Annotated in this window: 93 protein-coding genes and 9 pseudogenes (1 of these 102 running past the window's edge); 70 read left to right on the top strand and 32 right to left on the bottom strand. The window is 48.2% G+C overall.

The window, feature by feature from the left end; genetic code table 11:
- The first annotated feature begins 380 nt into the window (after window positions 1-380).
- The 3 genes from QMK20_RS09550 to QMK20_RS09560 all read left to right on the top strand — a co-directional run bounded on the left by QMK20_RS09550 (window position 381) and on the right by QMK20_RS09560 (window position 1,462).
- On the top strand, window positions 381-713 hold the full coding sequence (locus QMK20_RS09550; protein WP_283655523.1) for a GrpB family protein: 333 nt from the start codon (window positions 381-383) through the stop codon (window positions 711-713).
- The gene (locus QMK20_RS09555) at window positions 691-948 is read left to right on the top strand and encodes a hypothetical protein (RefSeq protein ID WP_283655524.1); all 258 of its coding nucleotides are present in this window, start codon (window positions 691-693) and stop codon (window positions 946-948) included. Before QMK20_RS09550 ends, QMK20_RS09555 begins: the two co-directional genes overlap by 23 nt.
- Window positions 949-1,036: 88 nt before the next feature.
- Window positions 1,037-1,462 (top strand): VOC family protein, encoded by a 426-nt coding sequence (locus QMK20_RS09560; RefSeq protein ID WP_283655525.1) that lies wholly within the window; start codon window positions 1,037-1,039, stop codon window positions 1,460-1,462.
- A gap of 69 nt (window positions 1,463-1,531) precedes the next feature.
- On the opposite strand, the gene QMK20_RS09565 is transcribed toward QMK20_RS09560, so the two are convergent.
- The gene (locus QMK20_RS09565) at window positions 1,532-2,053 is read right to left on the bottom strand and encodes an ankyrin repeat domain-containing protein (protein ID WP_283655526.1); all 522 of its coding nucleotides are present in this window, start codon (window positions 2,051-2,053) and stop codon (window positions 1,532-1,534) included.
- A gap of 158 nt (window positions 2,054-2,211) precedes the next feature.
- Between QMK20_RS09565 and QMK20_RS09570 the strand changes: the two genes are divergently transcribed.
- Window positions 2,212-2,967 (top strand): hypothetical protein, encoded by a 756-nt coding sequence (locus QMK20_RS09570; RefSeq protein ID WP_283655527.1) that lies wholly within the window; start codon window positions 2,212-2,214, stop codon window positions 2,965-2,967.
- A gap of 197 nt (window positions 2,968-3,164) precedes the next feature.
- On the opposite strand, the gene nrdF is transcribed toward QMK20_RS09570, so the two are convergent.
- From nrdF to nrdI, 3 genes are all read right to left on the bottom strand, one after another.
- Window positions 3,165-4,130: a class 1b ribonucleoside-diphosphate reductase subunit beta gene (nrdF, locus tag QMK20_RS09575; RefSeq protein ID WP_044646970.1), complete on the bottom strand. Its 966-nt coding sequence runs from the start codon at window positions 4,128-4,130 to the stop codon at window positions 3,165-3,167.
- A gap of 206 nt (window positions 4,131-4,336) precedes the next feature.
- A complete protein-coding gene (gene nrdE, locus QMK20_RS09580) occupies window positions 4,337-6,421 on the bottom strand; it encodes a class 1b ribonucleoside-diphosphate reductase subunit alpha (protein WP_283655528.1) in 2,085 nt (694 codons plus the stop codon).
- On the bottom strand, window positions 6,408-6,767 hold the full coding sequence (gene nrdI / locus QMK20_RS09585) for a class Ib ribonucleoside-diphosphate reductase assembly flavoprotein NrdI (protein WP_044646968.1): 360 nt from the start codon (window positions 6,765-6,767) through the stop codon (window positions 6,408-6,410). The genes nrdE and nrdI overlap by 14 nt, the downstream gene beginning before the upstream one ends.
- A gap of 487 nt (window positions 6,768-7,254) precedes the next feature.
- Here nrdI and QMK20_RS09590 point away from each other — a divergent pair, with 487 nt between their 5' ends.
- Window positions 7,255-7,827, top strand: coding sequence for a GNAT family N-acetyltransferase (locus QMK20_RS09590; protein ID WP_283655529.1), 573 nt, complete (start codon window positions 7,255-7,257; stop codon window positions 7,825-7,827).
- Window positions 7,828-8,076: 249 nt separating this feature from the next.
- Here QMK20_RS09590 and QMK20_RS09595 read toward each other — a convergent pair whose 3' ends face one another.
- Complete coding sequence (locus QMK20_RS09595; protein WP_283655530.1) at window positions 8,077-9,768, bottom strand: ABC transporter substrate-binding protein; 1,692 nt, start codon at window positions 9,766-9,768, stop codon at window positions 8,077-8,079.
- Window positions 9,769-10,048: 280 nt separating this feature from the next.
- Between QMK20_RS09595 and QMK20_RS09600 the strand changes: the two genes are divergently transcribed.
- The 13 genes from QMK20_RS09600 (at window position 10,049) to QMK20_RS09660 (ending at window position 27,402) form a co-directional block, all read left to right on the top strand.
- On the top strand, window positions 10,049-11,116 hold the full coding sequence (locus QMK20_RS09600; RefSeq protein ID WP_283655531.1) for a LacI family DNA-binding transcriptional regulator: 1,068 nt from the start codon (window positions 10,049-10,051) through the stop codon (window positions 11,114-11,116).
- 212 nt (window positions 11,117-11,328) lie between these two features.
- Window positions 11,329-13,881, top strand: coding sequence for a beta-mannosidase (locus QMK20_RS09605; protein ID WP_283655532.1), 2,553 nt, complete (start codon window positions 11,329-11,331; stop codon window positions 13,879-13,881).
- A 298-nt stretch (window positions 13,882-14,179) separates the two neighbouring features.
- The gene (locus QMK20_RS09610; protein ID WP_283655533.1) at window positions 14,180-16,507 is read left to right on the top strand and encodes a helix-turn-helix transcriptional regulator; all 2,328 of its coding nucleotides are present in this window, start codon (window positions 14,180-14,182) and stop codon (window positions 16,505-16,507) included.
- Between the two features lie 186 nt (window positions 16,508-16,693).
- Window positions 16,694-17,740: an ROK family protein gene (locus QMK20_RS09615; RefSeq protein WP_283655534.1), complete on the top strand. Its 1,047-nt coding sequence runs from the start codon at window positions 16,694-16,696 to the stop codon at window positions 17,738-17,740.
- Window positions 17,741-17,759: 19 nt separating this feature from the next.
- On the top strand, window positions 17,760-18,902 hold the full coding sequence (locus QMK20_RS09620; RefSeq protein WP_349362252.1) for an MFS transporter: 1,143 nt from the start codon (window positions 17,760-17,762) through the stop codon (window positions 18,900-18,902).
- A gap of 464 nt (window positions 18,903-19,366) precedes the next feature.
- Entirely contained in the window at window positions 19,367-20,977 is a 1,611-nt protein-coding gene (locus QMK20_RS09625) for an extracellular solute-binding protein (RefSeq protein WP_283655535.1), read from the top strand.
- Window positions 20,978-21,007: 30 nt separating this feature from the next.
- Window positions 21,008-21,910, top strand: a complete 903-nt coding sequence (locus tag QMK20_RS09630; protein ID WP_283655536.1) for an ABC transporter permease — start codon at window positions 21,008-21,010, stop codon at window positions 21,908-21,910.
- A 22-nt stretch (window positions 21,911-21,932) separates the two neighbouring features.
- Entirely contained in the window at window positions 21,933-22,805 is an 873-nt protein-coding gene (locus QMK20_RS09635; protein ID WP_283655537.1) for a carbohydrate ABC transporter permease, read from the top strand.
- Complete coding sequence (locus tag QMK20_RS09640) at window positions 22,802-23,764, top strand: sugar phosphate isomerase/epimerase family protein (protein WP_283655538.1); 963 nt, start codon at window positions 22,802-22,804, stop codon at window positions 23,762-23,764. The genes QMK20_RS09635 and QMK20_RS09640 overlap by 4 nt, the downstream gene beginning before the upstream one ends.
- A gap of 33 nt (window positions 23,765-23,797) precedes the next feature.
- Window positions 23,798-25,549: a hypothetical protein gene (locus QMK20_RS09645; RefSeq protein WP_283655539.1), complete on the top strand. Its 1,752-nt coding sequence runs from the start codon at window positions 23,798-23,800 to the stop codon at window positions 25,547-25,549.
- A 186-nt stretch (window positions 25,550-25,735) separates the two neighbouring features.
- Window positions 25,736-26,473 carry a DUF1361 domain-containing protein gene (locus QMK20_RS09650; protein ID WP_283655540.1) on the top strand — a complete coding sequence of 246 codons (738 nt, stop codon included), beginning with the start codon at window positions 25,736-25,738 and terminating at the stop codon, window positions 26,471-26,473.
- Window positions 26,474-26,539: 66 nt separating this feature from the next.
- Window positions 26,540-26,743, top strand: a complete 204-nt coding sequence (locus QMK20_RS09655) for a YwbE family protein (RefSeq protein WP_283655541.1) — start codon at window positions 26,540-26,542, stop codon at window positions 26,741-26,743.
- A 26-nt stretch (window positions 26,744-26,769) separates the two neighbouring features.
- Window positions 26,770-27,402 carry a DUF2238 domain-containing protein gene (locus QMK20_RS09660; protein ID WP_283655542.1) on the top strand — a complete coding sequence of 211 codons (633 nt, stop codon included), beginning with the start codon at window positions 26,770-26,772 and terminating at the stop codon, window positions 27,400-27,402.
- Between the two features lie 132 nt (window positions 27,403-27,534).
- Here QMK20_RS09660 and QMK20_RS09665 read toward each other — a convergent pair whose 3' ends face one another.
- Together QMK20_RS09665 and QMK20_RS09670 are read right to left on the bottom strand one after the other, a co-directional pair.
- Window positions 27,535-28,704 (bottom strand): glycosyltransferase family 4 protein, encoded by a 1,170-nt coding sequence (locus tag QMK20_RS09665; protein WP_283655543.1) that lies wholly within the window; start codon window positions 28,702-28,704, stop codon window positions 27,535-27,537.
- A 93-nt stretch (window positions 28,705-28,797) separates the two neighbouring features.
- Window positions 28,798-30,103 (bottom strand): annotated as a pseudogene (locus QMK20_RS09670) (MFS transporter).
- A gap of 205 nt (window positions 30,104-30,308) precedes the next feature.
- On the opposite strand from QMK20_RS09670, the gene QMK20_RS09675 reads away from it, so the two are divergent.
- The 4 genes from QMK20_RS09675 (at window position 30,309) to QMK20_RS09690 (ending at window position 36,435) form a co-directional block, all read left to right on the top strand.
- Entirely contained in the window at window positions 30,309-31,340 is a 1,032-nt protein-coding gene (locus tag QMK20_RS09675; protein WP_283655544.1) for an FUSC family protein, read from the top strand.
- A 308-nt stretch (window positions 31,341-31,648) separates the two neighbouring features.
- Window positions 31,649-34,027 carry an RNA polymerase recycling motor HelD gene (gene helD, locus QMK20_RS09680; RefSeq protein ID WP_283656237.1) on the top strand — a complete coding sequence of 793 codons (2,379 nt, stop codon included), beginning with the start codon at window positions 31,649-31,651 and terminating at the stop codon, window positions 34,025-34,027.
- Between the two features lie 83 nt (window positions 34,028-34,110).
- Window positions 34,111-35,952, top strand: coding sequence for an adenine deaminase (locus QMK20_RS09685; protein ID WP_283655545.1), 1,842 nt, complete (start codon window positions 34,111-34,113; stop codon window positions 35,950-35,952).
- 162 nt (window positions 35,953-36,114) lie between these two features.
- The gene (locus QMK20_RS09690; protein WP_283655546.1) at window positions 36,115-36,435 is read left to right on the top strand and encodes a Crp/Fnr family transcriptional regulator; all 321 of its coding nucleotides are present in this window, start codon (window positions 36,115-36,117) and stop codon (window positions 36,433-36,435) included.
- Between the two features lie 73 nt (window positions 36,436-36,508).
- On the opposite strand, the gene QMK20_RS09695 is transcribed toward QMK20_RS09690, so the two are convergent.
- Window positions 36,509-37,438: a helix-turn-helix transcriptional regulator gene (locus QMK20_RS09695; protein ID WP_283655547.1), complete on the bottom strand. Its 930-nt coding sequence runs from the start codon at window positions 37,436-37,438 to the stop codon at window positions 36,509-36,511.
- A gap of 187 nt (window positions 37,439-37,625) precedes the next feature.
- On the opposite strand from QMK20_RS09695, the gene yicI reads away from it, so the two are divergent.
- Entirely contained in the window at window positions 37,626-39,950 is a 2,325-nt protein-coding gene (gene yicI / locus QMK20_RS09700; protein WP_283655548.1) for an alpha-xylosidase, read from the top strand.
- 147 nt (window positions 39,951-40,097) lie between these two features.
- Here yicI and QMK20_RS09705 read toward each other — a convergent pair whose 3' ends face one another.
- Window positions 40,098-41,048 carry a serine hydrolase domain-containing protein gene (locus QMK20_RS09705; protein ID WP_283655549.1) on the bottom strand — a complete coding sequence of 317 codons (951 nt, stop codon included), beginning with the start codon at window positions 41,046-41,048 and terminating at the stop codon, window positions 40,098-40,100.
- Between the two features lie 279 nt (window positions 41,049-41,327).
- On the opposite strand from QMK20_RS09705, the gene QMK20_RS09710 reads away from it, so the two are divergent.
- Together QMK20_RS09710 and QMK20_RS09715 are read left to right on the top strand one after the other, a co-directional pair.
- Window positions 41,328-43,043: a methyl-accepting chemotaxis protein gene (locus tag QMK20_RS09710; protein ID WP_283655550.1), complete on the top strand. Its 1,716-nt coding sequence runs from the start codon at window positions 41,328-41,330 to the stop codon at window positions 43,041-43,043.
- A 90-nt stretch (window positions 43,044-43,133) separates the two neighbouring features.
- A pseudogene (locus QMK20_RS09715) lies at window positions 43,134-44,445 on the top strand (MFS transporter).
- 71 nt (window positions 44,446-44,516) lie between these two features.
- On the opposite strand, the gene QMK20_RS09720 reads toward QMK20_RS09715, so the two are convergent.
- Together QMK20_RS09720 and QMK20_RS09725 are read right to left on the bottom strand one after the other, a co-directional pair.
- Window positions 44,517-45,716 (bottom strand): MFS transporter, encoded by a 1,200-nt coding sequence (locus QMK20_RS09720; RefSeq protein ID WP_283655551.1) that lies wholly within the window; start codon window positions 45,714-45,716, stop codon window positions 44,517-44,519.
- A gap of 1 nt (window position 45,717) precedes the next feature.
- Window positions 45,718-46,173, bottom strand: coding sequence for a MarR family winged helix-turn-helix transcriptional regulator (locus QMK20_RS09725; RefSeq protein WP_283655552.1), 456 nt, complete (start codon window positions 46,171-46,173; stop codon window positions 45,718-45,720).
- 155 nt (window positions 46,174-46,328) lie between these two features.
- Between QMK20_RS09725 and QMK20_RS09730 the strand changes: the two genes are divergently transcribed.
- Window positions 46,329-47,024 (top strand): DUF7002 family protein, encoded by a 696-nt coding sequence (locus tag QMK20_RS09730; protein ID WP_283655553.1) that lies wholly within the window; start codon window positions 46,329-46,331, stop codon window positions 47,022-47,024.
- A gap of 75 nt (window positions 47,025-47,099) precedes the next feature.
- Here QMK20_RS09730 and fsa read toward each other — a convergent pair whose 3' ends face one another.
- Complete coding sequence (gene fsa / locus QMK20_RS09735; RefSeq protein ID WP_044646942.1) at window positions 47,100-47,747, bottom strand: fructose-6-phosphate aldolase; 648 nt, start codon at window positions 47,745-47,747, stop codon at window positions 47,100-47,102.
- 186 nt (window positions 47,748-47,933) lie between these two features.
- On the opposite strand from fsa, the gene QMK20_RS09740 reads away from it, so the two are divergent.
- Window positions 47,934-48,650 carry a CBS domain-containing protein gene (locus QMK20_RS09740; RefSeq protein WP_349361932.1) on the top strand — a complete coding sequence of 239 codons (717 nt, stop codon included), beginning with the start codon at window positions 47,934-47,936 and terminating at the stop codon, window positions 48,648-48,650.
- Between the two features lie 22 nt (window positions 48,651-48,672).
- A complete protein-coding gene (locus QMK20_RS09745; protein WP_283655554.1) occupies window positions 48,673-49,293 on the top strand; it encodes a TraX family protein in 621 nt (206 codons plus the stop codon).
- An 87-nt stretch (window positions 49,294-49,380) separates the two neighbouring features.
- On the opposite strand, the pseudogene QMK20_RS09750 reads toward QMK20_RS09745, so the two are convergent.
- The 3 genes and pseudogenes from QMK20_RS09750 to QMK20_RS09765 form a co-directional block, all read right to left on the bottom strand.
- Window positions 49,381-50,378 (bottom strand): annotated as a pseudogene (locus QMK20_RS09750) (polysaccharide deacetylase family protein).
- Between the two features lie 117 nt (window positions 50,379-50,495).
- On the bottom strand, window positions 50,496-54,191 hold the full coding sequence (locus QMK20_RS09760) for a non-ribosomal peptide synthetase family protein (RefSeq protein ID WP_283655557.1): 3,696 nt from the start codon (window positions 54,189-54,191) through the stop codon (window positions 50,496-50,498).
- 119 nt (window positions 54,192-54,310) lie between these two features.
- A complete protein-coding gene (locus tag QMK20_RS09765) occupies window positions 54,311-56,080 on the bottom strand; it encodes a methyl-accepting chemotaxis protein (RefSeq protein ID WP_283655558.1) in 1,770 nt (589 codons plus the stop codon).
- Between the two features lie 472 nt (window positions 56,081-56,552).
- On the opposite strand from QMK20_RS09765, the gene QMK20_RS09770 reads away from it, so the two are divergent.
- The 10 genes and pseudogenes from QMK20_RS09770 (at window position 56,553) to QMK20_RS09815 (ending at window position 65,039) form a co-directional block, all read left to right on the top strand.
- On the top strand, window positions 56,553-57,023 hold the full coding sequence (locus tag QMK20_RS09770; RefSeq protein WP_283655559.1) for a GNAT family N-acetyltransferase: 471 nt from the start codon (window positions 56,553-56,555) through the stop codon (window positions 57,021-57,023).
- Window positions 57,024-57,083: 60 nt separating this feature from the next.
- Window positions 57,084-57,752 carry a ribose-5-phosphate isomerase RpiA gene (gene rpiA, locus QMK20_RS09775; protein ID WP_044648509.1) on the top strand — a complete coding sequence of 223 codons (669 nt, stop codon included), beginning with the start codon at window positions 57,084-57,086 and terminating at the stop codon, window positions 57,750-57,752.
- Window positions 57,752-58,198 carry a VanZ family protein gene (locus tag QMK20_RS09780; protein WP_283656239.1) on the top strand — a complete coding sequence of 149 codons (447 nt, stop codon included), beginning with the start codon at window positions 57,752-57,754 and terminating at the stop codon, window positions 58,196-58,198. Before rpiA ends, QMK20_RS09780 begins: the two co-directional genes overlap by 1 nt.
- Before the next feature lie 181 nt (window positions 58,199-58,379).
- Window positions 58,380-58,837 (top strand): annotated as a pseudogene (locus QMK20_RS09785) (MarR family winged helix-turn-helix transcriptional regulator).
- Between the two features lie 203 nt (window positions 58,838-59,040).
- Window positions 59,041-60,105 (top strand): cobalamin-dependent protein, encoded by a 1,065-nt coding sequence (locus QMK20_RS09790; RefSeq protein WP_283655560.1) that lies wholly within the window; start codon window positions 59,041-59,043, stop codon window positions 60,103-60,105.
- Between the two features lie 63 nt (window positions 60,106-60,168).
- Window positions 60,169-61,881, top strand: a complete 1,713-nt coding sequence (locus QMK20_RS09795) for an ATP-binding protein (protein WP_283655561.1) — start codon at window positions 60,169-60,171, stop codon at window positions 61,879-61,881.
- 99 nt (window positions 61,882-61,980) lie between these two features.
- Complete coding sequence (locus QMK20_RS09800) at window positions 61,981-63,234, top strand: MDR family MFS transporter (protein WP_283655562.1); 1,254 nt, start codon at window positions 61,981-61,983, stop codon at window positions 63,232-63,234.
- Window positions 63,235-63,254: 20 nt separating this feature from the next.
- Window positions 63,255-63,809, top strand: a complete 555-nt coding sequence (locus tag QMK20_RS09805; RefSeq protein WP_283655563.1) for a nucleotidyltransferase family protein — start codon at window positions 63,255-63,257, stop codon at window positions 63,807-63,809.
- A 42-nt stretch (window positions 63,810-63,851) separates the two neighbouring features.
- Complete coding sequence (locus QMK20_RS09810) at window positions 63,852-64,274, top strand: GNAT family N-acetyltransferase (protein WP_283655564.1); 423 nt, start codon at window positions 63,852-63,854, stop codon at window positions 64,272-64,274.
- Window positions 64,275-64,400: 126 nt separating this feature from the next.
- A complete protein-coding gene (locus QMK20_RS09815; RefSeq protein WP_283655565.1) occupies window positions 64,401-65,039 on the top strand; it encodes a GDSL-type esterase/lipase family protein in 639 nt (212 codons plus the stop codon).
- A gap of 93 nt (window positions 65,040-65,132) precedes the next feature.
- Here the strand turns inward: QMK20_RS09815 and QMK20_RS09820 are convergent, their stop codons facing one another.
- From QMK20_RS09820 to QMK20_RS09840, 5 genes are all read right to left on the bottom strand, one after another.
- On the bottom strand, window positions 65,133-66,014 hold the full coding sequence (locus QMK20_RS09820) for a TetR/AcrR family transcriptional regulator (protein ID WP_283655566.1): 882 nt from the start codon (window positions 66,012-66,014) through the stop codon (window positions 65,133-65,135).
- Window positions 66,011-69,091 carry an efflux RND transporter permease subunit gene (locus QMK20_RS09825; protein ID WP_283655567.1) on the bottom strand — a complete coding sequence of 1,027 codons (3,081 nt, stop codon included), beginning with the start codon at window positions 69,089-69,091 and terminating at the stop codon, window positions 66,011-66,013. The genes QMK20_RS09820 and QMK20_RS09825 overlap by 4 nt, the downstream gene beginning before the upstream one ends.
- Complete coding sequence (locus QMK20_RS09830; RefSeq protein ID WP_404580039.1) at window positions 69,088-70,500, bottom strand: efflux RND transporter periplasmic adaptor subunit; 1,413 nt, start codon at window positions 70,498-70,500, stop codon at window positions 69,088-69,090. Before QMK20_RS09830 ends, QMK20_RS09825 begins: the two co-directional genes overlap by 4 nt.
- A 221-nt stretch (window positions 70,501-70,721) precedes the next feature.
- Complete coding sequence (locus tag QMK20_RS09835) at window positions 70,722-71,399, bottom strand: tetratricopeptide repeat protein (protein ID WP_283655569.1); 678 nt, start codon at window positions 71,397-71,399, stop codon at window positions 70,722-70,724.
- A 359-nt stretch (window positions 71,400-71,758) separates the two neighbouring features.
- Window positions 71,759-71,968, bottom strand: a complete 210-nt coding sequence (locus QMK20_RS09840; protein WP_283655570.1) for an XRE family transcriptional regulator — start codon at window positions 71,966-71,968, stop codon at window positions 71,759-71,761.
- Window positions 71,969-72,248: 280 nt separating this feature from the next.
- Here QMK20_RS09840 and QMK20_RS09845 point away from each other — a divergent pair, with 280 nt between their 5' ends.
- The 3 genes and pseudogenes from QMK20_RS09845 to QMK20_RS09855 all read left to right on the top strand — a co-directional run.
- Window positions 72,249-72,737 carry a helix-turn-helix domain-containing protein gene (locus tag QMK20_RS09845; RefSeq protein ID WP_283655571.1) on the top strand — a complete coding sequence of 163 codons (489 nt, stop codon included), beginning with the start codon at window positions 72,249-72,251 and terminating at the stop codon, window positions 72,735-72,737.
- An 18-nt stretch (window positions 72,738-72,755) separates the two neighbouring features.
- The gene (locus QMK20_RS09850) at window positions 72,756-73,565 is read left to right on the top strand and encodes a hypothetical protein (protein WP_283655572.1); all 810 of its coding nucleotides are present in this window, start codon (window positions 72,756-72,758) and stop codon (window positions 73,563-73,565) included.
- A 484-nt stretch (window positions 73,566-74,049) separates the two neighbouring features.
- A pseudogene (locus tag QMK20_RS09855) lies at window positions 74,050-74,127 on the top strand (YjcZ family sporulation protein); the annotation flags it as partial.
- 95 nt (window positions 74,128-74,222) lie between these two features.
- Here the strand turns inward: QMK20_RS09855 and csaA are convergent.
- Together csaA and QMK20_RS09865 are read right to left on the bottom strand one after the other, a co-directional pair.
- A pseudogene (gene csaA, locus QMK20_RS09860) lies at window positions 74,223-74,556 on the bottom strand (chaperone CsaA).
- 57 nt (window positions 74,557-74,613) lie between these two features.
- The gene (locus QMK20_RS09865) at window positions 74,614-75,516 is read right to left on the bottom strand and encodes a DMT family transporter (RefSeq protein ID WP_283655573.1); all 903 of its coding nucleotides are present in this window, start codon (window positions 75,514-75,516) and stop codon (window positions 74,614-74,616) included.
- A gap of 146 nt (window positions 75,517-75,662) precedes the next feature.
- Here QMK20_RS09865 and QMK20_RS09870 point away from each other — a divergent pair.
- Window positions 75,663-76,557: pseudogene (locus QMK20_RS09870) on the top strand (AraC family transcriptional regulator).
- Window positions 76,558-76,766: 209 nt separating this feature from the next.
- Here QMK20_RS09870 and QMK20_RS09875 read toward each other — a convergent pair.
- The 3 genes from QMK20_RS09875 to QMK20_RS09885 form a co-directional block, all read right to left on the bottom strand.
- Window positions 76,767-77,801: a C40 family peptidase gene (locus QMK20_RS09875; RefSeq protein ID WP_283655574.1), complete on the bottom strand. Its 1,035-nt coding sequence runs from the start codon at window positions 77,799-77,801 to the stop codon at window positions 76,767-76,769.
- Between the two features lie 85 nt (window positions 77,802-77,886).
- Window positions 77,887-78,789, bottom strand: a complete 903-nt coding sequence (gene murQ, locus QMK20_RS09880; protein ID WP_283655575.1) for an N-acetylmuramic acid 6-phosphate etherase — start codon at window positions 78,787-78,789, stop codon at window positions 77,887-77,889.
- A gap of 112 nt (window positions 78,790-78,901) precedes the next feature.
- The gene (locus QMK20_RS09885) at window positions 78,902-79,870 is read right to left on the bottom strand and encodes an N-acetylglucosamine kinase (RefSeq protein ID WP_283655576.1); all 969 of its coding nucleotides are present in this window, start codon (window positions 79,868-79,870) and stop codon (window positions 78,902-78,904) included.
- A gap of 240 nt (window positions 79,871-80,110) precedes the next feature.
- Between QMK20_RS09885 and QMK20_RS09890 the strand changes: the two genes are divergently transcribed.
- The 10 genes from QMK20_RS09890 (at window position 80,111) to QMK20_RS09935 (ending at window position 91,804) form a co-directional block, all read left to right on the top strand.
- The gene (locus tag QMK20_RS09890; protein WP_283655577.1) at window positions 80,111-80,953 is read left to right on the top strand and encodes a MurR/RpiR family transcriptional regulator; all 843 of its coding nucleotides are present in this window, start codon (window positions 80,111-80,113) and stop codon (window positions 80,951-80,953) included.
- A gap of 65 nt (window positions 80,954-81,018) precedes the next feature.
- Entirely contained in the window at window positions 81,019-82,371 is a 1,353-nt protein-coding gene (locus QMK20_RS09895; protein WP_283655578.1) for an ABC transporter substrate-binding protein, read from the top strand.
- Between the two features lie 18 nt (window positions 82,372-82,389).
- A complete protein-coding gene (locus tag QMK20_RS09900; protein WP_283655579.1) occupies window positions 82,390-83,301 on the top strand; it encodes a carbohydrate ABC transporter permease in 912 nt (303 codons plus the stop codon).
- Window positions 83,302-83,321: 20 nt separating this feature from the next.
- The gene (locus tag QMK20_RS09905; RefSeq protein WP_283655580.1) at window positions 83,322-84,155 is read left to right on the top strand and encodes a carbohydrate ABC transporter permease; all 834 of its coding nucleotides are present in this window, start codon (window positions 83,322-83,324) and stop codon (window positions 84,153-84,155) included.
- 126 nt (window positions 84,156-84,281) lie between these two features.
- A complete protein-coding gene (locus QMK20_RS09910) occupies window positions 84,282-85,388 on the top strand; it encodes an ABC transporter ATP-binding protein (protein WP_283655581.1) in 1,107 nt (368 codons plus the stop codon).
- A 285-nt stretch (window positions 85,389-85,673) separates the two neighbouring features.
- Entirely contained in the window at window positions 85,674-86,153 is a 480-nt protein-coding gene (locus QMK20_RS09915) for a hypothetical protein (protein ID WP_283655582.1), read from the top strand.
- Window positions 86,150-87,322, top strand: coding sequence for an exo-beta-N-acetylmuramidase NamZ family protein (locus tag QMK20_RS09920; protein WP_283655583.1), 1,173 nt, complete (start codon window positions 86,150-86,152; stop codon window positions 87,320-87,322). The genes QMK20_RS09915 and QMK20_RS09920 overlap by 4 nt, the downstream gene beginning before the upstream one ends.
- 187 nt (window positions 87,323-87,509) lie before the next feature.
- The gene (gene nagZ, locus QMK20_RS09925; protein WP_283656240.1) at window positions 87,510-89,180 is read left to right on the top strand and encodes a beta-N-acetylhexosaminidase; all 1,671 of its coding nucleotides are present in this window, start codon (window positions 87,510-87,512) and stop codon (window positions 89,178-89,180) included.
- Window positions 89,177-90,364 (top strand): anhydro-N-acetylmuramic acid kinase, encoded by a 1,188-nt coding sequence (locus tag QMK20_RS09930; protein ID WP_283655584.1) that lies wholly within the window; start codon window positions 89,177-89,179, stop codon window positions 90,362-90,364. The genes nagZ and QMK20_RS09930 overlap by 4 nt, the downstream gene beginning before the upstream one ends.
- 288 nt (window positions 90,365-90,652) lie before the next feature.
- On the top strand, window positions 90,653-91,804 hold the full coding sequence (locus QMK20_RS09935) for an iron-containing alcohol dehydrogenase (protein ID WP_283655585.1): 1,152 nt from the start codon (window positions 90,653-90,655) through the stop codon (window positions 91,802-91,804).
- 155 nt (window positions 91,805-91,959) lie between these two features.
- On the opposite strand, the gene QMK20_RS09940 is transcribed toward QMK20_RS09935, so the two are convergent.
- On the bottom strand, window positions 91,960-92,490 hold the full coding sequence (locus QMK20_RS09940; protein ID WP_283655586.1) for a TetR/AcrR family transcriptional regulator: 531 nt from the start codon (window positions 92,488-92,490) through the stop codon (window positions 91,960-91,962).
- A 247-nt stretch (window positions 92,491-92,737) separates the two neighbouring features.
- Here QMK20_RS09940 and QMK20_RS09945 point away from each other — a divergent pair, with 247 nt between their 5' ends.
- From QMK20_RS09945 to QMK20_RS09955, 3 genes are all read left to right on the top strand, one after another.
- Window positions 92,738-93,862 carry an NADH:flavin oxidoreductase gene (locus tag QMK20_RS09945; protein WP_283655587.1) on the top strand — a complete coding sequence of 375 codons (1,125 nt, stop codon included), beginning with the start codon at window positions 92,738-92,740 and terminating at the stop codon, window positions 93,860-93,862.
- Between the two features lie 314 nt (window positions 93,863-94,176).
- Window positions 94,177-94,599, top strand: a complete 423-nt coding sequence (locus QMK20_RS09950; protein ID WP_283655588.1) for a MarR family winged helix-turn-helix transcriptional regulator — start codon at window positions 94,177-94,179, stop codon at window positions 94,597-94,599.
- A 72-nt stretch (window positions 94,600-94,671) separates the two neighbouring features.
- Window positions 94,672-95,253 carry an NAD(P)H-dependent oxidoreductase gene (locus QMK20_RS09955; RefSeq protein WP_283655589.1) on the top strand — a complete coding sequence of 194 codons (582 nt, stop codon included), beginning with the start codon at window positions 94,672-94,674 and terminating at the stop codon, window positions 95,251-95,253.
- 170 nt (window positions 95,254-95,423) lie between these two features.
- Here QMK20_RS09955 and QMK20_RS09960 read toward each other — a convergent pair whose 3' ends face one another.
- Window positions 95,424-95,891, bottom strand: coding sequence for a GNAT family N-acetyltransferase (locus tag QMK20_RS09960; RefSeq protein ID WP_283655590.1), 468 nt, complete (start codon window positions 95,889-95,891; stop codon window positions 95,424-95,426).
- 127 nt (window positions 95,892-96,018) lie between these two features.
- Between QMK20_RS09960 and QMK20_RS09965 the strand changes: the two genes are divergently transcribed.
- The 3 genes from QMK20_RS09965 (at window position 96,019) to QMK20_RS09975 (ending at window position 97,673) form a co-directional block, all read left to right on the top strand.
- Window positions 96,019-96,465: a MarR family winged helix-turn-helix transcriptional regulator gene (locus QMK20_RS09965; protein WP_283655591.1), complete on the top strand. Its 447-nt coding sequence runs from the start codon at window positions 96,019-96,021 to the stop codon at window positions 96,463-96,465.
- 16 nt (window positions 96,466-96,481) lie between these two features.
- Window positions 96,482-97,312, top strand: a complete 831-nt coding sequence (locus tag QMK20_RS09970) for a DegV family protein (protein ID WP_283655592.1) — start codon at window positions 96,482-96,484, stop codon at window positions 97,310-97,312.
- A gap of 133 nt (window positions 97,313-97,445) precedes the next feature.
- Window positions 97,446-97,673: a VOC family protein gene (locus QMK20_RS09975; RefSeq protein ID WP_283655593.1), complete on the top strand. Its 228-nt coding sequence runs from the start codon at window positions 97,446-97,448 to the stop codon at window positions 97,671-97,673.
- 143 nt (window positions 97,674-97,816) lie between these two features.
- On the opposite strand, the gene QMK20_RS09980 is transcribed toward QMK20_RS09975, so the two are convergent.
- From QMK20_RS09980 to QMK20_RS09990, 3 genes and pseudogenes are all read right to left on the bottom strand, one after another.
- Window positions 97,817-98,614, bottom strand: coding sequence for a BclA C-terminal domain-containing protein (locus tag QMK20_RS09980; protein WP_404519306.1), 798 nt, complete (start codon window positions 98,612-98,614; stop codon window positions 97,817-97,819).
- 393 nt (window positions 98,615-99,007) lie between these two features.
- Window positions 99,008-100,232: pseudogene (locus tag QMK20_RS09985) on the bottom strand (MFS transporter).
- Between the two features lie 70 nt (window positions 100,233-100,302).
- Entirely contained in the window at window positions 100,303-102,330 is a 2,028-nt protein-coding gene (locus QMK20_RS09990) for a beta-galactosidase (protein ID WP_283655595.1), read from the bottom strand.
- Between the two features lie 139 nt (window positions 102,331-102,469).
- Between QMK20_RS09990 and QMK20_RS09995 the strand changes: the two genes are divergently transcribed.
- From QMK20_RS09995 to coaD, 8 genes and pseudogenes are all read left to right on the top strand, one after another.
- Window positions 102,470-103,306 carry an AraC family transcriptional regulator gene (locus QMK20_RS09995; RefSeq protein ID WP_044644915.1) on the top strand — a complete coding sequence of 279 codons (837 nt, stop codon included), beginning with the start codon at window positions 102,470-102,472 and terminating at the stop codon, window positions 103,304-103,306.
- 192 nt (window positions 103,307-103,498) lie between these two features.
- Window positions 103,499-105,316, top strand: a complete 1,818-nt coding sequence (locus QMK20_RS10000) for an APC family permease (protein WP_044644914.1) — start codon at window positions 103,499-103,501, stop codon at window positions 105,314-105,316.
- A gap of 188 nt (window positions 105,317-105,504) precedes the next feature.
- A complete protein-coding gene (locus tag QMK20_RS10005; protein WP_283655596.1) occupies window positions 105,505-106,623 on the top strand; it encodes an acyltransferase family protein in 1,119 nt (372 codons plus the stop codon).
- 172 nt (window positions 106,624-106,795) lie between these two features.
- Window positions 106,796-107,428 (top strand): hypothetical protein, encoded by a 633-nt coding sequence (locus QMK20_RS10010; RefSeq protein WP_283655597.1) that lies wholly within the window; start codon window positions 106,796-106,798, stop codon window positions 107,426-107,428.
- Window positions 107,421-107,936, top strand: coding sequence for an accessory gene regulator ArgB-like protein (locus QMK20_RS10015; protein WP_349361934.1), 516 nt, complete (start codon window positions 107,421-107,423; stop codon window positions 107,934-107,936). The genes QMK20_RS10010 and QMK20_RS10015 overlap by 8 nt, the downstream gene beginning before the upstream one ends.
- A gap of 5 nt (window positions 107,937-107,941) precedes the next feature.
- A complete protein-coding gene (locus QMK20_RS10020) occupies window positions 107,942-108,064 on the top strand; it encodes a cyclic lactone autoinducer peptide (protein ID WP_014281032.1) in 123 nt (40 codons plus the stop codon).
- Between the two features lie 310 nt (window positions 108,065-108,374).
- A pseudogene (gene rsmD, locus QMK20_RS10025) lies at window positions 108,375-109,015 on the top strand (16S rRNA (guanine(966)-N(2))-methyltransferase RsmD).
- On the top strand, window positions 109,008-109,529 hold the full coding sequence (gene coaD, locus QMK20_RS10030) for a pantetheine-phosphate adenylyltransferase (protein ID WP_283655599.1): 522 nt from the start codon (window positions 109,008-109,010) through the stop codon (window positions 109,527-109,529). The pseudogene rsmD and the gene coaD overlap by 8 nt, the downstream one beginning before the upstream one ends.
- Here coaD and QMK20_RS10035 read toward each other — a convergent pair.
- Entirely contained in the window at window positions 109,492-110,787 is a 1,296-nt protein-coding gene (locus QMK20_RS10035; RefSeq protein ID WP_283656242.1) for a nucleoside recognition protein, read from the bottom strand. The genes coaD and QMK20_RS10035 overlap by 38 nt on opposite strands.
- A 230-nt stretch (window positions 110,788-111,017) precedes the next feature.
- Between QMK20_RS10035 and QMK20_RS10040 the strand changes: the two genes are divergently transcribed.
- Window positions 111,018-112,049 (top strand): YlbL family protein, encoded by a 1,032-nt coding sequence (locus tag QMK20_RS10040; protein ID WP_283655600.1) that lies wholly within the window; start codon window positions 111,018-111,020, stop codon window positions 112,047-112,049.
- Here the strand turns inward: QMK20_RS10040 and QMK20_RS10045 are convergent.
- Window positions 112,039-113,274 (bottom strand): nucleotidyltransferase, encoded by a 1,236-nt coding sequence (locus tag QMK20_RS10045; protein WP_283655601.1) that lies wholly within the window; start codon window positions 113,272-113,274, stop codon window positions 112,039-112,041. The two genes, QMK20_RS10040 and QMK20_RS10045, sit on opposite strands and share 11 nt — an antisense overlap.
- 356 nt (window positions 113,275-113,630) lie before the next feature.
- Here QMK20_RS10045 and QMK20_RS10050 point away from each other — a divergent pair, with 356 nt between their 5' ends.
- The 3 genes from QMK20_RS10050 to fapR all read left to right on the top strand — a co-directional run.
- Window positions 113,631-114,149 (top strand): YceD family protein, encoded by a 519-nt coding sequence (locus tag QMK20_RS10050; RefSeq protein WP_283655602.1) that lies wholly within the window; start codon window positions 113,631-113,633, stop codon window positions 114,147-114,149.
- Between the two features lie 182 nt (window positions 114,150-114,331).
- Window positions 114,332-114,505 carry a 50S ribosomal protein L32 gene (rpmF, locus tag QMK20_RS10055; protein WP_007429979.1) on the top strand — a complete coding sequence of 58 codons (174 nt, stop codon included), beginning with the start codon at window positions 114,332-114,334 and terminating at the stop codon, window positions 114,503-114,505.
- 275 nt (window positions 114,506-114,780) lie between these two features.
- Window positions 114,781-115,343 carry the 5' portion of a transcription factor FapR gene (gene fapR, locus QMK20_RS10060; protein WP_044644904.1) on the top strand. The gene runs 34 nt beyond the window's last position, so the window shows 563 of its 597 coding nt (coding positions 1-563); the start codon lies at window positions 114,781-114,783; the stop codon falls past the right edge of the window.

Genomic DNA, 115,343 nt, shown 5'->3' on the forward strand with positions numbered 1-115,343 from the left:
TGGTTAGTATGCTTTGTTTTGTTATCGAGTGAGACTGATAAAATGTAAGAAAGCCTTCTGATTTGCGTCTAACGCGGTCAGAAGGCTTTTTTACACTTTAGTAGACAATTGATTCATTTGTAAAAGAAACAGACATTCTGTCTGCTCGTTCACAAGTTACTTCCGATTTAATGTACCATAATTATGGAAAAAAGTGATTTTGAAAATGATATACTAAGAGGGAACATTCTATGAATATTCGGTATACCTTTTTTTGCTACCAATGAAGGGAGGCGTGTTCGTGATGTCCTCGCATGTGGAGATATCGCAATATGACCCGCAGTGGGTAAAAGAGTGCGTGTGAGCGGACAAAAATCGCAGAGACTCTCGGAGATATAAGTATGGGCATAGAGCATATTGGGAGCACATCCGTTTCTGGCCTTGGAGCCAAGGCGATTATTGATATTATGGTTGGGGTAGAAGATTTGGCGCAGCAGTTCAAATATGATCGTCAAGCGTATACCGAGGCCAAAGGGTCCTTCATTCGGCAGGTGATTCAGCAGGCGAAGCTTAGGAAGGATGAAAAATATGATGCTGGATACACAAGTAACGCCGGATGGTTTAAAAGAACGAATGATGCTGTTATCGGCGCTGGAAAAGGAGGACGTTACCTTTTGTATGTGGAGGGAAGCTGGAGATACGGCATGGCGTATGGGCAACGTGAACATTCCTGAGGCGTATGATGATGGCTCATCCTTTTTGCTGGGGAAAATTATAGATACACCGGAGGAATATCAGAAATGGGCTGAAAGTTACTATGACCTGCCGATTTCTCTGGAGATTGTAAGCCGGATTTTCAATGGTGTTCCGATTCATGCACAGATGATCTCTACGCTGCATCCTCAGCGCGACCTGACGGAAGCGATGAAAGAACTGGAGCAGCTTGGCATATCGGTAGAAGAAAGATAACAAACAACTCTGTTTATCTTAACACTTTTTGCATATAATACAGGAGAAATGACAGGATAGCTTTAAAAATGAAGGAGTTGTGTTGAAAATGTCAAAACGTTTGATTCCTTACATCACGATGGATGGAAATGCAAAAGAAGCAATCGAATTTTATGAAAAGGCATTGGATGCCCAACTGCTTTTTATCCAAACCTTCGGTGAAATGCCTGAAAACCCTGATTTTCCCATTCCCGCAGAGGTCAAGGAACGTGTGGGACATGCCACCCTCAAAGTTGGTGAGACAGAGCTTATGTTTTCCGACACCTTTCCTGGCTCGCCGTTCAGCAGCGGGAATCAGGTGAGCATCTGTATTACAACCGACAGTGTGGAGCAATCCCAAAAAATGTTTGACGCTCTACAGCAAGGAGGACAGGTGGGGATGGCCTTGCAAGAAACCCATTTTAGTCCTGCTTATGGGAATGTAACGGACAAGTTTGGTATCACCTTTCAAATTTTCACGGAGGCTCGGTCTTAAACAATGGAAAACGGCCCGATTTCGCTACCTTGGTGATCTGGCCGTTTTGTTTTATGCATGAATCCTCGTTCAAGAGGTTGCTCCATGCTGGCGAAGGTATTCTGCAACGTTCTGGTGGCCTTGCTGAACAGCAAGAGACAGTGCGGTTTCTCCATCGGTTCCCTTGGCATTTACATCAGCGCCGTGCTCCATTAACAGACGAATGATTTCCGGTTGATTATCATGATATGCAGCGGTATGCAGGCAAGTATGACCATCGCTATCCTGGATGTGGGTCCGGGCTTGGTGGGACAAAAGGAGACGGATTACATCCGTATTTCTCTCTCCGACAATTGCAGCATGAAGGGCGGTGTTGGAAAGGATGAAAGAAACTTTGGAGTGAGAGATTGCATTAATGCCCGCTCCATGATCCAGAAGGACCTGCACGGCATCAGCATGACCGTAATGTGCTGCAAATCCCAATAGTGTAAGTCCATCGCTATTTTCAGTGTCGGTCAGGCTTGGGTAGGATTCCAGCAACTCCTTTAACCGTAGAGCATCCCCTGATTGTGCCGCCTGAAATGCCTCATTAATGACGTGAATAAGTTCCATTCATTGGGCCTCCTTATCAATCATAGCACTATGCTTTTATTTGAAAATCAAATATGCACTTATAGTATGGGTGGCCTTATCAGTTTTTACAAGCACAGGGTAATATGTGTGTAACTGATCTTTGATGATCAAAATGGAGAGACCTGAGGAGGTTGACGATGTTAGTCCCTAACGAGATTTTGTCTATATGGGAAAAGTTTAATACCTTTCCGATGGAGACGTTAACGAAGGCTTGGTTTTATAGGAAAACGGACGGAAAGAAACAGAGAGATGTGTCTTTAATGAAGGAGCACCATGAGCGGTATGGGATTACAGGTAATTGTTTTGACTTAGCGATATGGCTGCTGCACGAGTTTGAAAAAGAAGGAATTGAAGCTTATCCTATCGGCCATGATTTGGGGACAACAGAGGCACACGTCGCTGTAATAGCTAAAAATGAAGATGGCAGACGTTATTTATGCGATTTGGGAGACCAATGGTTGATTCCAGTATTAGTAGATGCAGATCATCCAAGCTTTACATCAGAGAGATTAACAGGATTTTTTCCAGCAGCAGAAATTGAGGTTCAACCGCATCAGGATGCCGTTACAATCTTATATCACAGACCTAATGGTAAAATGAGTCGTCAGAAGTTCGATCTTGCACCATTGGAATTCTCGACATTTTGGAAGGCGGCGGAAATTTCTCAGAACACGATAAAAAAGTCGCCTTTGCTAGAATGTAGAGTTTCGTATTTATCCGAAATTGCACATTGGGAGTTTTATAACTGGTCGAGTTTTCTGAGTACGACGGCTGGAATTATAAATGAACCTGAGATAAAGGATATTAAAGCATGGTGTGATCGACTCCATCAAAAAACAGGGTATAATGAGGGTTTTCTTTTGGAAGTATTACAAATATACAAAGATATGTGACTCAGTATGCAGAGATGACTATAACAGCGAGTGGATGGATTCTGGAGAAGCGAAGCGTTCGCCTTTGCCGGGGGACTCTAACCTTAAATTCTAATCCAAAAGAATCCCCTGACAACAGCGATCGGAAGAACTATCCACTTGCGGAGTGGTCTTCCTCAGCATCACCTAAACAAACTATTTTCACATATACCTATTACCTACACTCCAAAATTAAAATCATCATCAGTCAGCGGCTCCACATTCATTGCACGCACGTAGCCGTTTCCTTTTTTAGAAAAGAAATCATGCTGCTTGGTGTGGGTGCTGATGCCGTTGAACACAATCGGATTGACTTCTTCTTCCTCAAATAATGGATCAAAGCCCAGGTTCATCATGGCCTTATTGGCGTTGTAGCGCAAGAAGACTTTGACATCGTCCACAAGCCCGATAGGAGCATAAATTTGCTCGGTGTATTGTTCCTCGTTATTGTGCAAGTAGCGCAGCAACCCTACCAGCGTCTGGTACAGATCGCGTTGCTCTTCCTCGTCCAGCTCTGCATAAATCTCCTGTGCCAGCACACCTACATAAACACCGTGAATACTTTCGTCCCGCAAAATCAGGTCGATAATTTCTCCGCTGCATGTCATCTTGCCCTGACCCGCCAGATAGAGAGGATAGAAGAAGCCGCTATAAAATAAATAGCTTTCTAACAGCACTGACGCTGCCATAGCGAGATACAAGTCTTTTGGCGTATGAATATTCATATAATACTGACGAATGGTTTCCGCCTTGGTCTGGAGATGCGGATTTTCCTCTACCCAACGGAATATATTATCAATCTCTTCCGTAGAAGCCAGGGTTGTAAAAATACTGCTGTACGACTTCGCATGAATTTGCTCCATCATCGCCATAAAGCTCAGTACAGCTTTGCGTTGCAGCCCATCCACATGCTCCATAATTTGCGGCATACCCACGCCGCCTTGAATCGTGTCAAGCAACGTCAAGCCGCCTAATACTTTCATGTAGGCTTCTTTTTCAATATCACTGAGGGTTACCCAGCTCATTTTATCGTCGGACAGCGGAATTTCATCATCCGTCCAAAATTGCATAATGTTCTGATTCCAGAACATCAGTGTGAAATCATCGTCCGAGCGATTCCAGTTTACAGCTTGTATACCTGTCATTGTTTAGCATTCTCCCTTCAGCTTCCGAGATTTCCTAGAGTCATAATGAAATGACATAGGCGAATCACCGTATGCTTGACATACGGAAGCTGCATCCGCGAGGCCGTGTCCCAACCCATAAAGGGTGAACATCACGCTGGATACAGCTTCTAATGAAAAGCATCCATACATATGAGGACTTCTAATTATAAGCTATCCATACGGTCTTAGATCGAGCAGGTGAGGCACTCTTCCACAGACAGCTTTTTGGTACGTGTGTAGTACAACGATTTGAGTCCTTTGTGAGCAGCATAGAGATAGCAACGCGCCAATTGGCGTGTAGTCACGTCACTGTTCACATGAAGCACTGTCGAAATTCCTTGATCCACGTGAGGCTGGATTTCGGCAATCAGGTCAAGCACTTTGAACTGATCCATTTGATAAGCGGATTTATAAAAGAACACATTATCTCTTTGCAAGTAAGGCATTGGATAATAGGTCGTCGAGTTCGCATAGGTACGTGTTTCAATTTGTTCCACGATTGGCATTACGCTGGACGTCGCATTTTGAATATATGAAATGCTGGCCGTCGGCGCAATCGCCATACGGTACGCGTGATACAAGCCGTTCTTCTGCACGTCTGCCTTCAGCTTGTCCCAATCCTCTGGAGAAGGAATATAGATGCCGTTGAACAGCTCTTGTACACGTGCCGTTGTCGGACGGTAATCGGTATTCAGATAACGGTCAAAATACACCCCAGTCGCATAATCCGATTCCTCAAAGCCATAAAAGCTTTGTCCGGCCGCTTGCGCGATCTCCATGCTTTTCTCCAGCGAGTGATAGTTCATCGTCATAAAGAAGGTACGGACAAAATCCTTCGCTTCGTTGCTTTCATAAGCAATTTTGTTCTTGGCAAGGTAGCCATGCAAGTTCATGACACCCAGACCGACAGAATGCATCTCACGGTTTGCCTTGGCAACACCCGGCGCGTTCGCGACTTGGGTCATATCGCTGACCGAGGTCAGGGCAATCATCCCCTCGTGAACGGATTCGCGGATTTTCCCATGCTCCATCACATTTACAATGTTGAGAGAAGCCAGATTACAGCTGATATCCCGACGAATTGTATCCTGTTGACCGTAATCTGCAATTTCAGAGGTTTCCTGTAATTGGAAAATTTCTGTGCACAGGTTTGACATTTTAACCTGACCCACGTTTTTAAGAGCATGTGCCTGATTAGCGTTACTTTTGTTCATCATGTATGGATAGCCGGATTCCAGCTGGATCATGGCAATTTTGGTCAACATGTCACGCGCGCTCATCGCAACCTTTTTCTTCACCCGGTCGTCAGCAAGCAGTGTATCGTACATTTCATCCAGATCCATATCGTCCAGATGCGTACCGTAGGCCTTGTACACACTGTAAGGAGCGAATACATGCAGCGGCTCATTATCCTGAGCCAGCTTATAAAAGCGGTTCGGAACAATCAGTCCGATGGAGAGTGTCTTGAGGCGTACTCTTTCGTCGGCATTGATTTTTTTACTATCCAGGAACTCCAGTACATCCCAACCGAAAATGTTGTAGTATGCAGCGCCGGAGCCTTTACGTTGACCCATCTGATCCGCGTAGGAGAAGCCGTCCTCCATCAGTTTCAGCACAGGCATAATTCCTTTAGCCGCGCCTTCTACACCTTTAATCGCTTCGCCACGTGACCGCAGTTTCGACAGGTTGACCGCGACACCGCCGCCGATTTTGGACAACTGCATGCAAGTGTTTAGCACGTAGTTGATCGAGTTGAGGGAGTCGTCCATTTCGAGCAGGAAGCAGGACACCAGTTCTCCACGACGGCTTTTGCCTGCATTTAGGAAGGTTGGCGTAGCCGGCTGGAGACGCTGCTCCATCATCGAGCGGGACAACAGGCGCGCCGTATCGGCGTTACCCCGTCCCAAATGCAGGGCGACGACCGCCACCCGGTCAGGATAGTGCTCCAGATAAACCTTACGGTCATTACTCTTCACTGCATAATCCGTATAAAACTTGGATGCTGCCATATAGGAAGGAAATTTAAAATTATAACTATGAGTGATATGGAAAATATCCTTAATTTCGTCAGCTGTATAGCTACTATAGAAATTTTCGTAATAATCATTCTCAATCATGTAGAGCACTTGAGCCGCTGTATCCGCAAACTTCAAGCTCCGTTCTTCGACTTCCTTCATAAATTCGTCTACAGCCTCTTGGTCCTTTTCCAATTGGAAAAAGCCATCTGTATCGCGTTTCATCAACATGTTGTTCAGTTCAATATGCCGCAACTCGGCTCACCTCCTGTTTGAAACGCTCTACATCGCCGAACGTTCCGGATAATTCAAATTTACTGATGACAGGCACGTTATAATGGTCGGAGATCAAATCCGCGCTTTTGGCAAAGCTCTCGCCCCAGTTACGGTTGCCGCTGGCAGCCACACCCACGAGGTTTTGAGCATTTTTTTGCAAAAAGGAAGATACCCTCTCAGGTATCTGTCCAAACCCCGTTGTATATGTAATGAGTACGTATGGTTCCTCTATAGTCATTTGCTCCTGGATTTGGACCGCCGGAAGCTTGAGCTTCCCGATAAATCTTTTTACATTGCCGGTCTTGGAATCATAGGCAATCAGCATTGTATTCATCCTCCTTGACATTTGGCAAAACAGCATCTGTCCAAGGCTCGAAATCCTGTAAAGATTCGCAACCCCTTGCTGGCTGTGCTTCGCCAAAATTTTAACGCCTATTTATATCGGTACTTCCATATCTGTATTTTAAAGATATATGTGTAAAATACGCGTTGCACACTATATTTAGAGTACGATTTCTATTTTATATCTATATATAGGTGAGGTCAATCACTTTTAAAAGGTTGGGCACAAGGATTGGGGGCAAGTCCAAGCGGGGGGCGGGATAAGCAGAATAACTTTTTTTTTCGTGCGAATTTTACAAATGTACTGGAGTTTTGAGGGATGAAGATGTACGATTTGTCAATAGGAGATACTGTGGTAAATCTACCTTTTACTGTAGGGGGGATACGTATGATGGGAAATGGATTTATGGATTCAGGGTCGTTTGATGCTATATTAAGATACCATTACATAACCGAAGGGAAGATGTACTATGCCGCATATGATTGGGGAACGCATCGTATTGAGGGAGTATCGTCAGGAGGATATACCGGAAATACGAAAATGGGTCAATGACCCGGATATTACATGCGGTTTGAGCGATGTTTTTACTTATCCTCATTCTCAGACGAATAGCGAAGCCTACGTACAGATGATGATCGACGGTAACTCCGAGATCAAGGGCTTTGTTATTGCGCATAAAGACACACTGGACTATATTGGACAACTGGATTTATTTAAAATCAACTGGATGAATCGGCATGCCACGCTCGGCATTGTGATTGGACGCGACGATAACCTGGGCAAAGGCTACGGACGTGAAGCGATCCGGCTATTACAGAAATTTGTATTTCATACGCTGAATCTGAATCGGCTGGAGCTGGAGGTCTATTCATATAATGAACGTGCATATCGCTGCTATCTGGCCTGCGGCTTCAAGGAGGAAGGTCGGCTGCGGCAAAAGCTGTTCAGAGAAGGCCAATACTATGACATCATTCAAATGGGCATTTTGCGAAGTGAGTATGAGGCTGCGGAGCAAACGACGGAATCTTCGCAGAACGTGTAGGGAAACAGACAGTCATCATCGTGTCATGTATATATGGAATGAAACAGAACGTTCAATGTAAAAGGGCTGAACAGCATCAGGCTGTCAGCCCCTGTAAGCTTTCATTCATATAAGCCAAACTCGAACTATAAGCTGACTTGAAAAAATAAGCATCAAAACGGAGTAGGCGGAATGGTGCTGTACAAGCGAAGCACCATCCGACTGCGTAGTGGCACAGTAAGTAACTTTTAAGTTCAGCTTATTTGATCGTTATTTTTCTGCGTTCCACAGCTTAAGCCGATTTTGGATCAGTCCGGTGTAGATTTCTTCAGCCTTCGGCACGCCCGCCTGATCCAGCTCTTGGAGCATGCGGTCATAGACAGCATCAAATTGATCGGGCTTGGCGAGTACAGCCTCGGGAATCCGTTTGCGCACAATGTCCTGCGACTTCTGATAAATGACATTGTAGTTCGTATTGGTCGGAACGGGCATGTTGTAGGCGGCGCCCCATTCTTTCACTGGAAAATCCTTTTCGTTCGGGAACAGGTCCTTCCACGTTCGAGCATTGTAGGCTTGCAGGGATTTTTTTTCGGCCCGGCTGTAATTTTCGGTAATCATCTCGGGATAGTTCGTCGTATAGTAGTTGCCGGAAGGGTCCTTGATGCCGTCACCGTAATGCGGTCCCCATATCCAATATAAACCGATGCCCGACTCTCTCATAAAAGCGGAATTATCGGTGTTTTTACGTTGCTGCACATCGGGCGGAATAACCCGTTTGCCATTCTCTACTTTGTAATGCTGGCCTTCGATTCCCCAGTTGCGCAAAATTTGTCCTTCGTCGGAGGCCAGAAAATCCAGAAATTTGATGGCACGCACGGGATTTTTGCACGAGGTCGTAATTCCGATCCCGTATGCAGCATCAAAGCCAAGCGGCTGGAGGGAATGATCCTCGTATTTCTCGCTTAACGTAACCGGGAAATGCGCGTAGGTAAATTCATCCTTGCCCGCCGCTTTGAGCGCGTTTTCGGCATCCTGATAATTCCACTCCTGATCGATGAGTCCAATCACACGACCTGCGGCGATTTTGGACTTGTATTGATCGCTTTTTTGCACAAAAGTATCCTTATCCAGCAGTCCTTCGTTGTACATATGATTCAGCCAGCGAAAATATTCCCGTTCCTCCGGGCGTTTGTAGTGGAGAATGGCTTTACGCGTCTTGGGATCGATATAATACTCTCCATCGTCCGGTCCGCCTGTAGCGGTAACTGCCGGATTTGTCACGGTAATTTGAATTTTCCAATCTTCGGCATCAAGGGAGAGGGGGATGGTAGGCTGACCGTTAGTGGTGGGATATAGGGCTACATAGTCCTTGAGTGCTTTTTCAAAATCCTGAACCGTGCGAATTTTCGGATAGCCGAGCTTCTCGAGTGCCTGATGCTGGATTTCGAACCCCGCTTGTGCGTCAAATGCGATGTGATCTACGCCCAAATTTGTCGGAATGGTATAGATGGCAGGGTCGTCATTGCTATATTTAATACGGTTAAAATAGTCTCCGTACACTTTCTTGATATTGGGGCCGTATTTATCAATCAGGTCGGTTAAGTCAATGAGTGCCCCGGCATCGACCAGCTTACCGACATCGCTTTTGGGATAGACCAGGTCAGGATACTCTCCGCTGGCAGCCATCAAAGCAAACTTTTCCTCACTCCGGCCATTGACGGCATGTTCTCCGTTCAGTGTCACGCCCGTTTTTTTGATAATTTCCTGTCCAATTGCATCTTTCATGTTATTCCAGTTCGAGCTGGCGTCACCACCAAAAAAAGTAAGTGTAACAGGACTGGTATCATCGGGATTTTCCTTTTCTGCCGTACCGCCTGTTCCGTTTGCGCAGCCCGTCGTGACGAGTAGCAACAAAGCCAGGAGCAGGATGGAGCCTTGTCGTACCGACCTGATCTTGAACATCTGCAAAATCCCCCTTTATAAGTATGATTTACATAATGTAAGTGCTTTCAATAGTAAATTGTAGGAAATACCGAACCCTACGTCAAGTCATTTATGTTGATTTGTTATGTGTTTGTTTTTTTATTATGCAAACATATTTTGGTGGATGGTGTGGATTTGTGTAAATCTATCGTTTGATGATATAAAACAAAGTGTGCTACGATGATACCAGTTTATGGGTACACCCATGTATTGGAAAGGCAGAGGCAAAAAAAGATTCCGAATAGGGTTGGGTGAGAAGATGCGTGGAAAAATAACGTTGCAGGAAATTGCGGATGCGGCCGGTGTTTCAAAGTTCGCTGTTTCGCGTGCATTGTCCGGCAAGCCCGGAGTAAGTGAGGAGACGAGGGCAGTGTTGGTCAAGCTGGCTGCCCAGATGGGCTATTTTCGCAATCATCCAAAGACAACGGGGGTGGAACCTCGGGACACGGATGCCGGGGAATGGTCGGGAACTGTGCTGGTGTTATTTCCGAATATACGGCACCAGAACAGAGAATCCAGGTATTGGGGTCCTGTGTTTGAAGGCATTTCTGAGCGCCTGAATGGAAAGGGAATGAACATGCTGACGTTAACGGAGCCTTCAACAGAGGATATGTTTTCTTTGCTGAATCCAGAAGCGATCAGGGGCATTATCACAGTGGGGTCGATTTCTACTTCTATATTGCTGAATATTTATCGGATGAGCATTCCGGTCGTCATGGTGGACCATTGGGATGCTGCGTTTTTAAGCGATACGGTGTTTACAGATAACCGCACATGTATGTCTGAACTCATGAGAAATGTGCTGTGCAGGGGCTATACCCGTTTTCAATTTGTCGGAAATATCGACGATGCTCACAGTTTCTATGAACGTTGGGAAGCTTTTCGCTCCACACTGGAGCTTGGAGGAATAGACTTAAAGCAAAACGGAGCTTTGCTCCACATGGGAGCGCAGAAGCTCGCCGAGGAATTGGACAAGCTGACCGAGGATGAATTGCCGGAGATCTTTGTATGTGTGAATGATGTGACTGCCGGGCACGTGGTGGATGTGCTCAAACGAAAGGGAATTGACGTCCCAAGGCGCTGTGGAGTGACTGGTTTTGACGATACGAGCGAGCAGATGCCGATTTATGCTACGGTGAGAGTGGATAAGGAGCTGCTGGGAATGCGTGCGGTGGATCAATTGCTATGGCGTATAACCAACCCGGATTCGCCCGTCGAGAAAAAGCTGCTGCACGCGGAGCTAGTCATACGGGAGGGGTATGCGCCGCGGCTCAGTCAGGGAAATGATGATCATGAACACCCGATTAGTACAATCAAATATAGTTGATGTCCAGATGTAGATGATTGAGCTCAGTACATGGGGAAGATAAAAAAGTCGCTTTTAGCCTTTTTTGGGCGAGAGCGACTTTTCTTTGTTGTTTTTCAATTTGTTTTTTTACAAAAAACGATTTGACTAATTTGTTAGCTTAATGTTATTTTTGTTATGTTTATAGAGGAGCCAAGATGTTCCCAATCATCCTTACAGGGAGGCTTGCGACGATGTTCAATGTGACAGGGTTGGATAACTGGAGGTTTAGGGAAGCGCAAGGTGATGAGTGGCTTAGCGCGAAGGTACCGGGATGTGTGCATACGGACCTTTTACGACATGGTAAAATTCCTGATCCTTTTATCGGAACGAACGAGGAGAAGGTACAATGGATTGACAAACAGGACTGGATATACGAAGCCCATTTTGAAATGAGTGTGGAACAGCTTCAGTGCCCGTGTGTAGAATTGGTGCTGGAGGGCTTGGACACGTATGCGGAGGTAAAAGTGAATGGACACCCCGTTTTGACGGCCAACAATATGTTTCGGATGTGGAGACGGGATGTGAAGGCATGGGTTCAACAGGGAGAGAATCGGCTGGAAATCGCGTTCCGTTCTCCAATAGCTGAGGATGTGCCCAAGCTGGAACAACTAGGTTACGCTCTTCCTGCGCCGAATGATCAGTCCGAAGCAGGTGGTTTGGCGGACAAAAAGGTAAGCGTTTTCGCGCGCAAGGCTCCTTACCATTACGGTTGGGATTGGGGACCGAGGCTGGTGACGAGTGGCATTTGGAGAGAGGTGCGCGTGGAGGCATGGTCCGGCCTTATCGTAAGGGACTTGTTTATCCGGCAGGATGAAATAAGTGCAGAGGGAGCCAGACTCACGGCTGTGGCAGAGATTGAGAATGCGGGTGAGATCAGAGAAGCCGATCTGCGTATTTCCGCTGACGGCAGGGAGTGGTCGAAGCCTGTTCGTTTGTTGAAGGGAAGGCAAACGGTGGATCTGGAATTGTATATGGAGCAGCCAAAGCTGTGGTGGTGCCGGGGACTTGGAGAGCCGCATCTATATACGTTTGCAGCTGAGCTTGTGGAGCGGGATGAAGGAGCTGTAATCGCGGAAAAAACGGTGAAGACGGGCTTGCGTTCGATTCGTCTTGTGCGTGAACGGGATGTGGTGGGAGAGAGTTTTTATTTTGAACTGAACGGGGTTCCAGTGTTTGCGAAGGGAGCCAACCATATTCCGAATGACAGCTTTGCCCCTGAAGTGACACGGGAAAGGTATCGGCATGAGATTGCCAGCGCTGCCGCCTCTCATATGAACATGTTGCGGGTCTGGGGCGGCGGTATTTATGAGGAAGACGTATTTTATGAGCTTTGCGATGAATACGGTTTATTGATATGGCAGGATTTTATGTTCGCGTGCAGTATGTACCCGGGCGATCAAGCTTTTTTGGACAATGTGGCTAAGGAAGCGGAGGACAACATCAAGCGTCTGCGCAATCATCCATGTATCGCGTTATGGTGCGGCAATAATGAGATTGATTCGGCTTGGGCGCATTATGAGGAGAAGGGAGGCTGGGACTGGAAAAAGAATTATACGCCAGCGCAGCGAGAGCGCTTGTGGTCTGATTATGAGACGCTCTTTCACCGGATTTTACCGGAAGTGGTACACAGCTGGTCCCCGCAGACGGCATATTGGCCCTCGTCTCCACTGATCGGCCTGTCTGAAGACCGAAATCAGCATGCTCATCCGTCCTCGACGGCTGGGGATGTTCATTACTGGGGCGTGTGGCACGCATCTGAGCCTTTTGAGAATTACCATGTGCATGTGGGGCGTTTTATGAGTGAATATGGCTTTCAGTCCTTTCCCGAATACAGGTCCGTGCGCGCTTATGCGGAAGAGAACGATCTGGAGCTGGAATCTGCGGTAATGCTGGCCCATCAAAAGAACGGGGCGGGCAATCGCCTGATTAAAGAATATATGGAACGGTACATGCGGGAGCCGAAGGATTTTAAAGCTTTTCTTCCCATGAGTCAGATTTTACAGGCGGAAGCGATGAAAATGGCCATCGAGGCGCATCGGCGTCGCAAACCTTACTGCATGGGCACATTGTATTGGCAAATGAATGATTGCTGGCCCGTTGCCTCCTGGTCGAGTATGGACTATTTTGGTCGCTGGAAGGCGCTGCAATATACGGCTAAGCGCAGCTTTGTAGACGTGTTGCTGAGCGTGGCGGATACGGAGCAGGGTAATAAGGAGCTGCATATTGTCAACGATACGCTAAAACCTGTTCAAGGCACGCTGCGGCTGACGCTTTTGCATATCCGGGGTAGTAAGGCCATCCGTGAAGAGGACATTCAGGTAGAGCAGCAAGCTAATGCAGCGGGGTCGGTACATATACTGCCTGCCGACAAATGGCTGAAGGGCCTGAACCCTGCTGAGCATATGCTGGTCGCACGTTTGATACAAAACGGTGAACCGGTGGATTCCTGTGAAGTTTATTTTGCTGACACAAAAGAGATGCATTTGCCGCAGCCGAATATTGAAGTAACAGAGGTGCAGGGAAGCGGAGGAAGCAGCTTTAACCTTCGCTCGGATGTATTGGCGAGGCATGTATGGCTGTCGGCGGACCAGGAAGGCATTTTCAGCGACAATCATCTGGATTTGGCTCCCGGTATTCCTAAAACGGTGGGATTTTTGGCTCTGGGCAGAGGGAGCTCGGCTTTTGAGGCAGCTTCTCCAGGCAAACTGACGGTACGCTCGTTGCTAGATTGGATACAAGATTAGAGAACAGATCAGGTTTATCCGTACTTCATTTAGGCGGATAAGCCTTTTTTTGTTGTAAACATGATTTTGTGATGATATGTACAGCGCTTTCGTTGTGTTAGTATATTTAACAAAAAATAAGTTTTTAAATTTAATGTTAATGGATATTTGTGAGAAATCTATCTATTTAGCCTCTAATTTTGGTAAAATAGGTTCAAAGTATAATCAAGATCGCATTAAAGCTGACATCACGAGTATGCTTAGTGTTGGACGAAGGTCTATAAAAAGGGTCATGAAAGCATTAGGCGGCAGGGGGTATATGATGCGAAAGAGCTGGTACAGGAGATTGTTTTTTTCCTATTTCCCGATTTTTATGTTGACCGTGTCTATTCTCATTTTTTTATCCTTCCTGATCGTGAATGAGATATCGCGTAATGAAACCGGGAAGGCGAATCGGATCACGACCGGATTTGTGATGGACAGTGTGGAAAAGTCGCTGACGAAGGTAGAAATGGACGTATTAAGCGAGGCGGAAACCAATAAGAGCTACAGCTACTTTCTGAATGGACAGGCGCAGAGCGGCAGTACGATGTTGTATGGACTGGCAGGAAGCTTGCGTGCGCTCAAGGATAATCATGAATTGGTACATTCTATTTATATTTACAGGATGAAAGATCAAAAGGTACTTACCAGGAGCGGACTTCAGGATGCCAAGACATTTGGCGATTATCCGTATATCGAGCAGGCGCTGCGGTCTGAGGATCGGCAGTGGTCACCAGTGCGGGAATGGAAGGAGCCGGGCAAACATACGTCAGATCGTGTGATTTCGATGCATAAGCGTCTTCCGTTGCCGTTCGGGGGACAAGGGTTGCTGGTGGTCAATATCGGTGTGTATCCGTTAGAGCAAATGATCGGTCAAATGACGAATCCGGCGGTTTCTTATCTGGTGATTAAGGATGGCAATGGGCATACGATCTATCCGGTTGCATCCGGCGCAGGGGGAGCTGTAAAAGAGGAAGACGGACAGCAATTGACTCATCTGCCGTCGGCCCGGCTAGGGTGGAGCTTCGAAAGTGGCATTCGTGCCGGGCAACTGTTCGAGTGGGTGTCTGTGATTTCTTATGTTTGGATTGTGCTCGGGCTGGCTGTTGTCGTATTGGCAGTGATCTACATTATTTATGTAACACGCAGAAATTACAGGCCGATTCAACTGATGATGCAGCGCATTCAACAATTGCCGGGCCGCCCCGGTGAGGAAAACAACAAAGATGAGCTGTGGATGATTGATCACGCGCTGCAAAGTCTGATTCGGCAAACGGTCGATTATGAACAGCAAGAGCAGGCGAATGTACTTATTCGGCGACGACAGCTGTTCCTTGACCTGATGGAAGGTACAACCATGGAAACGGCCGCGGTGCGTTTGGATAATCTGTCTCCTTTTGTGGACGATACCCAGAGAGAGGCTATCCGTGTCTACGCCGTCATGGTGGTAGAGCTGCATGATCTGGAACTGGAGCAGCCGTACACAACAGAAGGACCACAAGCGGGTAGTAGAAGTTCGAATGAGCATGGAAGTGAAGATCAACGCCTAAGCCTGTCGTTGCTTGGTGTGATGCAGGAGCTTGCAGCCACTTATGGTTGGCAGGGCTGGGCAGAATGGATGAGCCGCGAAAGAATTGCCATTTTGCTGCGGAAAGAGGATGGTGATGGGGAAGGGTTGCTGGCTGTGAAGCTGCAAGAGATGGCGCAAACGGGCTGCGAGTGGCTACAGGGTCATCTGGGTGTACAGCTCACCATCGGAATTGGTGGTCAAACTCAAGAGCTGGAGTATATTAAGGATTCCTATCGGGCGTCTGTTTCTGCCCTTCGGTATCGGCTAACGCTCGGGGTACGCGATATTGTGACCAGTGACCAGGTTCCGCAGGACAATGAAATTCCGTTATATACGTATCTGCCGTTGATTTCAGAGACGATCCGTTCTTTTCGGCTGGCCAGCCATGATTGGCGTGGACAGTTGGAAGGTATATTCGCAACGATGGAAACGGACAAGTTGAAGGATGGGGATATTTTAACCGTGATTCAGTGGTTACAGGAGCTGCTGGAAAGGGAAATGCGCGAGATGAAGGACGTGTCGGGCGCATTGGATCGTTATTTTAACGGTTCGGAGATGGAGAGGTGGAGATTTGAGGTGGAGTCTGCTCCTTCGCTGGCCCTGATGCACACCCTGATGCTGGAACACATGACCACCGTGTACCGGACTTATGTTGCAGCCAGTGAAACCAAGAGCTATCGGGCTATGGTCAGTGAGATGAAGCAGTATATTGAAGAGCATTATACGAACCCGGATTTATCTTTGAATCATTTGAGCGAACGTTTTGATGTATCGCCTAAATATGCCAGTCATCTGTTTAAAACTGAGTTTGATATGAAATTCGTGGATTTTTTGACCCGGTTGCGCATGAACCATGCCCAGCAAATGCTGTGCAACACTACAGAGACGGTTCAGCATATTGCCACCCAGGTCGGTTATGCCAATTCGATTACCTTTGGACGGGTGTTCAAGCGTGTGGTTGGTGTAACGCCGGGAGATTATCGCAAGCTGAGAATGAAGCCGGAAGATTCATCGTTAACAGGGGGAGCGCTTTAGGCGCTCGCCTTTTTTGCTTTTTCGTTAAAAAGGCGGGCAGACGGTGTCGGTTTATGGGGCGGAATTTAGTTTATTGCGGCACAGGGGGACAAATGCGATACTTATGTCCATATCTTGAACCTACAGGGCGTCAACGGCCGATGTATTGGCAGGCATGAGGGCGAATCGGAATGACGGAGGATGGCTATGGCGGACATAGATGTACAAAAGCAATATGGGGATGAGCCGAAGGCTTCCGGCTGGGCAGCAGGCATTGATGTCGGCGGGACGAAGACACTGATCTGTATCGGTACAGCGGAACGGCAAGTGGTAGTGAGGCATAAAATTCCGACGGTTCATACGAAGGATGCAGCCTTTTTCTTTAAGTGTCTGTTCGAGGAACTGGAAAGCTGTCTGGAGCAGGAAGGCTTGACGCTGGAGCAATTAAAAGGAATCGGAATCGGCTTTCCCGGTGTGGTAGATAATGATAGCGGCATGATCACTCATGCTCCGGCGCTCCAATGGAATATGCACGACAGCACACGTGACAGTGGTGCGCATGGCGGTATACGATCTGTCATTGGACAGCGCTATGGCGGACGCTTGGTGCTGGATAACGATGTGAATATGGCTGCGTTGGGAGAGCAATGGCTAGGGGCGGCCCGGGGATTACGTCATGTGATGATGGTAACGGTGGGAACAGGCATCGGAAGCGGTCTTATTTTGAACGGGGAGCTGTACAAGGGAGCGGCCAACGGAGCTGGTGAGATGGCCTACTGGATTGCAGGCGAGGAACAGGCGCGGCAAGCGGCAAAACGGAAAGGGACGGACGAGTTCGGTGTGTTCGAATCTTTAACGTCGGGTACGGCAATAACACACAGTGTAAAATCGGCCCTCGCATCCGGCATACCATGTACGCACATGGTACGGCTGGCGGATGGACAACGGGAACATGTTGGGGCGCGACATGTTCTGCAAGCAGCAGCCGAAGGAGATGTGGAAGCACAGACGATTCTGGAGCCTGCGCTGGCTCATATGGCGATGGCTTTGACGAATGTCATCAGCTTGCTGAACCCGGAAATGATCGTTGTAGGCGGCGGTGTGGCTGAAGGGAGCGCGTATTATTTGGATGAAATTCGGCAAAGAGTAGCCTTATGGACGGACATTCCTTGTACCATTGTACCTGCTGGGCTGGGTAATGAAGCCGGGGCCATCGGAGCGCTGGCGACGATTCTGGGCAGCAAGGTACGCTAAACAACAGGGAGGATTCCAGATGGTTGGCTCACAAATGCTGAAGCTGCGAGGCTTTTATTTGTTTATTGGTTTGGCCGGGGGGATGTTTAACCCGTATTTGACCTTATTGCTGGTTCAGAACGGTTTGACGAGTACCAGTGTTGGTGCGCTGATGGCGATCGGTACGCTGGTATCCATTCTGGTTCAGCCAGTATGGGGAATTATTGTGGATCAATACCGTCAAATGCGGCTGGTGCTTATTTTGAGTGTGGCTGTCCCGGGTGTAATGGCGGTATGTTATCAGTCGGAGCAATTTGTGCTGATGGCGCTTGTTTATTCGATCATGGCTATATTCACGGCAACACAGGCGCCGATCGCTGATTCCTATGCGATCGTGACAGCGAAAAAGGCAGGAGCGACCTACGGCAGCATACGATTTATGGCGAGTATAGGTAATGCGGTGGGCGGTTATGCCGGAGGGCTGTTTGTGTCGCTTCTATCGGTGTCCATGATTTGGGTGCCTTTTTTGGTACTGAACGGTCTTGCGGCCCTGACGGCCCTGGCGCTTCCGAAAAATACGGAGGAAGATCTGGCGTTGCGCAAATCGTTTTCTGACGGTATCGGTCAATTAATCCGTAACAGGACGTTTTTAATATTTTTGGGTGGCAGCTTTTTGGTAAATCAGACGTTGACCGCATTTAATACCTATTTTGTACTGGCCTTTAAAATGTCGGGAGGACCTACAGAGTTGGTCGGGGTTGCTTTGCTGGTTGCTTCCATTACGAATGTGCCCTCTATGCTGCTGGCTTCCAGGGTGATTCGCAGGATTGGGCTGGAGAGAACCCTTTTGCTAGGGGCTGTAGCCTATATGCTGCGCTGGGGAGTTCAACTGGCATTTCCTGATCCTGCGGTTATGATCGCTGTGCAGGTGTTGCATGGGTTGTCGTTTGGATTTTTCTACATTGCGGCTGTTGAATATGTATCGCATGTGACGGAAAAGGATATGCAGGCCACCGGACAAAGTGTGTTCAATATGGTATTCGCCGGACTGGCGGGCATTGTAGGTAATCTGTTGAATGGATACCTCCTTCATGCCGGGGGGGCCACAGTTAATGAATCTCGCTTGTCTGATCAGCGCGACCTTAGGTGCGTTAATGATGGTTTATGTATCACGCAGCCGTAAAGATGGAAAGACAGAGAAGGTGCGCAAGCTATCCATGAGTCTTCCATCAGAGACTTCGCCGTAGGAGTAGTATAGTGAAGCTACTACATCGTTAAAACTTAACAAAACACAGAGAGCATCCCAACCCTGATGAGAGGGAGGATGCTTTTTTTGCGTAAAAGCAACTTTTAAGTCACTTGATATGGCAACATACCTAACGCGATTCGAACGGAGAAAATAGTTTATCCGCAGGAAAATAGTGATCTTTTATAAAAGTAAGCGTTTTATCGTATTAAGTAATCGCTTTCATCTAAACTGTTTATGATCGGGAAACTAGTTTATTGTCAGTTTTCCTACGCTCATGTCATACTAAGGCACATCCCGGACCCGGAGGAACAGACACATGCCGATGCATGATATGCCATAACCTCCTCATTAAAGAAGAGGGGACGAACGGGAAAAAGCAGACAAAGGGGTGTTCAGGAATGAGAGGAAATAAGGCCAAAGGAACATTGAAGAAGCTGCGTCTGCTGCTTGCAGCTACGGTTGCACTGTCGATTGTATTGAGCGGATGCTCGTCAGGTGAGGCGGACAAAAGTTCGACTGCTGCTACCGGAGACAAGGGTGGTTCATTGAAGGTTGAAATTTTTGACAGAGGCAACACACCTCAAGGCTACACCATTACTGACAGCTATTTAACCCGTTATGCAAAAGAGAACTTTGGCAAACCCAACAATATTGATCTATCGTATGTGCCTGTTCAGCGCTCGGAAGAGGTTACCAAGCTGAATGTCCTGATGGCGAGTGGCGGCGATGTACCTGATATCGTATTCACTTACGATTCCGGCACTTTTGAGCGGTACGCAGAGCAAGGTGGGCTGACAGATTTGACTCCGCTACTGAATGAGTATGGCTCGAATCTCAAAAAATTCCTCGGTGAAGATACGCTGAGCTACGGTCAGGTGGAAGGCAAGCAGTTCGCCATTCCGGGCAAGCGCACTATTTTAGGGAAATATTCTTCCTTTATACGCCAGGATTGGCTGGACACACTGAAAATGCCTGTCCCTAAAACGACAGACGAACTATATAACACGCTCAAAGCGTTCAAGGAAAAAGACCCCGGCAAGACCGGCGGCAAGGTGATTCCAATGGGGATGACGATGGAGCCTGGACAATATGATTCGCTGCTGTGGTCTTTTATCAAGCCAGTGACGGATGAGCAGAAATATACGCTGACTCAAAAGCTGGGTTCCCGTGACTATCCGATCCTGCTGCCTGGATTCAAGGATGGAGTTCAGTTTATGAACAAGCTTTACAATGAAGATCTGATCAGCAAGGATTTTGGTTTGGATAAGGATAAAAAACAGCTGACTCAGGACATTCAAAGCGGCAATACCGGCTTTTTCAGCGAGGATTACGACAACATTTTTTACAATGACTCGGCTTATCCAAATCTGTTGGCCAACCAGCCGAAAGCCAAGCTGACGCCAATGGACCCGTACACGAACAGTGAGGGTAAGCATGCTAAGCCGGAATTTGCATCCAATGGACTCTACATTATGGTGCCTAAATCCAGTGAGCATGCGATTGAGGCGATCAAGTACCTCGACTGGATGTCTTCCGAAAAGGTGCTGCTCGATATGCAAAATGGTGTGGAAGGCGAAAATTATACCTTGAAAGACGGAATTCCAGTCGCCAAGGAAAACCCGACACAAGAAGCACAAGACCGTATCTATAATCAGGGCGATGTAGTTATCGTAGCGAACGGCAAGATTGCAGGCGATGATGAGAAGAACAAGGAAGCCTTTATTTTGGGTATGCCGTCCCAGTTCCAGGGGGAAGTTCGCAAAGCAATGGATATTTCCAACACGGATACCATTCCTCCGCTGAAATTTGACCATCCGATTAAATCCGAGTCCAAATACAGCAACTCGCTGCTGGACAAGTTTGATGAAATGGTCGTCAAATCGGTGATGGCGCCGTCCGCACAATTTGATGCAACCTTTGAAGCTACGTTGAAGGATTATATGGTAAGCGGCGGTCAGGCGATACTGGATGAGCGCACCGAGGCTTACAAGGCCATGACAGGCAAGTAAGAAGGCGGAACGTAAAGGAGGAGACAGCGCATGAAAGGGAACGTTTACTTCCGCAGATATTGGCAATTATACGCGTTGCTTGTGCTGCCTTTGGCCTACTTCATTGTGTTCAAATATGGCCCGATGTGGGGCGTGCAGATTGCATTTAAGGATTTCAACTTTTTCCAGGGAATTACGGGAAGTGAATGGATCGGATTCGACGCGTTTCGGGAAGTGTTCCGCATGGACGATTTCTATAGAACACTGCGCAATACCATCGTGCTGAATTTGCTTGATCTGCTGGTATCTTTTCCGGCACCCTTGGTCCTGGCGATTTTACTCTATGAAATGAAAGTAGTTTGGTTTAAAAAGCTTTCGCAAACGATTTTGTATATTCCCCATTTTATCTCTTGGGTAATTATCGGCGGGATTGTGTACCAAGTATTTGGTACGCAGTCCGGCATGATTAACAATGTGCTGACCTCGCTCGGGTTTCAGGCGATTCCATTTTTGACGGATAAAAATGACTGGGTGATCACGTATCTGCTTACAGGTGTGTGGCAAAGTGCAGGCTGGGGAACGATTTTGTACCTGGCTGCCTTGACTGGAATTAACCGGGAGTTGTTCGAGGCCGCTGAGGTAGATGGCGCAGGGCGTATGAAACGAATTTGGCATATTACCATCCCGGGTATGAAAACGACGATTGCTACGCTGCTCATCATTAATCTGGGCAATATGATCACCATTGGCTTTGATCGTCCTTATGTGATTGGCAACGTGGCGGTTCGGGATTATTCCGATGTGCTAAGTACGTTTGTATACCGCATCGGGATGGAGTCTGGGCAATACACACTGGCAACGGTGGTTGGTTTGTTCCAAGCCGTGGTGGGCCTGATCTTCGTACTGGGTGCGAACTATGCTTCCAAGAAGCTGACGGATGAAAGTATTATGTAAGTGGTAAAGGAGCTGACATCTGATGAGTGAACGTACTGCGAACCGCACCTTTGATATTGTAACCACCCTATTGGTGGCTGTGGCTGTACTGCTGTGTTTGGCCCCGTTTATTCATATTTTGTCTATTTCCTTCAGCTCAAACCGGGCTATTACGTCCGGGGAGGTTACCCTGTTTCCGGTTGAGTTCAATTTGAAGGCGTATGGAAAAGTTTTCTCCGACATGAGCATGATTCGTTCGCTCGGGTTTACGGTCATGCTGACCGTGATCACGACGGTGCTGAGTATGCTGATGACGGTGATAGCTGCATACCCATTAACGAAGAAAAATTTAAAGGGCCGCAAAACGATCATGTTCATGATTGTAGTCACGATGTTTTTCAGTGGCGGTATCATTCCAGAATACATTCTGGTGCGCGATCTGCATTTGCTGAATAATATAGGGTCCCTTATTTTACCAGGTCTGATCAGTCCGTTTTATCTGATTATTCTGATTTCATTCTTTAACGGGATTCCAGAGAGCTTGGGAGAAGCGGCAGAGATTGACGGCAGCAGCCAATTCGGCACTTTGATTCGGATTGTGCTTCCGCTGTCCCTGCCCGTCCTGGCGACATTAAGTCTGTTTTATGGTGTGGGGCGCTGGAATGGGTTTCAAGATACGCTGATGTATATTCAAAACCCGGATTTGTTCCCGTTGCAGCTCAAGCTGTATCAAATGATTCAAAATAACATGGTGTCCGAGCTGTCGAGGCTGGAAGGAGCGAGCGGCGCGAGAATTACACCTGAAGGGCTGAAGGCGGCGAGTGTCATTTTCGCAACGGTTCCGATCCTGCTTGTTTATCCATGGCTGCAAAGATATTTTGTCAGCGGCGTGATGCTTGGAGCGGTGAAAGGATGATGACGATGAAGGCGAAGGGGGAATACTCCTTTTCCACCTGTTGGAATTTAAAAAGGCATACTGTCGGCCAGGAGCTTGTGGAGGAAATCCGCGAGCTGGGCTTTGGCAGGGTGGAGCTGAATTATAACATTACCCGGGAAATGCTGACGACGATTGAGCCTATGATTGAGCGGGGAGAAATCGGAATATCTAGTGTGCATAATACGTTTCCATATACGCCTGACCCGGATTACGGTACGGATTCCGTTCTGCTCGGATTTGATGATGAGACGAAGCGAAAACGCGCAATAGAGCTGCTGGTACAATCTGCGGAATATGCGCATCGTTATGGTGCAAAGGCGGTGGTTGTACATCCCGGAGAGGTTCCGTTTCCTTACGATATCAGCGGTGAGCTGGAAGTGATTTACCGTGAGCAGGGCAGGGATTCGGCTGCTTATCAGGCGCTGTGGGCACAAATGCTGGAGCGGCGGAATGCGCTGAGCGGGCATTATGTACAGCGTATCCGCGACAGTCTGGAAGAGGTGTGTGACCGTATCGCCTCCAAGGGCTATGATGTAGCAATTGGTATCGAAACGCGTTCACGCTGTTATCAGATGCCTACCTTACAGGAGGCCAAGACGATCATAGACGATTTGAAGGGCGCCCCTGTATATCTGTGGTATGACATTGGACACGGCATAATTATGGACCGAATGGGGCTGTACGATAATGCCAAGGAAGCCAATGAAATGATCGACTATATTCTCGGTGTCCATATTCATGAAACGATAGGGTTATCCGATCACTGGTGCCCTTATATTCATAGTGGTGATCTGGAGTTCTTTGATCGTTTTGTGAATATTATCCGGCAAGCCCCAATTAAGGTCTATGAGCTGAAAGCAGCTTGTCAGCCGGAGGATATTGAACGGAGCCATGAGTTGCTGACAAGCAAGATAGCGAAACTTCAGACGCAAGGATGATCAACGATTATGCATATCACAGGGGCTGAGGGAATGTATAGTAAAATTGTAGCGGTCAATGATGCCTGGGTGAAACCGGGCATGGACCATCAGGTGCTGGAAGTCGACAACCGTTATTATGGTGGGGTGACCGATGATGAGAACGGGATTGCCTGGCCTAATCATTCGGTTGGCACTCCTGCGGCAATGGCGGTCTGGGCGGCCGCGCTCGTCAATCCGGATTCCGCTTATTACCGGAATGAGGGTGTGCTGATCCGACTGGAGCTGGCGGCGCAGTACATGCTGCGCGTACAGCATGAGGACGGCTCTATTTCGCCGGGCTGGACCAATTTTCACTCGCCGCCGGATACGGCGTTCGTGGTAGTGGGCTACGCTCAGGTCTACCAGTTGCTGATCGGTGACGACTGGCTGGAGCTGCGCCGGGTGACTGACGCGATCCGCCTGTTTCTGGAGCGGACGATTCCGGTCATGCTGACCGGAGGCTGCCATACGCCGAATCACCGTTGGGTACTGTGCGCTGCTCTGGGCTTCCTGCACGAGCTGTTTGATCTGCCCGAAGCGCTCGCCCAGGCCAGCATGTGGCTGGCAGAAGGACTGGACGGGACGCCGGATGGCGAATGGACGGAACGCAGCAATGGAATTTATAATGCTGTCAGCGATATTATGCTGATTCATGCCGCCCGTTTATTGAAGCTGCCGGAGCTGCTTGAGCCGGTACGGCGCAATTTGCACATGATGGTGTATCTTGTCCATCCGGATGGGGAAGTGGTCACAGAGTATTCGGGAAGACAGGACTTCGGCGTGATGATGAATTTATCCTCCTATCTTCTCCCGTATGCCATGCTGGCTACCGAGGATGAGGATGCTATATTCGAAGCGATGGCTGTCGCCGCTGTTCAGGTAACGGATCATCCGGGCGGTGCTCCGATTAATGCGGCTGTGTGCTTCTTGCTGGAGCCACGTTTGCAAACCCGCAAAATATCGCCTGCTGCATTACCTGTCACCTATAACAAGCTGCTGAACGGAGACTTTCCGAGAACTGACTATCTGAGCCGGATGGACGAGGCAGGGCATCATCAGCACATTTATCACAGCAGGCTGCATACGGATTTTGGCGCTCTGGTTGCTCGATATCGGCAGAAGGATACCAGCGCGACGCTTATGACCGAGGCTTCATCGTTCCTGTCGTTGCGTCATGGAGATGCGCGTCTGCTGGCGGTTCAGGCAGCTTCCTATTTCTTGCCGGGCTTCGTGCCTATGCAGGAGTTGACTGCCCATGAAACCGGCTGGACGCTATCGGGTCAGCAGGCCAAAGGCTATTACGGGCCTGTTGCTGCCGCCGATCTGCCGCCTACCTCGCAGGAGGAAATTAGTCCGTGGTATTTGCTCCCGCATCACAAACGTCCACTAACCCATGAACAAAAGCATGAAATCCGGGTGGATGTGGATCGTCAGGAGGATGTGTGGACGCTTCGTTTTCGTTCAGAAGGTCCGGTGGACTGCATGACACAGATTTTATTTGTTTTTGGGCGTGAAGGGAAATTCACTTGCGGGGAATATAGGCTGGTTAATGAAGCGGTGCAATGCTGGACTGGCGGTATGGCGCGCTATGAATCAGGAAATGCGTGGTTTGAGCTGACAGGAACAGCGATGGAGCATACGGCTAACTCGGTTCGGGGGGCTGCATACCCAGTGGATTGTCACACATTGCTGGTCAATTGGATGGCTCCGTTTGATCAGACGATCACGATCCGCATGTCGCCTTTGCCTGTGAGTGAAGTTTGAGGTTCGATGAGCACCTGTTTCCGAGGATGAGATCAGTCTCGTAAAACAGGTGCTTTTTCGCGTCTTGAAGCATGCTGAATGGAGCGCTTCCATTGAGCTTGAAGCGATTGTGGTGTACACTGTCCAGAACAGGTGTAAATTGGAACGTCAAAAGGCTGGACGGCTGCAAAGGAGGAAAAGACACACATGTATGCCCGTTTAAGATCGTTAAATTATCCTATAAAAGGGTATGTTTTTATCGTATTAGCTGTATGCTCAGTGATCAGCACCTTGTGGATCATTAACGTGCGGCTGCCCTCGGGAGGCCGCCCTTATCTTTTTATTTGGTGGAATATGATGCTGGCCTGGATCCCGATGCTTTTAACGCTGCTGCTTGATGTGATTTATAGTTCCTGGCGGCGGGGAACGAGAACATTTTTGCTCTGGATAACGGGAGCGGTATGGCTCTTTTTTTATCCCAACACACCGTATTTAATCACAGATTTGCTGCATGTATTCGCCCGATATCCATTTCTGGGGGAGCAACGCTTCTGGGGAGAGCCTTATTTCTGGAATCATGTACTGGGCATGCTGTTGGTCGCTGTCCTTGGACTTACGATGGGATTTATATCTCTAGAATCTGTACGACAGCTGGTACGACGTGCACGTGGCGGGTTTGTAAGCTGGCTGTTTGTGCTGGCGGTATTGCTGCTCAGCAGCTTGGGCATTTATATTGGCCGTTTCTTTCGGGGAAATACGTGGGATATTATTTCTGCGCCTTCCCAGCTGTATGTGCAGGTGTCCTCCATATGGGCAGATACCCTACAGCGTACTCATTTTGTGGAGTTTAGCGGGATGGTATTTGCTATTTTGTTCATTAGCTATGTATCCACGATGTGCGTGGTTTGGATCGGATACAGCCGTCGGGATGAATGGCGTAACTAATGATTTAGATGCGACTGAGTGGCTGAGTAGCTTCATAAGCTTGAATAGAGAGGAGGAATAGAAACCATGAACGGACAGAACCGATCAGATATTCGCGCAGGGCTTCAGGTAGATATTGTGCTTAAAAAAGATCAGCCTACCGGAAAGCTGACACGAGGAACGGTGAAGGATATTTTGACCAATTCTTCGCGTCATCCGCATGGAATCAAAGTGCGTTTGGCAGACGGACAGGTTGGGCGTGTCAAGCATATCGTAACGAATGAAGGATAGAGCTGCGGGCTGAGGAGGAATGACGCATGAAACAGGCAACGGCAAGGTCGAAACATGATCGCTACCCGCTTGTTTTGCTTGTATTACTGGTGCTTGCTCTCATCTGGTCCTTTATCCATCCGGCGGATCATTTTACTTGGGTACTGGAAGTTCTTCCGGCGATTTTGGGAGCTGGACTGCTGGTGGCTGTTTACCGCCAATTCCGGTTCACGAATCTGGTGTATACTCTGATATGGCTGCATGCGCTGATTTTGATTGTCGGCGGGCATTATACCTATGCGGAAGTGCCCCTGTTTAACTGGATACGGGATACATTCGGGCTGGAGCGTAATTATTACGACCGACTTGGGCACTTTGCGCAAGGCTTTGTGCCTGCGCTTATTGTCAGAGAAGTGCTGCTGCGTAAAACGACCTTGGGAAGCGGAGGCTGGCTGACCTTTCTCACGGTTAGTGTGTGCCTTGCGATTAGTGCTGCGTATGAGCTGATTGAGTTTGCCGTAGCCAAGGCGACTGGAACGGCCGCAGAAGCCTTTTTGGGAACCCAAGGGGATATATGGGATACCCAATGGGATATGCTTCTCGCTTTGATCGGCGCTCTGACAGCCGTGATTCTATTGAGCGGAGTACATAACAAGCTGCTGAAACAGCTAAGATATTAATGTGTTCCTTTCTTTAGGAGAACATAGCTGGACGGTATAAAGTTATAATGATAGTGGAGGGTGGTTATAGAATGCATGCTAAAGCATTTTTAACCACCCTTTGATGTATCCTGAGATCGGCAGTTTCCAGGGCTACATATGCGTCATAGGGCGGCTGTCGAGATGCAGGGTTGCGGCACCCATGTAGCTGTCCAGCAGTCGTTCGAAAATGCGGTCCCATGTCTGTTCCACGCTGTAGGCTCTACCCGCCACGGACATAGAATCACGAAGTGGTCTGTCTTTGTACAACAGGTGCACAGCTTCGGCAAAGGAAGCGGCATCTCCGGCAGGACACAACAAGCCCGTTTTCCCATGAATGAGATTATCCTTTACCCCGCCTTCATCGGCACCGACCACGGGTGTTCCGCTCGCCATGGCTTCCAGCACGACGTTGCCGAATGTTTCCGTAGTGGAGGGGAACAGGAATACATCCGCTGCGGCGTATAGCCCCGCTAATTCCTGCCCTTTCACAAAGCCAAGCCAATGGACTGCATGCTCTGGCACCCCCATGTCTGCCGCTGTTTTGACCTTGTACAGTGGACCGTCTCCTGCAATGACCAGCACAGATTCTGCCCGGACATCGTCCGGCAACTGGAGGTAAGCATCCAGTAAGGTGTCTATTCCCTTTTCTGGTGCAAGTCTGCCGACATATAAAATAACGAATGCGTCTGCACGAACGCCCCATTTTCTCCATACTGCGTGACGATCCACTTTAGGTTGGAAGCGATGGGTATCAATGCCCCTGCCCCAGATTTCGAGTTGACTCATTCCTTTATTGTGCAATAACTCCATGGTTGACCCAGAGGGTACATACACCCTTTCACAATGTCTGTGAAACCAGAGCATGTATTTCCACAAGGCAGGTTCAAGCCAGCGAAGCTTGTAATATTCGAGGTATTTATCAAAGTGGGTATGATATGAGGCGACGAGCGGAACATGGTGTTTGGCTGCGTAGCTTGTTCCGTACAGGCCAAGGTTAAATGGGGTAGCGACATGAATCAGGTGCGGGGAAAAGGCGGACAAACGGTCGTTGATCTGTTTGGCGTTGGGGATCGCAAGCCTGCATTCCCGGTACAACAAAAAAGGAATGCTCCGAAGCCGTTCTACACCCGGTCCGGAGGGCAGACGGTGGTCTGCCTCCGGTGCGAAGACGAGCGTAGATACCCCATGTTTCTCCAGATAGCCAATCCATCGTTCCAGTGTCAGGGCAGCGCCATTTACGTCAGGCGCATACGTGTCCGTAAATAAAGCGACTCGAAGCATGCCTTCATTCCTCCTCCGCCATTCTCATTTATCCTATGACGATCCAGGGGAGTCCGCTTGGAGGCTCCGGCTTTTATTGTGCCATGATTTTGTTTACGGGCTTGCCGGGTTTTGTAAAAGCTGACCCGCGGACGGGCGGTTTTCTCGGAACATCCAATAGTAGACGAGGGAGGACAAAATATAAAATACACCTGTCATACTGAACGTGATGGCATAGCCCCAGTAATTGCCGTAGGTCGTAACCAGATAGGCTTGTACAGGTCCCATGCCTGCGGTTCCTAGCATCCAGGTCGTCTGGAGAACCGAGTTGGCAATCCCCCCGGTTCTTATCCGATACACGTTCCACCAGAATGGCGGTTTGCAGCGGATTGGCGGCATTCATCAACGCTTGCCTGAACAGAAAGCTGATGGAAGCAATCCAGAGGACATTTGTGAAGCCGGTAATCAGGAGAAACGGGAGCGAGAGCAATTGGAAGCCAACGACAGCCTTGACCAGTCCGATTCGGCTGCCAAGCGTAGGCCCGATCAGCATAGAGAGGATCGTCATCAGCTGACCGAGAGCAATCAGCAAACTCATCGCACTGAGCGATACGGAAAAGCGGTTCGTAAAATACAAATTGAGATAAGGGATGACCAGACCTGAGCCCAACCCGAGAAAAAACTGGGCAAGGACAAATTGTCCGATGACTCTGGTATCCGAAGAAGCAGCAGGAGCAGGTGGTACTGGTAAAGCGGACGTGGATTCCGCCGTATTCGCTGATACCGGTTCAGGTGTCGATTTCGCAAGGGCCGCTTCTTCCTCAACATGAGTTGCTTTTGTCATGAACAATAATGGTATAAAAGCGGTTAATGTTGCCGTTCCTCCGAGGAACAGGGCAACCCGCAGACTGGAGAGCTGTGTGATCCCCCACGTTTGCAGCCCATCCGCAAGCACACCACCGCCAAAGCTCCCCATGACCTGTGCTGCGAGTACAAGAGCAGAGTAATAGCTGAATATTTTCAAGCGTTGGGCTTTGCTGATGCTTTCCGCTAAAAAGGGTACAGCCAGCACCTGAATAAAGGCGGCGAATACACCCGAAACGACGGCGAAAACCAGCATACTGCCACTGGTATCCGTAAAGGTACGGATGAGAAAGGCAACACCGCTGAATAACGCGCCGATGACCAGCATGTGTTTGCGGCTCCTCCGATCCCCCAAAAAACCGACCGGAATAAATAGCAAGGCTGTAGCCAGTGCTTGCATGCTCACCACTCGGCCATTCATGTCATCCCCAAAGCCAAGCTCCTGGATATACAGGTTATACAGAACGGAAAACATTCCCGTACCCATCTGATACAGCAGATTGGCGATAAAAAACAATCGGATATTACGCGGCCACTTTCGAGGCTCGTCTAACATTTTGCTAATCCATGGCACGATGCGGTCCTCCTGTGACGTTGATACAGATCAGTAGATTGTATTGATATGTATTCTAGCAGGATCTGTGCATTTCATAAATATTCCTTGTCTCCGATTGTTTTGGGTAATAATAAAGCATGGACTTTACATTGAAATTTCATTATAGTAATTCGGTATGAATAAATTTGAAGGGTAAGCAGGAGGGATGGCTTTGGCTTTTGGAGCACGGGTGTTAAAAACGGGAATCGCAGTGACGCTCGCCCTTTTTCTGAGCATGCTTTTGAACACCCATTCGCCTGTGGGGGCAGCGATAGCCGCTATTTTTGCCATGCAACCGTCAATATACAGGTCGTGGCGTTATTTTCTGGATCAACTCCAAACAAGCACACTAGGTGCAATCATGGCTTTGCTGGGCGGAATGGTATTTTCGAATGAGCCTATTGCGGTTGGTTTGGTATGTGTGCTGGTACTTATGATATGTCTGAAATTAAATATGGCTGATACGGTAGGACTAACACTGGTAACCGTTGTTTCTGTCATGGAAGCCTCGGATGACTGGAAATTTGCGGTGACCCGTTTTGTGCTTACTTTAATCGGGATTGTTTCTGCTTTTGTTATTAATATTACGGTGTTTCCTCCGAAACCGAAAAGACAGTTTATCAATCAGATTCAAAGTGTATTTAACACTATGTCCTTGCTGCTGCGCACCGCCATTTCCGATGAGATTAAGGAGTCTGTCTTTAAAGAGGAAAAAGGCAATCTGGAGGGAGCCATAAAATCGCTATCGGATAAATATCATTTGTTCGAGGAAGAGCAGAAGAAGCTCAAGCGCTCCCGGTTCAGTCAGACGAGACAGATGGTGGTATACAAGCAAATGCTCGGAAGTTTGCACAAAGGATATGAGGTACTGGACGCGGTGGAAAGGCACTACTTCCAGTCTGTGCGACCGAAGGGAACGGATGCGTTTTTTGATGGTCATCTGGAACTGCTGATTCGGTTCCATGAACATGCGCTGCTGAAGTTTGAAGATAAGCTGAAACCGAACGAGGACGAAAGCGAAATGTTCCAGCAGGCGAACGGTGAGTTTATGAAGCATGCGATTACCCGTTTTGACCACTGTCAGGAGGGGATGCTGAGACTCTCGATTGTGGCTGCTGCGATGTATGACTATGGTCATCAACTGGAGCGGTTGAGCAGACTGGCGGAACATATTCATCCTGTGGAAGAGAGCAAGTAGCGAATGTATGAAAAAGTAAAAAGCGGCCGTATTCATCTTATAGATGGACGACCGCTTTTTACGTATATAAAGGCATAAAAAAAGCCCGCTGGTTGCGAACAGGGGTTAAACTTGCTACAATAGAGGATGCTATGTTTATGATAAAACCATAAGTTTAAAGTCGTTAATCACACTTCTTTTTATATTATAGCATGTTTCAAAGTGTAAGTCAATTTTCCCGGATCAGAGGGATGCCAGGGGTATACCCAGGTCCATAATAGAGCATAGTTTAGCCCTGCGGTGGAGCAGGAGGAAACGGAACAGGAGTGATGCCAGTGGCTACTGAGCAGCAATGGAACGAGGAACAACGGAGAGTAGAGGACGTGACTGCTGTCATTAGCGGGCGAATTCGGAAGCTGGAGACGGAGGTTGGCTCTGTACGCGGAGATGTCGTAGATATGCGTAAAGACTTTTGGGATGAGGTAACGATCAACTTTAGTGAGGCGGATGATGTGGGAGAGACATCCACCAGTTTACGTCAGCAATCTGAAATTCTGTCGGAACGGGAGCGCAGGCACAAGCATTCTACAGAGGCGCTAGGTCGTTTGAAAAAGCTGCTGGAATCACCGTATTTTGCACGTATTGATTTTGCTGAGGAAGGGCAGCCCGCAGAGCGTGTTTATCTGGGGATTGCTTCCCTGCTGGATAATCAGGATGAGGAATTTCTGGTCTACGACTGGCGTGCGCCGATTTCCAATCTCTATTACGATAATATGCCGGGTCCCGCTTCCTATAAGACTCCAGCAGGGGAAATGGAAGGAGAACTGACGCTCAAGCGCCAATTCTCGATCCGAGATGGACAGATTCGTTTTATGTTCGATACAGGGGTAACGATTGGAGACGAGCTGCTACAGGCGGTGCTGAGTCGCAGCTCGGATGCTCAGATGAAAAGTATCGTGGCAACCATCCAAAAGGAGCAGAATCGCATCATTCGTGATGATCGAAGCCGGATGCTTATCGTACAGGGGGCGGCAGGAAGCGGCAAAACATCTGCTGCGCTCCAGAGAGTAGCCTATTTGCTGTATAAGTACCGTGACCGCTTGCGCGCGGATCAGGTAGTGCTATTTTCGCCCAATCCGATGTTTAACAGCTATGTTTCGACGGTATTACCTGAATTGGGTGAGGAAAACATGCTCCAGGCGACGCTTCAGGAGTATTTGGAGCGTCGGCTGGGCCGGGAGTTTCAATTGGAAGACCCTTTTGAGCAGCTGGAATATGTATTGTCGGCATCTTCACAGCCGGGGTATGAGGCCAGAATGGAAGGCATCCGCTTTAAGTCGTCCAAGACGTTTTTGCAAGCCATTACCGGATACAAGGCGTATTTGGAGCAGGAGGGTATGCGTTTTAAACCGATCCGGTTTCAAGGGCGCGAGGTGGTTCCATTGGAGGAAATGGTGCATAAGTTTTATGGGTTTGATGCTTCGGTTCGGCTGGCGAATCGGCTGGAGCTGCTTCGGGATTGGATGCTCAAGGAGCTGGCCCGTTTCGGTAAAGAGGAATGCTCCGCTCCATGGGTTGATCAGCAGATGGACCTGATGGAACCTGAGGATTACCAGCGTGCTTATAATCGCATGCGGCGTAAATCCAAGAATAAAGGCCATACCTTTGACGATTTTACACGTGAACGGGAAATATTGGCGCGAATGGTGGTCAGTGACCGCTTGAAGCCTTTGCGTAAATGGATCAAAGCACTTCGCTTTGTGGACACGACCCGCTTATATGGCGAGTTGTTCCTGAATGAGACGCTACTGAGCCAGCTGGCCAATCACGCCGAGCTGCCCGATAGCTGGAGTGAAATCAGCCGTCAAACGCTGGATCGGATGCAGGCCGGGGAACTGGCATATGAGGACGTGACACCATTTTTATATCTGCGTGAGCTGATGTTGGGCTTCCGTTCCAATAGCCATATCCGTCATGTGTTTATTGATGAAGCACAGGACTATTCACCCTTCCAATTGGCTTTTTTCAAACGCTTGTTTCCACAGGCTAAAATGACCGCGCTGGGCGATTTTAATCAGGCGATCTATGCGCATGCTTCTGTCCTTCAGGATGCGGAGCCTCTCTATGAGCTGTATGGAGCGGAACAAACCGAGATGATTTCCCTGACACGCAGCTACCGCTCGACACAGGAAATTGTGGAGTTTACCCGGGGAATGGTGGCTGGAGGCGAGCATATTGTACCGTTTAACCGCAAGGGTGAGAAGCCTCGTGTTACGGAGGTACGTTCGCGTGAAACGCTGTATCGTCTGATCGTCGGGAACATCACGGAATTGCTGGCAGAGGGTTATGAATCCGTGGCAGTGATCTGCAAAAATGCCGGAGAAAGTGCGACAGCTTATGAAGCGCTCGAAGGAGAGTTGCCCGTGAAGCCAAGGCTGATCAAGAAGACAACCCCGGCTTTTGAAAAGGGAGTCCATATCATTCCGGCTTACCTGGCAAAAGGCGTGGAATTTGATGCGGTCCTGATCTATGACGGTTCAGCGGAGCAATATCAGCGTGAAAGTGAGCGCAAGCTGTTCTACACTGCCTGTACACGGGCTATGCATTTGCTACACATCTATACGATAGGCGAAATTACACCGTTCGTGAGTTCGCAGGTATCGGATACGTATACCCGTAAAGTGGAAGAAAGTGATCCTGTTCTGTAAGACTGGCATAATTGTACGTATTCCAGTAACATAAGCAAATAAGAAAAACAGGTAAGAAGCATAAACGGAGGTTACAAAACGTAATGGACATGAAGAGTGTATTTCAACGCGCGCCGCTGGCGGACTGTGTACCCGAGCTGGTAGCTACAGCCAGAGGGGAGCGCAAGGCATCGCTGGTTATCCGCGGAGGAACGCTGGTCAATGTGGTATCGGGCGAATTATTACCGGGAATGTCTATTGCTGTGCAGGGCTCCCGTATCGCATACGTCGGTCGGGACGTTAGCCATACCATTGGAGAAGACACCGTGATCATTGAAGCGGAAGGCCGCTATATGGCACCGGGATTACTGGATGGACATTGTCACATCGAAAGCACGCAGCTTACGGTAACCGAGTTTGCAAAAGCGGTGCTGCCGCTGGGCGTGACGGGTGGATTTTTTGACCCGCATGAAATTTCCAATGTTCTCGGTCTGAAAGGGCTTCGCCTGATGCTTGATGAAGCACGTACGACACCGCTGGCTGCTTACATGCAGGTGGCTTCTTGTGTTCCGTCCACAGGGCCGGAACTGGAAACGACAGGGGCCTCCTTCGGCCCGGCGGAAGTCGAGGAAGCCTTAAGCTGGGGCCCGGATATGATCGGGCTGGGCGAAGTTATGAATTTCCCGGGCGTTGTCTATGGAGACGATGTGATGATCGGGGAAATTCAGGCCACGCTGCGCGCGGGCAAGGTGGCGGACGGCCATTTTACATGGGCTTCCGACGATTGGCGGCTGCCAGTATATGCAGCCGCAGGGATTACAGGCGACCACGAATGTGTCACGCCCGAGGATGTAGCCGAGCGTATCCGGCTCGGCATGTATGCCAAAATGCGGCAGGGCTCCGCATGGCATGATGTGGCCGAGACCATCCGCGCCAGCACGGAAATGGGCCTCGACACCCGTCGCATGATGCTGGTGACGGATGACCGCAGCGCGGAATCCTTGCTCCATGAGGGTCAGATGGACTTCGTCGTGCGTCATGCCATTGCGCAGGGCGTCAAGCCCGTGACCGCGTTTCAGATGGCTACGCTGAATACGGCAGAGCGCTTCGGCGTAGCACGGGATATCGGCTCGATTATTCCGGGGGCGATTGCCGATATTATTTTGCTCGATGGCCGTCTGGCCGAAGTGAACGTGACCGCTACGATTGCGGCGGGTCAACTGGTGGCCGAGCACGGCCAAATGGTCGCCGATTGGGAGGGCTTCGTTTATCCTGCGGAAGTGATGGACACGGTCCGTCTGGGACGCGACCTGAGCGCTGCGGATTTCCGCATTGCGGCTCCAGTACAGGAGGGGAACGTACCTGTACGAGTCATTCGTGTCACGGAAAATCACGTGGACACGAAGGAAGTGCGGATGACCGTTCCGGTCCGCAATGGTGAGGTCACGGCAGATCCCGCGCAGGATCTGTGCAAAATAGCCGTCTTCGAGCGGCATCATGCCAGTGGCAGCCATGCGGTGGCACTCGTGACGGGCGTCGGTTTCACCGAGCCTGCTGCCATTGCCATGACTGTGGCGCATGACAGCCACAACCTGCTCGTCATTGGCAACGATGACGAGTTGATGACCCAGGCGGCGAAGCAGGCCGTGGCTATGCGCGGCGGTGTAGTGGTCGTGTCCGCCTCGGGCGAAACGCGCTTCCCGCTGCCTATCGCCGGGCTGATGTCTCCTGCGCCGTTTGTAGAGGTGGCTGCGCAGTCCGAGAGCATCAGCCGGGCACTTCAGCAATCCGGCTGTGTGCTGAACAACGCACTGATGACACTGTCGCTGCTGGCGCTGGTCGTCATCCCCGAAATCCGCCTGTCGGATCAGGGGCTTGTTGTGATCGGAGCAGACGGTATCCGCAAGGTTTCGATCTTCGTCGAAGAGGATATTGCGGAAGCCTGACAGGCTACTTTGCCCATACGCGTGTATTTATGATATGTGCGCTTTTTTGAAAGGGGGTTGTCCCATAAGGTCTGTAAAGACTGGAGAGATAGCTCCTGTTTTCTGTATTTAAAAATCAAAAAGGTTTCCTTCTATTTAAGAATTCCGGGGAGCAATGAGCATATGTATCAGTATTATCTTTCATTAGAGCAGATGGTTTATCAGGCCTCGATTGTAGAGCAGGATTGGAACAGATTTGTAGAACGAACCCGTGTAAAACATGTACAGCAGGGAACGTATCTGATCGAAACGGGTGAACCCGTGAATCATGCCTATTTTTGCTCAGAGGGATTATTCCGTTTATTCTACACTTTAGCAGATGGCAGGGAGTATAATGTTGGCTTTTCGCCAGCAGATGATTACGAAGGAGCTTATGGATACAAGCCATATGTGGGAAGAAATTCGCGACTCGGAGCCATATACCAAGAGGTAAATGAAGATTAAAGATGTCGTATAAGGCGAATTCTTGAGCTGTTCATATTCAGCTTGGAGTTCGCCTTTTACTTTTTGCCATCCTTCAACTTATATCTGTGACAAAGGGCGTTGCTCCAACCATCTGCTCGGCTTCGTGCTGCTTGCGATATTGTGAAGGAGGCATGCCGTTCCATTTTTTAAAGGTTGCGATAAAATAGCTCAGATTATCAAAGCCAACCTCCAGCGCAATATCGACCACCTTGCGGTCACTTTGCTCCAGCAGTCTGCAAGCCTTCTGAACCCGGTGGTAATTGATGTATTCGACCGGGCTTTTTTGCACCATCTGCTTGAAGAAACGGCAAAAGTGTCCCTCGCTCATACGAATCTCATCCGCGATATCCCGCAAACGAATGGGCTCATGAGCATGACTGTTGATGTACGCCAGCGCTTTTTTGATTCGTTCGACTTTGCTGCGCTGACCTGCCATAATCACGTCTTCTCCGTTAGCCGGGGTCATATGAGGATACATGCTGGCGATGATGCCATAGAGCTGTGCCTTGGTCGCCAGCTCACGGGCAGGCGCATTCTGCTCATGGCTGGTGATGATGCGGCGCAGCGCGGTCAGTACCTCCTGTTCCCAAGGCAGGACCCCGCGAATGTGAGGGGGAACGACGAGCTTTTTGCTGATAAAAGGGTCGATAAACTGCTCCTGCACCGTATCCTGTGTCCGGCTGTGCAGCAGATCGGGATGAAATACCACAGCAGAGAATACGCAGCTTGGCGCTTTTTTTAAATATCCGGCGTGTAGCTCTCCGCTGTTGACAAAAAGAGCCTCACCTTCGCTGACCTCGGTGTATTCCATATCCGTCTGAAAGACGGCGCTACCCTGCTCCACGACGATAAACTCCATTTCCTCATGCCAATGAGACTCCAGCACGCTGTTTCCGTTCAACTGCTCTACGCTCGGATACACGCTGACCGGATACATGGGATTACCATGAATACGATTTTCCCGCAACATTTCCCGATTCATTTCACCCACTCCCTTCCTGATTTTTGTTTTGTATAGAAAATATCAAAATATTGATACAATACGTCAAAATAAAAGAAGTAAACCCTTACATAAATCAATATTATTATAGTAAGGATTTCGAAAAAATCCAACAAGCGATTTTATTTGGGTTCAACAATATATAGATCGAAACGGAGGAAATAAACAGATGAAATTTACAGATGGCTATTGGATGGTCCGCAAAGGCTATGAGATCCAAAATCCTGCGGAAATCCGTGATATTGTGACGGACGATGTTTCCATGACGGTATACGCGTCGACCCACCGGATCGAGCATAAAGGAGACACCCTGAACGGGGCGTTGCTGAAAGCGACCTATAGCTCGCCGATGCCGAATGTCATTCGGGTACGCTTTAACCACCACAAGGGGCGGGTGCATCATGGACCGGATTTTGAAATTCATACCTTGCCAACAGAGGTGGAGATTACGGCAGGTGAGGACGCAGCGGTGCTGAAAAGCGGTAATCTGAGTGTGCGTGTCGGTCGTGGAAAGAGCTGGGACGTAGGTTTTTATGTGGAGGATCGTAAAATCACGGGTAGCGGACATCGTGGGCCTGGATACATTACAGACCCACAGGATCAGCCTTTTTTCCGGGAGCAGCTGGAGTTGGGAATCGGGGAGTACGTATACGGCCTCGGGGAACGCTTCACTCCATTTGTGAAAAATGGGCAGGTGGTCGATATCTGGAATGAGGACGGCGGCACGAGCAGTGAGCAGGCGTACAAAAACATTCCATTTTACCTGTCTAATAAAGGGTATGGTGTGTTTGTCAATCATCCGGAAAAGGTATCGTATGAAATTGCATCGGAAAATGTCTCGAAGGTGCAGTTTAGCGTCTCTGGCGAATCGTTAGAGTATTTTATTATTGGCGGAGCCAACCCTAAAGAGGTGCTGGACAATTACACCAAGCTGACGGGCAAGCCCGCGTTACCACCTGCCTGGACCTTTGGTTTGTGGCTGACCACCTCGTTCACGACCGATTATGATGAAGCGACGGTGAATCATTTTGTGGACGGGATGGCTGAGCGTGATTTGCCGCTCTCGGTATTCCATTTTGACTGCTTCTGGATGAAGGAATACCAATGGTGCGATTTCCAATGGGATCAAGATATGTTCCCGGACCCGGAAGGTATGCTACAGCGTTTGAAAGCGAAGGGACTCAAAATTTGTGCTTGGATTAACCCGTATATTGCGGAAAAATCCATTTTATTCGATGAAGGCATGGAGAACGGGTATCTGGTCAAAACCGCCGATGGCGGCGTATGGCAATGGGACATGTGGCAGGCGGGTATGGGGCTGGTTGACTTTACGAATCCGGCTGCGGTGGCTTGGTATCAGGATAAGCTGAAGGTGCTGGTGGATCAGGGTGTGGATTGCTTTAAAACTGATTTTGGCGAGCGGATTCCTACGAATGTGGTGTATCATGACGGCTCTGATCCGGTGAAAATGCACAATTATTACACGCATTTGTACAACAAGGCTGTATTTGACGTGCTGGAGGAAAAGCTGGGTAAAAATGAAGCGGCGTTGTTCGCACGTTCCGCTACGGCCGGGGGACAGCAGTTCCCGGTTCACTGGGGCGGTGACTGCTCGTCGACATATGAGTCGATGGCGGAATCGCTGCGGGGCGGCTTATCGCTTGGTTTGAGCGGCTTTGGCTTCTGGAGCCATGATATTAGCGGCTTTGAATTAACGGCTGCGCCGGACGTGTATAAACGGTGGGTACAATTTGGGCTTTTGTCTTCCCACAGTCGTCTGCACGGAAATGAATCGTACCGCGTGCCTTGGCTGTTCGATGAAGAATCGGTGGATGTGGTTCGCAGCTTTACGAAGCTCAAATGTTCATTAATGCCGTATCTGTATCCGTCCGCTGTGGAATCCTCGGTGAAGGGTCTGCCGATGATGCGGGCAATGGTGCTGGAATTCCCGCTGGACCCGAGCTGTGCAACGCTGGATCTGCAATACATGCTGGGCGATTCCATTTTGGTGGCCCCGATCTTTAATAAGGAAGGCAACGTACAGTATTACGTTCCGGAGGGCCAGTGGACGAATCTGTTGACGAATGAAACCGTGTCGGGTGGTCGCTGGGTTAACGAGCATCACGATTTTACAACCCTGCCCGTGCTGGTGAAGCCGAACACGCTGCTGGCGATCGGTCATGAGGACAGCCGTCCGGATTATGATTATGCAGAACAAGTGTCTTTCCACTTGTTCGAGCTGGGTGAAGGGCAGCAGGCTCGGACGGTTATCGTGAACACTTCTGGTGAAGAAGAGCTGACCGTCACTGCCAGTCGCAAGGATGCTGTGATTACGGTGAAAGCTGAGGGTACGGTTAAACCATGGTCACTGGTACTGCGGTGCATTCACGAAGCTATTCAGGTCGAGGGTGGCAGCAGTCAAGCGGGAGAGCAGGGTGTGATCATTACACCAGCCTCAAGCGGACAGCAGGAGCTTACCATTCACTTGGGATAGGTCATGTACACTTTCGCTCACAAGTAAAATTCGCCATTCTATAGTGTAGCAATGTATTGCAAAAAGGGGCTTGCCTGATCAACCGGGCAGACCCTTTTTTGCTTTGGAGTCGTAATGGCAATTTTCAACTTAGGTTTCGATTTTTATTTACCCTTGCTGAACAAGCATCGGTACGATGTACTGCCTGAATATATCCACAGGAGTCCGCTTCTTTTTGAACTTGTCAGCAGTAACAACAACCACCATGTCATAAGACGGGACGACAACAATGTATTGACCGCCAAAGCCGAGCGCGTAATAATAATCCGTTTCAGCGCTTTTCTCCGTTTCGTCTGAAAAGGAAGAAGCCCACCAGTGCCAGCCGTAAAAGGCTTTTTGGGGTTTGGCCGTCGGAAGGAGCGCACGGGTGGAGTGCCGGACGGCCTCAGCTTGTATGAGCTGATGGCCTTCACAGCTTCCTTCGTTCAGGTAGAGCAGTCCAAATTGAAGCATATCCATGGGTTTGAGACGCAGTCCAAAGCCTCCTGTATGAGTGCCTTGCGGATCGGTTTCCCAATGGTAGTTTTCGATACCCAGCGGTTGGAATAACTGCTGCTCGGCAAATTCAGCTACCGCTTGTCCAGAAGCATGACGCAGAATGGTAGCCAAAAGCTGAGAACAGCCGGAGTTGTACTCCATTCGCGTACCTGGTACATCAGCGAGCGGCTGTGACAGCACAAATTGCACCCAGTCTGATGTTTTGCTCATCGTCGGAAATGAATTTTGCCCGCCAAATTCAGTCCAGTTAAAGCCCGCGGACATCGTTAACAGATGTTCAATCGTAATATCACGCTTTCGCGTATCGCTGTCCTTGGCAATCTGGGGAAAAAATTCGAGGATAGGTGTACCCGGCTGTGGTACGATTTGCTGATCCATGGCGATGCTGACTAATGCGGCAAGCACGCTTTTGTTGCACGAATTTATTTTATAGAGTTCATTTGCAAATTGAGGTTCACGGTAGTATTCCAGCGCCATGCTCCCATGCTGGAAGATCAGGCAGCTACGGATCTCCAGCTCGGTTAGTCCGCAAACAAGCGGTGTAAGTTCCAGACTACTCAAGTAAGTCCCTCCTTGACATTTATAGTACATAAATAAATAGTATATCATTTTTAAAGATCACAAATCCGATAAATCTCATGATCATCTAATAAGAGATGAATATAAGGATGGCGTTACTTTTTTTGTTTTTATTTCAGAAAAGAACATATTAATTCACCATATTGTCACAATTACATTGAAAAAACTATACACTTTTCTTGTTTCGTTCAACAACTTCAGCGAATTAAACGATATATAGTAAGTTGACATTATATTCAGACATAACTGGGGGACCGATTCATGAATTTAACGATTAAGGCTAAAATGATTCTTAGTGCGCTGCTTATTCCGGGTGTAATTGCAGCTATGCTGCTGACAAACTACATTCTGAGCGTACAAAATGAGAATAAATACAAGGATATTGTGAATCGTGAAGAGACCATTGTATATAATTCAAAGTCTCTTCAGTTTTTGTTAAACGGGATATCTAATGACGAGCGAGGATACTTGCTAACTCGGGATGAACAATATGGAAAAGGGATTGAAAGCAAGCAGAGCGAAATTGTGAAGCTGCTTCAGCAAACGGAAGCTTTGCTCGATCTGAATGCAGGAGATACGAAGAAAACGATGGATGATTTGAAAATGGGAATAAATTCCTATTTCAACCGCGTCCATGGATTATTGAATACAGCGGGTTACCGGAGTACGATCGATACGTTTCCCCCGTTTTCGGATTTACTCGATATATATGAAAATGAACGGGTTTTACGGAAACAGCTTGATGTGAAAATGATGGCGTTCGTTAAATCTCAGGAGGACATGGTAGCGGCGAAAGTACAAGAAGCCCACCAAACCATGACCAACACGATCTGGATTACGAGCATTCTGGGCTGTCTTATTATCATTTACAGTATTGCACAATCGATCATTTTGATTCGTTCCATCCGGCCGTTGTACCATATGAATGAACAGTTGCTGGAGATGTCAGCGGGCGGCGGAGATTTGCGTAGTCAACTCGATATTACGACCAAGGACGAGATTGGCATGATTGCCAGCTCGTACAACAAGCTGATCGCGGGCTTTCGCAATATTATTGTGGATGCTCAGGATACAGCCCGTACGTTATCTGTGACCGCCGAGCGGGTAAGCCTGAGCACTGAAGAAATGAATCAGGCCAATCGTCATACTTCCGGTGTGATGGAAGAGCTAGCGACTGGCATGGAGCATCAGGTCGATGACATCACACAGACCACAGATGCAGTAAAAGAGCTTGCTCATGGACTGGAGCATATTGCGGTGACGAGCCAGCAGGTGTACAAGCTGTCGGATATGGCTGCCAAGGACGCAGAAGCAGGAGAGCAATCCATCGGTCAGGCGATGAGGCAGATGGAAAAGGTAAGCGAAAGTGTAGATAGCTCTGCTCGTGCTGTACGTCTGCTTAGTAAACAGGCTGAACAGATCGGAATGATCGGTTCTGTCATTACCGGCATTGCCAAGCAGACAGGGATGCTGGCGCTTAACGCGTCGATTGAAGCCGCCAGAGCAGGAGAACAGGGCAAAGGATTTGCTGTCGTAGCATCTGAGGTAAGAAGGCTGTCTGACCAGGTATCCGTTTCAGCAGCGGAAATTACACAATTTGTGTATCATATCCAGGACCATGTGGGTAATGTCGCATCAACCATGCAAGCCGGAACAGTTGAAGTGCAGTCAGGTGTGAAGATCATGGAATCGGCCGAAACGGCATTTCGCCAGATTGGCAGCTCCATTCAGCAGGTCAGCGAACAGATTCACAGTGTGAATCTGTCTGTGGAACAGATGTCCACCGGATCGGGGCAAATGGTGGGAGCCGTGGAGCGTATCCGCGAAGTAGCGGAACAGTCCGCAGGCGGAACCCAGAGCGTCAGCGCAGCGGCTGAGGAGCAGCTGGCTTCCATGGAGGATATCGCGTCATCCATTCATACGCTGGCAGAAATGTCGAAATTGCTGAATGCAAGGGTTGGAGGATTTAAGGTGTAGCTGTATAAATCCACACTAATGTAAACACAATAACACTTGTTGAACCATTTTGGACAGCTGTGTTATTACTTTTGCAAAGGTGGTAACGGGATGCAACAAAATAAAGGGAATCTGCTTGCATTAGGTTCCATCCCGCTGATGATGACGCTGGGCAATTCCATGCTGATTCCTGTTTTGCCGGAAATCGGACGTAAGCTACATGTCAGCTCCTTTCGCATTAGCATGTTAATTACGGTATATGCGGTAGTTGCCATTTTGCTGATTCCAATCGCGGGATATCTCTCCGACCGATTTGGTCGCAAGGCGGTGATTGTGCCCTGCTTGATCCTGACGGTGATTGGCGGGGGGATTTCTGCGGTGGGGGCATGGCTGCTTCATGATCAGGCAGCGTACTGGACCATTATTGGGGGGCGGTTGCTTCAGGGGGTCGGAGCGGCGGGAGCTTTTCCCATTGTCATTCCGCTCGTGGGGGATTTGTATGAGAACGAGGAAGAAGCCAGCAAAAACCTGGGTGTAGTCGAGACCTATAATACATTCGGTAAAGTGCTAAGCCCAATTCTGGGTGCGGCACTCGGCGCAGTCCTTTGGTTTTTGCCATTGGCAGTGATTCCTGGCCTCTGTCTGATTTCGCTCATTTTGGTGCTTTGGCTGATTCATGCGCCCAAGCGTAAGAACCAACCGATAATGTTTCGGGAGTTTCTGGGAAATGTGAAGCAGGTGCTTGACGAAAAAGGACGCTGGCTATATGCAATTTTCGCCGTGGGCGGCATTTGTATGTTTGTCATTTTTGGCGTCCTGTTCTACTTATCCGACATACTGGAAAGTCGTTACAACCTTCGTGGGGTCTGGAAAGGGTTCGTGCTGGCGATTCCGTTGGTTTCTCTCTGTCTGTGCTCTTATATCGGAGGAAAAATCATCGGCAAGCACAAAAAACGGATGAAATGGATCGGTTTTTCCGGTTTGGCAGTGTTGACGATCAGCTTTGGCATTCTCGGATTTTTTTCAACATATTTATGCGGTGATCGGACTGTTTACATTGGGGGGAGCCGGAATTGGACTGGCACTGCCTTGTTTGGATGCCCTGATTACGAAAGGGATTGAAAAAGAGGAGCGCGGAACGATTACCAGCTTGTACAGCAGTATGCGCTTTGTCGGGGTGTCACTAGGTCCTCCGGTTGTATCCTTGCTGATCGGAAGCAGTGGACATAGTTTGCTTTTTGGCGTGATGGCCGGAGTGGGCGGAATTGCGGCTCTGCTCATGCTGTTTGCGGTCAAACCGAAGCAAGATGAACCCTCAGACGAAAAATCCGGTGAACATATGAACGCCACTGGGGGGCTGACAGACGTATCCCGGAAAAAGCCGCTTTCTTCCAAGCTGAGACGCAAAACCCCGGCCAAATAAGAGCGATATAAAACCAAAGAGCACCCGATTCCATGAAGCCATGGTGTTGGGTGCTCTTTTTGAAATATGCTTTACCCCTCGACAGGGACACGCGTTTTGGGCTTGCGACCTACAGCAAGCTGAATAATATAGATGAGCAGGAATAATACGATAAACAGCGAGGAAAGGCGATACATCCACGCATAATCGCTGGCTTTGGCGATAATACCAAGAATAAGCGCTCCGGCAGCGATTCCGAAATCAAGGGAGTTTAGAAACATACCGTTTGCCATGCCCCGTTGTTTGGGCGACACGACCTGAATCATCCACGTTTGCAAAGTCGGCTGCATGACGCCAAAACCGATGCCATAGCAAAGGGCAGACAGATACATGAAGGCATCACTGTGCGCATAGGAAAGCAGGATGAGACCGCCGAACAGGAACAGGGAACCGGGGATGAGCAGCGCTTTTGCTCCTTTTTTATCATAGATACGGCCTGAGAAGGGACGTACGATCAGAACGGACAGCGCATTAAACAGGAAAAAATAGGCCGGGTGCGACAAATTGGCTTCATCTCCGTAAAGCGCCATAAAGCCGATCAATCCGCCGTACGTAATAGACATGAGCATGTTCAGCAAGGCGGGAATCCAGAGCTTGCGGTTAAATGCCGGTTTTCGTCCTTCTTCCACAGGAACCATCGGCGGCTCAACATGTCCTTTCGGCAGGGTGCGAATCAGCCAGTAGGCCAACGGGAAAATGAGGACAATGACAGCTGAGGTCGTATATACAAGCAGATTAAAACTGCCATATTGCAGCATCGAAATACCGATGGTCGGTCCAATCGACATCGCCAGGCTGGTGGACAAGCTGAAATACCCCATTCCTTCACCGAGACGCTTGGCAGGAATGATATTTGAGGCCATGGTTGGAAAGGCGGTACTACTCAAACCGAAGCCGATGCCAAACAGCATACGCATGAGTAGCAACACCGTGATCGTCGGTGAAACGCTGTATCCGAGCGTACTCGCTAATCCGAACAGCAGACCGATGAAAATCAGGGTATTGCGATGCCCTTTTTCCAGCATACGGGCTGAAAAAAGCCTTGCCACAATCGCGCTCAATGCGAATAGCGTAGTGACGAGGCTGACCTGAACGGAGCTGGCGTGGAATGTATTTTTAACATACGCAGGAATGGAAGATACGATCATCTGTAATTCCAGAAATAAAAAAAGATTAGATACGGTTAAAACGATAAATTCCTTGGTCCAAAGAGGCTGCTTGCCTTTTTGCATGTTAGTCGTTCTCTCCTTGTTTTTCCGATTGAGTCAGGTTAGCGTGGACTTGTAAAAGAGTTTGACGGAACTGCTCCAGATCAGCAGGGGAAATTCCATTCACAAAATCGTGGTTGGCGCCGCGCTCGACCGGAAGAGTTTCCTCCACGAGCAGTCGTCCGGCTTCAGTCAAATGAAGCAAATACGCTCGACGGTCCTGTGGGCTATTCACACGTTGCACCCAACCCTTTTTGTCCAACAAATCAATAATTCGGGTCGTAGTTGGCTGGTCCTTAACCGCCTTAGCTGCAATTTCCTTCTGATTCAGACCTTCTGCCTGGTAGATTTGATACAGAACCGACCATTGCTCAGGGGAAATATCATAAGATTTAAGGCGATGCATAAGCTGCTGGCTCATCTTGCGGTGGGTAATGCCGAGCAGCATGCCGATGGAGCAATCCGGGGGCAGGTTATTCATGAGTAGCTCCTTTCTGTTTTCCGTACATAAATTAATTCAAAAGTAAATTAATTGTTAAAACAATTATATGTAAAACAAGTTGTTTTGTCAAAAAAAGTTGTACTTTATTCACCGTTTACTTTGAACTGGATTTCATTGGAGAGGGGAGAGAACTCATGGATAATGCGATTGTAACTGCCATCACCAAAGCCAAAAACAGGAAATCCTTATTTCATTTTACACGAGTATGTAATGTATCAATGATTGCTTATTTCGACGCTATATTGTCCAGTTACCAAATCAATCACCACATTGCAGGGGAACGCCGCGTAAAGGCGGTACAAGTAGATTATGAGGGGTATGATATCACTATAAATGCCCATCTGCGGATTCCTGACCAGATGATAGATGCTGCAATCACACAGGAGCAATTTAGGGAGGCGCTGGATCGGCATGTATTTTTTTGGCCCACGTTAAAGGATTGTCAGAAAATGATGAATACCTATTCACGAAGAGAACCGGAGGAAAGGTTTGCCGTTCTGGAATTGGACGCGTATTCCTTGATATCCGGGCATGCTTCCGCAGTGAAGCTCACCAAATATGATTCAGGAAGCTCGCCACGTTTTCCGGCCCATTGTTCCTACAAGAAAAGTCTGGACATGTTTTTACCTCTAGACCGCTTCCAGGTGGTACGGAATAATTTCGTGCCTGTTAAGCCATCCGACATACGAGAGGTCTTGGTAGAGGATCGGGTTAACCATATGTCTAGCTATCTGAAATCGGTTTACGTGGATCATGGTGAGGATGTGCCTGAACGCTGGAGAAACTTGACGCGGCCTTTGGCAGACTTGCGAAATATGGAGAGAAAATAATACGGACGAAAAAACAGCCCGCAATATGCGGGCTGTTCGGGTTTAAAGCAATATAGTTTTGCCGTTTCGGGCGAATTAGGCTTTAGGTACAGTTTCCCAGTCCTTCAGGAAGCGTTCAATACCGCTGTCAGTCAGCGGGTGTTTCCACAGGGAAGGGAGCAGGGAGCCAGGAATGGTGGCAATATGCGCACCAGACAGAGCAGCATCTTCCACATGCTTGATGTTACGGATGGAGGCTGCAATGATTTCGGCTTTCAGACCATGAATGTCCAAAATCTGTCTCAGTTCACGAATCAGCTTCATACCGTCAACAGCGATATCATCCAGACGTCCTACGAACGGGCTGATAAAAGTAGCGCCAGCTTTGGCAGCCATCAAACCTTGAGCCGCGGAGAAAATCAGCGTTACATTCGTTTTAATCCCGTTTTTGGTCAGTTCGTTACAAGCATACAAACCGTCTTCAGTCATAGGCAGCTTAATAACAACGTTCGGTGCCCATTTGGCAATCTCATAAGCTTCCTTGAGCATATCCTCGGCTTTCAAGCCAATGACCTCAGCACTCACGGGACCTTCCACGATACCGCAAATCTCCTGAATGACTTCCTTGAACACCCGACCTTCCTTAGCGATCAGCGAAGGGTTCGTTGTTACACCATCAACCAGACCCAAACGTTCAATACGTTTGATTTCTTCAATGTTACCAGTATCCAAGAAAAATTTCATTTGATTTCCTCCTCAGGTTTTTTAAAATTCATAATACATATCACACACCATGTACATCAGCCAAATAAAAGATAGCATATTGCACACGTTAAACTTATAATTAGTATGTATTACATACTCAATTGTGACACATTTTAAAATTGAAAACAAGCTGTCTTTGATTAAAATTTGATGAATTGTCGGAAAATGCGGAAATTTACCGATCTATGCTCATCTATAATGTATACTACCCCATTCTATAAGGAGGTAATCATTATTCAACTGTCTGAAAGACAGCGGGAAATTGTTGATATTGTCCAGCGCCTGGCGCCTGTTACGGGGGATAAAATTGCTGAGGAGTTGGGGTTGACGCGACCGACCCTCCGTTCCGATCTTGCGCTGCTCGTCATGCTCGGTCTGATAGACGCCAAGCCGAAGGTAGGATATCTGCCAGGCCGTTACCCTAAATACGACAGTCATGTTGGCACCATGCTCAAAAAGCTGACTGTGGCTGATGTGCTCAGTGATCCGATTTTAATTTCTGGTGACGCTACGGCTTACGATGCGGTACTGATGTTATTTCAGCAAAATACCGGTACGCTGATGGTCACAGGAGAGGATCAGGAGCTGATCGGAATTGTTACTCGCAAGGATCTGCTGAAGGTGACGCTGGGGCATACCGATCTTCACGCTGTTCCGGTAACGATGGCAATGACGCGACGCGCCCAAATGACGACACTCACTCCGGGCGATTCTCTGCTGGAGGCGATATCCAGGCTCGTTCGTCATCAGGTCAATTGCCTTCCGGTCATGGATGAGCAGTGTATGGAGACCTCCTTCATTCAAACCAATGGATTGGTGGGCCGGGTTACCAAAACGGATATCATGAACGCTATTTTGAGCTTGACGGAAGAGAAGACGTAAAAGAAGAAAAAGGGGGCCTTATATGTACTGGTTGGCCATGCTGACCATGCTGATTGATCATGTTGGACTTGTATTTTTTCCGACTGATCCGGCCTGGAGAATTGCCGGCAGGCTTGCTTTTCCAATCTATGCATATGCGCTGTATATGGGGTATGCCCGCACTCGTAATATGCGAGGTTATATGCTCCGCTTGCTCGGAATCGCCCTGATTTCTCAGGTGCCCTATATGCTGGCGTTTGATGTGTATAGACCAAACGTGGTCTGGACGCTGTTGATCTCGTTGCTGGCGCTGGCTGCTGCGTCGCGATTGAAGAATTGGGTGGCTATAACAGGATTATATGTGCTCACAGCTCTGGTCATGGAGCTTAGCCTGATGGATTACGGAGCCTATGGACTGCTGCTCGTCCTCATTTACCGCTATACCCGCTCCTATATGATGGTTGCGGCGCATTTTGCGCTGAACGTCTTATATGATATGGTGCATCACGCGAATCTCCAGCATTTTAGCCTGCTGTCCACCATTCTTATCGCATGCTTTGCATCCGGGGAGAGCAGATTTTATAGCCGGGTACCGCGCTGGTTGTGGCGCAGCTTTTATCCGGTGCATCTGGCTGCTATTGCGGCCATTCGTCTCTGGCTCTAATCATAAGCTCATCATCTTCAAAATCAGCAAAAGAACCTTCAAAACCACGCTATAGATGGTTTTGAAGGTTCTTACTTATTCCAAAGTTTAGGACGCTTTGTTAGGACCTTGGGCAAACGGCAACGGTCGTTCCGGAGCGCCTTCCTTCATGTATTGCACCAATACTTCCGGAATATTGTGTATCCCACCTGCATTAACGCGATAGCCATTCGTTTGTCCAGGTGAGTTAATGCCACGCTTCACCGTGAAGGTAACGTCAATGCCCAAGGCGCGGCAAATTTCCAGCGTTTCCTTGGTATATCCTCCATACGGAAAGGCAAGGACGTTGCGATCATTGTGAAGATACTTGAACAGCTTCTTGTCGGCGGTGTCCAAATCGTTGTAAACCCGTTGCTTGAATTCGTCCTCGGTTTCCATACGCCCCAGCTTTTTCGAATATACCGGGTCCATGAGAAGCGGTTTTTCCTTGGAGCGTGCTACATTTGTGTATCCATACGCGTGCTGATCATTGGTGTGATTGTAGAAATCAACACCTTCGGCATGCATGTGCTGGATTTGCTCCCACGTCAGCTTCTTAATACCGATGTGCTTGGGATTACTGATCGTGGATGTGATGAGAAAATTGGTTGCAGGTACACGGTACTTTTTCAACACGGGAAAGGTGTCTGTATAAAAAGATTCATAGCCGTCGTCGAAGGTCATAAGTACAGCATTATCGGGCACCTTGGCTTTATGTAGAATAAAGTCCGTATATTCTTTCATCGTAATCCAGTGGAAGCCGTTGGCTTTCATTTCATCCAGCTGCTTCGTAAAATTGCTGAGCTTGAGAGCGCCGGGATCCGGTGGAGTTTTGGTTACTTCATGATACATCAGGACAATAACTTTGTTCTGGTAATATACTTTATCCGGCGTTGGTGTCAGAGAGAATAAGTGTCGTACCAGTCGATCTGCATTTGCTGTGCGTGTACGGTGAGTCCCTTTAACAAGGGGGGATGGTAGATGGTGCGTGCTTCGTACACCAAAATCCCTAAAATAGCTAACATGCTCATAATAAGCATTGTTCTTTTGAATATGACGTGTTTCATATGAATGACATCCCCCGCATGCAGAAATTCTAAAAGTATGGATATGTAAACCCGATATCAACTAGCAAAATCTAGTCTATCATACCTAATACACGCGGGGAAAATATCACAACTTTGTTACCTCTGTGTTGCTTTTGTGGATACCGATGACGCGATAGGGAAATAACCGATCTCTACCGCATGCTGGATCATATTTCGAATAAACTCCAGATCGGTTGTCGGGCACTTAACGCCAGCCTGATCCAGTAGCGCGGCGGTCACAGGGCAGCCATATCGGTAAGCGGAATCCTTGGCTCCATCACCTTCCAACTGCCCCATAGCAAGGTGCAGCGCGTCCTCCTGAATACCGGAAGAGGGGTTCAGCAGCCAAGCGCTATAATCGTCAAAAGGCATCGTGTCTACTGCATATCCGAGCTGGTTGACCATAGCGATCAGCTCATCATATGGCAGCGGATTCGGATTGCAGATATGGAAAATGCGGTTCGCGCTTTTTTGATGCACAGACAGCTCTACAATGGCGCGGCTCGCATAGTCAATCGGCGTAAAGTCCGTATGCCAATCAGCCTGTGGCGCTTTGCCCAGCAACAGCATGGCCTTCATCATCCGATAGTAAGCGTTGCTGTCGATATTGCGCTGGAAGCGTCCGTTAGCCGAGTGGGCCGTCAAATTACCTGCACGGTAGATAGAGACAGGCGTGCCTGACTGAGCCGCTTGGAACAACAGCTTTTCCGCTGCGAGCTTACTGTTCGTGTACAGGTTGTCCACCTGTAGCTCGTCCGGGAAGGAGGACAGTTCCAATACGGATTCCCATTGTCCTTCATTCGCCAGATCCTCCGGTATGCCCATAGTTGAGACATGATGGAAGGATACACCTGGCTTGGCCTGAGCAATTTTCAGCAGTTCCAGTGTTCCGGTTACATTCGTACGGTCAAAGGCAGCCGAATCACCAAAATGGCGAACGTCAGCGGCGCTGTGAATAATGCCGTCAATTTGATGCTCCAGCATATGGCGGTCAACGGTAGAGAGGCCAAGGTCTGCCTGCTCCAGATCACCGTACACGGCTTTGACCCGTCCTTCGATCAAGGCGGAGACATCTTGTCCAAAATATCCTGTCAGTACGGCCTCAATACGCTCGATGCCGGATGGCCCGTCCTGTGATGGGCGTACCATCGCGTACACTTTGACTTCTGTCCGTTGAAGCAGGTCATACAGAATGTGCGAACCGAGATAACCCGTAGCCCCGGTCAATAAAACAACATTCATGTCGCGTAATTCGGCTACACTCGCAGTGCCCGACAGCTCGATAGGATGTTCATTCAGGTCAGTTTTTTCTTGTGAAACCGCTAGTGCTTTGCGTTGCGGCGTTTGTTCCGTACCCAGTTGCTCCACGTATTCAGCAAGCTCGCGAACGGTTTTGTAACGGAAAAAGTCTCCAATGCGTAACGCGCCATAACGCGGTTTTAAAATAGCTAGCACATGAATGACACGAAGGGAGTCACCACCGATCAGGAAGAAGTCATCCGTTGCGCCGATGTTGGTTTTGCCAAGTACCTGTGTCCATGCTTCAGCAATGAGCGTTTCTGTTCCTTTACGAAGAGGTTCCCCGCCGTAGGCGCTGTCGGACACCTCGGGAAGCGGAAGCAGGGCCAGCTTCTTGCGGTCAATCTTGCCAGTCGGTGAAATCGGCATAGCTTCCAGATGAACGACATGGCTCGGTACAAAATAGGAAGGCAGCTTGCCCGCAATATAAGACTGAATCACGTCTTTCGGAATAGACTGTCCATCCGAAGTGGTGTAATAGCCGACCAGCATATTTTGATCCGTGTGATCCTTGACGGCTACGACAGACACGTCCTGAACGCCCGGATGCTTGGAGAAATGATCTTCAATCTCTCCGATTTCGATCCGGTTGCCCCTGATTTTGAGCTGTGAATCCTTCCGGCTTACGTATTCAATCGTACCGTCTGGCAGCAGCTTGGCGATATCGCCTGAGCGGTACATTTTTTCACCCGGAGCAAATGGGTTGTCCACAAACGATTGTGCTGTCCGTTCCGGCTGATGGAGGTAGCCATGAGCCAGTGCTGGCGTAGCAATACATACTTCTCCCGGAATGTTAATCGGGCATAGCTTGTTATCATCGTTGACGATATAGACTTTGTAGTTGTAGATCGGCTTACCGATCGGGATGTTGACGACGTGCTCAGGCACAGCACCACGAACCCGGTGGGTCGTGGTCGCTACGGTGCACTCGGTCGGTCCATACACGTTAACGATGTCTGTATCTGTACCGAATTTGCTTTGGAACGCCCGAACCTGTGAGCCGTACAGCGCCTCGCCTGCCACGGTGACAATTCGTACCTTAGCCAATTTGCGGTAGCCCTCGTCCGACAAATACGTGGACAGCTGATTAAAGAATACGGTTGGCAAGATGGTAATGATCGTCGTGCCTGTGCGTGCGATGGCTTCTGCGAATTCTTCAACAGACACGCGTTCTTCGGAGGACAGCAGATACAGCTTGGCACCGTAGAACAAGGCTCCAATCGTATCCCAAACGGATGCATCAAAGCTATAGGTGGCGAATTGAGTCAATACATCCTGAGGTGTAATGTCGCAATCGCGCTGTACGACAGCCCCCAGGTTAACGACGCCACGGTGAGCAATCAGGGCCCCTTTCGGCTTGCCTGTCGAGCCGGACGTATAGATCACATAAGCGAGATCATCTGGTCCTACGTTAACGTTTGGATTGCTTGCAGCATAGCCTGCCAGAGGCCCGTTAATGGCCAAAATTTCTTTTACCGTCTCAATGGATCCGCATAGTTCAGCGGCTTGCCCGGCGAGCGCGGAAGTGGTAAGGACGAAGGGAGAACGCGTGTCCTCGACGATGTAGCTACTCCGATCGGCTGGATGGGCTGGATCGACAGGTACATATACGCCCCCGGCTTTCAGAATACCAAGCAGGGAAATGACGGTTTCCAGGCTTCGCTCCATGAAGATGGTCACGAATTCGCCCTTGGCAAGACCTTTGGACAACAGCACACGTGCGACTTGATTGGCACGTTTATTAAGCTCACGGTACGTATATTCCCCGGCGTGGGAAGCGATGGCCGGACGATCAGGATACTGCGAAGCGGCTTCCTCGAACATTCCATGAATGGTCTGATGCTCAGGATACTTCACAACTGTATTATTTAAGGCTTCATGAGCTGCCCGATCTGCTTCGGATAAGATGTCAATCGAATTGACAAGGGCATGGCTGTTGATGAGTGCGCCACGCAGTAGTAATTCGAAGTATTCTGCATACCGGACAACCGTTGTTTCCAGAAGAAGTGAATCATCATACCGAATCTGGATTTGGTAAGTGCCGTTGCTCTCGATGACAGCCCAATCCATGATACGAGGCTCTGCGCCTTCATCTGCCAGCAGATTTGCCGAGAACGAGGTATCAGCCTGCGGGTCTGCCAGATAGGCATGTGGTTTATGGAGCATGTCCTGAAACAAGCCTGCCAGCTCATGGAAAGTAGTATTCTTTTCCATCGTCAGCGAAGCCGTAAGTATACCAGATTGAGGCACCAAAGTAGAGAAGGAGACTTCTTCTTCTGCGGACAGACGATACAGCCATGCTGCATATACAGACAGAAGCAAAGCATGTTGTTCTTCCGCCGACGTTTGCTGATGCAACAGCTTCGAAATGAATGGTTCTAACTCTACCTGATAAGCAGAGTATGTATACTTGCGTTGCAGACGTGCAAAATTCAAAGGAACCAGGAATGGGGATGGCGCTGTTTGTATACTGTTTTGTAGCAATGAAGTCATTACGCTAACCTCCTGAACGTATGATGTCGTAATATGAATGCTAAAGTCAGTAAATGCCTCCGATCCCTTCAAATGCATGAATAGGAGGGAGGCACTACCGAACGACTTACTTATGAAAATTATGATTTGGTGCGGTTAGGGTCTGCAATTTTGAAGTAAGAAGTAATCTCCTGAAGCTCTTCCGACATGGAAGACAGCTTATGGGACGATTCAATGATGGAATCCAGAGAAGCTTTTTGTTCCTCAACCGTTTGCACAATGTGAACACTGTTGTTGGCTGTTTTGCTTACGGTGGAAGAAAGTTCATCCGCTGTCGCCGTCATTTCCTGCGTACCGGCGGATATTTCCTCGGTAGCGCTGGATACTTCTTGAATTTGCCATGCCACCGTTTTGGTTGCTTGAAGAATGTTATTGAACAGCTCGCCTGCTTGTCCGGCTACGACGATTCCGCTCTGTGCCTCAACGTTACCTTGTTCCATCGACTTCACAGCTTGACCGATTTCACTTTGAATCTCTTCAATCAGCGGCGTGATTTGTTTCGTTGCATCCGCTGTTTGTTCTGCCAGCTTGCGTACTTCGCTGGCAACCACGGCAAAGCCTTTACCTTCCTCACCGACACGCGCTGCTTCAATAGAAGCATTCAGGGCAAGCAGGTTCGTTTGGCTGGAAATGCCTGAAATCGTACCGATGATATTACCAATTTCCTGTGAACGGTCGTTCAGTAACTTGATAATACGGGATGTATTCGTAACTGTATCGGTAATCAAATGCATTTGTGAAGAAACTTTGCCCATGATTTCGTTGCCTTCATTAGAACGCTTCTCTACCGAATTGGCTTCCTCTGCAACGGTGGCGGAACTGGCGGCAATATTTTGGATAACCGAGGCCATTTCAGCCATGGCGCGTGCGCTATCGCCCGTTGCCTTTTCCTGTGAACGGATATTTCCCGTAATTTCATTGATGTTCTGATTGATGATGTTCGAATTGATTCCGTTTTGTTCGCAGATTGCGAGTAATTCCTTCGCCGATTCATTCACTTCATCAGTTGTCAGCTTCACTTTGGTCATAATGCTGTTAATATGGCTTACCATATCGTTGAAGTTTCTATTCACAACGCCCAGATCGTCTTGCCCTGCTTGAATCTGAACGTCCAGATTTCCACGGCTTACTTCACTGATACCGAACATCAGTTGTTTAATAGGGGACAACGTACGCTTCACGACCCAATATTGGAGCGCCAAGCAGATGAGCAGGAAGATAGCCAGAATGGTAGCACCGCTGATCAGCAGCTTGGTCAACCCGGCAGGTACAGCGCCTGCATCTGCATCGACAGCAAAATATGCAAAGATTTTGCCACTTGAATCTTTAAGCGGATACGTCAAGGTTGTCCACGTACCGAAGCTGTCATCATAGAAACTGGTAAACGTCGGTTTTCCGGTATCCAGCATATGGCTTACACCTTCTGTGACTACAGAGGGTTGTTTGTACATACCGCCGACACCCAGTTTATCTTTTTCGAATGCTTCTCTCAGAGTGGTAGGCATCGCTACAACAGATGTTTTGTCACCGTCTTCCAGCTCGGTTCCGAAGATATAAGCTTGAGAGATATTCGGATTCGTCGCTGTGATGTTATCCAGATAAGCGCGGAGTTTTGCCTGAACGGGACCATCATAACTTTTTTCCTGAACAGCTTGGGTTACTTCATTTACATTAATTCCCTCAGCCCACTTTAATGTGATTTTTTCCACTTGCCCATGCAATTGGTCTATCAAAATTGTACGCTGGATCAAATAGCTGGACACAATGAGGACTAGCCCGATCAATACGATGTTGAAGAAGGATAATAATAAGTTCTTGGTGAAGAAAGATAAGCTACTCCACTTTTTCAAAATGTTCCACTCCCTGGTTGTAATTTTTGTATATGGTGTTGAACCGCTTATCGAATGAGATAATTTAGTCCCCCTTACAAACATAGTAATTAAGGAAATAGACCCCTTGAATTTTTGTTAGTAGGTCTTTAGTCCTTTTTTTAGATAAGTATGTATCCCTATATATATGTCGTACGATAAGCCCTTGAAATGAATACCTTGCCCAATAAAAATTTAATTTTTACCGGGTAATTCCTGTGTATATTTCAGTATATTCCATTTTATACTTCAACTTGAAATTGGAATTCATTTCAGGCTTCAAGTAGGTATCCAATAGAAACCATCATACTTTATAATAGAGTCAAATGCACTTGCCAATTTGGGACATTTTTCATATTTGGCGTTACAGATGCTTGATTTGCCGCGGTTTTTGCGTATTCCTTGCAAAATGAGCCAATATAGCAAACACGACATAGGGAGAGGGATGAAGAGAATGTCCAAGCTTACAATTGTAAAGGTTAAAAGCGATCATGCAGTTCTGCATGAATTGATTCAAAGGCTGGATGAGGATTTGCTGGAAAGGTATCCTGCTGATGAAATTTACTTGGTTGATTTTTCCAATCCAAAAGTTAAAGAGATGATTTTCGCTGTTGTGTATTTGGATGAAAAACCGGTCGCTTGCGGTGGGCTTAGGCCTATAGATGCGGAAGAGATGGAGCTTAAACGATTTTATGTCGATTCTTCTTATCGCAGGCAAGGTATTGCCGTCAGTCTGTTAGCTTTCCTGGAAGGTGAGGCCCGGAAACGAGGCACTGTAAGAATCAAGCTGGAGACAGGGGCTGCTCAACCTGAAGCCATTGCGCTTTATACGAAGCAGGGATATGAGCCTATTGAACGATTTGGAGAATATAAAGAGGATGAAAATAGTCTTTGTTACGGTAAGAAGCTGACAGTGTCTTTATAAAACGTTTTCATATAAAATGAATGATGAACCATACTAGCCTATATAGCGGGAGAGATGATAATGAATTTGAAGCAAAAAGCAGCTGAAAAAGCAGTAGAAGCCATTCAGGACGGCATGAAAGTAGGACTCGGCACAGGCTCCACAGCTTATTGGGCCATTCAAAAAATAGGTGAGCGTGTGGCGCAAGGCTTACATATACAGGCTGTAGCTACTTCCCAAGCCTCGGAGGATCAGGCCAGAGAACTGGGAATTCCCATCGTTCCATTTGATCAGATTGGACGACTCGATGTAACCATTGACGGAGCGGACGAGGTGAATGAGCAGCTTGTTCTGGTGAAGGGCGGAGGCGGAGCTTTACTGAGAGAGAAAATCGTGGAAAGCAACAGCAACCGGCTAATCATTATTGTGGACGAGTCCAAGGATGTGAAGGTGCTGGGTGCATTTCCATTACCGGTCGAAGTCGTACCTTTTGCCAGTGTATGGACGTTGGAGGCAATACAGCAGACAGGCTGCCAGGCTGAATGGCGCATGAAGGACGGTGAGCGTTTCCTTACGGATAACGGCAATTATATTGTCGATTGTCATTACGGAACCATTGAGAACCCGCAGGAGCTGGAAATCCGATTGAATCAAATTCCGGGTGTGGTTGATAACGGACTGTTCATTAACATGGCGGACCAGGTTATCATCGCACGGGCCAATGGACAGATTGATGTTCGAAACAAGTGATGCCTAGCGTCCGTCTGCTTCGTACTGTAGCCTTCGTGGCATTCATTTTATATACGGGACTGTTATTATACTGGATGTTTCTTGGTTTTGGACGTACATTACGACCGGGTCCTCCATATTCGTATAATATAGTTCCGTTGGATACGATCGGGCGATATCTGAGGGCGGCGCAGTCGCTTCCTTTCCGGGTGTGGGGTGTCAATTTGCTCGGTAATATTGGTATATTTGTCCCGTTTGGCATCCTTCTGCCTATCATTTGGGTATCCTTACGCAGATTAGGTAGCTTGCTGCTGACAGTGGTGGTCGCGCTGGTCATTCTTGAAGTGTCCCAAATGCTGCTCGGCGCAGGCACGATGGACGTGGATGATGTGATCCTGAATGTACTGGGCATGCTTATCGGCCGAGTTGTTTACGAGCTTCTACGAAAGAGGTTAGGGATTGAATGATGAAAGCCCTGCTCTCACGAACGGTGCTTCTGGTACCGGTTGGAGACGGGCTTTTGTACATAATAGACTGTAATTTTCTCATAATAGGCCTTATTAACAAAGGAATAAAACGGTTGAGCTTGACAAAAGTTTGCAATTAAGATATCTTTGAATAAAGATATGAGTAACGGAGGCTGTTAATATGTCTGTAAAACCAGATGATCAGGACTTGGCGCTTAACTTGTTTGTTGTGCTGGCTCGAGCCTATAATTCGGTCACATCCCGCACGAATCGGGATATTCATAGTCACGGATTGAACACGACGGAATTTGGTGTGCTCGATCTGTTGTATTATCGCGGCCCGCAGCCCTTGCAGAAAATTGGTGAAAAGGTGCTGATCTCCAGCGGAAATATTACGTACGTCGTAGATAAACTTCAGAAAAAAAGCTGCTTACCCGGCGTGCATCACAGGATGATCGGCGTGTGATTTATGCTGAACTGACTGACGAGGGACGTCATTTCTTTGAGCAAATATTTCCACAGCATCATCGTGTCATTATGGAGACAGTGGACGGATTATCTGTGGAAGAGAAAGAACAGGTCATTCATCTGCTAAAAAAGCTGGGGCTAACGGCTGAGGGACAGAAAAGTAACGACTAATAAGCTGCGAATATCCGCGCTAAATATGCTTTTAGATAAAATACCGGTTTCCCGGTATTTTATTTTTTTTGTCGCAATTTTGGGCAACGGGGTTAATGTAGAAGCGGAAATCAGGTATAATTGACGAATAGTCACGTTCGGATGCATTCCCCCCGTTACCGTCTATGGATATAAATATGGCTTTGTCGGGGAAGGAGCTGTATATGAGTATACAGCAATATACCGCAGGTGAATCGCTATTGCTGCAAGCAGGGAATTTGGCGGAATTAGTCACAAATAAGCAATACGAATTACAGCCGGATCTTTTGCAGCGTTTTGGGGATAACGGTAAAGAAAAAACAAAGCAAGATTCAATATATAGTTTGAACTATTTAGCAGAAAGCGTAATTGTGAATAGCCCTATTCTATTTACTCAATATGTTTCCTGGTTACAAAAGCTCCTGCAAGGTTTTGGTATAACACAAGAGGATTTGACAACCAATTTCAGATTGATACAGGAGACGTTGAAAGAGCATTTTCATCACCCGGATAAAAGCATGGTGCTGGAGAATCTGGATTTAGGGATACAGCAAATTGGGAAGAGAGAGGAATATACATCTTTTATTACGAATGATAATCCTTTAGCGGCTGATGTGGGTCAATATTTAGAGTACTTGCTCGCAGGCAGCCGCAGACAGGCTATGGACTGTATCGTCCGTTTGATGGATGAAGGCACGTCCATTCGGCATATTTATAAATATATATTTCAAATTTCACAATATGAAATAGGACGTCTGTGGCATGAAGGTAAAATCACGATAGGGCAAGAGCATTTCTGCACAGCGGCTACTCAATTTATTATCTCTACTTTGTATCCCAGATGGCTCGTAAGCGGACATCCGGGACGCAGTCTCGTGGCGGCTTGTGTGGGTAGCGAGCAGCATGAAATTGGCTTGCGTATGCTGGCTGATTTATTCGAGATGGAGGGTTGGGATACGTACTATTTGGGAGCTAATGTGCCTAACCGGAGCTTGCTTCAGGAAATTGTGAATTACAAGGCGGACGTGGTGGCTATCTCGGCTACCATGGCTTACCATGTCCATTTGGTAAAGGATCTGATTACTTTAATACGTCAAAATAGCGCTACAAGCCATGTGAGAATTATGGTCGGTGGTTTGCCCTTTAATCTTGATCCACGCTTGTGGCAGGAAGTAGGGGCGGACGGTTGTGCGCCTGGTGCAGAGGAAGCGCTGGAGGTTGCAGAACACCTGCTGTCGTCCAGGGTGTGAAGCTGTATTAAATAAGATGTTGTATCGAAACCAGGAGTCATTCGGTAAAGGGGGGCCTTTTATATGAAGGAACCGGCAGCAGAAATGGCTGTCCTGCGGAAAACGATCGAACAATTAACAGATGAGATTGTGAAAAGCAAGGCTGAAGAAGAAAACATGCTGAATGAATTTTCGGCGATGAATAATGAGCTTGTCAATTTGCAGCGTCAGCTTGCCAAAAGCAATGCGGCTTTAAAGCGGACAAAGGAAGAAGCGGTACGGGCGAATGACTTGAAAAGCACCTTTCTCGCTGTGGTCAGTCATGAATTCAGGACTCCGATGAACGGAATACTCGGGATGATCGAAATGCTGGGTTCATCCAAACTCTCCCCGGATCAACGGCAGGCGATCAGTGTCATACGTGAATCGGCCTCTCTGCTGCTGAACATGATTAATAACCTGCTGGATATATCCAAGGTGGAGGCGGGGCAGATGGAGCTGGAGATCGGAAACGTCAGGGTCCAGGCGATTATGAGCCATGTTGCCCAGTTATTGGAGCCACAAATCTATCAGAAGGGGAACCGTCTGAGTATAGAGACCGATTCCGGGGTAGCAGATCATTTGGAAGGAGATTCGGCACGGATCATGCAGATTCTGCTCAATCTGCTGAACAATGCCAATAAATTTACGAGTGACGGATTGCTAGTTGTTCGGACGATGTTGGTAGAAGAAACAGAGGGTTCCCAGCGTGTTCGGTTTGAGGTGCAGGATTCGGGCATCGGAATTTCACCGGAGGATCAGGTCAAGTTATTTCAGCCCTATGTGCAGGCAGGGGAAGGCAGTGCCTCACAATATGGAGGAACCGGACTGGGACTATGGATATGCAGTTCATTCGTTGAACTGATGAAGGGACAAATTGGAGTCGTCAGTGAGGAAGGTCAAGGCTCCTCGTTTTGGTTTGAGATTCCTCTCGTCAAGGGGACGGAGCAGGTAGACGAAGTAAAGGAGCGTGAAACTGTCGAGCAGACAGAGCTTGGTGAGTGTCTGCGTGAGCATAGTCATTCCCACGCTATTCTGGTAGCTGAGGATAATCGGGTCAATCGTCAGGTGGTAGAGTTACAGCTTCGTCATTTGGGATTCCAGCATATTGATTTTGCGGAAGATGGAGAAGCGGCCGTAAGAGCGACTTTCCAACGATCTTATGCTTGTATTTTGATGGATCATCATATGCCCATCATGAATGGTATTGATGCTGCGAAGGCTATTCGCCAGCGTGAAGCGGTGGAAAAGCTGCCACCAGTACCGATCATTTCTTTGACAGGTAATGTGTCAGAGGAGGACAGAGTGAAGGGCCTGGAGGTAGGAGTGAACGATTATCTATCGAAGCCGGTTATGATCGAACGGCTGTCTGAAAAGCTTATCCAATGGCTTCCCAAGGCCGATGCCGAGCCTATCCTTGATGAAGAAGTTATTCATGAAATTATGATGCTGGACGAGGATGGCAGCATGGGGCTGCTGGCTTCACTCGTAGAGATGTACACCAGTGATACACCTGCAAAAATAAGCACATTAATTGAACTGGCTGCCGCGAACGAGCCAGCAAAAGTAGTGGAGGTTGCTCACGAGCTGAAATCAGGTAGCGTGAGTCTGGGAATTGGGCGTTTGTCCACGTTATTTTCCGATATTGAGCAGCTTGCACGGGAGAACCGACTTGAAGCTGCGCAAGAGATGCTGGCTGCACTTCAGTCTGCTTATCAGGCAACGTGTAGGGAATTGGAACGGTATATCCGTCAGTAATCGTTGGAATTATCCCTGTTAGACTTGCACACAGATGGAAGAGCTGTGTGCAAGTTTTTTTCTGGAGACAGGGCAGAGAAGGAGACATAGATAACAGATATGAAAGAACAGTTGCGTTCGATTCACCCACTGGCCTGGACGATTATTGCGGGTACTATATTTGGTCGGATGGCGACATCCATGAGTATCCCGTTTTTGTCCATTTATTTGACCACCCGGTTGGGGGTATCCCCTTTCCATACAGGGATGATCGTATCAGTCAGTTCATTAGTTGGCATTTTTGCCAGCTTTTATGGCGGCTATATTTCCGATCGGATCGGACGGCGTAAAGTGATGCTGGTGTCCATCGCCAGTTGGGCGCTTGTATTCGTGGCTTTTGCGCTGGCTGAAGCGGCTTGGGCCTTTTTTGTCATCAATGCTCTGAATGGTCTGTGCAGATCCTTGTTCGAGCCAACCTCGCGGGCGCTGTTATCAGATGTAACCCCCAAGGAAAAAAGACTGCTCATCTACAATATGAGATATGCGGCGATTAATGTAGGTGTAGTGGCAGGGCCGTTGCTTGGTTTGATGTTAGGATCGGCATCCTCGGGTACACCGTTTATGGTGGCGGCTGGTGTGTATGCGCTGTACGGGGTGTTGCTGTTGATCCAATTTGCTCGGTATGCATCGGATCTGAGTACAGGGACAACGGCGGGAGAGGCTCCACTACGGATGGGTGAGGCGTTCCGTACAGCCAGCCGTGATCCGGTGTTTATGCCGATTTTGCTGGGGACGGTATTTTGCGTCATGGGTTATGCTCATTCCAATTCTACGATGCCTCAATTCTTGTCCTTATCCTTCGAGGAAGGAACCCGATGGTTTACATATATGCTTACAGCCAACGCGGTGTGTGTATTGGCTTTTCAATATCCGCTTGTACGGCTGGCAAGCCGTTTTTCCCCGGTGAATTCCTTGATTGCAGGAAATATATGTATTGCAGTCAGCCTGTTACTGTGCGGTATGTTAAATTCGGGCTGGTTGTTTATACTGGATATGGTGCTGTTTACAGTGGGCGAAGTGCTGTTGTTCACGATGCTGGACGTATTGATTGACCAAATTGCAGATGCTCAATATAAAGGGACCTATTTCGGTACGATTGGCTTTAATAATCTGGGTAGCGTGCTTGCTCCTTTGTTTGGTGGCTGGCTGCTGGATACCTATGGTCAAACAGCGCCGCTTGCCATTTTTGTTCCGGTTGCGCTGTCGGTCGTGATTGGCATTCCATTCCTGCTGGTCGCACGCCGCCGTCTGGCGCAGCGTACAGCCCGGATCGCAGCTCAAGGAGGAGAGTCCGTGCAGCAACTGTCATCATAAAAAAGGGAGCTGAGTGCAGGATGAAGTCGGAAGAAGATGTGCTACGAATCATACAATATATGAATGATCCACAGGTACTGGAAGACTTGCGCTATGTGCGAGAGCTGAGGCTGCCGCAGGGCTGTATTGCCGCAGGCTATGTACGTAATCGGGTGTGGGACAAGCTGCATGGTTATACAACTCCTACGCCTTTGAATGATATAGATGTTATTTATTTTGATCCGAAAAATACGCTGGAGGAACGGGACGAGCACCTTGAGCTGTCCTTGAACCGCAAGCAGGCGGGACGCAACTGGTCTGTCAAAAATCAGGCGCGGATGCATCTTCGCAACGGGACAGCTCCTTATGCTTCGGTAGAGGATGCGATGAGCCGCTGGCCGGAGACGGCTACGGCAGTAGCGATTAGATTGAATGACGAGGATCAAATGGAGGTCGTTTGTCCGCATGGATTAAATGATCTGCTGGATATGCGGGTACGCCAAAGTCCATTGTTCCGCCACACCACGGCCTTTCGTCAGCGTGTATTTGAGAAGCAGTGGCTGGATAACTGGCCGTTGCTTATTTTGGAGAACTAGAGCGTAATCCCCATTTCAGGATATAAGGAGAGACGACGAACGATGTTTAAAAATATAAAAACAGATTCAGATCGTGAGGAGGTGCTGGAGCTGCTAACCTACGCCGTGCTGGATCACCCTGAACGCGGAGAAGCAGCTTTACGTACCTATCAAACCTCGGATGACTGGAAGCTGTTCGGTGTAGAAGATGAAGGACTTGTTGTAGGTATTGTCGGATTTGAGGAGCAGGAGGATGAAACCATCGTAATCCGGCATCTGGCCGTGTTGCCTGAAAACCGTCATAGAGGATATGCCAGAGGTATGCTGCTTACGCTCATACAGGAGCGTAATCCGAAACGGCTTACTGTGGACACCGATGCGGAAGGGGCAGATTTTTTTCGCAACGTGGGCTTTGCTGTATACGGATCGGAGGACTTGTCCGAGGATGGGCAATTTCATTGTGTGTATGAAATGGACGAAGAATAAGCGAATCTCCGGGTCCTGCGTCTCTTTTTTTACATAAGATATGATATGTCGGGAATTGACATCATTCTCATGTAAAAGTTGATGTGCCTTTGGTTGCAAAGGCATTAGCGGGGGAGTTGGGTTCCAATGGGTTACCACTACACGGCTATAGGAGATTCATTAACGACAGGTGCCGGGACGCTGCTGACTGGCGGATTTGTGCCTATCTATCGACGAATGGCGGAAGCACGTCTTCGTACTCCAGTCAGTTACGAGAATTTGGGAATCAACGGACTGACATCGCAGGAACTGCTGTCTTTGATCCGCAACAATCCGCTCTTTCGGTCGGCGTTGAGCGCGGCTGAACTCATAACGGTGACGATTGGCGGGAATGATCTGCGCCCATACGTCAGCGCCCTTGCTGGAGGCTCCGGTTCGTCTGCATCGTCCATTCCGCAAGCGGTGAGCCGCACGAAAGAACATGTACGCCAAATCGTACATGCCCTGTATCAGATAAAGTCCGGCCAGCGTGAGCCATTTATCATTCGAATGGTGGGGTTGTATAATCCTTTGCCGGGCGTGCGGGAGGCGGGGATATATGTGCGCCAATATAACTCATTTCTCGCTACGCTGGGCGGTCCGAATTACCGGGTGGCGAACATTTACCCTGCGTTTGAGGGCAACGAAAGGGAACTGCTCTCGCTGGATCGGGTGCATCCGAACAGTCGCGGCTATCGCGTCATTGCGGAGGAGCTGAATCGGCTTGGATATTCGCCATTACGGTGAGCGTAGAAGGAATTTGCAACAGAAGAAAGAGGTCCATCATGGCTGTGTATCTGACCATAGTGGACCTCTTTATCTTTAGCTAAATTGAACCTTTTAAACTTCCAAAATAGCTTTCAGCTTGGTACAGTCTTCCTGTAACTCGGGTAGCTGCTCCAAAAAAAGGAGGAGTGCTTTAACGTGGGCAGTTTCCACGTTTTGTTCCGAAAGCTCCCCCTGTAGCCTGCTTAGTATTTGCATATGTTCATTCTGGATTGCTTCATCTAATTCGAATTGTTTCAAGACTGCGTCCATGTGTTGAAGCACATGGGCGATTTGTCTTCCTTTGGTCCAGATTTGATCAGAATCTTCATGGAATCCGGAATCGCGGCCCCACATGATTTGATGTTGAACATCAGGGCTCAGCATACTTTGTGCCAGCATATCCGTAATGCTGACGATAAATTCAGCCAGTGTTTGATGTTCCGTCCAGGACAGCTCTGAATCGCTCATTCGGAAGGAATTGATAATAATGCTTTTGACGACAAACCCAATATCGTACGCATAGTCATTTATGGACTCTCCATAAGCATCAATTAAGAAATCAACCATCACGTTAGATAAATGATGTTCAACACGGTCAATAGCTTGTGCGATTTTTTCTTCCTTGGAACCGATTAAAGGGACGGAGTATACCAGCAAATGAACTTTATTCTTATAAATCCGGCCCAGCGCAATCAAATTCAGTTGTCTCAACTTTTCACGGGAAGGTAGCTGGTGCTTCAAATAAAGTTCTTTAATATCTGCATCAAGAAGTTTTTCAATCAGGACGATTGTCCCCAGCAGCAACTCTTCTTTACTTTGAAAGTATTTATAAAAGGAAGCCTTCACCATCCCGCTTTCGCGGGCAATCTCATCGACCGAGGTGGCATCGTAGCCCTTTTCTGAAAACAGGGAAAGGGCGGCATATATAATATCATCGCTCGTTATTTTTTTCATTGTACCCCCAATTTTTTGCTCTGTCTTTTTAATTTCCAGCGGGCAATAACCATATACAGGGACGGAACCACAAACATTGTAAGAATGGTCGAGTACATCAATCCAAACATAATGGTATACGCCAGAGGTCTAAACATAAGTTCCCCAATAAGAGCAATCGGAATCAGACCGACAATGGCTGTCAGCGAAGTAAGCAGTATGGGGCGGAAGCGCGCTTTGGTCGCTGCAATAACCGCCTCTTTCAGTTCCATCCCTTCGCGTCTTGCATCCTCTATAAACTCGATCAGCACAATACCGTTCCGTACGACAATACCAGCCAAGGTCATCAATCCGAGCACCCCCATAAAAGTGACCGGTGTGTTCAGAATGAACAAGCCGAGGAATCCACCCGCAGCCGCCATATACACGGTAGTCAAGATGATAAGTGGGGTTGAGAACGAATAAAATTGCAAAAAGATCAGCATGAAGATTAATAGTATGACGACAACATATAACCATCCTATTTCTGATAAAATGTCATCTTGTCCTGAAATCTCGCCGCCAATTTCCCAAGTGTAGCCTGGAGGAAATTTAATGTCCTGCAATTTAAGCTTGACATCCTTCATGACTTCGGAAGCTGTACGCCCGTGAACTTCAGCTTCAACAGTAATCGAACGCTTTAAATTATAATGGTTAATTTTTTGTGTTGCAAAGGATGGCTTCAACTCAGCCAATTGAGATAAAGGGATTTGAACACCATTGGCATTGGTCACATTCAATTGCTGAAACAAAATTTCAGGATTTTGATCGGTTTGGCTTAGCTTCAGCTTAATATTTATCAAATCTTTCCCCGTATCAAATCGGCTAAAGCTCACGCCATTACCCATTAACAAGAGTGTACGTGTCAGATCATTATTGCTAATCTGATATTGATCCATCGCTTGTTTATTGATTTGGAAATCCAGCGTATAGCCTTCATTTTCCATATTGTCTTGTATGTCCTGTGTTCCTCTGGTAGCCATAATGCCTTCTTTTAACTGCTGTGACAACGAACGCAACTGATCTACATCATTGCCTAAAATCCGAATGGAGATCGGCTTACCGAGAGGCACCCCCACTTTGGCTATTTTCAAGGAAATGGATTGACCCGGATAACGATCCTTTAAGATGGAGGGCCATTTGTCTGCCATTTCATCGGGATCAAATGCACCTTCTTCCCCAACAATAGCAATCTGCCCCACGGTTGTGCCTGTTTTGGCGTCAGCGGTCATATCTTGAAACAACGGGGGGGCGTCGCCGCCAGCCGCATAACTGATCGTTTCCACATGAGGCTGCTGCTTCACCCATTTGGCAATATCCTCGGTGACCCGCTTGGTTTCTTCTATAGAAGTACCTATAGGCATACGCACATTAATGCTTAATTCCGGATCGTTGGTTCTGGGGAACAGGTCGATCGGAATCAGAGCAAGTACACCGTACAGCGTGGTACTAATCAATAATCCTAATGAAGCATACAATGCAGGTCGATTGATGACTTTGGGAATCAGCTCACTGACATATACGTTACGAAGAGCATCAATTTGTTTGCCCAGCAGTCCCGGCGGCTTCATGGTGGAGTTGGGCGTTTTTTGACTTCGTTGTCCATACCATTCTCTAAAGATTGGGATGACGGTAAAGGACATGAGCATGGAAGCCAATAACGTAAAGATAACAGCAAACGGTAATGGTTTTATAAGGGAGCCTGCATCGCCTGATAAAAAGAACAGCGGGGCAAAGGAGGCTACAGTTGCCAGAGTTGCGGTCAAAATGGAAATGGAAACTTCTTTTGTTCCATTTAATGCAGCTATCTTGGGACTCTCACCCAAGGTCATCATCCTGCGCTCAATATTATCATTAACCACCACAGCATCATCGACTAGAATCCCCATTACAATAATTAAGCCAATGACCGTAACCTGATTCAATGTTATTCCGAGCATAGGGAGAATAATGAGACCTATGGCGATTGAAATAGGAATAGCCAGTGCCACAAAAGAGGATGTAATCAGATTCAAGCCCAATGTACATACGATCACAACCGCCGCAATGGCAAACAGCAATTCACGGGTCAAGCCATGAAAAATATGATCAATCCGCTCGGTCTGTGAAAATAACGTATTCAGTTGAAACGTATTAGGCAGATCTGGTTTTAACAACTGCATCTCTTTATTTACTTTGCTATAAATCGTGTCTACGTCAGAGCCGGTATTACCGTTAATCGTCAGTGTAATAGCTGGTTTACCGTTAAAAAAGGCCATATAGCTGCTGGTGTTATGTGTAAGCAATATGGTGCCCACATCACTGAGATACACAGGAGCGCCGCTGTCCGTTCTGGAAATAATGACTTTACTCAAATCCTGAGCATTCTTGGACTGCGTTACATTCATTCGGTACGTACGTTCATTGTAATCCAGATTGCCTATCGGATATTGCTCATTTTCCTTCTGCACTGCACTCATGAGCTGTTCCCAACTGATATGGTACTGCTGTAGCTTTTGAGCATCAATCTGAATTTGAACCTCTTGATCGGGTAATCCCTTAATTGTTACTTCCGATACACCGGGAATGGTTTTTAATTGATCCTTCCACGATTTCACCATATCATTTAGTTGATACAATTGCTCTATAGAGTCCCCCGTGATGGCGTAGGAATGGATAAATACCTTATTCAAATCATCGTTAACGACAGGCTTTTGAGCATCTGTGGGCAGAGAAGACTGGGCATCGTTTATTTTTTTGCGTAATGTATCCCAGGCTTCCTTAGCATTGGCATTGCCTTTGGTCTCAATGATAATCGTCGAAAGTCCATTTTCAGATGTAGAAGAAATCTTTTTAATATGATTGATTTCTTTCATTTTTTGTTCCAAAGGCTTCGTGACCGTTTGTTCTACCTTTTGGGGTGTAGCTCCAGGGTAGAGGGTCGTGACCACAGCGGTTTTCTTGATAATATCCGGCGTTTCCTGCCGGGGAAGTTGAGAGACACTATACAGCCCGGCAACAATCACCATGATAAAAATAAAGAGGGTCAGTTTTTTCTTTCGGATAAAATATGCAATCATTTGCTGGTTCCCTCCGTGACCTGAAGAGGAAGTCCATTATAGATCAGGTTTACTCCGGTCGTAACCACACGATCCCCGACATTCAGCCCCTTGGTAATTTCGAGCTTGTTGTTGGACATTTGACCGACATTCACGACCGTCTTGACCGCCCTGTTGTTCACCACTTTATAAACAAAGGTATCTGTACCGTTATTAATGACAGCCTTGGCCGGGAGCAAAATTTGCTCACTTTGGGTCAATTGGCGGCCTGCCTTTACGACTTGTCCGGGGGCCCAATCATGCTGGATGTTGGGAACCATCACTTCCACGTTGATACTGCCCGTATTGGTGTTGGTGGCCGGATAAATTTTGCTGACCGTTCCTTCTCTGTTCTCATCGTACAGTTGAAGCTGGACTATCTGACCTTGCTTCCAGTTCGTGATTTCATGATCGGGAACAGGGAGCAACACCTTGAGCCTGTCGATTTGTCCGATACGATATACCGGCTGTCCAGCGCTCGCCAATTGTCCGACGGTTGCTTTTTTCTCCAGAATAACGCCGGAAATCGGTGCTTTTAAAGCTGTCTTGGAGAGGGCAAGCTCGGCCTGCTTTTTGGCAATGACCGCTTGCTGGTATGCCGCAGCAGAGTTATCTTTGGAGGCTACGGCCTGTTCCTTCGCGGCGATGGCAGATTCTTTCCCGGCTTGGGCTTGCTGTAAACTGGATGCTGCCGATTGCCGATCTTCTAATGTCGCTCCCTCCTGTATTAAGGAGAGGGCTTCTTGTGCATCCTCCAGGTCCTTGGTGGCATTGGTCAAAGCGAGCTGCGCATTTTCATAATCGTTTTTGGTTGCAGCTCCCTGGTCATATAAGAGCTTGGTGCGTTCAGCGGTAGCCTGTGCTTTAGTCAAAGCGGACTGTGCTCTTTGCACTTTGGTGCGCACCTGCGCTTTTTCTTGTTCACGGGCGCCCTTGTTCACTTTATTCACTCCGGCCTGAGCGGCCATCTTTTTCGCGTCGGCGGATTGAATGGAGGCATCTGCGCTTGAAATGGCGGCTGTAGCATTTTTGATACCTGCTTGTGCTTCAAAAATAGTCGCATTCGCTTGCTCCAGTTGTAGCTGATAGCTGGATGGATCAAGCTTCGTTAATATCTGCCCTTGGGATACGGAGTCTCCCACATTGACAACTGTGTCGCGTATCAGTCCGGATAACTCAAAAGATACAGAGGTATCCTCATAGGGCTGTAGTGTGCCTGAAAGGTCAAAAGAAGCAGACAGCGGCTCTTTTTTAACAACTATCGCTTCCACCTTTTGGTTTTGTTGTTCTGCTGCTTCATGATCACTCGATCCTGTAGATGAGCAAGCTGAGGTGAACAGAAGAATGAATATAGCAGATATGTAGAGACTGTGTTTCAACAAGATGATCATCCTTCCTGATTTGGACTTTATGGTTTATATTTAAACTCATTAGTTCATAAACGGATTATAGGGTCTGATCTGTGGCATGTCAATAACTGTTATGAAAAAACATTCCAAATTCAGGTATCAAAAAAAGCCGATTCAGGCGAGTGGAGGTGCAGGGTGGACAAGCATAAAAACGACCTTTCTCAAAGGATGAGAAAGGTCGTTAAGAAAAAAATATAAGCTCGTCAGCCGATTAATTTACGGAATAAGCTGCGTACAGCCCACTTGCGCTCACTTCGTTTGCGGTATTTGGGCAGAGAACGATAGACGGCAATCGACTGGTTAAAGGCTGCCGTGGCCTCATCCTTGCGTTCCAGCATCCGGTACATCAAGCCTGTCAGATAATAGCCTTCGCTGGAAGAGGACTGAATTTCCTGAAATTGCTGAAGATAGTGAAGCGACTTATTTACATCACGTTCCTTGAAAGCTGCGGCTAAATGCAAATAGGGTTCGCCGTATTGTACCCGCGGGTTAATGTCCAGTGCTTTCAGCAAATGCGGTTCTCCATCTTCGATGTGCCCCGTATGTACCTCAGCCGTTCCCCGTGCGTTCCAATAATCTGCGGAATCCTCATAGCGGGACTGGATGTCCAGCAGCAGCTCCAAAGCCTGATGGTATTTCTTGCTCTCGATCCAAATACGAGCCAAATCGAACTTGGCAGCCACATCGTTGGCATTTAAAGCGATCTGTTGACGCAGCCGGGCAGCATTGCGCCTTCTTTTCCATGGCTTGCTGATGCTGGGCAATACACCGACAAAGCTGCGATCCAATATATAGATCACAATCAGCAGTACGAGCAACGCCAGAAACGGGTTGCCGAGCAAGCTCCATAATAGAGAGAAAATTAAAAATTTCCCGATCATTCTGCTCCCATCCTCCTGTACATGTAACTATCCATACTTTCCACATTATAGCATATGGTTATCTCAAGGGTCATTAGCATGGCGAGGTTGTGAAGGAGTGTAAAACAGGCAGTGTGAAGTAGTGTGTTCATTTATGATGTTCGATGTACATTCTTACCAGAAAGGCAACTTTGGAACGGTGGTAGCTCTCTAACTTGGTAGGGTACTTGTACGTGCTTTTGAGATAACAGTGGGCACAAATGAATGCACCTTTGGACATAATGATAGATTCTGTCGAATGGCAGAGTACACAACGTTCAGGCTTATGCTTGTAAAAATGTCGCATGTTCAAAGTCTCCCCTCATATGTACGATAGGTTTCTATGACTCGTCCTGAATGCCAAGTAATTGGGATACTATTTTCCTGTGTCGTTTGGCTTTTCTTGTACCGTGAATGAGATTCGACAGACGAGAAGGCGGAATTTGGTACGTCTCACAAAACGTTTTCTGATCCAGTTGCCTTTCCACAAGCTTCTGCTTGATCGTCCATCCGAAGGGCGTTACAGGGTGTTTTTTATTATTGTCCAACATGATTCACCTTCTCTATATTAAGGATTGAAAAATTAGTAAGTGTATAAAATGAGCTATCTGCTATGATGTTGAATTTACTAATTTATTTACATTTTAAGCGTACAATAAAATACCATAATTTCTTCTTCACACTAAAAATGTAAAAAGAAATTTGATTTGTATATTATTTATATCCATTCTGAAGCAGTTGTATAATCAGGATATTATATGAAAAAAGTAGTGATCTAGTATATGAGGGTGAGTAGCAGTATGACAAGTTCTGATGATTGGAGGAAGGTTTATGGAATATGCAGTTGAAATCCGTACAGAGATACGGAAGTGTATGCAAAAGAAGGGATATAACTTATCAAATTTTGCGAAAGCATCAACTATTACATCCAGTCATCTCAGTTCGTTGCTTAGTGAAAGACCTAGTCGACCATTATCGGTTCATCAACTGGATCGAATTAACTTTACTCTAAATAATCCGGAAGGTTGTTTTTATGAGTTGTATGTAGATGAATGTTTTTTGTCAGGAAAACCACATCGTAGTCGTGTGAAGCCTTTTTTGTTACGTTGCGCGGAGTTGGACAAAAAGAATTGTATTGAGCAAGTATTATCTCGTATGATGGAGGATTTAAATTATATTTCTTTGGTGTTTGAAGTTGCAGAGGAATTGCACACCAAAGGAAACATTCATAAGTCGCTTGTGTTTTTTGAATGTGTAGCAGAACATGAGAGATATCAGCACTCCGAGCGTTTGGCAATCAGCCAATATCGGCTGTTTTGAGCACCATTGGGAAAGGATTTGGCAAAGAACAGAGATGCGGTAACCCGATTTTCACCTTTTCGTAATCGTTTACCTGTGAATTATCAGTTGGATGGACTAATACAATTGGGCAATGCATATTTTACATTGCATGACTGGATGCGATTGGGAGAAAGCGCAGATAATCTAATCATATTAGCTAAGGTTGCTTATCAAGAACAGCAACAAAGAAAAACAGGTAGAGGTAAAAAGCCCCTTTTAAAAACAGAACGAAATCTAGTTGTTTATTATGGCCAAGGTTATCTGATGAAGGCAACTGCTTGTGAGAAGCAAGGTTTGTATGAAGAAGGAAAGAATGATGTAGAGAATTTCAAAATGTTTGCTGTCGCTAACTCCTACACTCTTGATATGCTTATGGGACATGCAGACATGTTAGAGGAATATACACAGTATCTATTCGACCATCCAGAAGAAATTCTAACTGGTTTGGCAGTCATTACAGAAGCCGCTAATAAGTATGGATTTGCGATTGAAGATACACTTACTAAATTATCTAACAAAATGGTAAAACTAGAACAACGAGACGAGAATATCTATAATCACTGGCGCTTGAATTTTCACTATCAACTTGCTATTTATCTGTTACGCAAAGGACGGATTGAAGATGTAGCAGTTAATATTTTGAAAATGTTGGAAACATCCGTCCTGCTTAACAATAGCAGTCTGTTTATTCAGGGAATCTCTCTTTTCGAATCTTGTAAAGATCAAGTTGGTGATTTCCAACGAAACGATTGTTGCTTGGACTTGATAAAACAAAATCACACTTTTCGGAGATCATATAGAGTATAACTCACATAAACTACATAATTACATCTGAACCTTGCCACTTGCGGCAGGGGCTTTCTGCTTTCGTATTATTTAATCGTAGCAACATTGTTCATTCAGTGATTTTCTGTTAAATGATACAAACTGGTGCTTTCGACAAGGGGAAAAAGGTTTATTCAAGCAATCACATTGAGCGATATAAAAGAGATATCAGGATAAAATATGGATATACGTCATTTCAACCTTCTGATAACATGGTGTACATCCTACTTTATAGTAAGCGTGGACCTATGGAGCGAGTATTAGTTCCACCTGACAAACTGTTACAGATACCTGAGGTTAACAGAATTTTTTAATTGAAGTAATTTCCGTTTAGCCTTGTCAAATTTATTGAATGACACATACGGTATACAGTATCTTAAAAAAAGGAGGAGTTCATGTGAGTGGATGTGTTGGAGGAGCTGAGCGTAGGGAAGAGCGTAGGGAAGAGCGTAGGGAAAACTGTTTTGGTGCTTTCACATCGCCAGCAGCAATTTTGGTGCTCTTTATTCTGTTGGTTATCATCACTAAAGCCTGTTGGGTTTAATTTTTAAAGCAATGTCACGGTAATGCCCAATCATTGTTTCGGTATAAAAGGCTCTATCGGTATGTAACCGGTAGAGCCTTTGTAATGTTTACCTGTCACCCAATAGGTGTTCCATCAGGTAGTTTAATATCTGGTTTCAATAGAACCACATCCCCCTTTTCGGGTATTCCTCCAAGGACTAATACCTCTGAATTAAAGCCTGCTATCCGTCGGGGAGGAAAGTTGACTACACCTATTATTTGTCCCCCCTATAATATCTTCAGCGACATATCTTTTTGTAATTTGTGCACTAGATGTTTTTATTCCAATATCTTGTCCAAAATCAATCTCAAGTTTAATAGCAGGTATTTTTGCTTCTGCGAAAAACTCAGCTTTAATAATTGTTCCAACACGAATATCCAGTTTCAAAAAATCGTCAATCGTTGTCATTTAAACATTCTCCTCATCTACTGTTATTTTTGAATTACACACTAATTAATTACAATTTTAATATTTAGCAACTGTATAGTTTAAGGATTTTGCCCAAAAATACACCCCCATACCGAATAAAGTCATCATTCCACCTATGAATTGAGATACAGAGATTGTTTCTCCCAAGAAAAAGTAGGCGAGAATTATGGCGAGAACAGGTTCTCCAATAATACCTACAGAAACAGTAGTTGCACCCATTGATTTCAATAACAGATTAAAAATATATTGTCCGAAAATAGTTGGAATTACTGCAAGTAAAAAGAAATACATCCAATCCGACGAGTCATATTCGATCAAGGAATAATTATTCAACAAATTGTAGACTAGCATGACGCTGCCACCCAGAAAAAAAACAATAACACTATATAAATTTGCATCTATTTTGTGACTTACTTTCTGTCCTGCCAACATATATGCTGAAACCAAGATTGTACCTAATAAAGATAATCCATCTCCGATTAATGCCCCTTTCGAAATCCCAATGTCTCCCCAAGCTATAATGATTGAACCGAAAAGAGCAGCGATCAAACAAAGTATTGTTATTATGTTTGCTCGTTCTCTGAAGATAAAGTATGAACCCATCATTACAAATAAAGGCTGTAATGATAAGATGACCATCGAGCTCGCAACTGAGGTATATACTAAAGATTCCATCCAGAATAAGAAATGTAACCCGAGAAAAAGACCAGCTAAGAAAACGGTACTCCAATCTTTTTTGTTCATCTCTAAGGATCGGGTCATTTTCCAGGGTACAAAAGGAAGCATTATTATAACTGATATATACAGTCTGTACATCCCAGCGACAGAGGTTGGAGTGTCTGAGGATTTTATCATGATGGAAGAGATAGAAACAGACAATATGCTGATGAAAAGCAAAACATACGGACGAAACAGCAGAAACGGTTTATTTATTTTCATAATGACGCCTCCAAGATGTTTTCTGTGCACAGAATTGTAATGATAAAGCGAAGTTGTATATAATAATATCACCACTATTATTTAATTTGTGTAATAATATCTTTAATTTATATAGAAATATCGTCATCAGAAAGGACCTCGCAAAAATGGAAAAACAATTGCACGAGACCATTTTATATCCCGATGTTTCATTTCCATACATCATGTACACCCATACTATTCATAGAAGTATCCCTGAAGGTAGAGGATTTAATGATTTACATTGGCACGAAGAACTACAAATCACTTTGGTTACTAAAGGAAAACTAGTTATACAAGTTAATGGGATTAATCATGAATTAGAAACCGGTCAGGCCATTTTAATTAATAAGGGCGCCCTTCATGTTACTACGCACCTGACACATAACGGTCAATATGTTAGTTTTAATTTCCCTGAAAAGCTGCTTGCCTTTTATGCAGATAGTGCCATGGAAAAAAATTATGTACTACCTTATACAAACTCTTCCTTAGTGTCATTAGCAATAAAGGGAGAAGTTGAATGGCAAAGTCAAGTACTAGAAATGCTTTGGGATATGCAAAAGAAATTTGATATGAAAAAAAAACTGGGGGTGGGAATATGAGGTTTCCATCAAAACTGTTCAATTATGGTTAATTTTAATATCTAATATTTCGATTTCTGCCGAGGAAGCACCTAAATACATGAAACTGCAACAGGAAAGACTTCAATTGCTGCTTAGCTTTATCCATCAAAACTACTCAAACAATATAACATTGCAAGAAATTGCTGATGTAGCACATTTAAGTGTTTCAGAGTGCAATCGTAGTTTTAAGAGAACCATTCATATGACACCTTACGATTACTTGATTAAATACCGCATCAAGAAAAGCAGTGAATTATTAATCTCAACACATTATACAATAACTGAAATAGCCCACAGAGTGGGCTTCAATAATGCAAATCACTTCATTCAGTCTTTTAAAAAACATTATAAAAGAACACCTAAAGAATTCCGGAAATTTAGAAATGAAGCCATTGATTAAGAAGTGAAGTAGCCGATCGATGCTATATGCATATTTAAGAGTACGAAAATTTTCAAAAGGACGGGGTGGAGAAGATGAAGGCTTCTGCATGTTCCCAGACTCCATTACAATGTTGAGCAAACCAATTTTGTGTCCATGTCATAGTATCCATTGAAGTATAATACCTCAACATAATAGCCTTCGACAATATAAAATAGGGCCGCTTCATTCTAAAACAGCCTGCGGGCTGTTACGAAACGTTGCTGCCATTTATCGTCAAGCGTGTCAAAATGAACGCCGCGTTCTTTGGAGAACGTATGCAGCAATTTGTTGTTCCCCGCATAGATAGCCACATGGCCGATCTCCAGCCCGCGTGCGCTGAAGAACAGCAGGTCGCCTTTGCGTAGCTCGTTTAGCCCGACCTTCCGGCCTTCTTTAGCTTGATCGTAAGAGACACGGGGGAGCTCGATGGAGAGCGTATGCCGGAACACTTCCGCTACAAAAGAAGAACAATCAAAGGTCGATGTCTGGCTGGTTGCTGCGCCGAATTCATAAGGGGTACCGAGGAATTTCTCCCCGTAGGCGATCAGTTCATCCCCTTGCCGTTCCGCCAGGGATGGGCTGGTATAATCGCTGTATTTTGGTTTTGCCGATATGTATCCAGTCAGATTGTCTTTGGTGCGCACTTCCAGCCAGAGGGCATTGACCTCGCGGATGACATGAACCTTTTCGCCGCCTGAAATAAGCCTCAGGGAAGGGGAAGCACCCGATGAATCTGGCTCGCTGCGCAGGTTGACCCCGGAAAGAACCGTTGTGAAAAAATCGTTTCTGGAAACAATCCGGATCGTCCGAGTCAGTGCATCCCACTTCACTGTGCTCCCAAGCGCTTCGCTTACAAAACGCAGCGGAATCATCGTATTACCCTGAACAATCTGTCCGGGAACATTCAGGGACAGCTCATTGCCGTTTAGGGTGGAGGTGAGTTCCCCGATACGGTAGGTCAGCACCGTGTCGTCTTTGGTTGCCGTTACGGTTTTGCTGGATCCGTTCCAGGAGAGCCTGGCTCCTTGCGCCTCAAACAACTGGCGCATGGGGACGAGCGTTGTCCCGTCTAGCAGCAGCGGCTGGGCGGCAAGCTGGAGCGGGCGGTCATCCAGATAGACGGTCGTCACTGGAGTCAGCGGCACCGACTTCGCATAAGACGGGTTCGCTTGGAACTGCAATACCGCCAGTAGAGCCAGCAATACTCCCTTTTTGATTGTCATGCTGTCATCACCTCGTTGTTGATATGTTCATCTAAGTTGTACGAGGCTGCCCTTGATTAGTTGTGTACCAAATATTGGAGCGATTCTAGCTTTCCTTCAAGGCGCCGTGCACGAATCCATAAGCAGCTGTCAACCGGCGACGTGCTTCAGCGGCGTCAACTCTGGCCAGCAGCATAACAATCGCCGTCTTCACGTGGCCTTCCGATTCATGGAAGGCTTGTTCAATTTGCTCCCTGGAAGCATCTGTAGCCAGTTCGATAATGCGCTTGGCCCTGTAGACCAGCTTCTCGTTAGAGGGGTTCAAATCGACCATCAGATTACGGTACACTTTGCCGATACGGATCATTGCTGTTGTGGTCAGCATGTTCAGGATCATTTTTTGCGCCGTTCCCGATTTCATCCGCGTTGAGCCCATGACAACCTCGGGGCCGACGACGGCTTCAATCGTCAGCTTGCCGAGCCTGGTCATCGGCGTTCCGTAGTTGTTGCAGAGGCCGATAACCACCGCTCCCCGTTCTCCGGCGCGTTTCATCGCGCCCAGCACATAAGGCGTGCGTCCGCTGGCGGCAATGCCGATCACGACATCGCTCACGCTGATTCCGGCATCGTCGATATCGGAGGCGCCCAACTCCTCGCTGTCTTCTGCGCCTTCGACCGGGTCCTTGACGGCCCGGAAGCCGCCGGCGATTAAGCCCTGCACCATCTCGGGGTTGGTCCCGTAGGTCGGCGGACACTCCGAGGCGTCAAGAATGCCGATTCTCCCGCTCGTTCCGGCACCAACGTAGAACAGCCTGCCGCCATTGCGGAACGCCTCCACGATAAAGTCGGCTACTTCGGCAATCTGCGGAATCAGACCGTGGATTACCTCGGCGACCTGGCGGTCTTCATTGTTAATTAGATGCATAATACCGGCGGAATCGAGATGGTCGATTGCATTTGTTTTGTCATTGGGCTGCTCTGTGACTAAACTACCTAAAATATGGTTCATGAGGTTTTTCCTCCCACCAGTCTAGTATACTGAGTATTTTGCATAATTTCCTAAGCAATATTTCAGCGGTATTTCAATCGAATATGCAAAATCCTGTTTCTCTGTATTGAAGCTACAACAAGGTGGATGGGGGTTCATCCTGCCGCCCGTTCGCCAGTTCGCGGGCCAGCCGCGCTGCTCCAACCGAAGGCGGCGCTCCCCGGCTCCCATCAACAAAAACCAGTCCACCGAATGACTCCTGTAGCCTGTCGCACAGTATTTCGCGGAAGAGCGGCGCGTATCTGAACATTGAGCCGCTGAGCACGGCCTGCCCCTGCCGGAGTACGGGCGATCTGCGCAGCAGCGCTGCCGCCGTATCCGCGAGCGCTTCGGCTTCGCTTGCAAGAATGCCAGTGGCGGCAACATCTCCTTGCGCTGCGGCCTGAATGCAGATTTTGGCGAATGCGGCGATCTGCGCTTTGCTGTAGGCCGGGTTATAGATGTAACCCTTCAAGTCGGTAATCCGCTGAAATCCATACTCCTGCATAATCATATCGGTCATTATGGTCGGGGGATGAACGGCGTCGAAGCTGCGCATGACCGCTTTCAGCGTGCGCAGGCCGACCTGGTAACCGCTGCCTTCATCGCCCAGATAATGTCCCCAGCCGCCGGTGCGCAGGCGGGAACCGTCCGGGAGATAACCGTAGCATATGGAGCCTGTGCCTGAAATGATGAGCACTCCGGAACGGCTGCTGAGCGCGGCCATCAGGGCAATCTCTCCTTCGGAGCGCACAAACACTGGAAGGACAAGCCCACGTTCTGACAGATGCTGCTGAACAGAGCTTTTAAGCAGATCACATTCTTTCTTGGTATAAAAACCTGACATACCAAGACAGATGGAAGCGCAATCTTCAATTTTCGTCTGTAATTGTTCCAATACTACGTCAATAACTGACATGACTTCTGTAAGCGCTACCTCGAATCCGACGCTATGCGGATTCGAAGGCCCTCCGGTACAGCGGGTCAGCATGACTCCCTGTTCGTCCAAAGCGGCTGCATCGGTCTTTGTGCCGCCTCCATCAAGGCCTACATACACTTTCATCGATCAATCACCACTTTGATTTTTTTCTAATTATATGGGAAACCTCGTTTAAAGTAAAATAAAATTTCACATGAGAAATATGAGTTGAAATTTTATTTCACTACTCATATAATGAATTCAATCCAATGTTTTGGAAGGATAACAAACCGTTCATGTTATCTAATCTAACATTTAAGATTGAAGGTATTTTTCGAGCATCATTTGCAAAATACCACTTTATCAGGGAGGTGCTTGCTTTCAATGAATGGCGGCTTAATTCGTCTGCGGGAATTGCATGAATCGCTCAGTCCATCTGAGCACAAGATTGCCGCGTATATTTTGCAGAATCCGGATGAGATGATCCATCTGTCCATTGCCGAGCTGGCTGCAAAAAGCGGCTCAAGCCAGGCAGCCATTGTCCGACTGTGCAAGACGATCGGATTCAAGGGGTATCAGGAGCTTAAAATCAAAGTTGCTGGCGATTTACAGGGAAGAGATCCAGGAATCGTTGGCTATCAGGAAATTCGTCCGAACGATACCATTGCCGCGATTATGCAGAATGTATCGAACAATAACATCCAATCGATCCGCGATACGCTGAAAATTCTGGATGAAGAGATGGTGGAGCGGGCAGTGGAGGCGATTGACCGGGCGAAGCGGATTTACTTTTTTGGAGTGGGGGCTTCAAACCTCATTGCGATGGATGCCCAGCAGAAGTTTTTGCGGATCAACAAAACGAGCTTTTCGTTCGCCGACCCGCATGTGCAGCTGACCAGTGCCATAACGGCAACCGCCGAAGATACGGCTGTGTGCATTTCGTATTCCGGCGAGACGAAAGAAGTAATTCGCGCCGCGTCCATCGTCAAAGAGAACGGCGGCACCGTGATCAGCATCGCCAAATACGGCAATTCCACATTAAGCCGGAACGCAGACATATCGCTGTGTACCTCCGCCACCGAAAATGAAATCCGCAGCGGAGCGATGGCGTCAAGAATTACCCAGCTCAATCTGATTGACATTCTGTATCTCGCCGTAGCCAGCCGGAATTACGAGCAGTCCGTCACTTATCTGGAGAGAAGCAGGCAGCAAATCAAACGGCTGTAGCGCCTTGGGCAGGGTGCAGCATTGCCGCCAAATAACAAGAACATATGCAAAAGGGAGAGGAAACGATGAAAAAAAGTCTGTTGCTCTGTATGGTTGTTGTGCTGATGCTGATGAGCGCCTGCGGCAAATCGGGCGGAAACAAGGAAGCCGCAAGCCCGGATGACAAGGATACCGTTGTAGTCTGGACCTATCCGGTACACGGCACATATGAAGATGATCTGAAAGAAATGGTGGCCAATTTTCAAAAAGAGCATCCCAACATTACAGTGAAGACGGAAGTGCTGTCCTGGGCCGAGGGGCCGAAGAAATTTGACGTTGCCCTGAACGCCGGCAGCCCGCCGGACCTGTATTTTCACAGCGTGGACGGCACGTATGTTAATACCGGTCTTGCCCTTAATCTTGATCCCTACATGACCGACGACATCAAAACTGATTACCTGCCTGGAACGCTGGAGCTTGCACAGATTGGCGGCAAACAGTACGGGCTTCCGCTGTACCAGTTCCAGTGGGCTTGGGGAGGCAACAAGCGCATTCTGGAGGAAGCGGGTATTGATTGGGCCAAAATCCAGCAAGAAGGCTGGACCTGGTCACAGTTCAACGAGGCGGCGGCCAAGCTGACCAAAACCTTGAGCGACGGCTCAAAGCAATATCCGCTGGTTACGGACGGTACCTCGCTTGATTTTATCGAAATGCTCTCCCGCAACAACAATATGCCTGATGTTCTGGATGAGTCCGGGGCGTTCCAATGGGGTGACGAGCGAATCGTCGAGACGCTGGATTTCATCAAAGGGCTGCTGGATAAAGGATATATGCCTAAGGAAACTGCGGCGATTGCCCCGGCCAAACGATCCGATATGTTCTATGCCGGACAGGCTGCGATTATTTCCAAAGCAATTCCGTATTATGACGTCATGATCCAGAACCGCAACAAGGACATTAATTCCGGCAAGGTAAAAGGTGAAAAAATCGATTTTGTGCTGCTGCCGGTTCCGCATAACGACAATGCTCCGGCCAAGACAACGATGGGGGCGGAAGGCTACATCGCCTTCAAACAGAAAAACGACAAAGGCGAGCAGCATGCCAAAAATACATTCCAAGTGCTTGAATACTTGAGCAATGCAAAAGCTGGAAATTCCTCTAATGAGCTGGTGCTGCCATTTGTGCGCAAATCCCAGGCGGACCTGTTCGCCGGCAAGGCGCTTGGCTCGGAAGAGACGATCAAGGCATCGGCGGCCATGGCCAAATATATCGTAAATCCGGTCACGTTGAAGCTCGATACGGCGACGGCCGCCAAAATGAAGCAGTTCAAGGAGCAGGTGGTGACACCAAACCTTCAGGCGCTCTATTCCGCAGAGAAAACGCCGGAGGCAATCGCCGAGGAGTTCAAGAGCAAAGGAACGCAAATGCTCGGCAAATAGACAGGAGGAGAGGAAGAGATGACGACAATCGCGCCAAAGCGGGTGCGCAGTTCCGCCGGGCGGTTATGGCGTGAATACGGATGGGCCTACTTGTTCATTTTGGCGCCCGTCCTGCTGTTTCTCGTGTTTACACTGTATCCGGTCGTCTCCGCCCTGATCATGAGCTTTCAACAGTACAACATTATGGATTCGACTTGGGTCGGACTGGACAATTACGAGCGGCTCGTGCAGGATGCGACCTTCTGGAAATCAATGCGCAATACGGTCATCTTTACGGTGTGCACGGTGCCGATGAACATTATCATCACCTTTGTGCTTGCATATCTGATCTACCAGATGAGGACAAAATGGCAGACTTTTTTCAAAGCAACGCTGTATCTGCCTGCGGTAGCTTCCGGTGTGACGATCTCCATCGTTTGGCTGGCCATTTTTGACCCGACCGATGTGGGTCTGCTCAACCGGTTCCTCGGCTGGTTCGGCTTCGATCCTGTCATTTGGCTGGGCCAGTCCAAAACCGCGCTGTTCTCCCTGATTCTGATGAACTGGCTGGGCTCGCACGGCGCAGGAATCATCCTGTATCTGGCCTCTATGGGCGGGGTGCCCAAATCGCTGTATGAGGCTGCCGACATTGACCATGCCAGCGGCTGGACCAAGTTCACACGCATTACCTGGCCTCTGCTGAAGCCGACGACGCTGTATTTGCTCGTTACGGGAGTAATTACTTCCTTCCAGGTATTTATTTCGGTGTATATGATGACCCAGGGCGGCCCCAACTTTGCGACCACGACAATTGCCTATTTAATCTACCAGACGGCGTTCGAATTTTATGAATTCGGCCTGGCTTCGGCCCAATCGTTCGTACTGGCATTCCTGATTATCCTGGTCTCTGTCATCCAGTTTAAATACTTCTCGAGCGATGTCGAGTATTAGGGCGAAGGGGTGAGCATTACATGAAAACCAGATCAAAAACCGTTTTTCTGGCCGTGGCGACCCTCATCCTTGTGGTGTGGGCGATCGTAACGATCATTCCGCTGTACTGGATGCTGATCGGCTCCGTGCAGGACTCGATGGCGACGGCCAGCTTCCGGCCCCGGATGATTCCCGAGGCGCTGTCGTTTGCGCCGTATGACCGTTTTTTTGCCAAAACGGCGGCCTGGCGCTGGCTGTTCAACTCCCTGCTGATTTCTACCGTGTTGACCGTAACCAACGTGTTTTTCGCTTCGCTGGCCGGGTATACCTTCTCCAAGTTGAAGTTCCCTGGCAGCAATGCGATATTCTGGGTGCTGCTTAGCACGATGATGATTCCGGCGCAGGTGACGCTGATCCCGCTATATATCTTGATCGTCAATGTGTTTAATCTTGGCGACAGCTACACCGCGATTATTCTGCCTACCGCAGTAACGGTCGGTAATATTTTTCTGATGAAGCAATACATGTCTTCGCTTCCGACCTCGCTGATTCATGCGGCCCGGATTGACGCCTGTAGCGAGTTCGGCATCTTCTGGAAGGTGATTCTGCCCATGGCCAAGCCGGGGCTGGCCGTGCTGGCGATCTTCACCTTTGTGGCCTCCTGGAACGAGTTTTTCTGGCCGTTCCTGATAACGAATTCGACGGAGATGCGGACGATCCAGGTGGGTCTGGCTTCCTTCGTTTTTGCCGAATCGACAGACTTTGGAGCGATTATGGCCGGGGCGACGGTTGGCGCGCTGCCGATGCTTATCTTGTTTTTCTCGCTGCAGCGGTATTTCCTGCAGGGAATTACCATCGGAGCGGTCAAAGGCTGAAGCGGCGGTCAGGCTTTGCTTGTATGGGAGAACGGCATAGTGATAAAACGGCATGGATGCCGCTCCCGGGATTTTGACAATGTCCATGTGTAAGTTTTTGTGGGGGAACTTAAAGGGGGAAAGGCTATGGCACGTGTTGAATTTCGCAATGTGCGCAAACAATTTAACGATCAGAACAAGCAGGCTTTTACAGCGGTGGCGGGCTCCGATTTTGTTATTCAAGATAAAGAATTTGTTGTGTTTGTTGGTCCGTCGGGCTGCGGCAAAACGACCTCGTTGCGGATGATAGCGGGCCTTGAGCAGCAGACGAGCGGTGATATCATCATCGGTGACCGCATCGTCAACAATCTCCACCCCAAGGACCGCGACATTGCCATGGTGTTCCAGGATTATGCGCTGTACCCGCACATGACGATCCGCGAGAACCTGTCCTTTGGCCTGCGTAATCTGAAGAAACCGAAGGATTATATCGAGCAAAAGGTCCGGGAAGCGGCAACGATCCTTGGGTTGGAGGATATGCTGGAGCGCAAACCGCGCGAGCTGTCCGGCGGGCAGCGTCAGCGGGTCGCCGTAGGCCGTGCGATTGTGCGCGATCCGCAGGTGTTCCTGTTCGATGAACCTCTCTCCAACCTGGATGCCAAGCTGCGTATTCAGATGCGGGTCGAGCTGGGCGAGCTTCATAAGCGGCTTGGCGCAACCATCGTTTATGTCACCCATGATCAGGTGGAGGCAATGACCCTGGGCGAGCGGATCGTCGTCATGAACAAAGGCGTCATTCAGCAGATTGCCTCACCGACAGAGCTGTATGCCAACCCGAAAAATATGTTCGTGGCCGGTTTTATCGGCTCCCCGGCGATGAACTTCATCAATGCCCGCGTGGAGCGGGGCCGCTTGCTCATATCCGGCGGAGAATTCGAGCTGCCGCAGGATGCCGCCACGGGACTTCAAGGATATGAAAGTGGCGAGGTCATTCTCGGCATCCGCCCGGAGCATATTTACGGCGAGGACTTTGCGCCGGGCGTTTCCGCTGAGCATCGGCTGAATGCACATATCAAGGTTGTGGAGCATCTTGGCTCCGAGAACCTGGTCTATTTTCACGTAGGTGAGAGATTGGTTACAGCCAAGGTGCATCCGGAGACCAAGGCGTACAACGGGCTGGATAAGCCGTTTATTCTCGACCTGGCCAAAGCGCGTTACTTCGATCCGGTGACGGAGGACAGAATCCTCTGGTAGTCGGACAACTCGGCAGCCGTTAAAAGCAAGCTGGACTGCTATGATAAAAGGGGGAGACAATCATGCGCAAGCTGAATGACGTTTTGGTTCGCACAGGATCAGAGGCGTTCAGGGAGATTATACCGATTACACTGCTCAGCCTCGCTGGCTCGGCCGTGCTGGTGCCAGTCGTCCTGTTCGCGCCGCTTGCCTTTGCGTTTATCCTGATTCCGCTCATTTATATGCCTTTGGTGTTCGGCGCGTTTTATGCCTATCACCGGAGAACGGAGGGGGAACAAGTTCGCAATGCGGGAGATGTTCCGGGGGGCGCGGCGCGGCTTTGCACCTGCGGCGGTTTTCGGGCTGCTCTGTTCGCTGCTGGTGCTCATTCTGTGGTCCACCTGGTGGTATTACGGGGGACGCGAAGGGATACTGAGTCGGATGCTCGCGATCATCCAGACGTATTTTGTCGCTATGGTATTGGTCTCTCAGTTCTATACGCTCCAGCTTGTCATTCAGCAGAAGCTGGGCATTTTCAAGGCGATGGGAGAGAGCGTAAAGCTGTTCCTTCGCCATCCGGCCTATACGATAGGTGCTTTTTTTCAAGCACTGTGCGTCGGCGTGATGCTGGCCGTCACGGTTGTAGGTTTTTCCGCTTTGTACAACGGCGTTCTTGCCGTTTACCTCCATAAAGCGGCTTATAATGTGCTGCACCCGGATGAGGACAACGAAGCCGGGGAAGCGGCGGAGACTGGCGCTGGAATGGCGGGCGGGAGCCTGCGATGAGTGCCCGCGTGTGCAGTGGGGTGGACCGACTGGCCGCGGGGCTGTCACACCCGCTGCTGGAGGGGCGGCGGATCGGGCTGGTGACCAATCCGACTGGGATTACGGCGGATTTCCGTTCCACCGCCGAGGTCTGCCGCGGACTGGCATCGTCCCGGCTGATGGCTCTTTTTGCCTGCGAGCATGGCATACACGGGCAGTATCAGGCAGGCGTGAAGTTCGAAGATGAACGGGATGCTGTACTGGGGCTTCCGGTATACAGCCTGTATGGCAGACATAAAAAGCCTACCCCCGACATGCTGGTCGGCCTGGATACGCTGGTTTTTGATGTGCAGGACCTCGGGATGCGCTTCTATACGTATGTTTCCACCATGCTGTATATAATGGAAGCCTGCGCCGAGAATGGTAAAAGTCTGCTTATCCTTGACCGTCCCAATCCGCTGGGCGGGACCGTCTGCGAAGGCGGACTGCTGCAGGAAGGTTATGAATCCATGGTTGGCGCATGGTCAATGCCGATCCGCACCGGAAGGACTCCTGGAGAACTGGCGCGAATGGTCAACGATTTGAAAGGGCTGGGCTGCGATCTCGACGTGATTCCACTTGAGGGCTGGAGCCGCAGCATGCAATATACGGACACGGGGCTGCCCTGGATGCTGCCCTCGCCGAATATGCCGACCCTTGAGACAGTCAGAGCTTATGGCGGAACCTGTTTTTTTGAAGGGACCAATCTATCCGAGGGACGTGGCACCACCCGCCCTTTCGAGTGGATCGGCGCGCCTTGGCTGGATGGCGCTCGTCTGTCCGAATCCATGAATAAGCACCGACTGCCGGGGGTGCATGTGCACCCTGTATACGCTACCCCGGCCTTTTCCAAATATCGGGGGGAATTGTGCGGCGGCGTGCGGTTATTCATTACCGATCCGCAGCGTTACGAATCCGTAAATACAGGGCTGTTGCTGCTGCACGAGGTCAACGCCCTGTACCCGCAGGCATTCCGCTGGCTGGCCCCGCCGCAGGAAGGCTCCAGATATTTCATCGACCTGCTTACTGGAGGCGAAGAGGTGCGCCGCTCCATCGCGTCGGCAGCGGGTCTGCGCGATATTCAAGCATCCTGGCGGCAGGACAGCGCAGCTTGGAAGGAGCTGGCTCGCCCGTATCTGCTCTATACCTGAGCGAATGGCGAATACGGCGGCTGAAGCGGCAGGCGTGGTAACGCGGGGAAACATACATTGAAGCACATCGGGAAGATACAGAGCCGGATGGGCGAGAGGACCGACGATATTGAGGCGAAAGACTGAACGATATTAAGACGCGAGGCTGGACGATATTATTGAAGCGAAGGGAGGAGCGGCTGTGAATATGGATTTGCGCAACACTGCGGGGCCGGGGGATGATCTCGATGCGATCCTCGCTGGCATGAGCCTTGCGGACAAGATCGGCCAAATGTTAATGTGCGGCTTTGAAGGAACTGCCCTGACGGATAAAGTTCGGGAGCTTGTCGCAACCGGCAAAATCGGGGGAATTATCTATTTCGCCCGCAATGTGGAGTCGCCGGAGCAGGTGGCACGGCTGACAGCGTCGTTGCAGCGTGCGGCTCTGGAGGGCGGGACGCCACCGCTTTTTATATCCATTGATCAGGAAGGCGGCATGGTGGCGCGGGTTACCAAGGACGTTGCCCTGATGCCTGGCGGAATGGCAATTGCCGCGGCGGGGTCGGAAGCCGATGCTTATGAGGCGGCTTTTGTCAGCGGGAACGAGCTGGCGGCAATGGGCATCAATCTGAACTATGCTCCGGTGATGGATGTCAACAATAATGCGGACAATCCGGTAATCGGAGTCCGCTCCTTCGGGGAGTTGCCGCAGCGCGTGGCCGATTTCGGAGTGGCAACGTTGCGCGGGTTCCAGGATGCCGGTGTTGCCGCTACGGCGAAGCATTTTCCCGGCCATGGCGATACCGCCGTCGATTCCCATCTGGATCTGCCGACGGTGCCGCATGATCGGACTCGGATGGAGCAGGTGGAATTGGTGCCGTTCAGACAGGCAATTGCTGAAGGGGTGGATGCCATGATGTCGGCGCATATTTATTTTCCGGCGCTGGAACCGGAGAAGCTGCCCGTTACTCTGTCGAAGACGGTATTGACCGGACTGCTGCGCGAGGAGCTTGGTTTTGAAGGCATCATTATGACCGATTGCATGGAAATGAATGCGATCGCTGAACATTACGGAACAGTGGAAGCATCCGTAATGGCGATTGAAGCGGGCGCGGACATGATCCTGATCAGCCACCGCGCCGATCGCCAGCTTGCCGCCATTGCGGCGATCGGCCGGGCGGTAGCGGAGGGACGGCTGAGCGAGGCGCGCCTCGATGTGTCAGTGCGCCGACTGCTGGCCCTGAAGGCGAAGCGCGGTCTGCTTGGGGGCGGCGGTGCAGTAGGCCAGGCGTTATCCGGCCTGGCACGCTGCGGAACCGCAGCACACCTGGAGGTGGCGAGGCGGATCAGCGAAGCCAGCGTGACGCTGGTTCGCAACGATACGCCGGTGCTGCCACTGCGGCGGTTGCGCACGTTGGTGATTACGGCTGCTCCGATGGTCGCCACGCAGGTCGATGAATCCTTCGCGCCTGCTCCTGGCCTTGGTACGGCGCTGAGCAAGCATGGCCTGGAATGCGAAGACCGCGTCATTCCGTCCGATCAATTCGCACAGTACAGCGCAGAGCTGCTGGCGGTAGCCGCTGCGGAGGAAATCGGTCAGATTGTGCTTGGCACCTACAACGCCAGGTTTAATCCCGCGCAGGCCAAGCTGGCCGAAGCATTGCAGACGCTTGGCAAGCCAATGGCCGTCGTCGCGCTGCGCAATCCGTATGACCTGCTCGTCATGCCGGGCGTGCAGGTCTATGCCGCCGTTTACGAGAGTCGTCCGCTCGCGCTGGAGAGTGCGGCCAAAGCGCTACTCGGGGAAATTCCTTTCCGCGGGCGGCTACCAGTCTCACTGGGCTCCGCCTATCCGGCGGGGTGGGGAATGAGCCTATGATCGGCACACTCTGGAACAAAACTAACGCCACTGTAGTCGGCCTGATGTCCGGTACCTCGCTGGACGGCATTGATGCCGCAGTGGTGTCTATTGAAGGCTGCGGAATGGATGCGCGGGTGAAGCTGCTGCATTATTACAGCGTGCCTTATGAAGCTGCGCTCCGCGAGCGGCTCAAGTCGCTGTGCACCGTGGAGCATTCATCGGTAGAACTGGTATGCGGCATGAATGTCTATTTGGCCGAACGGTTTGCCGAGGCGGCAGTTGAGGCGGTGCGCGGCGCCGGAATGGAGATGGAAGAGATCGACTTGATCAGCTCCCATGGACAGACCGTCTGGCATATCCCGGAAAAAGCCAGCCATGATCCCCATCTGCTCCGTTCCACCTTGCAGCTTGGAGATTTGTCCGTGCTGGCCAAACGAACGGGCCGTTACGTTGTCGGGGACTTCCGCCCGGCTGACATGGCCGTCGGCGGTCAGGGAGCGCCGCTGGTTCCGTACGGCGACCTGATCCTCTTCCGGCATCCTGAAAAAGGACGGTTGCTCCAGAATATCGGTGGTATCGGCAACTGCACCATATTGCCGCCTTCGTGCACTCCTCAACAGGTCTTCGCGTTCGATACTGGTCCAGGCAACATGGTTATTGATCAGGTGGTGCATCTGCTGACGGATGGCCGCTTGTCCTACGACGAGGACGGAGCCTGGGCATCGCAGGGCCAGTCCGACGGGACGCTGGTATCAGAAATGCTGGAGCATCCCTATTTCGCCCGGAAGCCGCCGAAGTCGACCGGCCGGGAAATATTCGGCAAAGACTATGCCCGGCAGTTCGTAGCTTCGGCCCGGCAGCGCGGGCTTGACGGTGCGGATATGGTGGCAACAGCCACCGCCTTTACCGCCCGGACGATCGCCGACGGCTACCGCCGCCATGTGTTTCCGGTGTGCCGGATGGATGAAGTGATCGTCAGCGGCGGAGGCGCGCATAACCGCACGCTGCTGGCAATGCTGGAACGTCTGCTGCCGGAGCTGAAGGTGCTGACTTCAGGAGCGCTCGGAGTGAGCGACGATGCCAAAGAAGCCGTTATTTTTGCGCTGCTTGGCAACGATTTTATGCATGGTCTCTGCAATAATCTGCCTTCCGCCACCGGAGCGGAACGCCCTACCGTAATGGGGAAGCTGGCCTTCCCCTAATGGAACATAACAACGTCGTCCTGTCAGGGCGGCGTCTGTTTATTTTGCGAGCTCAATATCCGCAGGATACTCGTCAAAAAGAATAAAGGTTACCGAATCGCCCGGGTAAGCCTAGCCTTTTTTGCGAAACCAAAGTAAACAAAAATAAAACAAAATAAAATCTGTGTTTAATTGTTGACAGCAAAACAAAATAAAGATAAAATTACATATGTGAAATATTTCACTTTAAAGAATGGTTCCGTATTTAGCGAGGCATCAAGAAGTGAATCCTTTAGGAGGCCGATGTTTATGAGCGCACATGTATTTTTTGTACCGTCTATCAATCTAATGGGAAAAGGCTGTTTGCATGAAGTTGGACCCTATATAAAAGAACTGAATTTAAACAAAGCACTTGTTGTGACGGATAAGTTTTTGATGAAAAGCGGTATTGCAGGCAAGGTCACATCCGTGTTGGATGAGATTGGCTTGGACTATATGGTATATGATGAGGTCAAACCCAATCCGACCTGTAAAAATGTACATGATGGCGTTCAATTTCTGCAAGAAAACGGATGTGACTTTTTAATTTCCATTGGTGGAGGATCTCCACAGGATACGGCTAAGGGAATCGGCATTATTGCTACCAATGGGGGACATATAACCGAGTATGAGGGCGTTCATAAAGCCAAGCATAAATCGCTGCCTATTGTCGCTATTAATACCACGGCAGGAACATCGGCTGAAATCACGATCAATTATGTCATTACGGACGAAGAGCGCAAGGTCAAAATGGTTATGGTTGACAAGAATAGTGTAGCTACTATTTCGGTCAACGACCCTGAACTGATGGTTGACAAACCCGCCGCGTTAACGGCAGCTACAGGATTAGATGCTTTGACCCATGCCATTGAAGCTTTGGTTACTCCAGGTTCCTATCCTGTTACGGATGCGACCGCTTTGGCAGCAGTAGAGATTATTTTTAATCATTTGGCCCGTACGGTGAGAAACGGCCATGATATAGAAGCTCGTGAGCAAATGGTTTTCGCCATCTTCTTGGGAGGACTTGCGTTTAATAATGCTGGATTGGGTTACGTTCATGCCATGGCGCATCAGCTTGGCGGCGTATACGATTTGCCTCATGGTGTTTGCAATGCCATGCTACTGCCGATTGTGGAGGAGGAGAACGCGAAGCATGTACCAGAGAAGTTTCGTGCCATCGCTAAGGTTATCGGTTTTGAAGACAAGGGGAAAACAGATAAGGAATGCGCAGATTATGTCATCCAAAGAATTAAAGACCTGTCGAAGGAAGTAGGGATTCCCTCCAAACTTTCTGAACTGGGTGTAAATGAAGTGGATTTGGATCTGCTTGCCGAAAACTCCATGAAGGATGCTTGCGCTCCGGGCAATCCGTTCATACCTACCAAAGAACAAGTCATCAAGATGTTTAAGAAAATTCTTTAAATAAAAGCTGATATTATTTTGTTATATACTATAAGGGCTGTCCCAGGAAATCATCGATGAACACTGGGAACGGCCCTTTCGCATTTTCTGCTAAGAGATTTGTGAGACTAGAGATAAGACAACCCCATTAAATATTAATGGCACGACTCTCTCGGCTAAGGCCGCAGGGGATTCTTTTTTTCCTCCACATTCCAGCGAAAGGTTACACCATAAATGGACCAGCTTAAAATGGTTGCAGCAAGTTCTAACGTTCTTTGATCTGTGTTGTTTGTTTCTCTTGTTATGATCTGAAGTATGAATTGCTCTAATTGATTCTTGATATGTTCTTCCAGGATCGGTGCCACTGAATTATATTTATGGACGCATTGGTTACTTGTGTCATGATAGTCACATAATGAAAGAATAAGCTTCTGAATGGTCTCCTCGGTCAAATGTGCCTCAGCATCAATTCTATTGATTACATACTTCGAAAATCCATCTGACAAAAGGGTTTCAAGCAGTGCATATTTATCTTGAAAATGTGCATAGAACGTAGCACGGTTAATGGTGGCTTTTTGGGTAATGTCATTGATCGTAATAGTGTAGAAGTCTTTCTTATTTAATTGGTCAACGAATGCGTCGAGAATTAATCTACGTGTTCGAATGACGCGCGGATCGTTTGGGTTAGGTGAAGTTACACCAGGCATCCTCAAGACACTCCTTTCAGGTAAATCGAATGATTCCCCCATTATAAACATGTGTTGTTTTGTCAACAAGTGAATTTAGTTATACAACAATTTCATAACCCTTTTGGTTAAGCAACAGAATGAACATTTTGTTGGTTGAATGATAAATTAAACATTGCTAACATTTCAATTGCACACCGCTTGATGGTGTACCAAATTTTTATATAAATGCTAAACACGATAAAAGAAAATGGAGGAGATACTATTCATGAGTAATCAACAGCAAAATGTCCATTCAACAGAAGCTTTATTTCAACCTTATACCATTCATAATCTGACCTTACAGACTCGTATTGTAATGCCCGCCATGGGCCGCGCCTTTTCGCCAAATGGTGTACCAGGACCGGATGTAGCCGCTTATTATCGCCGTCGCGCAGAGAATGGTGTAGGTCTTATTATTACTGAAGGTGCAGTGATTGACCATCCGGCTGGAACAAGTGAGCCGAGGGTGCCAAATTTTTATGGGGAAGCGGCTTTAAACGGTTGGGCTGAAGTGGTCAGACAGGTTCATGAAGCCGGTAGCAAAATTTTTCCACAAATTTGGCATATGGGGATGGCTCGTCCGTTGGGATCTCAGCCGAACCCGGAAGCGCTGTCGATTGGTCCATCGGGGCTGGACTTGGAAGGAAATAAAGTGACCGAGCCGATGACAGAAGAAGAAATCATCAAGGTCATTGGGGCCTATGCCGATGCAGCTGCGAATGCAAAACGACTGGGCTTTGACGGCGTTGAAATTCATGGAGCGCACGGCTATCTGGTTGATCAATTCTTTTGGGAGAGAACGAACCAACGTACGGATCGCTATGGTGGCGATATCATAAAGCGTGCTCAATTCGCCATTGAGCTTGTGGAAGCTATTCGTGCTGAGGTTGGCCCTGACTACCCTATTGTCATGCGCCTATCCCAATGGAAAATGAATGATTACAACGCAAAGCCGTTCGATACACCGGATAAACTGGAGCAATTCCTGAATGTATTAGTACAAGCGGGCGTGGACATCTTCCATTGCTCGACACGTCGCTTTTGGGTACCTGAATTTGAAGGCTCCGATCTGAGTTTTGCCGGATGGGTGAAGAAGCTGACTGGAAAAACCACGATTACGGTTGGCTCTGTAGGCCTGGATGAGGATTTTGTAAGTCTCTATACGGAAGGGAAAGAGGCAGGACACCAAGATATTAATGAACTTCTGGAACGGCTGGACAACAATGAATTTGATTTGGTAGCTGTTGGGCGTGCGCTTCTGGGCGATCCTGCATGGGCTACGAAAATACGTGAAGGTCGAATTCATGATCTTCAAGCCTTCACACCTGAGGTACTTAAAACGCTCAACTAAAATATCTCATGCTTCGAATATCTCTTCATTTCATAAATAAACAATGTAAGGCAGAATACTCAAAGCCATAGGAACTTTGGGTATTTTGGCTTTTTAATGCGTCTGCAACAGCAGTCCACCATCAACCATTTTGAATTAAGTCATCACAGATTCCCACTTGCTCATTTTTTTACTCAAGAACTCCTGAAGCTCCTCTTCATTGTTGCTTAACTTCTAAAATAAAGAAAGGGCAACTTGAATCATTCATACATTAAAACCAAATCAGACTGACACAAATACTTGATATATATAGATGTCTATGTAATAATGCTTGTATGTTAAAAAATAATGCAGCTGCACTGATAGGAACCATTAGAGACTCGATCAATAAATTGATCGTGTCTGAGCTTGAATCAAATGGAGTTGAAGGGATTGTTCCTACCCATGGTGGAATATTAATGTTCCTCTATCAAAAGGACGGGCTTTCCATTAAGGAATTGACGCAGAAAATTTCTCGTCAGCAGCCCACAGTCACTGTTTTGATCGACAAGCTAGTGAAGTTGGGGTATGTCGAAAGAAAAAAAGAAAGGGAGGATAGCAGAGTTACCCTGATTTATCTGACCGATAAGGGGAAAGAGCTGGAGCCTGTATTTGAGGCGATCTCCAATAGATTAAAAGAAACCATTTATGGTGGTCTCAAAGACGAAGAAAAAGAACAACTGGAATATCTGCTGGAACATGTAAAAAACAGATTATAAATTTTTTTGTGTAAATGTATAGATATCTATATGAATACCAAAATAACAATAAAACATCTGGAGGTTATTGAAATGAAACATCTTATCATCTATGCTCATTCAAACGCTGAAAGTTTCAATCATGCGATACTGGAAACCGTTGTAAATACCTTGAAAGAAAAAGGCGATGAAGTCGTTGTACGCGATCTATATGCCCTTGATTTTCAACCTGTATTAAAACCTGAGGATACTGCCGCTATGAGAGCTGGGCAAACTCCGGCTGATATCAAAGTAGAGCAGGAATTTATCTCGCAGTCCGATACGATCACCTTTATTTCTCCCATTTGGTGGACAGGTCTTCCTGCAATCCTGAAAGGTTACGTTGATCGTGTATTTGCCTACGGCTTTGCATATACGGCTGGTCCGGAAGGGATTAATAAGCTCCTTACAGGTAAAAAAGGTTTTATTGTGAATACACACGGTACCCCCAACGCGATCTACGATGAAATCGGAATGAGCGCAGGATTGAAGATCACTTCAGATACGGGTATTTTTGATTTCGTTGGAATTGAATCCGTTGGTCATTTACTGCTTGGAAGTATCGGCTACCTTGATGAAGATGGCTATAAAGGACTGTTGAAGCAAGTCCAAGACACCGTCAAATCGGTGTTATAACGAAACTATATTATCACCTTAAAAGGCTGTTCTTACCGTTAAGAAATGTACGGCAGTCTTCAAATGATGAGGTCAACCAGCATTTACTGGTTGGCCTTTTCTTCTATATAAGCTGACTCCGAATGCGCAGTGGCAATACATGAAACCTTTAAGTTCAGTTTATATAGATGCTAATATCCTTCGACGGTTTTGGAATTTCCCTCTACGATTAAGGACATGTAAACGTCAATAGGATCCTCACTTTCAACTTTAAAACCAAACCGTTCATAAAGACGTCTGGCAGAGCTTCCTTGCAGGACATTTAAGGTTACGCGGTTTCCTTTTACATCATTTTGTTCAAGTAGATTTCTTAATACTTGATTGCCGACTCCTTTACCTTGGTAATTGGGATGAATATAAAAATGCTCCAATAAATAACCGTCTAACGTCGGTTTAAAAGCTATGCAACCAACAAAAGAAGAATCTACTTCGATGATCCAGGTATGTACAGAGTCGAATGCATCACGGAAGCGTTGACGAACTTTTTCTTCATCAAATCTTCCTAACCTGGTTAAATCGTTACGCAGTACAATGGCCCGTAAATTAGCAATGGTTTCAACATCGGAATTTTGGGATTGGCGAAGAGTAAATGGTTTCATCTAATGTAACAACTCCTCTATGTGTTAAAATTCACAAATAATTCATTGCTATTATCGTCAGTAATTCATTATAGTACATAGTATTAATAGTTAACTATATGTATTATGCGTTTTACGGAGGTTCACTATGAAAGATTATGAATTAAGGGATGATTTGAGAGAATCCGTTAACCGGATTTATGACATGGAATTATTCAGCAGCCTGACGGAGCTTATCCAAGGGGAAAACCATGTGCTTCAATATTTAGTTCAGCATCAAGATGATGAAATTAATCCATCCTTACTCAGTGACCACCTGCATGTATCCAGATCAAGAATTACGGCAGCGCTTACGGCCTTAAGAAAAAAAGGCTATGTGACCATGGAAATGTCTGAGCATGACAGACGACGAATGTGTGTAAGGCTCACATCAGAAGGTGCATCCCTGATTAAACAAAAACAAGAGAGAATTGAAGGCTATTTTGAAGCACTGGTAGAGGGTTTGGGTGAGGACGATGTCAAGGAATTTATACGATTGATCGAGCTTTCCATAAGTATCATGAATGCGGATTCTTCTACTGGAAAAATAACATAATGTGAGGGTGTACAGGATGAGGTATAAAATAGTAGCAGATAGCTGCTGTGACTTAACGCCAGAGCTTAGAGAAGAAATGAAAATCACGACGATCCCGTTAAACATGACTTTGGGAGAAAAATGCTTTATAGATGATGAAACGCTAGATTTACCTCAGTTTATGGAAGAAATGAAAGCCTGTACAACCAAGATCGGATCGGCTTCACCGTCACCTATGCTGTATAAGGAAGCATTTCAAGGTGAGCATACTTCTTTTGCCATTACAATATCCAGCAATCTGTCCAGTTCGTATTCAAGTGCATTGGTTGGTAAGGATATGGCGGAGGAAGAAGGGGCTGATGTTCATGTATTCGATTCGAAAAGCGCATCGGCTGGACAAATATTGTTAGCTCTAAAATTACGCAAGCTGATCGACGAGGGGTATCATAAAGGAGAGATTATTTCTTCACTGGAAAGCTTTATCACGAAGATGAAAACCTATTTTGTGCTAGAGAACCTGGACAATCTGGTGAAGAACGGACGAATGAATAAAATTACGGGAAAGATACTTTCATTCCTGCATATCAGACCCATTTTGGGTTCAGACGGTGACGGAAATATCGCATTGTTTACCCAAGCGCGTGGTCAAAATCAAATCATTGAAAAGCTGGCAGATACAATTGAAAGAAGTGGTCGGGCTACGGAGGGGGAAAGCATTGTAATTACCCATTGTAATAATCCCGGGCTTGCGGAGAAGCTAATGAATGCGTTGAAGAACCGCTATCAATTTAAGGATATTCTGATTGTGTCCACCAGAGGAATCAGTTCGATGTATGCCAATGACAAAGGAATTATTATGGCGTTTTAAGCTATTGGAGTGAATGATACTCACTTATTAAATCAAGGTTTATGCCAATTCGAGCCTGAGTTGGGGTAAGCCTTTTTGATATACTGATAAACACATTGAAATACTATGAAAAATATGGAGCAGGGGAAAAAATATGACTCATACGAATATCGAAGATTCGTTACGTTTTTATGTGAATACCATGGGGTTTGAAGTACAAGGAAAGTTTGATACCCGGTTATTTGTGTCCGCAGGCGGGTATTATCACCATATTGGCGGCAATGTTGGAATGGAGAAGGTAACCCCCATCCTCCCGCTCATGCGACAGGGGTTAAGGAAATTATACTGCTGCTTCCTGACGATGGATCTTTGTGGAAGCTAAAAAACACATAGAGCTTGACGGCCATGCAACCCATGGAGAAGAGAATGGATTTTCTGCCATGACCCAAGCGGAAACAAGCTGGTGTTTGATATTAGCAGATGAGCAGGCAGGTCAGCCATACGTTAAACCGGATGTATCCATGTCTAACTTAATTTTTTGATAACGACAGAAGCGTTTACGTTGGCTTGGGTACCTCCAGCCAAGGTTTGCAGGGTAACCGCAGCGGCAGAGCTATGATTTCGCAGGGTAAGAACATCACCGGATGCTAGAGCGAGGATGGCCTGCCCTGTGTTTTGCTGCGTACCAGCTCCTGAGCCGTATATGGTTCCTGCTGCCAGAGTGCCATTGATAAATATGGCAAATTGGCCTGGCTCTACACCCGATACTGAAAAGTTAACTTCATAGTTCCCCGCATCGGTAACTGCAATCTGCGTAGTGCCGGGAGCGTGGGTAATTCCAGGTGTAAGTATACCGTTCGTATCGAAAATGACATCCGCTTCTATTGGAACGACTCGGGATCCTAAGTTGTAGATATAACCAAACTGAGCTATTCCACCTGCGGTTCCTGTAGCTCCCGTAGCCCCGGTGGACCCCGTCGCTCCTGCGGTACCCGTAGCCCCAGTGGCACCTACCGCACCCGCAGGACCTACAGGACCGACCGCCCCTGCAACGCCCGCAGGACCTGCTGGACCGACTGCCCCTGGAATGCCCGCAGGACCTACGGGACCTACTGGTCCTACCGCACCCGCAGCTCCAACAGCGCCCGCAGTGCCCACAGCCCCCGCTGCGCCTACATTTCCGGCAGTCCCAACGGTGCCCGCAGTACCCACATTACCGGCAGCCCCGACATTTCCCGCAGTTCCGACGGCTCCAGCAGCACCCACAGTGCCCGCTGCACCTACGTTACCTGCTACACCTATAGCTCCAGTTGCGCCTGTTATACCTAAAACATTTTGAGGTATATTTACACGGACGATTTGCTTTCTGACGACGATTTCCTTGCAAAAGCACTTTCGTTTCGAATGGCATTTTCTCTTCGGACGTTTTTTACTAAACCAAGAGCGGATAAAAACGTCTTTTTTACGGCCTTTCTTTCGTTTCAATTCGGGACGACCCAATACAAACACCTCCATATCGATTTGTTGTATACTACTCCATTCATCCAAGGCAGGCATGGACATCTGTCCTGTGGTTGATAGGCAATGATCTAATTTTGGATAAAAATGGGTCTTTGTACAGGTACATTCATCTAGTTATATAAAAATAGCGCCCCCGGCTGTTACCTTGGTTCACACCAAGGAACAGCCGAAGGCGCCAGAAGAAACGTGCCGTAATTATGAAGCAGTTTGAAGCCGTTTTTTGCGCATGTATATAGCGTACAGAATGCCGCCAAGCAGGCACAAGATACAAGCGAAGCCTGCCAGCAACCAGGCTGAAGCGACTGCTCCGCCACGATCCATGCTGTTTCCGAGCCATAAGGGCAGCAGAGCACCCCCCGACTCCACCTGCACCAATCAGCAGGCTGGTGGTGGATTCTTCTGTGCCTGGCATCATTTTGCTGGCAAAAACGAGTGCGATGGAAAATATGCCGGACATGCCCAGCCCCAGGAGCGCAATAAGGACAAAGGTAACAGCAGTGCCCTTGATCAGCGGGAACACGCACAGCAGCATGGTCGCCGCCAGTGAGCTTAGGGCGACAAAGACACCATAGCCGTAACGATCGGCAATGTTGCCTGCGAACAGCCGCCCGGCCGCCATTGCCAGCCAGAAGCAGGTAACACTGAGTGCCGCCTCAGCTTGTGTAAGGCCCAGCCGTTCAATGAACATAGAAGGCAGGAAATTGGCCAAGCTCATTTCTGTCCCTACATAGATAAAGAAAAAGATGATAAACAGTGCCAGCAGCAGCCAATTTCCCGCAGGGCCCCCTTTAGAAGCTCCCGTGGATGGAGAATGTGGGGCCGAGCCGGAATGCATATGCTTTTCCCCACGACGCTCATATTCGTCCAATACGGCATCCAGTTTGCCGAAGGATCCCCGTAGCCAGGCTACGACTGCCACCGCTCCACAGACGGAGATAACAGGAAAGGCCAGCCGCCACCAGCCAAGGGCGATCAACTGGCTGGCAACCGCGGGCATTGCTAACGCGCCGATCCCGAAGAAGACTTCCAGACGGCTCATAGCTGCGCCCGTTCCTTCGGTAATACCGCTAATCACGATGGTGCCGATGACCGCTTCCACCATGCCGAAGCCAAAGCCGGCTGCCGCTCCGACGGCATATAGCCAACCCCATGGGGGCAGCAGTGAGTAGAGCCCTTCTGCTGCACACAGCAGTAGCAAGGCGAATACCAGCGTCCGGCGTTTGCCGAATTGCCTTGCAAGCCATGGCGACAGCAGGACGCCAGCCAGAAAACCGGAAAATTGGGCGAAGATCAGACTTCCGCCCTCCGTATAATTCCGGTCATAGTGGTCCAGCAGCACGGGCAGCAGAGACCCTACAACCACGTGCGCCAGGCCAATTAAAAAATAAGACAAGCTGCCAATCCATAGCAGTCGTTTCATGATGAACTCCTTTGATACCTGAAATTGCACTTATACCGTAAAGTGAACGATAATGTGAGGTATTAAATATTTATGATAATTCCAGCACATGAAAGCCATAGCCTTCGATGGTAACATCTCCTTCCAGGAATTCGCCGCTGAGCAGCTCATGTCCTTTTTGTTCATCCAGATGATAATTCTGTTTCTGGGCGTTATGGTTCAGGATGAACAAATACGATTTTCCATCCTTGGAGCGCACGCTGGCCTCCACACCCGCAGGAGCACGCAGCAAGGACGGAATCCCTTTTTCCTCACAAATATAGCCCAGCAGGCCGTCCAGGAAAGCTTCTTCAGGGTCTGAAGCAACATACCATGCTTCGCCTTGACCAAAACGATTGCGTGTCAGTACGGGCATTCCCTGATAAAAGTCATCGCCATACTCCGCCAGCACCTCGGCACCTTCGCTATGCAGCAGGTCGCAGAGCAAGCCGCATTCATATTCCCCTTGTAATGCTCCTACCTGTTCCTTCAATACGATCCGATTGCGTGACTCCGGCAAAAGCGCGTCAATTTCTTCTACCCAAACTCCAAGAAGCTTACGCAGCTTACCCGGATATCCTCCGGTTGTGACCAGATCGTTTTCATTTACAATTCCGCTGAAAAAGGTGGTGACAAAGGTGCCGCCATGTTCAGTAAATTGTTCCAGTTTTTCCGCTGTACCCGGCTTGACCATGTAGAGTACAGGCGCGATAATGAGATCATATTTCTGGAAATCTGATTCCACGGAAATCAAGTCTACCTGGACGTTACGGCGGAAGAGGGCGGCATAATATTTATGCACCTGATCGACGTAATTCAGCGCTACAGAAGGACCGCTTGATTTCTCCAGTGCCCACCAATTATCCCAATCGAACAAAATGGCTACTTTTGCGTTTACGGTTGCATCCAGCAGTGTATTACCTAATGTGCCAAGCTCGCTGCCGAGCTGTGCCACCTCCCGGAATACGCGTGTATTCTCATGACCGACATGCTCAATCACGGCCCCATGGAATTTCTCACAGGCTCCGATGGAACGGCGAAGCTGGAAGAACATGACCGTGTCTGCGCCATGTGCTACCGCCTGATAACTCCATAACCGCATGACGCCAGGCCGCTTGAGTGAATTGTACGCTTGCCAGTTTTGCTGACTCGGTGTTTGCTCCATCAGCATAAACGGCTGCCCATCCTTAAGACCGCGCATCAGATCGTGGGTCATCGCGGTATAGCTCGGTGGGGTATTAGCCCGCGGATAGCTGTCCCAAGATACAATATCCATGTGCTTTGCCCATTTGAAATAGTCCAGTTGCTTGAAAAAGCCCATCAGATTAGTCGTTATGACAGCTTCGGGGATATGCTTTTTGATCGCGTTATACTCCAGCAAATAGCATTCCAGCATACTGTCTGAATTAAAGCGTGCGTAATCAAGGGAAATGCCCTGAAAGGTGGAGTGATTCTCGCCCCAATGCTCGCTCAGATTATTTGGAGGTACAATTTCATTCCAATCATAGAAGGTGTGTCCCCAGAACGAAGTATTCCATACCCTGTTCACTTTTTCCAGTGTTCCATATTTTTGTTTGAGCCACACCCGGAATGCAGCAGCACAGTTATCGCAATAGCAATCCCCGCCGTACTCATTGGACACGTGCCACACGAGGATCGCAGGATGATTTTTGTAGCGTTCTGCTAGTCGGTCAGCCATGCTCTCCGCATATTTGCGGTAGGTGGGACTGTTCGGACAGGAATTGTGGCGTCCGCCGAATTTTCGTTTGCGCCCGTCGGCATCGACCCTGAGAATATCCGGATATCGGGTCGCCATCCAGGCAGGGTGAGCCGCAGTGCTGGTGGCAAGACACACAAAGACACCGCTTTCATGTAAACTATCGATGAATTGATCCAGCCATTCAAAATGATATGTGATTTCATCCGACTGAATTTTGGCCCAGGAAAATACGTTGACTGTGGCGATATCAATTCCTGCCAGCTGGAACATCCTTAAGTCCTCCTGATGTGTGGTGTCATCCCACTGCTCAGGATTGTAATCTCCGCCGTAAAATACTTTAGGCAGTTTACCGCTTATCATGCCAATCACCTCTATATATAAGAATAATTCTATCTTATAATACAAGTAAACGCTTTTAAATATAATAAAATGAACATGGATATAACAATATGGATCTGCATTGAGGAATACATAACCGCGTGCGCCGGAGGTGCCTTTTATGATTTTAACTCCCCATCATTTGCGATTTTTTCTAACTACGCGTGAGCATTCTTTACCGCTTTTTATCGAAAGTATCGGATTTAACAGCAGGCAGGAGGATGTATCCCGGCCGGAGGGCTATCCCTGCTTTCACTGGATTCAGACCGTGTCCGGGGAGGGGGTATTCACTTTCAAGGGGGGCTCTTTCCGTTTGGGAGAACATGCCGGAGTTCTGCTGCTGCCGGGCGAGTCCCATGCTTACAGCCGGGCGACGAAAGTATGGCGAACGCTGTACATTACGTTTGACGGACCGATAGCCGCTGCTGTGCTGACTGAGCTAGGGTTGAAGCATACACGCGGGTATCATTGGGACGCACATAGTGAACTGCACAGCTTTGGAGAAAGTATGCTTCATTCTATGGTGAGTGAACGGGATTTATCAGGGCTGGACGCTTCGGCCAATATGTACCGCTTTCTAACTTTGCTGCGCAAACATGGTCAATACAGCTCTATGCCTTCCTTGTCTCATAATGTAGAACGTTTGGGGCCTGTGCTGGCTTTTATGGAAGAAAATTATGCCAGCCCGGATATCGGCCTGTCCGATATGGCGGTGATGATGAATGTCAGCGCCCGTCATTTGAATACATTATTCAAGCAGGCATTCGGTGTGACCTCTTACGCTTATCTGATCGTCATACGTCTGCGCAAGGCTAAGGAAATGATGACTGATTTCCCGCACTTAACGGTAAAAGAGATCGCCGAGCGCGTAGGGTTCCGTGATGTCAGTCATTTTGTGGCGACTTTCCGCAAGGCTGAAGGAATTACCCCTGAAAGGTTCAAATTATTGTATTTATAAGGGTATTTAATCGAAATACTCTTTCTTACGCGGGAATGCTCTTTTTAGGGAGCATTCCTTATTGTTTTTTTTCGGATGAGGGAGTATAAAATAATAGTTCATTTGTTTCATCAATCTGAGGTTCAGGTGACATAATAACATATGATCCAAAGTTCTTCTGCAAAACCCTCATCCAAAGAAGGAGTTAACGAAATGCTGAGTAAAGTCAAAAGATTACTAATCGGTCGTCCACGAAAATCGACGGCTCTTGAAGATGAGAAACTAAACAAGCTTAAGGCTCTGGCCATCCTGTCCTCGGATGCGTTGTCTTCTGTAGCTTACGGAACGGAGCAAATTCTGCTTGTTTTGATTACAGCGGGCTTCGCTGCCCTATGGTATTCCATTCCTATATCCATCGCGGTATTGGGATTGCTGGTTATTCTGATCCTGTCCTACAGACAGACTATTTTTTCCTATCCCGGTGGTGGTGGCGCCTATATCGTCGCTCAGGACAATTTGGGCAGGGCACCGAGTCTGATTGCAGGCGGATCTTTGCTGGTCGATTATATTCTAACGGTAGCAGTTAGCTCGTCGGCGGGTACAGATGCCATAACATCGGCGTTTCCATCATTGCATGATCATCGGATTGCGATTGCACTGATCATGATCATCTTTTTGACCATTATGAACTTGCGCGGGGTAACGGAATCCGCCTCGGTGCTGGCTGCACCGATTTATTTGTTTGTGGTTTCGATCTTTGTCCTGATTATTAGCGGTTTCATCCATTACTTGGCAGGAGGAGCCCATGCTGCGGCACCGCAATTTGGAGCTACGGTATCCAACGTCAGTCTGTTTCTGCTGCTGAAGGCGTTCAGCTCAGGTTGCTCGGCGCTAACCGGGGTAGAGGCTGTTTCGAATGCCATTCCGAACTTCCGCAAGCCTGCTGCCAAAAATGCGGCAACTACGCTGATGATGATGGGCTTGATTCTCGGGTGTATGTTCATCGGAATCAGCCTGCTGGCTTATTGGTATGGTGTTCGTCCAAATCCGCATGAAACGGTCATTTCGCAAATTGCGAACGCCACTTTCGGGCGTGGTGTGATGTATTACATCATTCAGGGCGTGACGGCGCTGATCTTGTTTTTGGCGGCGAATACAGCCTATTCGGCCTTTCCGTTACTCGCATTTATGCTGGCTAAAGACAAATACATGCCGCATATGTTCATGGTTCGCGGAGATCGGCTTGGTTACTCGAACGGTATTCTGTTTCTGAGTATCTTCTCAGCCTTGCTGGTTATCGTATTTGGCGGCAATACGGGAAATCTGATTCCGCTTTATGCTGTAGGGGTATTTATCCCGTTTACTCTCTCTCAGCTCGGAATGATGATTCGCTGGATTCGTCTCAAGCCGTCAGGCTGGGTCGTCAAGCTTGCTATTAATACGGTTGGGATGCTGACCACGCTGTCCATTACGCTTATCTTTATTTTCACTAAGTTTAGTCAGGTTTGGATGGTGTTTATCTTCCTGCCGCTGGTACTGTATTTCTTTATGAAGATCAATGGACATTACAAAAATACAGCCGAGCAGCTGCGGATCGACATTACGAAGGATAAACCTATGGTCAAAGGCAATACGATCATTATTCCGGTGGCTGGTATTACACGGGTCGTGATGAATACCATCAGCTATGCCAAGACCTTGTCGGATAATGTGGTTGCAGTATATGTAGGTGTTGATGATGAAGCGATCCGCAAGATGGAGCAAAAATGGGAAGAGTGGGATGTAGGTATCCGATTGGTGGTGCTGAAATCCCGTTATCGGAGCATTATCAATCCGCTTCGCAAGTTCATTGATACGGTGGAGTGGAAAAAAGCGGACGAAGATCATATTACCGTCCTTATTCCGCAATTCATCACGAAGCACTGGTGGGAAAATATTTTGCACAACCAGACCAGCTTGCTGATGAGAGCTTATCTGATCAATTATAAAGACGTCATCGTAACGACTGTGCCATTTCATTTAAACAAATAAATCGTTATAATAGTCCTTGCAAGGGAAGGAAACAGGCGTTTATAGCATGAAAAATGAACATCTTCTGGCCGCATGTCATTGCGGCTGGAGGGTGTTTTTTTTTCATACCGACATATTTACTTTAACGATACGTTTTGTGTATTATAGATACAAAATGTATCCTGAGAGAATGGATATGGAGGGTTACGATGCCAGGAACCAAGGGTGAAACGGAACATAACAAGCTGCAATTTGTAGATACGCTGAGAGCGCTGGCAATTATGGGCGTGTTGCTTGTACATGTCAGCCAGCACGTGGATGGATTAAACGGATGGTTGCAAAAGGGTTTGAGCTTGGGAGCGAAAGGGGTCGCTTTATTTTATCTGGCCAGTGCTTTTACACTCTTTCTGTCTTTGAGCAGACGTTCGGGTGACAGAAAAGAGCGTGTCTCGGCGTATCTGGTGCGTCGTTTTTTTCGAATTGCTCCCTTGTATTACGTTATGTTAATCATCTATTTGGTTGTGAACGGGACAGGGCCCCGTTTCTGGCTTGGGGATCAGGAAGGAGTCACTGTCGCGAATATCGTAGCTCATATCTTGTTTCTGAATGGCCTGAATCTGTACTGGATCAACAGCATCATCGGTGTGGAATGGTCCATTGCGGTGGAATGTATGTTTTATCTGTGCGTGCCGTTATTATTTAAACTGATCCGATCGATCCGGCATGCTGCCTGGTTTGTGATGGGCACGCTCCTACTGAGTTTTGGGCTGAACACGGTGTTTGCGAATGCTCCATGGATCAGTGATCACCCGTTGTGGGGGCATTATCTGTATTTATGGTTTCCGAACCAACTGCCTGTCTTCGGACTGGGTATATTGTTGTTCCTGATATGGAAAGACGAGCGGCATTGGAAAAGTGTGGACCGGTTCAGCGGCGTATTGCTGCTTGGCTCCATACTGTTTGCTCTTTGTGCAGGTATGACGGATTATCTCATCGGTGTCCTGTTGCTGCTGGGAGCCTATGCTTTGTATCACTGGCAGCCATTTTGGCTGTTAAACCGGGGATGGTCATGGATCGGCTGCCTTAGCTACAGTATGTATTTGACGCATATGCTTGCTTTGGAGATTGTAAGCCAGATTGAGCTACCATTTTCCCCCGTTGTTAATTTGACCCTTATGTTTGTTATGACACTGCTGTTGACCACAGGTTTGTCCTGGCTCACCTATTCATGGATCGAGCAACCCGGCATCCGTTGGGGAAAAAAGATCATATCACGTATGAAGTCTGTGCGCTCACAGGAAGATTCGGTCAAGGAAAGTGTTGCTTGAGCTGTAGCTTCCTTCTGCATCCGATAACATTTCGTTGAAGTGCTTAAAGAAATCTATCAAATCATTGAAAAGACCTCTTGAAAAGTAGGTCGCAGCCCTTTATATTCGATGTACATCCAAGTTTTTTGAATACACCGATGAGATTTGTTGGAATTGAAAAGGAGATGCATGTATGCTTGAGAAGCCTGTCGGCTTTTTGCTTTTTTCCACGCTTGAAGGAGTGGCGGTGTTTACGCTCATTCTTAGTATTTTTAAAGTTAAAATGACTCCTTATGTATGGCAAGCGATTTTTGTGAACCTGATTATGAACCTGCAAAGCTATTTGCTGAGAGAAGAATTTTCCCTCACTTATCTGGTGCCTGTCATTAACATGCTGCTTTTTATTTTTTTGCTCGCTACGGTGGTGAAAATTCCGATTGTGTGGTCAGGCATTATGACGGTTACCGGTTATTTTGCTTATGCGGTTATTCAGTCGGTGCTTTTAAAAGTGATGTTCGGGAGCCTGCCAGTCTCTGAGCTACAGGGCGGTTCCTTGAAGGGCTATCTGCTGCAAACGATAAGTGCGGTGGCAGGACTGCTCATTACATTTATTTTGTATCGAAAAGGCATCGGGTTTGCCGCTAATTTCAAAAAGCTTAAATTTAAAGCTGAATACGGCATTGTGATTACGCTCATTATTTTATCTCTCATATCCACCTCTATCGTGCTGTACTACAACGAAGTATGGTTAAATATGATGTTTTTTGCACTGGTATCGGGATTCTTCATCTATTATGCGATTGGAAAGGAATATCGGGATGATTGAAACCATGGCTTTCAAGCTTGCTAACCAGATCAAACGGACTGTGCCGGATCATCCGGCCTCCATCCCGGTGCTTAAATATGCGCTAGCTCTCATTATTAATGCTTCCATGATTATTGTGCTGACCTTAGTTGCCTCGTTCGTTACCGGGCGGACGGCAGAAGCTGTGACGATTCTGGTGGCTTTTGCCTTGTTGCGCCAAATATCAGGAGGGATCCATCTAAAAACAGGGATGGCATGTGTTGTGGCGACCTCTGTAGCTTTTACAGCCATATCCTGTATCTCTTTACATGATTGGTGGACAAACCTCTTCACCGGATTATCCCTGCTTCTTGTCCTATGGTTTGCCCCGTCCAGAATTGAAAAGCAGTCTCGCATTCCATCCCGGTTTTATCCCCTCCTGCGACTGTTATCTTCCCTGCTTGTATGTACTAATTTTGTAATCGGTTCCTCTGTAGTGGCTGTTGCTTTTCTAGTCCAGAGCCTGACGTTGATTCGGAAAAGGAGGTGAGGAAAATGGTGAAAAAAATCGTATATGGTCTGGCGACCTCGTTGTCTATGTTTGCTGCATTTGCTGTATCGGTAGCGAGTTATGTGTATGTCTATCAGGGAGATACGCCCGAGGAGCTGCTTAAATAGTATAACTTCATTTCCTTATATACATAGGCTGCCAGTGAGCAGCTTCTTTTTTTGCAAAAAAAATCAGGCGCTCCAATAAGAGCGCCCGAATGGGAGAGGAGAAACCGGACGAAGAGCTTATGGGGAAACGTAAGTCTTCTCCGCGGTTGTCTACGACATTGGTTGAATGCCGATATCCTAAGGATGCCCACGATATGGTTTTTTATACCTCCTCAAATCCTGCGTTTTTCAAACGGCGATCCATGTGGTACGATAACGTCATAATCTTTATATGGTTATGAACACATATAGAAAATAGGTGAGTTTCAGCGTGAGAGTGGTATCGGGTAGTGCCAAAGGAAGGCCGTTAAAGGCAGTTCCCGGCACAGGGACGCGGCCGACCACGGATAAGGTCAAGGAAGCGCTATTTAGCATGATAGGTCCTTATTTTGAGGGGGGGAGTCGCGCTTGATCTGTTTGCAGGCAGCGGCGGCCTGGGTATAGAGGCGCTTAGCCGAGGAATGGACAAGGCAGTCTTTATTGATATGGAATCGAAAAGTATTGATGTCATTAAAGAAAATTTGCGAAAAACCGGATTGGAAGGACAGGCTGAAGTGTTCCGCAATGATGCCGGACGAGCGCTCAAAGCGCTGGCAAAACGTGGAGCTCTTTTTGATGCTGTTTTTTCTGGACCCGCCCTATCGTCTCAAGCATGGTGATGAATTGATGAGCCGTATGGCTGAACTGGACTTGCTTTGTTCTGAGGCAGTCATTGTGCTGGAGTATGAATCGGGACATGAGTACCCGGAAAGCTTTGGGCCGTTCGAACAGGTCAGAAAAGCGGTCTATGGCGAAACAACGTTATCTATCTACCGCTTTGCAGCAAAGCAACAGGACGATACAGAACATACTGAGGCTGGAATGGAAAAATATGGTATAGCCGAATCAGGCGGGGAGGACCATCATGACTGAGCACAAACCACGTATTGCCGTATATCCGGGGACCTTTGATCCCGTGACGATGGGGCATCAGGATATTATTCAAAGAGCGGCGAGGCAGTTTGATCTGCTGATTGTCGCGGTACTTAACAATATTAGTAAAAATCCACTGTTTTCTCTGGAGGAGCGAATGGAGCTGCTGCGGACGGTAACCCGCGATATTCCGAACATTGAGGTGGACAGCTTCCGTGACCTGACAGCCAATTATGTACGTGAAAAAGGGGCTCAGGTTATCGTCAGAGGAATCCGGTCAGTGACAGATTTTGAATACGAGCTTCAATTGGCTTCCACAAACCATAAGCTGAACCCGGATGCCGAAACGATCTTTATGATGACGAACCCGACTTATTCATATCTGAGTTCCAGTATGGTGAAGGAAATCGCCCATTTTGACGGCAAGGTCGTAGATCTGGTGGCTCCTGAGGTCGAGGATGCGCTGCGTGCCAAGGTCAACGCCAAGCGCGGCGGCTCCACCATGAAGCAATAAAGGAAATGACAAGCAGTGTAAGTATAATCGCGCCCAGAAGCGCAATAGACAACACGGTTAGTTGCCAGGGATACAGCGACGGACTTTCCAACTGTGTCCACAGGTTGCTGCTCTCCGCCATGATGGAATGCGCGGCGGGATCATAACCGCCTTCCGCGAAGGAAGAAACAGAGCTACGGCTAACATAAGCGGGAAGTGTATTGCTTGTCATACGGCTAAGAGGCGTCCATGCGACGAGTGTAAGCACAAAGGCGATGATGCTATGAAGCACCCTGGATATGGTGAACGTGATGCCTTTGTCCGATGGTTTGGTGACAGCTGTGATTTGGAGCCAGCCGCATAGCCCTCCCCAACCTAGTACGGCGCTGATCAGAGCCGCTTGTGTGCGGAGATCATACGGCAGGCGGCTGATTTCATAGGAACCGAGATGAAGTTCCATCCAGGCGGGCCATATGAAAGAAAATATTCCTTGGCCTGAGTACATGGATAGCAACCGAATCAGCACGGAAAAGAAAATAATGAATCCACCTGTCACCATAAGCGTCTGTACAGCATGGGATACGGTTTCGCCCAGCAGCTTTCCGAAGCTGCGGCCGTCCCGTTCTCTGGCAGAACGTGTGGCGTCCCATGCGGACCGGATGAGAGTGGTAGAAGTACGGGAAACAGAGGTTCGCCGGAGGGCGACTGGCGTTTCCCGTTTTTGCGATTCTTTTGAGGATGCAGTCAGTCTGACTGTAATCCATCCCGCCAATAGGCCGGAGATCCAGTGAACGGCAAGCAGCATGACGCCTACAGCAGCATTATGCAACAATCCTGTTCCGATAACGAGCAGGATGGTAATCGGATTGCAGAAATGAGCGATAGCGGTCAGTCGTCTAAGCTGGCGCTTGGTCATATCCTCCTGCTGTGCCCATTGGCGCACAGCTTCCGCAGTAGCCGGAAATCCGGCGGTCAGGCCTAGGGCCAGCACCCAGCCGCTTCGCCCCGGAAGACGGAACCAGGAGCGCATGAACGGCTCCAGAATGACGCCAAGCCCATGCACCAGACCGAAGGCTACAAGCATTTCGGACAGCATCAAAAAAGGGAGCATGGCCGGAAAAATAATGCTCCACCATAGCTTAAGCCCTTGGGCAGAGGCTTGGAACACCTCTTCCGGTGAGGCGACAACAGCCAGCACAAGCAGAATGGCCCCAAGGCCAAGCAACAGGGTTGTCCAATAGGGAGCGGAATGTGCTTCCTTTTGTAGCAAAGGTTTCACCTCTCTGGAAGTGATATGATTTAACATTTTAAAAAACGAATCTCATCGTGCATAAATATATTAGAGTGCATCGTATGTTGTTCTAGCGCTTGTTCGCGTTTGTAATCGCCGCAGGGTGCTCGTACACGCTGTCGGTAAACAATATGCTTTTTTGTAAGAATTGAGAACAGGCGGCGCAGAGTTGGTTTCGATGAGATAGGAGAAGTTAAGGCTGTGAGGGGGGAGAACCGATGAAGCGAATAAACCAGAATAGAGCTTTTTTTACAACCGGATATGTTCTGATCCTGGCCGCTATGGTCTATGTGCTGGTATATATGCCAACCCCATATCTGATCTATGGACCCGGTGGGGCAAATGAAATCAAGCCGATGGTAACCATTCAGGAAGGCGACCGAAGCGAACGGGGGACCTTTATGATGACGACGGTATCTGCGCGTTACGCTAATGTCATTATGCTGGGTATATCGAAGCTGGATGCCAATTCGGAGATTCAGCGCAAGGAGGATCGACTGCACGGCAGGAGCGAAGACGAATATGCAGCAGAGCAGGTGTGGTATATGGGAGATTCCCAGTCTTCTGCGATGGAGGCTGCTTATGCCCGGGCCGATATTCCTTATCGCATTGTGCCGGATTATGTGTATGTATTTAAGGTGCCCGGCTCAAATAGTATGTTTCATCCCGGAGATGAAATTCTGGAGCTGAACGGGGTGAAGGTGGCGGATAATCGTTCCATCCGAAACGCCTTGGAGGATGAAAAGGCAGGAACCATGGCCAAAGTGAAGCTAAAACGTGATGGCAAGCTGCTGACGGTGCAAGCTCCATTAATGACCATCACAGACAGCGAGACGGGCAAGCAACGACCCGGTTTTGGAGTCAGCATTGCCACGGTTCAGAAAGTAGAGCCGAAGGATGAACGTAAAACGATTCATTTTACGTCAACAGATGTAGGCGGACCCTCGGCTGGTTTGATGTTTACGATGGAGATCTATAACCAACTGACACCGGGTGATCTGAGCAAGGGATATCGTGTTGCCGGTACGGGTACGATTGATAAGAGCGGTAAAGTTGGAGCGATCGGCGGTGCAAAGTATAAAATTGTCGCCGCTGACCGTCAGGGTGCTGAATTGTTTTTCGTCCCGGCGGACAATTATAAGGAAGCCAAGGCCAAAGCCGAGCAAATCGGAACCAAGATGAAGCTCGTTCCGGTTCGCAAGCTTGACGATGCGTTAACTTATATGGAAAAGCTCCCGATCAAACCATGACGGGCGGCCGCAAGTAATCGGCATACATGTCACGGATGGCGGGACGTGGCATTCCGGCCGCGTGTATGGCGGCTGCGGCTGTATCCCAGTCCAGATGGGGATGCGATCCGGCTGACAGCTTGACCCATACCGGAAGGGTGGCTGTCTGCTTCATCCGGGCCAGCAGCTCGCGTCCGGCACCGTTAAAGCCGAGCACGCGGATATAGCCGGGGGCTTTCGCCAACTCGGAGGGAGCCATATCCGCCTTGGCATGATTCAGTAAAATATGTGTGAACATACGTTGAAGCTTCGTACGCGTGTAGCGCTTTGTCTTGACGGCGGCTAGTAATGCCTCTACGGAGGGCTGGGGCAGCGTGTACAGCGATTGCCGCAGGCGATGCTCCAGCCCTTCGGTAACTTCGTGCAGCTCCGCCAGCTGCTGAGGGCTGCGCGTGATGAGAGCGTTCAGCAACGGCTGGCTGAACGCTTCCCATTGCAGCGGCGCGCGTCCGGCTTGCCATTCGCGCCGTAAAATCTCCAGCGTCGCCGCAGGCATGTACGGCGACGCGGCCTCCGGCCCGCCGTCCAGCAGCAGACGGCGGATGGCCGTGGCGCTGGCGATGACTCCGTCCGCGGGGGCCACGGCTTCGTGGTAGCCCGATCCCGTGCGGGCTACGGTGAAGGGCTTGATTGCGCTGTCCAGCCGTTCCAGCGCAATCAAGTAATGCAGCCCCAACGTATTGTTGGGCTGCTGCATGAGGGCGGCTAGCGCAGCGCCGTCCGTCCCTTCAGCCGCGAGCGCGGCTGCGGCCCCCGCGTAAGCGGCGGGATAGCTTGCGCCGCTGCTCAGGCGCTGCGCGATGCCGGCCTTGAGCTCGGCAGGCTCCGCCGCCAGCACGCGGGCCAGCGCTCGCAGCGGGGCGATGTCGCCGCTCTCGCTGCCGAAGCAGAGCGCGTCGACGACGCCAGTGGCGCGGAGCAGGGCGACCGCCCCGTGGGCGAACCATTCTGCGGGCTGGACGGCATAGGCCACAGGCAGCTCCAAAACCAGGTCCACACCCATGGCAAGTGCCATTTCGGTGCGGGACCATTTGTCCACAATCGCGGGTTCCCCCCGCTGGAGGAAGGGACCGCTCATCACAGCCACCGTGCGCTGTGCGCCAGTGATGCGAAGAGACTCCTTCCAGTGATGAGTGTGACCGTTATGCAGCGGGTTGTATTCTACAATAATACCGAGGGTTTTCAAGGCTGTACGTCGGCTCCTTTCTTTTGTTGCTAGTCTGGTGACTATCCTAGAAATGATGGTTATCCATCAGCTAATGATTGTTCTTAGGGGCAGCGATGCTGCTTTTTCGTGATCGGAAATGAACAAGGCCATTGAGACCTGGAGAAAAAAGCTTTATACTCGCATTATTGTACACGAAGAGTGGCGGGGGTACGAATACTCACAGGTACATGATCCGCAACGTATTTTCGCTTTCGCATAAAACTTGCGAAACCATTGGAAAACCGATGAGATTTGTGAGAGGTGTAAAGTGAAAGGTGTTGACAAACGACTCGATCAGTCGGTATAATAATTTTTGTTTGTTTGGAGTGATAGTGATGCAACTATTTTTTCGCAAAGTAGCAACAAGTGATGGTCCTTTTCCGATCCGTGAAGCTCTTAATGTGAGTGAATTGGTGGATGATCGTCCTGATGTTACGGCCGTTTCCCCGCTGGAGACCGATTTGGTCGCCGTTAGTCTGGGTCAAGGCTTGATGAGCGTGGAAGGCACGTTGACCGCAGGTCTGGACATGCTGTGCTCACGCTGTTTGAGTCCGATGCACGAGGATTTGATGATTGAATTCCGTGAACGGTTCAAGCAAACCTCTTCGGTTGGCGAAGAGGAGGATGAAGATGGCGAATTTATCGCAGTGACGGGGGATTCCTTCGATATTGCACCGTATTGTGAAGAGCTGTTTGTACTGCACGTGCCATTTGCGCCTGTGTGCAGTGAGGATTGTCAGGGGATCGCTCCTGCGGCCGGACAAAACTGGAGCGTTGGCTCCGATGACAGTACCGATGATGATACGCAAAAGATTGATCCGCGTCTGGCAGGGCTTAAGGATTTTTTTAAATGAGAATTGAGTTCAATTCTGACAAATCATCATCCACTTGTGCGGAGGAGTTAATCGACGCATGGATGTTGCAGGCTTGATTCACCGGCTGTGAGTTAGCTGCTTCCGGCAGTTTCCTTCAGTCTTGAATGAGATAAGAAGTCACACCCGTTATACGGGTTGATCTGGTTAAGGAGGTGGGAATAATGGCAGTACCTCAACGGAGAACATCCAAAACTCGTCGCGACAAACGTCGTACTCACTTTAAACTGGCAGTACCAGGTATGGTGAAATGCTCCGAATGCGGCGAATTGAAACTTGCTCACCATGTGTGCAAAGTTTGCGGAACGTACAAAGCTAGAGAGATTATCTCTCAATAATGTCCGATAAGCGGATTCTTTGGAATCTTCGCAGGAAAAGTAGCGCTTCACTCTAGTGAGGCGCTACTTTTTTTGTCTTCGTACTTTCTTTTGCGGCGGCATGCTATATACTGTTTTAGTACCAGGTTCTAAGAAAGAAGGGCCGAAGGGGTTCTTTATACATACAAGATGACAAATCGGCATGAAGCATTCGCCGCTAGCACGTGAAGTAACCCGAACTGTCGGCTGAACGGTAGTTTATTGCAGGGAAAGGAGGCGCCACAGATATCGAACGTTTGCCAAAGAGACAGAGACAGCAACGGCTGACTCAATTAATTGATGAGAATCCGTTCGTAACGGATCAGGAACTGACGAGACAGCTTAAGGTGAGCATTCAGACGATTCGGCTGGATCGGATGGAATTGGGTATCCCGGAGCTGCGGGAGCGACTGAAGCTGATGGCTGAGCGTTCTTACGATCAGGTTCGCTCCCTGCCTTTACATGAAGTGATCGGGGATATCGTTGATCTCCAGTTGGACAGAAGCGGTATTTCCATTTTTGAAATTAAAGAAGAGCATATCTTTTCACGTACCGGCATTGCGCGGGGGCATTATGTGTTTGCCCAGGCCAATTCATTGGCTGTTGCCGTGATTAATGATGAGATAGCGTTGACCGCTTCAGCAGATATTCGCTTTGTCCGCCCCGTTCATTTGGGAGAAAAGTGCATTGCCAAAGCATATGTGCGTTCAAATCCCGAGCAAAAGGGAAAAGCCAAAGTGGAAGTGTTTGCTTACGTGGGAGAAGAAATGGTGTTCCAGGGGAACTTTATCATTTACCGCTCCACAGAGGAAGAGTATAG

Origin of the sequence: Paenibacillus sp. RC334, assembly GCF_030034735.1 — a bacterium.
Lineage (GTDB): Bacteria > Bacillota > Bacilli > Paenibacillales > Paenibacillaceae > Paenibacillus > Paenibacillus terrae_A.

Excerpts from the sequence above, each read along its gene's own strand:
- QMK20_RS09615 (WP_283655534.1), top strand. The coding sequence starts at position 16,694 with ATGGCGGACATAGATGTACAAAAGCAATATGGGGATGAGCCGAAGGCT.
- QMK20_RS09570 (WP_283655527.1), top strand. The coding sequence starts at position 2,212 with ATGTTAGTCCCTAACGAGATTTTGTCTATATGGGAAAAGTTTAATACC.
- nrdF (WP_044646970.1), bottom strand. The coding sequence starts at position 4,130 with ATGACAGGTATACAAGCTGTAAACTGGAATCGCTCGGACGATGATTTC.
- QMK20_RS09640 (WP_283655538.1), top strand. The coding sequence starts at position 22,802 with ATGATGACGATGAAGGCGAAGGGGGAATACTCCTTTTCCACCTGTTGG.
- QMK20_RS09635 (WP_283655537.1), top strand. The coding sequence starts at position 21,933 with ATGAGTGAACGTACTGCGAACCGCACCTTTGATATTGTAACCACCCTA.
- QMK20_RS09805 (WP_283655563.1), top strand. The coding sequence starts at position 63,255 with ATGAAGTCGGAAGAAGATGTGCTACGAATCATACAATATATGAATGAT.
- QMK20_RS09610 (WP_283655533.1), top strand. The coding sequence starts at position 14,180 with ATGATGCGAAAGAGCTGGTACAGGAGATTGTTTTTTTCCTATTTCCCG.
- QMK20_RS09815 (WP_283655565.1), top strand. The coding sequence starts at position 64,401 with ATGGGTTACCACTACACGGCTATAGGAGATTCATTAACGACAGGTGCC.
- QMK20_RS09895 (WP_283655578.1), top strand. The coding sequence starts at position 81,019 with ATGAAAAAAAGTCTGTTGCTCTGTATGGTTGTTGTGCTGATGCTGATG.
- coaD (WP_283655599.1), top strand. The coding sequence starts at position 109,008 with ATGACTGAGCACAAACCACGTATTGCCGTATATCCGGGGACCTTTGAT.
- QMK20_RS09845 (WP_283655571.1), top strand. The coding sequence starts at position 72,249 with ATGGAATATGCAGTTGAAATCCGTACAGAGATACGGAAGTGTATGCAA.
- QMK20_RS09645 (WP_283655539.1), top strand. The coding sequence starts at position 23,798 with ATGTATAGTAAAATTGTAGCGGTCAATGATGCCTGGGTGAAACCGGGC.
- QMK20_RS09745 (WP_283655554.1), top strand. The coding sequence starts at position 48,673 with ATGTACTGGTTGGCCATGCTGACCATGCTGATTGATCATGTTGGACTT.
- QMK20_RS09825 (WP_283655567.1), bottom strand. The coding sequence starts at position 69,091 with ATGATTGCATATTTTATCCGAAAGAAAAAACTGACCCTCTTTATTTTT.
- QMK20_RS09995 (WP_044644915.1), top strand. The coding sequence starts at position 102,470 with ATGATTTTAACTCCCCATCATTTGCGATTTTTTCTAACTACGCGTGAG.
- QMK20_RS10020 (WP_014281032.1), top strand. The coding sequence starts at position 107,942 with ATGGTGAAAAAAATCGTATATGGTCTGGCGACCTCGTTGTCTATGTTT.
- QMK20_RS09975 (WP_283655593.1), top strand. The coding sequence starts at position 97,446 with ATGACTCATACGAATATCGAAGATTCGTTACGTTTTTATGTGAATACC.
- QMK20_RS09605 (WP_283655532.1), top strand. The coding sequence starts at position 11,329 with ATGTTCAATGTGACAGGGTTGGATAACTGGAGGTTTAGGGAAGCGCAA.
- fsa (WP_044646942.1), bottom strand. The coding sequence starts at position 47,747 with ATGAAATTTTTCTTGGATACTGGTAACATTGAAGAAATCAAACGTATT.
- QMK20_RS09660 (WP_283655542.1), top strand. The coding sequence starts at position 26,770 with ATGAAACAGGCAACGGCAAGGTCGAAACATGATCGCTACCCGCTTGTT.
- QMK20_RS10050 (WP_283655602.1), top strand. The coding sequence starts at position 113,631 with ATGCAACTATTTTTTCGCAAAGTAGCAACAAGTGATGGTCCTTTTCCG.
- QMK20_RS09690 (WP_283655546.1), top strand. The coding sequence starts at position 36,115 with ATGTATCAGTATTATCTTTCATTAGAGCAGATGGTTTATCAGGCCTCG.
- QMK20_RS09590 (WP_283655529.1), top strand. The coding sequence starts at position 7,255 with ATGCCGCATATGATTGGGGAACGCATCGTATTGAGGGAGTATCGTCAG.
- QMK20_RS09965 (WP_283655591.1), top strand. The coding sequence starts at position 96,019 with ATGAAAGATTATGAATTAAGGGATGATTTGAGAGAATCCGTTAACCGG.
- QMK20_RS09910 (WP_283655581.1), top strand. The coding sequence starts at position 84,282 with ATGGCACGTGTTGAATTTCGCAATGTGCGCAAACAATTTAACGATCAG.
- QMK20_RS09915 (WP_283655582.1), top strand. The coding sequence starts at position 85,674 with ATGCGGGAGATGTTCCGGGGGGCGCGGCGCGGCTTTGCACCTGCGGCG.
- QMK20_RS10015 (WP_349361934.1), top strand. The coding sequence starts at position 107,421 with ATGATTGAAACCATGGCTTTCAAGCTTGCTAACCAGATCAAACGGACT.
- QMK20_RS09685 (WP_283655545.1), top strand. The coding sequence starts at position 34,111 with ATGGACATGAAGAGTGTATTTCAACGCGCGCCGCTGGCGGACTGTGTA.
- QMK20_RS09960 (WP_283655590.1), bottom strand. The coding sequence starts at position 95,891 with ATGAAACCATTTACTCTTCGCCAATCCCAAAATTCCGATGTTGAAACC.
- QMK20_RS09945 (WP_283655587.1), top strand. The coding sequence starts at position 92,738 with ATGAGTAATCAACAGCAAAATGTCCATTCAACAGAAGCTTTATTTCAA.
- QMK20_RS09820 (WP_283655566.1), bottom strand. The coding sequence starts at position 66,014 with ATGAAAAAAATAACGAGCGATGATATTATATATGCCGCCCTTTCCCTG.
- QMK20_RS09940 (WP_283655586.1), bottom strand. The coding sequence starts at position 92,490 with ATGCCTGGTGTAACTTCACCTAACCCAAACGATCCGCGCGTCATTCGA.
- QMK20_RS09760 (WP_283655557.1), bottom strand. The coding sequence starts at position 54,191 with ATGACTTCATTGCTACAAAACAGTATACAAACAGCGCCATCCCCATTC.
- QMK20_RS09885 (WP_283655576.1), bottom strand. The coding sequence starts at position 79,870 with ATGAAAGTGTATGTAGGCCTTGATGGAGGCGGCACAAAGACCGATGCA.
- QMK20_RS09770 (WP_283655559.1), top strand. The coding sequence starts at position 56,553 with ATGTCCAAGCTTACAATTGTAAAGGTTAAAAGCGATCATGCAGTTCTG.
- QMK20_RS09780 (WP_283656239.1), top strand. The coding sequence starts at position 57,752 with ATGCCTAGCGTCCGTCTGCTTCGTACTGTAGCCTTCGTGGCATTCATT.
- QMK20_RS09830 (WP_404580039.1), bottom strand. The coding sequence starts at position 70,500 with ATGATCATCTTGTTGAAACACAGTCTCTACATATCTGCTATATTCATT.
- QMK20_RS09725 (WP_283655552.1), bottom strand. The coding sequence starts at position 46,173 with ATGAATAACCTGCCCCCGGATTGCTCCATCGGCATGCTGCTCGGCATT.
- QMK20_RS10040 (WP_283655600.1), top strand. The coding sequence starts at position 111,018 with ATGAAGCGAATAAACCAGAATAGAGCTTTTTTTACAACCGGATATGTT.
- nrdI (WP_044646968.1), bottom strand. The coding sequence starts at position 6,767 with ATGCTGATTGCCTATGATTCCAAGACCGGCAATGTAAAAAGATTTATC.
- QMK20_RS09695 (WP_283655547.1), bottom strand. The coding sequence starts at position 37,438 with ATGAATCGGGAAATGTTGCGGGAAAATCGTATTCATGGTAATCCCATG.
- yicI (WP_283655548.1), top strand. The coding sequence starts at position 37,626 with ATGAAATTTACAGATGGCTATTGGATGGTCCGCAAAGGCTATGAGATC.
- QMK20_RS09720 (WP_283655551.1), bottom strand. The coding sequence starts at position 45,716 with ATGCAAAAAGGCAAGCAGCCTCTTTGGACCAAGGAATTTATCGTTTTA.
- QMK20_RS09565 (WP_283655526.1), bottom strand. The coding sequence starts at position 2,053 with ATGGAACTTATTCACGTCATTAATGAGGCATTTCAGGCGGCACAATCA.
- QMK20_RS09950 (WP_283655588.1), top strand. The coding sequence starts at position 94,177 with ATGTTAAAAAATAATGCAGCTGCACTGATAGGAACCATTAGAGACTCG.
- QMK20_RS09790 (WP_283655560.1), top strand. The coding sequence starts at position 59,041 with ATGAGTATACAGCAATATACCGCAGGTGAATCGCTATTGCTGCAAGCA.
- QMK20_RS09935 (WP_283655585.1), top strand. The coding sequence starts at position 90,653 with ATGAGCGCACATGTATTTTTTGTACCGTCTATCAATCTAATGGGAAAA.
- rpmF (WP_007429979.1), top strand. The coding sequence starts at position 114,332 with ATGGCAGTACCTCAACGGAGAACATCCAAAACTCGTCGCGACAAACGT.
- nagZ (WP_283656240.1), top strand. The coding sequence starts at position 87,510 with ATGGATTTGCGCAACACTGCGGGGCCGGGGGATGATCTCGATGCGATC.
- QMK20_RS09595 (WP_283655530.1), bottom strand. The coding sequence starts at position 9,768 with ATGTTCAAGATCAGGTCGGTACGACAAGGCTCCATCCTGCTCCTGGCT.
- QMK20_RS09970 (WP_283655592.1), top strand. The coding sequence starts at position 96,482 with ATGAGGTATAAAATAGTAGCAGATAGCTGCTGTGACTTAACGCCAGAG.
- murQ (WP_283655575.1), bottom strand. The coding sequence starts at position 78,789 with ATGAACCATATTTTAGGTAGTTTAGTCACAGAGCAGCCCAATGACAAA.
- QMK20_RS09620 (WP_349362252.1), top strand. The coding sequence starts at position 17,760 with ATGGTTGGCTCACAAATGCTGAAGCTGCGAGGCTTTTATTTGTTTATT.
- QMK20_RS09740 (WP_349361932.1), top strand. The coding sequence starts at position 47,934 with ATGCGGAAATTTACCGATCTATGCTCATCTATAATGTATACTACCCCA.
- QMK20_RS10000 (WP_044644914.1), top strand. The coding sequence starts at position 103,499 with ATGCTGAGTAAAGTCAAAAGATTACTAATCGGTCGTCCACGAAAATCG.
- QMK20_RS10010 (WP_283655597.1), top strand. The coding sequence starts at position 106,796 with ATGCTTGAGAAGCCTGTCGGCTTTTTGCTTTTTTCCACGCTTGAAGGA.
- QMK20_RS09550 (WP_283655523.1), top strand. The coding sequence starts at position 381 with ATGGGCATAGAGCATATTGGGAGCACATCCGTTTCTGGCCTTGGAGCC.
- QMK20_RS09600 (WP_283655531.1), top strand. The coding sequence starts at position 10,049 with ATGCGTGGAAAAATAACGTTGCAGGAAATTGCGGATGCGGCCGGTGTT.
- QMK20_RS10005 (WP_283655596.1), top strand. The coding sequence starts at position 105,505 with ATGCCAGGAACCAAGGGTGAAACGGAACATAACAAGCTGCAATTTGTA.
- QMK20_RS09810 (WP_283655564.1), top strand. The coding sequence starts at position 63,852 with ATGTTTAAAAATATAAAAACAGATTCAGATCGTGAGGAGGTGCTGGAG.
- QMK20_RS09840 (WP_283655570.1), bottom strand. The coding sequence starts at position 71,968 with ATGTTGGACAATAATAAAAAACACCCTGTAACGCCCTTCGGATGGACG.
- rpiA (WP_044648509.1), top strand. The coding sequence starts at position 57,084 with ATGAATTTGAAGCAAAAAGCAGCTGAAAAAGCAGTAGAAGCCATTCAG.
- QMK20_RS09920 (WP_283655583.1), top strand. The coding sequence starts at position 86,150 with ATGAGTGCCCGCGTGTGCAGTGGGGTGGACCGACTGGCCGCGGGGCTG.
- QMK20_RS09730 (WP_283655553.1), top strand. The coding sequence starts at position 46,329 with ATGGATAATGCGATTGTAACTGCCATCACCAAAGCCAAAAACAGGAAA.
- QMK20_RS09665 (WP_283655543.1), bottom strand. The coding sequence starts at position 28,704 with ATGCTTCGAGTCGCTTTATTTACGGACACGTATGCGCCTGACGTAAAT.
- QMK20_RS09630 (WP_283655536.1), top strand. The coding sequence starts at position 21,008 with ATGAAAGGGAACGTTTACTTCCGCAGATATTGGCAATTATACGCGTTG.
- QMK20_RS09900 (WP_283655579.1), top strand. The coding sequence starts at position 82,390 with ATGACGACAATCGCGCCAAAGCGGGTGCGCAGTTCCGCCGGGCGGTTA.
- QMK20_RS09710 (WP_283655550.1), top strand. The coding sequence starts at position 41,328 with ATGAATTTAACGATTAAGGCTAAAATGATTCTTAGTGCGCTGCTTATT.
- QMK20_RS09865 (WP_283655573.1), bottom strand. The coding sequence starts at position 75,516 with ATGAAAATAAATAAACCGTTTCTGCTGTTTCGTCCGTATGTTTTGCTT.
- helD (WP_283656237.1), top strand. The coding sequence starts at position 31,649 with ATGCCAGTGGCTACTGAGCAGCAATGGAACGAGGAACAACGGAGAGTA.
- QMK20_RS09675 (WP_283655544.1), top strand. The coding sequence starts at position 30,309 with ATGGCTTTGGCTTTTGGAGCACGGGTGTTAAAAACGGGAATCGCAGTG.
- QMK20_RS09650 (WP_283655540.1), top strand. The coding sequence starts at position 25,736 with ATGTATGCCCGTTTAAGATCGTTAAATTATCCTATAAAAGGGTATGTT.
- QMK20_RS09835 (WP_283655569.1), bottom strand. The coding sequence starts at position 71,399 with ATGATCGGGAAATTTTTAATTTTCTCTCTATTATGGAGCTTGCTCGGC.
- QMK20_RS09625 (WP_283655535.1), top strand. The coding sequence starts at position 19,367 with ATGAGAGGAAATAAGGCCAAAGGAACATTGAAGAAGCTGCGTCTGCTG.
- QMK20_RS09795 (WP_283655561.1), top strand. The coding sequence starts at position 60,169 with ATGAAGGAACCGGCAGCAGAAATGGCTGTCCTGCGGAAAACGATCGAA.
- QMK20_RS09930 (WP_283655584.1), top strand. The coding sequence starts at position 89,177 with ATGATCGGCACACTCTGGAACAAAACTAACGCCACTGTAGTCGGCCTG.
- QMK20_RS09955 (WP_283655589.1), top strand. The coding sequence starts at position 94,672 with ATGAAACATCTTATCATCTATGCTCATTCAAACGCTGAAAGTTTCAAT.
- QMK20_RS09560 (WP_283655525.1), top strand. The coding sequence starts at position 1,037 with ATGTCAAAACGTTTGATTCCTTACATCACGATGGATGGAAATGCAAAA.
- QMK20_RS09905 (WP_283655580.1), top strand. The coding sequence starts at position 83,322 with ATGAAAACCAGATCAAAAACCGTTTTTCTGGCCGTGGCGACCCTCATC.
- QMK20_RS09990 (WP_283655595.1), bottom strand. The coding sequence starts at position 102,330 with ATGATAAGCGGTAAACTGCCTAAAGTATTTTACGGCGGAGATTACAAT.
- QMK20_RS09890 (WP_283655577.1), top strand. The coding sequence starts at position 80,111 with ATGAATGGCGGCTTAATTCGTCTGCGGGAATTGCATGAATCGCTCAGT.
- QMK20_RS09800 (WP_283655562.1), top strand. The coding sequence starts at position 61,981 with ATGAAAGAACAGTTGCGTTCGATTCACCCACTGGCCTGGACGATTATT.
- QMK20_RS09555 (WP_283655524.1), top strand. The coding sequence starts at position 691 with ATGGGCAACGTGAACATTCCTGAGGCGTATGATGATGGCTCATCCTTT.
- QMK20_RS09875 (WP_283655574.1), bottom strand. The coding sequence starts at position 77,801 with ATGACAATCAAAAAGGGAGTATTGCTGGCTCTACTGGCGGTATTGCAG.
- QMK20_RS09655 (WP_283655541.1), top strand. The coding sequence starts at position 26,540 with ATGAACGGACAGAACCGATCAGATATTCGCGCAGGGCTTCAGGTAGAT.